Genomic DNA, 84,263 nt, shown 5'->3' on the forward strand with positions numbered 1-84,263 from the left:
CGTAGTCGTATCCGACTATGCTACTGGATCCAATGGAAACAGGTAAAGACTCGTGTTAAACAGCTTGAGAAACTAGGGGTGAAACCCTATCAAGCCTATCAATGGGGAAATACTCGTAAAGGCCATTGGAGAACGGTGCATAGCCCGATCTTGACCCGGACGCTCAACAACGCATTTTTAAAGAAACAAGGGCTACTATGTCTTAAAGAAATAGTAGCCCCTAAAGCTGTTTATGTTTAATGAACCGCCGTATGCCGAACGGCACGTACGGTGGTGTGAGGGGACAGGTAATCAAATAATGATTACCTTCCTACTCTATGCTTGTCTGAATTAACTATTTAGCTAATTCTTCTAATTTTTCTCCTGTAACCTCAGCACGTATTTTTGCTTCGATTTCTTCAGATAATTCTGGGTTATCCATTAACAATTGTTTAACCGCATCTCTACCTTGTCCAAGTTTAGTATCTCCATAAGAGAACCAGGAACCCGCTTTTTTGATGATGTTGAAATCAACACCAAGATCGATAATCTCACCTGTTTTAGAAATACCTTCACCAAACATAATGTCAAATTCTGCGATACGGAAAGGAGGAGCAACCTTGTTTTTAACAATTTTTACTTTTACTCTATTTCCTGCTACTTCGTCAGAATCTTTAATTTGTGATGTTCTACGAATATCTAAACGAACAGATGCATAAAACTTAAGGGCATTACCACCAGTCGTAGTTTCTGGGTTACCAAACATTACACCAATTTTTTCGCGCAATTGATTGATAAAAATACAGCAACATCCTGTCTTAGCGATTGTTCCGGTAAGTTTACGTAATGCTTGCGACATTAAACGAGCGTGTAAACCCATTTTAGAGTCACCCATCTCACCTTCAATCTCTGCTTTAGGTACCAACGCAGCTACGGAGTCAATTACAATTACGTCAATAGCACCAGAACGAATCAGGTTATCAGCAATTTCTAAAGCTTGCTCACCATTGTCTGGTTGAGATATCAACAGGTTATCCACATCAACGCCTAGTTTTTTTGCATAGCCTTTATCAAAAGCATGTTCAGCATCAATAAACGCAGCCATTCCGCCTTTTTTTTGTGCTTCAGCAATGATATGGGTAGCCAAAGTAGTTTTACCTGATGATTCAGGACCGTATATTTCAATAACCCTACCTTTTGGAACTCCGCCAATGCCTAATGCAATATCTAAACTGATAGATCCGGTAGATATAGATTCAATAGGCTCAACTGGATTGTCACCTAATTTCATCACTGTACCCTTACCATATGATTTTTCTAACTTATCTAAAGTAAGTTGAAGCGCTTTTAGTTTGTCTGCGTTTATGCTCATGTTTTTATAATTCTTTATTAAGATAGACATTTAATGTATAGACCTAAATGCTAAATCTGTATGCTAATTATGTTAGCAAATATACTGTGTTTTAATTTTAAATATGCAAATAAAGTTTAAATTATTTTGTGGGCTCCTCCCGATCACTAAATATTTTAGTTATTTTATTGTTTTTTTGGAAATATTTACAGAAATGTGTGATTTCGCAAATACTGCATTTTGGAGACCTGGCCACACAAATGTACCTTCCATGTAAGATCAACCAATGGTGTGCTACATGAATAGTATGCTCGGGTAAATTCTTTACCAGATCTTTTTCTACTGCCAGCGGCGTTTTACCCGCAGTTAAACCAATTCTATTGGCCACTCTAAAAACGTGGGTATCAACCGCCATTGCTGGTGCATTGTATATCACAGAGGCAATTACATTGGCCGTTTTCCTGCCAACACCAGGCATTTTCTGCAATTGATCCACATCAGAAGGTACCTCGTTATTAAATTCATTTAACAGGATATTTGCCATCCCTACCAAATGTTTTGCCTTGTTATTCGGGTAGCTTACACTTCTGATGTAATCAAATACAATATCAGGAGTGGTTTCTGCCAGTGCTTTTGCATTAGGGAAGCGTTGGAATAAAGCAGGCGTAACCTGATTGATCCTTTTATCTGTGCATTGCGCTGATAAAATCACAGCAACAAGTAATTGAAACGGATTATTGTAGTGTAATTCTGTCTCGGCATTTGGTTGCCGGGCAGAAAAATGGGACACAAAAAGTTGATATCTTTCTTTTTTGAGCATAGGCAAACTTAGATAAAAAACGGGCATAAAAAAAGCTGCCGGTTTCGCGGCAGCTTAATGATCTTTTAAAATTACTTGATTCTTGAATAAGCTAAGATCTTAGCAATCGATTCCTCTGAGGGATCTCTTTTGAGCATATCCAATTGAGATTTAATGCTTTCGTAAAACATTGCATCTTGCACTTCAACTTTATCAGTATTTTCCTGATTGTGTTGCGAGTGATCTAAGTTGTTAATTGAAGTAAAGGTTTTCATCATAAGCAGCGGCGCGTATTTAGTTTTAATGAAAAACGCTTAACTGCTTAATTTATTTTCAAATAATTCACTTTGAATTGTAATATATTCTTTACAATTGGAGGAGCCCCTTTAAATCGCTGTTTAAGGCTGAAAATCAGGAGATTTCCTTTACTTTCATCATCTTACGAAGATTATTTAATGCATAACGCATACGTCCTAAAGCTGTATTAATGCTTACATCGGTCAAATCTGCGATTTCTTTAAAACTCAGATCAGCATAATGACGCATAATCAGAACTTCTTTTTGATCATCAGGCAATAAATGAATCATTGCCCTTAAATCAGTATGCGTTTGATCTCTCAACATTTTGTCTTCGGCACTTTCTTCATGAAATTGGAGCAGATTAAATACATCTGTTCCATCGGCACTCGTAATTACTGGTGCTCTTTTCTCACGTCTAAAGTAATCTATAACCAGGTTATGCGCAATACGCATCACCCATGGCAAGAATTTGCCTTCTTCATTATATCTACCCGATCGTAATGTATTAATTACTTTAATGAATGCATCCTGAAATATATCCTCGGCCAGATACTGATCTTTAACCAATAGGTATATGGATGTATAAATTTTCGACTTATGTCTTTTTAAAAGTTCTTCCAGAACGGTTTCATCCCCGTTAAGGTATAACTTAACCAAATCCTGGTCACTCGTTTGTTGTAGTTTCATAGGAGTATCCTTACTAAAATCCCTTGCTTCTTGGTTTCACTTAATCTCTTGCTTCTTTGCTAAAAAATAGTTAGTAGACGTTTTTTTCTATATGAATTCTCCTATTGGTTTGTTAGTTAGTGGTTTGATTTATGGCTCAATATTTCAAAAGAACCATTTTTTTATTACAAAACCATATAAAAAGTGTTAAAAAAAAATAAAAGTGGATTGAGAGCCTTATTTTTGCACTTACTGAGAAAAACCAAAATTCTTTTATTTGGGTTATATTAGCAGTATTCTAGCAAGAAATCAATGAATAAGGAAATCAATAAAGATCCACATAAACATATAATCATAAAGGGTGCCAGAGTTCATAATCTTAAAAATATAGATGTAGCTATACCTAAAAATAAGCTCGTGGTGATTACCGGAATGTCAGGTTCTGGTAAGTCATCTTTGGCCTTTGATACTTTATATGCTGAAGGGCAGCGCCGTTACGTAGAGAGCTTGTCGTCTTATGCCCGTCAATTTATGGGAAGGATGAATAAGCCCGATGTAGATTATATTAAAGGGATCGCCCCGGCAATCGCTATCGAACAAAAGGTAATTACGTCAAATCCTCGTTCTACAGTTGGTACTTCGACAGAGATTTATGATTATCTAAAACTGCTTTTTTCCAGAATAGGGAAGACTTATTCTCCTGTGTCAGGAGAAATAGTGAAAAAAGATACAGTAACCACGGTTGTTGATTTTATTTCTGCACTAGGAGATGAAAGTGTAGTGACCATTTTTTGTCCATTATTTCCTCACAATAACAGATCCTTAAAGGAAGAGCTGGCTGTGCTTTTGCAGAAAGGCTTTTTAAGGGTGTATTATAAAGAGAAGATCCATAAAATAGAGGACATTCTTGAGGATACAGACTTTAAAGACTTCGAGCTCGTAGATGAGCTTACTGTTAATATATTGATCGATAGGATCGTTGTTCACGACGATGAAGAAACTTTAAGTCGTATTGCAGATTCTGTACAGACTGCTTTTTTTGAAGGCAAGGGCGATTGCTATGTGGATTATGAAGGTAAACTGACTCATTTTTGTGACAGATTTGAACTTGACGGTATCCGTTTCGAAGAACCTACCCCAAACTTTTTCAGTTTTAACAACCCTTACGGTGCTTGTAAACGTTGTGAAGGTTATGGAAACGTAATTGGCATTGATGAGGATCTTGTGATCCCAGATAAAAGTAAAAGTATATACGACAATGCAATTGCTCCCTGGAGAGGGGAAAAGATGCGCGAATGGCTTAATAAGCTGATTAAAAGCGCAGATAAGTTTGATTTTCCTATTCACAGATCATACAGTGAATTAACGGAAAAAGAACAAAGATTAATCTGGACTGGTAACAAGTATTTCGGTGGGTTAGACGATTTCTTTAAAGAGTTAGAGGAGCAAACGTTTAAAATTCAATATCGCGTGATGTTGTCCCGTTATAGGGGAAAAACCAATTGTCCAGATTGTAAAGGCTCCAGATTGCGTAAAGATGCATCATATGTCAAAATAGCAGATAAGTCTATCATTGATGTGGTATTGATGCCACTGGAAACCATATTAGACTTTTTTACAAATCTAAAGCTATCTGAAACAGATCAGAAGATTTCTAAACGACTACTAGCCGAAATTGAAAACAGAGTACTTTACTTAAACAACGTAGGATTAGGCTACTTAACTTTAAATAGACTTTCAAATACGCTTTCCGGTGGAGAATCACAGCGGATCAATCTGGCTACATCATTAGGAAGTAGTCTGGTAGGCTCTATCTATGTATTGGACGAGCCAAGTATAGGCTTACATCCTAGGGACACCAATAAGTTAATAGGGGTACTAGAATCACTCAGAAATGTGGGAAACACAGTTATCGTTGTAGAGCACGAAGAGGAAATGATGAAAGCTGCCGATCATATCATCGATATTGGTCCAGAGGCTGGAACGCATGGTGGTAATCTGGTGTTTAGCGGAACCTATGAGGAGATCATTAAAGATGAAAACAGCTTAACCGGACGTTACCTTTCTGGTGAAGAAAAAATAGCGATTCCTACAAGACGTAGAAACTGGAAAGACCACGTTTTAATTAAAGGAGCGAGGGAAAACAACCTTAAGAATATAGATGTAAAAATCCCTTTGGGTGTATTTACAGTCGTTAGTGGCGTTTCGGGATCAGGTAAAACCAGTTTAATCAAAAAGATATTTTATCCGGCTCTACAAAAAGCGATAGGTAATTATTCTGGAGAGCAAACCGGCGCTTACGATGGTATATATGGCAACTACGAATTGGTAAGTCAGGTAGAGATGGTTGATCAGAACCCAATAGGGCGCTCATCAAGATCAAATCCGGTTACCTATGTAAAAGCCTGGGATGATGTTCGCGCCTTATTCTCGGCCTTGCCAGCTTCAAAAGCGGCAGGACTAAAACCAGCAGCTTTCTCTTTTAACGTAGAGGGCGGTCGTTGCGACGTTTGTCAGGGAGAAGGAGAGGTAAAGATAGAGATGCAGTTTATGGCTGATATTTACTTGCCTTGTGAAACCTGTGGCGGTCGCAGATTTAAGCAACAAGTTTTAGACATTACCTATGAGGATAAAAACGTAGCCGACATATTGGACCTTACCATTGAAGAAGCTGTTGCATTCTTTAGCAATGAGCCTAAAATATTACAGAAACTACAACCTTTAGTGGATGTTGGTTTGGGATATGTGCATTTAGGCCAGTCTTCCAATACATTATCGGGTGGAGAGGCGCAACGTATTAAGTTGGCATCTTTTCTAATCAAAGGAAATAACGCCAATAAGACGATGTTTATTTTTGATGAGCCGACAACAGGACTGCATTTTCATGACATCAAAAAATTACTTATTGCCCTAAATACCCTAATAGAACAAGGGAACTCGATCCTGGTAATTGAGCACAATATGGACATGATAAAGTCAGCGGATTGGGTGATAGATATCGGACCTGAAGGTGGAGATAAAGGTGGAAATGTTGTTTTTGAAGGAACTCCAGAGGATCTTTTGGGTGTAAAAGAGTCTTACACAGCAAAGTACTTAAAGGAGCATATGTAGTCAAATCGTTGTATCTTCGCGCATGATTTTTTTAACACTCTTTCTGGGGATCATTTTAAATATGCTAGGTTATATTCCTCCTGGGAATATAAACCTAACCGTAGTTCAGCTTACAATTACCAGAGGTATCAGGCAGGCCTTATATTTTATTGCGGCGTTTTCTACTGTAGAAATCCTTTTCACTTTTGGTGTGATGCGTTTTGTGCAGTGGCTTTCCAGCGAAATTAATCTCGAAAGTACCATCGACGTAGTGATGGTGTTTATGTTTGGTATTCTAGGTGTATTAACCTGGAGATCGAGAAAAGAGATGCCTAAGGAAGATTATTCTAAGAAGGATAGTATTAAGTACGGTATGCTTTTAGGGGTTGTTAACCCTATGCAGATTCCTTATTGGCTATTTGTGGGTACTTATCTGATCTCTCACGAATGGATTGATACAGGTTACCTTTCTCTATCTGTTTTCAGTATAGGGTCGGGGATAGGAGCTGCATTGGCCTTATATGGCTTTGCCAGGTTTGCACAATACATACAAGAGAAATTTACGCTAAGTAGCTATATCGTTAATAAAAGTATTGCACTACTATTTTTCGCCTTGTCGGCCTACCATATTTGCAAAATCACTTATATTCATTTGATTAAATAATACAATTCGTCATACCGGCCTTCACTGGCATGACGAATCGTATAAAATTACTTTAGTAATTCTGGAACCTTTTTGTTGTTCCCTACAATCCAAACAATATCGTCATTTTCAAATACCATATTAGAATCGGGGTTAAGTATGCGCTCACCTTGTCGCTCTATACCTACTACCAAACCTTGTGTAGTTTCTCTAATACCCGAACTCCGTATACTTTGTCCGTAAATTGGGGAGCTGGTATTGACAACAACTTTTTGTAAGGTCATGTCTTTTTTAGGGAAGCTAGCTTCTTCAGCAGTTTCATCCACACTACCTTGGAAAAGTTCCTGAATCATGGCCAGTTGATTATCCGTTCCAATCACCATAACCTTGTCGTTCGGATATAGTCTTTCATCCCTTCCCGGGGTTGGGATCATAATTTTACCCCGCTCAATTAAGGCGATATTAACCCCATATTTTTCTCTGATGGACAATTCCATCAATGTTTGTCCAACTAATTTAGATTCTGGTGCCACCACCAATTCGGCAAGGTGAGTATCCCATGGCAAAATCTCAGGCTGTGCATTTTGCGCTTCACGAGCATTTAAGTTTAGCAAGAAACGACTTTCCAGACGATTGTAAAAGCTTTGCAGTTTCCTCGAAAAGATAAACATTCCAATAACAATCAGTGCGACTGCAATAGCAATGGCTAGCCAGTTGTTATAAAATTGGAAGATTAGAAAGCAAACGAAGAAAATAGCCAATGAAATCCGTAAAGTTTCCAAGGCAACTAATGGACCCCTGGTGTATTTTTTATTGAGCCATAAATGAGAATAAGCCTTTTTCTCGATCCTCCTAATGGCCAATGCCCATAGAAAAGGTGTCATAATAATTAAGGTAATCACCAGACTAAGCACAATACCGTTGTTACCAGGAATAATACCGGTAATAAAGGGTTGTAGGTATTTCGAGCCTAAAACAGCAATTGAAATCAGGATAACAGAGTGAATGATGGTGTTAAATGTGTACGATTTAAGTAGCACTTTCCAGTCGCTCAAGGTCGTAATACCTGCTGTACTGGAACTATATCTGTTTAATCCCTCAACCCATTTTTTAGGTAGATTCCGCTCTAAAAAGTAGTAAAAAGGTTCGGATGCCTTAATTAAGTAAGGGGTAGTAAAGGTTGTAATTGCCGATACCGCCACTGCAATCGGGTAAAGGAAGTCGCTCGTTACTTTTAGTGTTAGTCCCAGCGTTGCAATAATGAAAGAAAACTCCCCAATCTGGGCTAAGCTTAAGCCTGTTTGTACTGATGTTTTAAGCGGCTGACCAGAAACCAAAGCGCCCATACCAGAACTTAAAAATTTACCCAGAATAGTTGCAAGCGTAATTACCAAAATAGGCAGCGCATAGTCAACCAAAATACTAGGGTTGATCATCATACCCACCGACACGAAAAATATCGCAGCAAATAGATCTTTAACGGATTTTGTTAAGTGTTCAATCCGTTCTGCTTGTGTTGTTTCGGCTAGTATTGAGCCCATGATGAAAGCGCCAAGCGCTGGCGAAAATCCTACCTTAACAGCAAGCAATACCATAATTAGACATAAGGCGATAGATACAATCAGCATAGTCTCATCATTCATCAGTTTCTTTGTCGCCTTTAAAAAAGTAGGAACTAAGAATATACCGCCTATAAACCATAAAATAAGGAAGAAGCACAGTTTCAAAATAGAAACAAGCATCTCTGCGCCTGCAAACTGCTGACTTACGGCAAGGGTAGATAATAAGACCAATAATAAGATGGCAACTAAATCTTCTACAATCAATACCCCAAATACCAGCCCCGCAAACTTCTTATGCTTTACGCCAAGCTCTTCAAATGCCCGGATAATGATAGTTGTGGAGGAGACAGAAAGAATACCGCCTAGGAATATGCTATCCATTGTAGACCAGCCCATGGCCTTACCGGCTATGAAACCAATCAACAACATAAATACGACCTCTACAATAGCTGTAATAGAAGCCGATCCACCAACCTTTACCAGTTTCTTGAAACTAAATTCAAGACCTAGGCTAAACAGTAAGAAGATAACTCCAATCTCTGCCCAGATGGTGATGCTTTCATTGTCAGTAACGGTGGGTATAAAATCGATATGCGGACCAACCAGTAGTCCGGCCAAGATATAGCCCAGAACCAATGGTTGTTTTATTTTTTTAAATAGAAGCGTAGTTATTCCTGCAGCGGCAAGTATTAGCCCTAAATCAGTAATTAATACTGGTAAATGTATCATATAAACGTATTTTTTTATTGTGGTATCGTATTATGTTAAAAAGTATTTAGCATAAGGTTTTCACCAAAAAACATGTTTGGGGTACAAATAATCAAATATAAACGAATAGCAACAGTGTGGAAATGAGTTGTAAATCTTAACAGTTAAAACCTGATATTGTTTAAAGCTGCCCTGAATCTCAAAAGATAAAGGATAGTCGAAACCCGATTTTTTTATAGTAGAATGAATAAATGGAGCATCGTCAAAAAGAAATTTTTTAAAGGACGACGAATGCTTTTTACTGGCTTGATAATGAAATGCTCTTGTTGCAGTTTTTTCCTGCTGACGCTTAATTCTTGTTGTGCCACATTCTTTTCCCGAAGCAAATTGCAGGGAGATTAGCTGTATACAAAAAAGTATTATTGCGCTAAAAAGACACCTCATTGCCGTAAATATAGCAAAAAAAGTCCTTTTTTGCTAATAAAAAGGCATGGAATTGAGATTAAGATAGGCTGCTAAAATAGGCTAAAGTGTCTTCCTTGTCTTTTTGTAATTGCACTTTAAGGGCTTCCAATCCGGTAAATTTAACGTCATCTCTTAAAAACTGCAGGAAGGTCATGGTGATGTCCTGTCCATAAATTTCCTGATTGAAATCGAATATATTCACCTCAATATTTCTTGTCATGCCATTGATGGTAGGTCTTTGCCCAATGTAGGCCATGCCTTTAAAGGGTTGCCCATCCATATCAACTGTCACCGCATAAATACCGTCCGCTGGAATCAGTTTGTAAGTTTCTTCAATAAAAAGGTTGGCCGTAGGGAAGCCTATGGTTCTACCAATTTTATCACCTTTGATCACTCTTCCATACAAAGAAAAGTTGTAGCCTAAATATTTGGCAGCCAGGGCTACCTTACCGCTCAAAAGGGCACTACGTATTTTGGTAGAGCTTACCGCAACATCGTTGATATCTTGCTCAGGGATCACCTCAATTTTATAATCATAGGTTTTAGCCTCAGCTTCCAACTCAGGCATTCCACCTGCTCTATCCTTACCAAAACGATGGTCGTAGCCCACAATCAGTTGTTTAACGCCGATCGTATCTACCAGGATATTTTTAATATACTCCTGAGGACTCATGTTAGAGAAATCACGCGTAAAGGGGGTAATGATTAAATGATCTACGCCTAAGCTCGCTAAAATCTTAGCTTTCTCATTAATGGTATTGATCATTTTTAAATCCTGATTTTCAGGATCTATAATTAACCTTGGGTGCGGAAAAAAGGTAAGAATTACACTTTCTCCACCTGTAGCTTTAGCGAGCTCACACAGTCTTTTAATAATCTTCTGATGACCATAATGCACACCATCAAACGTGCCAATGGTAACTACCGCATTATTTAATCTTTTAAATTCAGAAAAGTGATTGTATATTTTCATAAAATTAATGTAAGGCCTGGCGTTTTACCACACCTCCTTTTATATCAGCGATTTGCTGTTGTATTACGAATGCGTCAGGATCTATTTGCCTTATGGCAGTTTGTAGTTTGCCCATTTCCAGCTTAGTTACAACAGTATATAAAATATCTATATCCTTTTTTACACCGTAGCCGCCTTCGCCTTTATAAATGGTTACACCGCGTTTCATCTGGTTAATGATGAATTTTTTAATCTGAACATTCTTCTCCGAAATAACAGTAACTCCGGTATATTGTTCGATCCCATTTACAATATAATCTACCGTATTAGAGGCCGATAAGTAAGTTAAGATAGCATAAAGTGCAGTATCGATGCTTAACAATATCGCTGCGAAAGAGAAGATGACAATGTTTAGGATCAGAATGATGTTACCCACCGTAAGCGTGCTTTTTTTACTGATGTATAAGGCCAAAACCTCTGTTCCATCAATTACACAGCCGCCTCGCATAGCCAAACCAATCCCGCCACCTAAAAATAGTCCACCAAAAAAGGCAATCAATAAAGGATCATGGGTAATGGGTTTAAAAGGGGCTACAACCAATAAAATAGCAAGTATTGATATGGCAACAGATGTTTTAATGGCAAAAACTTTACCGATTTGTCTGTAACCTAAAATAACAAAAGGAATGTTGATGATCACAATCAGATAAGAAAGCTTAAGGCCTGTTACATTGCTAATCAATAGCGAGATACCTGTTACTCCACCATCAATAAAACCACTAGGGAGCAAGAAACTTTTTAAGCCAAAACAAGCCGAAACAATGCCACATATAATTAAAAATACGTTTTTCGCAAAGTTTAATTTCTTTGGTTTTGTCTGCCCCCGCATAGTTATGCTTTTTGTTCCCTAAGATAATCAACAAGATCCTTTACTTCGTAAGCATTTTCCAATAAAAAGTTGCCACTTCTGGTACGCACCAGTTTAGATAAGTAGGCTCCGTTGTTTAATTGCTTTCCAAAATCAGAAACCAGTGATCGGATATAGGTCCCCTTGCTGCATACAATTCTAAAATCAACTTCTGGTAATTCAATTCTGGTAATTTCGAAAATCGGAACACTTACATCGCGCAGACGCAATTCTGGTTCTTCACCTCTACGGGCCTTCACATACAGGCGTTCACCATTTACCTTTACAGCAGAGTGTGCGGGTGGGTATTGTTGTATATCGCCAGTAAACGGAGCTGTAGCAGCGCGTATTGCTTCTTCAGTAAGTCCATCCAATGGGAACTCCTGGTCGACTACCGTTTCCATATCAAAAGAAGGGGTAGTGGCGCCAAGTATCATGGTTCCGGTATATTCTTTTTCTTCTGCTTGGAAGGTGTCTATTTGCTTTGTTAGTTTTCCTGTGCAAAGGATCAGTAATCCGGTTGCCAGTGGGTCTAAAGTACCCGCATGGCCAACCTTTAATTTTAATGGTTTCAGGGAATTTCTAATTTTTCCTACCACATCAAAGCTAGTCCATTTATAGGGTTTGTTGATTAGTAGTAATTCTCCTTCGGCAAAATTAAATTCAGGAAATATTTTTTTTATAGGTTCTTCTTGTTGGTCTGTCATTACAATACATTCATTTCAACCCCTGAATAATAAAGTGCAATCAATACTACACCTATTATTATCCTATACCAGCCAAAAATTCGAAATCCGTGTTTAGATAAGAAGCCAATAAACGATTTAATCGCTATAATGGCCACAATAAAAGCAATAAGGTTACCAAACAATAATAATTTAATGTTTTCTGTATTTAACAAGTGGTAGCCTTTTAATAATTTGTATCCCGTTGCTGCGCACATAGTAGGTACAGCAAGGAAAAAAGAAAATTCAGCTGCTACATGTCGGGTTAGCTTTTGTTGCATACCGCCAATAATGGTAGCTGCACTTCTGCTTAAACCTGGAAAAATAACAGCCAAAACCTGAAAGCATCCAATTTTGAATGCATTTATATTGGTGATGTCTTTTTCGTTATGGATGGTGTGATTTTTAAACAATTTGTCAATAAATAACAGGACAAATCCACCTAGTAACAATACTACAGCAATAAAAAGAGGGTTGCCTAAAGTATTGTCAATAAAGTCGTTCAATAAAAACCCAAAAAATAAAGCCGGAATAACGGCGATAATTAGTTTTACATAAAACTGCCACTTACTGAAGTCAAAGAATTTCTTCCAGTAAAGGACAACAACAGCTAAAATGGCACCTAGCTGGATGGCTACTTCAAACAATTTAACAAAATCATCCTTACCAATACCCATAAAGGAACTGGCAATTACCATGTGGCCGGTTGATGAAACAGGTAGAAATTCTGTTAATCCTTCAATTACGGCCAGAATAAAAGCCTGCAAATAATTCATCAGATGTGCTTATTTTTTTAAAATGGCATAAACACCGAAGCCAAAACCAAACAAAACTACCATTGGTGCCAGTAAGGTTTTTCTGAAGTCATAAATATCAGTGGTTCCTATCATCAGGATAAAGCCCAACGCAACGATCGCAATGCTGATCAATAACAACTGATAGTTTTTTTTGGTGAAAACAAGTTCACTTTTGGCGCCCTGAGTTGCAGGGGAAGATTTTTTCTCGATCATTATCTGTAAAGGTCGTAAATTTTTAAGTTTAAATATTTGCTCACTGCAAATGAGGTGCTAATGGCGGTGATAAATACACCTACGCCAATCAGACTAGCCAGTACTATTCCAAACTCAGTGTAATTCCTTAAAATAATCATTTCAGGGATTTCCTTTTGTGCATAAAACAAGATGCCGAGTAGAATTAAAATAGCTATAAAAGCAGCAATTAAGCCGTGTAAAGCCGCAACCAAAATAAATGGCTTACGTATAAAGTTTCTGGTTGCACCAACCAATTGCATACTTTTAATTAAAAAGCGCTGCGAATAAATGGCCAATCTAATGGTGTTGTTAATTAAAGCCACAGAAATGATCAACAAGATAGCCGCGAAGCCTAATATGATTAGACCAATGGTATTGATGTTCTTATTTACCATATCAATTAATGAACTCTGATAAATCACCTCTTTTACGATTGGATTTTTAGCAATACTGGCTTTCAGTGCATCAATGCTTTTATTGTTCGCATAATCAGCTTTTAAATACACATCAATGGTAGATAGGAGTGGATTATAGCCCAGGAAGTTTACAAAATCCTCACCCAAATCATTGGTTAAGTTTCTGGCGGCCATTTCTTTATTCACGTAAACTGTGCTTTTAATGGCCTGATTTGCATTCAGTTCCTTTTGAAATTGCAAAACTGCAGTCTCTTTAGCACCTTCATCTACGATAATGTTCAGGACAATATTTTCTTTTACGTAATTAGAAAGGTTCTTGGCATGTACTAATATTAATCCAAGCATACCCAGCATCAATAAAACAAGGGCAATACTGAATATTGTAGATATATATATGGTTTTTGTCTTCTTAGAAGCATCACTCACTTCAAATTCTTCCATGTAATTGTATTTATGTTCTGCGAAAATAAAAAATATAAGTAACTAATGTACAAAGCTAGAACGTATTTTCATTAGAATATATTTTCTTTTCATTGGATAGCTGCTCGTTTAGGTAGCTTTTGGACCATGCTTATTGAGCAAAGCATTAGTCGAACTGTAATAAAACTCATTGTTGTGTAACATTTTTGTACCAAAGCAATCTTTTTTGCGTTATTATCAGAACAAAATGCTTATTGAAAACCTTAAAAATCATTCCCAAATGAAAAAACAAATTACTTTCGCAATCGGTTTATTATTGATTTTTGCAACTATAACGAGTTGTAAGAAAGACGAAGGAACACAACTTAGAGACAATGTAGTAGGCCGTTGGCAAGTTGCCAAAGTGGAAACAACTGTTGTTGGCTCAACAACGGTTACTTACACAGGTGTGTCGACAGATTACTTTGAATTTCGTAACAATGAGGCCAATGAAGTAGTGATCAGTTTTAATGGCATTAACACAACAGGGATTTATAATGTTCTGGTAGGTGAGCGTATAAACATCACTTATAATGGCAAATTGCGTATTGGGCAGATCACCACAGGCACGGCTAATAAACTTGAAATTACAGCAAATGTTGAAGGAGCTACGCCGCAAACAACGGAAAAATATTACCTAACCAGGTAGCAGATTTTACATAATGAAACCTTCGGGGCTGCTTGGAATATTCCGGCAGCCCTTTTTTGTCAACTTTAAAATCCTTTATATTTGCCTTGAGCCTGGCTCCTAAAATAATGATCAGGCATAAGATGATTAAGCAAGAAAAGCCCGTATTCTTTTTTCGTAATGTTTTAAAATGGATGAGCTTAATCCTGATCATCGGTGTGGCTGCGGGATCACTATCTGCACTCTTTTTAACGTCACTAAATCTTGTTACCACTTTTAGAGATCAGCATACCTGGTTGCTATATTTATTGCCTTTTGCCGGTTTCGTGATTGGGCTCTTGTACTATCATAAAGGGAAAGGGGTAGAGCGGGGAAATAACCTGGTGTTTGATACCGTGCATAACCCTAAAGACGTAATTCCATTCAAAATGGTGCCCTTAGTGCTTATTGGCACGCTCTTTACACATTTGTTTGGTGGATCAGCAGGCAGGGAAGGTACAGCTTTGCAAATGGCGGCGGCTACTGCAGATCAATTACATACCCCATTTAAACTTAATGCTAAAGATCGGGGGATATTGCTCATTGCCGGTTTGAGTGCCGGTTTTGCATCAGTTTTTGGTACACCTTTGGCCGGTATTGTATTCGGGATGGAGGTGCTCTTACTTGCCAGAATCCCAGTAAAGGCTATATTTCCAGCTGTAGCCTCCGCCTTTATTGGTGCTTACGTTACCGAATTATGGGGGGTAGGGCATACGCATTATCACATCGCTTATATCGAACCACTTTCTTTAAGGACTATTGTGTACAGTGGCTTGGCTGGCGTAGCATTTGGCGTAGCTGCTATTTTATTTGTGAGGCTCACGGATGGCTTATCGCATTTGTTTAAGAAAATTAGTTATGCGCCTTTACGCCCATTTATTGGTGGTATTATTGTAATGTTATTGTTTTTAATACCGGGTACCTACAAGTATGCTGGATTGGGTATTCCAACCATTTTGGAATCTTTTAATTCGGCTTCACAGACTCAGGATTTTGCGCTTAAAATACTATTCACTGCAATTACCCTTGGTGCGGGTTTTAAAGGTGGCGAAGTGACACCACTTTTCTTTATCGGAGCAACTTTAGGTAGCATGCTATCGCTGTTTCTTCCCCTTCCTGTGGGCTTGTTGGCTGGAATGGGATTTGTTGCTGTATTTGCCGGCGCGGCCAAAACGCCATTGGCTTGTTGCATCATGGCTATGGAGTTGTTTGGCATTTCATGCGGTATATATGTAACCATCGCATGCCTTGTTGCCTACTTTGTTTCGGGCCGACATAGCATCTATAATGCAACCGAGAATAAGGATCCACGGCACTTCCTATTTGGTAAAATCAAGTATTCTTATTTTAGTAAAGCTTAACTAATAGCCTATTTTGTAAAAGCGTTTCGCTAACTACCTTTATTTCTTTATTTTCGCGCTACAAAAAGGAATAGCATTAATGGATTACCAATTTAAAGAAATAGAGCAAAAGTGGCAAAAATTCTGGGCTCAGAATCAAACGTTTAAGGCAGAAACTGAATCTGCTAAACCTAAATTTTATGTGCTCGACATGTTTCCGTATCCTTCAGGAGCGGGATTACATGTTGGTCATCCGCTAGGCTATATTGCTTCTGATATATTTGCGAGGTATAAAAGACTGAAGGGCTTTAATGTGTTACACCCGATGGGATACGATTCTTTCGGCCTACCGGCAGAACAGTATGCGATCCAAACCGGACAGCATCCTGCTATAACCACCGAAACCAATATCAATACTTATCGTAAGCAATTGGATGCAATCGGCTTCTCTTTTGATTGGAGTAGAGAAATTCGTACAAGTGACGCGACCTATTATAAATGGACGCAGTGGATCTTTATGCAGTTGTTTAATTCATGGTATAATCTTGAAAATGATCGCGCAGAAGATATCACTAGCCTGATCGAAAAATTCAATGCCTCGGGTACTGCTGATGTTAAAGCCGTTTGCGATGAAGATGTAAAAAGCTTCATGCCAAGCGACTGGTCGACTATGTCACCTCGTGAAAAGCAAGAAGAGCTTTTGAAATATCGGTTAACATTTTTAAAAGAAAGCACAGTAAACTGGTGCGCTGCTTTAGGTACTGTGCTGGCTAATGATGAAATAAAGGACGGTTTTTCTGAACGCGGCGGTCATCCGGTTGAGCAGAAAAAAATGATGCAGTGGAGTATGCGCATCTCTGCTTACGCCGAACGCTTGCTGCAAGGATTAAATACGATCGACTGGCCAGAGCCTGTTAAGGAAATGCAACGCAACTGGATCGGCAAAAGTGTTGGCGCAAGCGTAAGGTTTACTATCGAGAAATCGGCAGAGCTTGAATCTCAAATCTCAGCGCTTAAAGATGATTATATTGAAGTTTTTACCACACGTGTGGATACCATATTTGGTGTTTCTTACCTGGTGCTTGCGCCGGAGCATGAGTTAGTTGCCCAGTTGACTACAGCTGCACAGCAAAACGACATCAATAATTACATTGCCCAAACTAAGAAAAAATCAGAGCTTGATCGTATGGCTGATACCAAAACGGTATCGGGAGCCTTTACAGGAAGCTATGTGATTAACCCAGTGAGCGGTGAGCGCATCCAACTTTGGATTGCAGATTATGTATTGGCTGGTTATGGTACGGGTGCCGTAATGGGTGTGCCAAGTGGCGACCAACGCGATTGGTTGTTTGCCAGCCATTTTAACTTGCCAATCGTACAAATTCTGGATGCTCAGCAAGATATAGAACATCAGGCTGATGCCACCAAAGAAGGAAAATATATCAATTCTGGTTTCATTAACGGAATGAATTATACTGAGGCTACTGCAACTTTAAACGCATGGCTGGAAGAAAAAGAAGTAGGTAAGGCTAAGATCAATTACCGCATGCGTGACGCTATTTTTGGTCGCCAGCGGTATTGGGGAGAGCCAATTCCGGTGTATTTTGATTATGGTTTACCTTATTTGATTAAAGAAGGTGAACTGCCTTTGAGGCTGCCAGAAGTTGACAAATATTTACCTACCGAAACTGGTGAACCGCCATTGGCAAGAGCCGAAGGTTGGAAATATGAAGATAGATACTCGTACGAACTAAGCACGATGCCGGGATGGGCAGGTTCTAGCTGGTATTGGTATCGCTATATGGATGCCGATAACTTTTCGGACTTTGCAAGTGAAGAGGCTATAGAATACTGGAGAGATGTGGATTTGTATATCGGTGGTTCGGAACATGCTACAGGTCACCTTTTATACAGCCGCTTCTGGAACAAGTTCTTGAAAGATATGGGACATGTAAAAGAGGAAGAGCCTTTCAAAAAACTGATCAATCAGGGGATGATTCAAGGCAGAAGTAATTTTGTGTATCGTGTGATTGATGAAGAGGGAAGAGGCACAAATACTTTGGTTTCTTATGGTTTAAGAAAAGACTATAAAACTTCTGCATTGCATGTTGACGTAAACATTGTTGACAATGAGATCTTAGACATCGAGAAATTTAAGTTGTTTAGACCTGAGTTTGCGAATGCTGAGTTCATTCTTGAAAACGGTAAATATATCTGTGGTGTAGAGGTTGAAAAGATGTCTAAATCTAAATTCAACGTAGTTAACCCTGATGTGTTGATCGAGAGCTACGGAGCTGATACGCTACGTATGTACGAAATGTTTTTAGGCCCGCTAGAGCAAAGCAAACCTTGGAATACCAATGGTATTGAAGGCGTGTTTAAATTCTTGCGTAAGTTTTGGCGTTTGTTCCACAATGAGAACTGGACATTCCATGTAAGTGATTCTGTACCTACTAAAGCTGAGTTAAAAGCGCTACATAAGATCATTAAAAAAGTGCAGGATGATGTGGAACGTTTCTCGTTCAATACATCTGTTTCGAGCTTTATGATTGCTGTAAATGAGTTAACCGACCTGAAATGTAAAAATCGTCAGGTCTTGGAAGATCTGGTTGTTGTTCTTTCTCCTTATGCACCGCACATTTGTGAAGAACTTTGGGTACTATTAGGACATGAAGCAGGTAGTTTATCTTATACTGCTTATCCAACTTTTAATCCTGCACATTTGGTAGAGGATGAGTTCAGTTACCCTGTTTCTGTAAATGGTAAAACGCGCTTAAATTTAAGTCTGAGTCTTACTTTAGAGCCTAAAGAGATTGAAGAAAGGGTATTGGCTAACGAAGATGTACAGAAATACCTGGAAGGCAAGACACCGAAAAAGGTGATTGTTGTGAAGGGAAGAATTGTGAATATTGTAATATAAAATAATACTTCTTGTGAAAAGCTTCTAGTGAAAACTAGGAGCTTTTTATGTAATATTCCAAGCCAATTATTTGGTTATAAAGTGGCTATTTCTTCTATGGTGAGTCCAGTGGTTTTAGATATGATACTTAACGAAATATTTTCATTTTTTAATTTGATGGCCATTTCTTTACGTTCTTCTATGCGCCCCTCTATACGACCTTCTATATGCCCCTCGATACGGCCTTCAACAATTCCCTCAACACGTCCCTCAACACGTCCCTCTATGCGTCCTTCTATAAGGCCCTTTTCTCGGCCTTCGTCTTTCGCATTTTCCATCACGCTATAGTTATCCCGTTGTATTTTTAATCTTTGATTATATTCGCACATTTCTTCTCGCGTTAAATTGCCCACTTCAGCAAGCTCAAATACTTTTTCGTATTCTGTATTGCCTACCAAAGATAGCGGTATTTCAGATAATTTTTCTAGGTTATTTAAGATGTAAAGCCACTGATCCAGTTCAGTTTCCAATTCAGTTTCCAGTTTTTTAAATTTAGGCATCTCTATAAAAGTATACGACAACTTTGAATAAAATTCTTGGTGCGTATTGTTGTCCATTAACCTAATATCATGTATAAAATGATCCGGGTGGCTGTCGTCGAAATTAAAATTCATTATCCCTATAAAGAATACTTCAGGAATCTCATAATCCCAATCTGCAGGTACACCGATGCCCTGCTCCTGAATCAGATTTGCGGTATAAAAAATACTTCGGTCTTTAAAGTTTTTAGGTTTTGCTTTCTGCATTTCTACGATAAATTTTTCACCCCTGTCGCCAGTACAGAGTAAATCAAATACTGTTTTCCTATAATCCTCACCGGACCCTTTAAACTCGGTATTATTATACTGAATATCAACAATTACTTTCCTTCCTTTTAGCACCTGATTGATAAAACTGATTAATAGGTTTTTGTTGTGGGCTTTACCAAAAATGTGTTTAAATCCAAAGTCGCTATAAGGATCAATATAGCGTGCCTGATCCTTATTACTTATTGGATCGATGGATCTTGTAATACCTGTTTCTTCGCTCATTTTTCCTTTATTATTTCAGCAAACCTCTCGAGATAATTCATGATAAACTTCACTGCGCTGAAATTTGGTTGAAAACGCAGTTTAATCGTGTTTAGCCAAAATAAAATAACGTAAAGCAACAAAAGCGGGTACCAGTCTGACTCTACTCTAAGGCAACTTAATTCATGGTGTATTAACGGATATTAACCGGAAGCTACTCGGCTCCAGCCGGGTAGTTTCCGAGTAATGTCCGAGTAACGTCGGGGTAATGTCCGGGAATATAGCGGATTCAAACGGTTAATTATAAAGCAACTTTCTTGAGGTGATTTCGGGTTTTTAAGTTTTAAAAGATTAATTTTTCTTTTTGGTATAGTTTTGACACATGTTATATCTAGGGTCATCGATTTAAATCAACGAATCTAGGCGTAACAACTAGACCAATTAGGTTGGTTTTTTTAATTCATCATTAACGATGTTAGCGGCTAGAATCAGCGTATGAAGATATTCGTAGTAAGCGATCAGATTAGCACGTTCTGCATTAGGTAATATGCGGCGGCTCTTGGTATAAAAACTCTGTTGGATCATTCTCCAGAGATATTCAAGACTATCGTCAAGTGGATAAATATCAAAAAAATCTTTTAATTTAGTTTTTGCGAATGCGTTAAGCTCAGCTTTGGTTCCTGAAGGTCTTTTGTGTAAAAATTGGTCGGGTGTATACATATGCTCATTTTTTAAGTTTAAAAAAATGAGTCTCTTGGAGATTTACAGAAACCTATAGCAGCTTGATTTTATCGTGTAAAACGAAGGTGCACTATAGCGAGCTCTAAATACCGCGTTTACGGGCTTCTGACGGCCTTACCAAACGGATTTACAATAGAGCCCATAACGCTATAGTGCACCGTCAAAAGTACAACAATATTTGTTATGGGCATTAATCTATTGTCTCGTTGGTTTAATTGTCAGAATTTGTAAACCGAGACTCTCAATTAATACCTCATTTAAGAAGTATGATCTGTTATTGTTGTTTCTTTTATTTCATTGGCTATCTATTTTAGGTTATTGGCTTTGGAACTAAATCTATTGTAAGATAATCAAAGTAATTTTATAGAACATAATTATCTTGTAAGATTATTGTAATGTTTTTGTGTAAAAATATTGAAGTAAATTACGATATTTTGATTTGATAAATCACACGCTTGTGACAGATAGTAAAACACTATAATAGCCTAGAGCAATTAAAATGAAAAATGATTGAGATAATACTGAAATAAACCAAAATTTCTATCTAAATTTAGAATAGCACCAATATTATTAACTTATGTACAGCTCCTTACTGCTTCGGCAGGTATCAATAACCGTTTTGGTTATGTTAGCTGTCAACCCAATTTATGCACAAAAAAGTACTGCAGGTGGCTATGCCAAGGAAGCGGTATTCTCAAAAGAGTCTGCTGTTAATTATCTTCCAGATAAGATTATCGGTAAATGGATCACTGAGAAGAAAAATCTCATTGTCGAAATTTATAAATCAGGCCTTGAATTTAAAGCGAAAGTTCTATGGTTTAGTGATGGAGATGAATTAACTGAGCCTATTGATAGTAGGACGGATCTTAGAAATCCTAACCCTGCATTAAGAAGTCGGAAGCTACTGGGAATGGAAGTATTAAAACAGCTTAAGTTTATAGAAGAATCAAATAGTTGGGAAGAAGGTGTCATATACGACTCGCTGAGTGGCAAGGAATGGAGCTCCTGTGCTTTTTTTACAGATAATGGGCATTTGCGTGTAAAAGGTTACTGGCGATTCAAAATGCTCTGTAAAAGCCTGGATTTTTTGCCTTACAAAGGCTGCATCAAAATAATTGCTAAATAGGCCAATACACCGTAGAGAAATTGTGTAGCATTGTGTAACAATTCCAATGTTACAGCTACTAATTGATGTATGAAAGCCTATCTAAAATATTTCGCCTTTTTATTTGTAGTAACCGCACCAGTTTTTAGCGCAAATGCACAGTTTTCGCTTGGTGGGGCAACTAAGCCAACAGTAACAGGTCGGATTACAGCAGTAATCCTTGATTCCCTAACTAAAAAGCCTATAGATTATGCAAGTATCTCCCTGTTTAAGGTAAAGGACGGCAAATCGGTGAATGGTGGTTTAACAGATGATAAGGGAAAGGTAGTGCTGCAAAATGTTGCCCCAGATGATTATAAGCTGACGATTGGTTTTATGGGGTATAAAACTAAAACAACACTGGTAACAACTACTGTTGGAAAACCAGATCATAATACAGGTATAATTTACATTAGTCCTACAGCTGGTAATTTAAAGGAGGTAGAAATTACAGGGCAAACAGCACTGATTGAAAATAAGATCGATAAACTGGTTTACAATGCGGAGCAGGACATTACCAATGCAGGTGGTGATGCTACCGATGTGATGCGTAAAGTACCGATGCTCTCTGTAGATATAAATGGGAATGTTCAGTTACGTGGTAGTTCGGTTAGGGTTTTAATTAATGGAAAGCCCTCGGGGACTATGGCGAATAGTGTTGCTGATGCCTTGAAGATGATTCCTGCAGAACAGATTAAAAGTGTTGAGGTGATTACTAGTCCATCGGCCAAGTATGATGCCGAGGGTTCTGGTGGGATCATTAATATTATTACCAAGAAAAAAACGGCGGAAGGGACGAGTGGAAGCGTAAATGCAACTGCCGGTACACGCTCAAATAATGGATCTTTTAACTTAAATGTTAAAACAGGACGTTTAGCGGTAAATGGTAGCTTAGGTTTAAATCAGGCTTACCCACAAAATTCGAAAGTAGTTAATTTTAATACTTCGACGATTGAAGGAGTAACGAATACGGTTTTACAAGATGGTTATTCTAAGTGGTCTAGGGTGGGGTATAATGGTAGCTTGGGCTTGGATTATGATTTCAATGGATACAATAATATTAGTACCACGGCCAAACTGAATCGTTTTTCTAATGGTGGTCCGGGTAGTTCATTGATCACGAGAAATGGTATAGTGTCTACCAATATAAGGGATATGGACATGAGCTTTAATAATCTGGATTGGAATGTGGACTACAGAAAAACTACTAAACGGGATGGTGAGGAGTTTAGTGTTTCAGCGCAACTATCTGCCGGGCGTAACGGTAGCGACTTCAGCAATAGATTTCTCAGTGAGGGGCTTCCTGACCTGATTGTGTTGGGGCATAATACGGGTAAAAATAATGAGTATACCGTGCAAAGTGATTATGTGTATCCTTTTAGTAAAACAACTGTTTTAGAAACCGGTGTCAAGGGCATCTTCAGAAATATCATAAGTGATTTTGATGTGGCGGAGCAAGATTTTGATTACGATCAAAATGTGGCTGCAGCCTATGGTGTGCTAGGTTTTAAATTGACTAAAAAGATAACCGTTAAGGCAGGTTTGAGAGCCGAGTACACGAAAATAGATGGAGTGGCCGGTCACACATTAAACTTTGATAACGATTATTTTAACTTGTTTCCGAGTATGGTGATTTCGCGGACCTTAAAAGGAATGTCTACCCTTAAACTGAGTTATAACCGCAGGGTACAACGTCCAAGTTTATTCTATTTAAATCCTTTCAGAAATCAAAGTGATGTGTTTAATCCAATTGAGGGTAATCCAAAGTTAGCTCCCGAATTGACTGATAATATAGAGCTTGGTTATTCAACCTTTATTAAGGGATCGGTAATTACAGCTTCGGTGTTTTATAAGAATACTCAGGATGTGATTGAGAGTTTTATACGGCCAATAGTTGATGATGGTGTGGGTAAAAACCTGACGACTTATATAAATGTGGGAACTAGCCGTTCATATGGTTTTAATGTGTTCGGCTCTTATAATCCAAAACCTAAATGGACTTTAATGGCCAATTTGGGTTTAAATACGTATGAGGTTAATAGTAGTGACAAGGATATAAGTACAGGTACATTTTTAAATTATACTGCATTTGCGCGATCGGCCTATGCTTTGCCTAAAGGTTGGACTACTGAGCTTTGGGGAGTGATTAACGCGCCGAAACGTACTTTTCAAGGTAAGACTGATATGATGTATTTTTATGGTGCTGCGGTAAAGAAAGAGATTTTGAAGAAAAAAGCGACTATTGGTTTAAATGTTTTGAATCCTTTTAATCGGGATTTGAATATAAAAACGACAAACATCACAGCCAATTCGTTTAATCGCAGTGATATCCATTACCCTTTACGCTCTTTTGGGATAAACTTTAGTTATAAGTTTGGTAAGATGAATTTTGACGCTAAAAAGAAGAAGGTTAATAATGATGATGTGAAGAAAGAGGATCAACAACAAGGCGGTGGCGGCACCGGTGGCGGAGTTGGCGGATTGCAGGGGAATTAGCCGGCTAGTTTATTTTTTTTAAATATTGTTATATTGCGTTCTTATCTTATTTATGGATAAGAACAAATATGGCAGTTCAGGGTGGTATATATGATTTGGCAGGTGAAAAGCTATTGCTCCAACAGATTGCGAGAGGGGATGAGGCTGCTTTTAAGTTAATTTTTGATAGCTATAAAGGCATAACTTTTACCTTTGTTGTAAATTTCATCCATTCTAAAGCTGATGCGGAGGAAATTGTACAAGATACTTTTTTGGGTTTATGGCAAAACAGGGACAGCTTGACGACTGTTGAACATCCTCGTAATTATATTTATACCGTAGTTCGGAATAGAACTTTGCGTTATCTAAGTAATGTTGCCAGAGATGAAAAGATGATGAAAGTTGTTTGGGCGAATATGCAGGAAGAAATTAATCCAACAGAAGAGGCTTTACAATTAAAAGAAAGTCAGGCCTTAATCAATCAGGCACTTTCTATACTATCTGAGCAAAAGCAAAAGATTTTTAAAATGTGCCGTGAACAAGGCATGAGCCATGAAAATATTGCTCTTGAAATAGGTCTCTCCAAGAGCAGAGTGAAAAATATTATGGTGGAGGTCTTACATTTTATAAAAGTATTTCTATCTCGCAATTCGTTGATTATTATCTTTCTTGAGGTTTTTTATCTTTTTTTTAAAAATAATTCAATTTAAACGGTCCTTCTTTCGATTCCATGTATCTATAAGGATATATCCACACCAACAGTGGTCGTATATTTTTGATGGAAAGAACAAAGGAGCAGTTTGAAACCCTGCTAAATAAATATCTAGATAAATCTTGCAGCCTTGAGGAACTAAAAAAACTGTTCTCCTATATAGACCTACCTGAATATCGGGAGAGGTTGGAAATAGTAATGGATGAAAATTACAAGACATTAGTACCTGGAGCAGAAGTTGATGCTATAAACTGGGACGAGATGTTTAGTTCCATTGTAGAGGATAGAGCAAAAGGAAAGGTAAGGTCATTATGGTTGCCTATTGCTGCGGCAATCATTGTGATGTTATCGGTTGGGATTTTAACCTGGGATAACCAACAGCAGAAAAAGCAGAAAACATCAACCGTTAGTATTAAAAAAGATATTGCTCCTGGGGGCAATAAAGCTGTGTTGAAACTAGCTGATGGGACTGAAATTGTGCTTGATGGGCATAGTACTGGTATGCTGGCCGATGAGGATGGAACAAAGATCAGCAAAACCGCAGAAGGAATGTTGCTGTATGATGCAGCTAAATCTGATGGTGATGAAACGCTTGTTAAAAATCATATCAATACCCTAACTACACCAAGTGGAGGTCAATATATGCTCATTTTACCTGATCATAGTAAAGTGTGGCTCAATGCAGAATCATCTATATCCTATCCTTCAGTTTTTTCGGGAGAAGAAAGAAATGTGTCATTGATAGGCGAAGCTTACTTTGAGGTGGCTAAGGATAAACAACATCCATTTAAAGTTAAAGCTGGTGCTATGGAAGTGAAGGTTTTAGGTACGCACTTCAATATCATGTCGTATGCTGAAGAAGGACAGACCCAAGTTGCTCTGGCAGAGGGGTCGGTTCGTATAGATCTAGGTAATAATTCGCGGACACTAATTCCTGGACAACAAGCGTCAATTAAGGCTGGGTCAATGCAAATCTCCTTAAGAAATGTTGACATTGATGAAGTGACAAATTGGAAAAATGGTTTGTTTCAATTTGATAATACTCCTTTGGAACAAGTCATGCGACAAATTAAAAGGTGGTATAGTGTGGATGTTGTGTATCAGGGGGTGAAACCTGATTTGTACATCACAGGAATGATTTCAAGAAGTAATAATGTCTCGAAAATACTAGCGCTGATAGAAGAAACAGGTGGGATAGATTTTGTGATCGGCGATAAGCAAATCATTGTTAAAAAAGCAAAAGGAGGTACCATGACTAGATAACTACTTAACTAAACGTAAAAGGTTAACCTAAAATAACCTTCCCGGATTGCGCCCCGGAAAGGTCAGAAATCCTGCTTGGCGGCAGGCTTATAGGGTTACCCTTATTTAATCGTATCAATCAACCAAACTGCTAACCCTATATTTCAAATATATGAATGATTATTCACATTCAATAACGAGCGTTATTGCTCATTTCTTTTCCGTATTAAAACGAAAAAGGACAGTCATTGGTATAAAAAAGCTCATCCTTATGATGAAGTTAACCGCAATTATTATTCTGGCCCTTACCTTTCAGGCAACTGCATCAAGCTTTGCCCAGAGAGTCACTATTTCTAAGAACGACGCCAGTTTAAAAGAACTATTTAAAGAAATACGCCGGCAAACCGGCTATTATTTCATTTACAATAATGAAGTAATTGAACGCGCAGGAACAGTTAATGTTCAGGTAAAAGATAGAGATGTTTCAGATGTATTGAAAGATGTGTTTAGCTTGAAAAGACTTTCCTTTTCAATAGAAGAGACGAACATCATTGTTAAAGTGAAAGATGCAGCCCCCGATAGACTGATTAACGGAAAAATTGTGGCCGATGAAGATGGACAGCCACTACCCGGGGTATCCATTAAAGTTAAAGGATCAACCAAATCTACCTCAACAAATACTAATGGAGAGTTTTCTATAAGAGTGAACGACGGGGAAATACTTGTTCTGACTATGATTGGTTACATGACGCAGGAAGTCCCTACCATTGGAAAAACAACACTTAATATAAAGCTTAAACAGGATAATAAAGCTTTGTCGGAAGTTGTTGTTACAGGTTTCCAAAATATCAATAAAAAGCTATTTACTGGATCAGCTGTAACCATTAGTGGGGCTGATGTGAAACAGGATGGCGTGGTAGATATTAGCCGGATGCTGGAAGGTAAAGTCGCCGGTGTTTCGGTGCAAAATGTTTCTGGTACATTTGGTACTGCTCCAAAAATTCGTGTTCGTGGGGCTACTTCCATATCCGGAGAAAATAAGCCATTATGGGTGGTAGATGGAGTGGTTTTGGAAGATGTGATTAACATTTCCAATGACCAACTTTCCAGTGGAGATGCGACTACATTATTGGGTTCATCTGTAGCGGGTATCAACGCCGATGATATTGAAAGTTTCAATATTTTGAAAGATGCATCGGCAACAGCATTATATGGTGCAAGAGCCATGAATGGGGTTGTGGTTATTACGACCAAAAAAGGTAAGGCAGGAAATACTGCAGTTAACTACAGTGGTAATTTTTCAGCCTTTTTTAAACCAAACTACAGTACTTACAATATCATGAATTCTGCAGATGAGATGTCTGTATATTCTGAAATCTATAGAAAAGGAGGATTAGGTCCTAATATTGTGAATGGTGAAAGAGGTGGGGTATTTGCAAAAATGTATCAGCAGATTAATGCTTTTGATGCGAGTTCGGGCAAATTTGGAGTGGTGAATACTGCTGAAGGTAGAGCCACATTTTTAAAAAGATATGCTACAGCAAATACAGATTGGTTTGACTTACTCTTTAAAAATTCTTTTGTACAGGAGCATTCCATTAGTATTTCATCAGGCTCTGAAAAATCTCAACATTATTTTTCTGTGGGTTATTATAATGATAACGGATGGACATTGGCAGATGAGGCCAAAAGATATACTATGAATTTAAGAGGTAATTATAACCTATCTCCAAAATTATCTGTAGGGATATTAGGGACAGGTGCTTTAAGGAAACAAGTCGCTCCTGGTACACTCGGTCGTACAAGTAACGTAGTAGAAGGAAAGTACTCCCGTGATTTCGATATCAACCCTTTTAGCTATGCTTTAAATACAAGTAGGACGATGACGGCATATGATGAAAATGGTAAGCTAGAATATTTCATAAATAATTATGCGCCGTTTAACATCATCGAAGAGTTGGAAAACAATTATATCGATTTGGATATGATGGACATGAAGTTACAAGGTGAATTGAATTATAAGTTCCTCAAAAACTTTGAGTTTAAATCAGTAGGTGCGCTGCGCTATGTGAAAAGTACACGTGAACACAAAATTACTGAATATTCGAATATGGCAAATGCGTATCGCTACATGCCAAACTCTACCATTGCCAATGCAAATAAGTACTTGTATGATGATCCTGATCATCCAGAAGTAATTGACAAGACAAGTGTTTTACCTCAGGGTGGTTTTTACAATAGAAATGACGACAACCTGATGAGTTATGACATCAGAAATCAGGTAGACTGGAAACAGAAGTTTGGTAAACATGATGTTGGCGCATTTATTGGCCAACAAACTAAATCTGCTGACCGTCAAAACAGCTATAATAATGGTTATGGTTACCAATACGATAAAGGTGGTACCGCTTTTACGGATTATAGAATCATTAAAATGCTGCTAGAGAGTAACTATAATTATTACGGTAGGAATAAATTTTACGATCGTTACGCGGCATTTTTCTTAAATGCAAATTATGCATATGATTCCAAATACATTTTTAATGGTACTGTTAGGTATGATGGCGGTAACCGTATGGGTGCTTCGTCAACTGCAAGATGGTTACCTACATGGACCCTTAGTGGTGCATGGAATGTTGATCAGGAGGATTTTATTCAAAAAATTGATAAAATTAGCTATTTAAAACTTCGTGGTGGATATGGCCTGACTGCTAGTTTAGGTGATGCCACTAATTCTTCTGTTGTTCTATTAAATGGTACAACCAGACGTCCGCGTTTATCGGAGGTGGAGACCAGGATTTCAATTGATGGTCTAGAAAATTCGGAGCTGACCTGGGAAAAACAATATGAAACTAACGTAGGCGTGGATCTGGGTTTGTTTCAAAGTCGCATAAATTTCTCTCTGGATTATTATAAACGTAATGGATTTGATTTAATTGGTGATGTAGTGACCTCTGGTATTGGAGGAGAAGCTACAAAAACGGCCAATTATGCAGATATGAAATCTCATGGAGTAGAGATTACTTTAGGAGGAACCCCTGTTAAAACTTCCAGCTTTAGCTGGACTACCAATTTTACATTTGGTTACAACAAAAATAAAATCACCAATTTAAAGAGTAAACCAAGAATTTACGATTTAATTATCTCAGAAGGTGGACCAGCCGAAGGTGGTGCCGTAAGAGGACTTTATTCCATTGATTTCCAAAAATTGAGTGGATTAGGTGTGCCTACCTTTATCGATGAAGAGGGTGAGTTAAGTAGTAATGTTTATGTGCAGAGTACCAATACTCAGTATTTAAAATATGAGGGACCTGTTGACCCGCCATATACTGGAGGTTTTAACAATACTTTTAGATACAAGGATTTTACATTTAATTTCTTCGTTTCGTACCAGGCAGGTAATAAAATCAGACTCAACAATGTATTCTCTAGTAATTATGGGGATAATGATGCCTTGCCAAGGGAGTTTTTAGATCGCTGGACTTTACCATTAGATGAGAATTATACCAATACACCTTCTATCGCAGATTACCTGTTAAGAAAGAGTATTACCGGTACTTATCCATATACAGCTTATAATTATTCGAGTGATCGTGTAGCGGATGGGTCTTTTGTGAGATTGAAACAAGTTTCTGTAGCGTATAACCTTCCTCAGAAATATAGTAATGTTTTAGGCGTAAAAAATGCGTCACTCAAGCTTCAAGGGAATAATGTTTGGTTGGTGTATGCCGATAAAAAACTGAAGGGCCAGGATCCTGAATTCTTTGGTTCTGGTGGTGTTGCGCTTCCTATACCAAGACAAATTACTCTGTCATTAAAAGTTGGATTTTAAATAAAAGAACATGAAAAAATATAGTATATATCTTTTTGTATTACTTGCATTCGCTACTGCGGGATGTAATAAATTTCTTGATCAGGCTCCTGATGAGCGTACTACATTAAATACGCCTTCAAAGGTATCAGAGTTGCTGGTTACCGCTTATCCACGTGGCAATCATGTGCTACTGGCTGAGTCGATGTCTGATATTCCTGCATTTGTAAGTGCTACAGGAATAGATTTCGCAGTCAATCAAAATGGTTATTTTTGGAAGGACGTAGAGGCCGTAGATCAGGATAGTCCAACTTACTATTGGAATGCTTGTTATACTGCTATAGGAGCCGCTAATCAAGCGCTTGCTGCTATTGCTAAAGCTACAGATCCTCAGGCTTATTCGGGACAAAAGGGGGAAGCACTAGTTGCACGGGCTTATTCACATTTTATGTTGGTCACGCTATTCTCTAAATGCTATGACCCAGCAACCGCTGAAATAGACCCAGGAGTACCTTATGTGACTGATCCTGAGACTGTGGTATTCAAAAAGTATGATCGAAAAACAGTTGCCTATGTTTATCAGCAAATTGAAAAGGATTTTTTGGAAGGCATGCCATTAATCGTTGACAACTATAAAGTGCCTGCTTATCACTTTACACGTAAAGCTGCAAATGCTTTTGCCTGTCGCTATTACTTATTCAAGAAAGATGCTGCAAAGGTTATTGAATATGCGAACCTTGCATTCCCTGCAAATAACTTTGCTGATAATGTGAGACCATGGAAATCTTATTCAGCTTTCAATGTTGCACAAATAGAAGCTGCTTTTAGCAATGCTGCTAATCCTGGTAATTTATTAATTGCTGAAACTGTTTCGAGATTGGCAAGGAATTATAAAAGACCGGTATATTCTGTTAATCAAAATAGGCTAAATGTTATTATTGCACCTGTAGGAACTCCGCTGAATAGTTATCGAATTTTTTCTAACAGTTCTACATTTTATTATGTGCTGAAATTTGTGGAACATTTTGTGCGCACAAGCATAAATGCGACAACAGGTACCACTTACACCATGGTTCCATTGTTGACTACTGAAGAGGTATTGCTAAACCGTGCTGAAGCTTACATCATGCAGGAGAAGTATCCTGAAGCATTGGCTGATATGAATACGTTGATTAGTCAAAGAGTGTCAACCTATACACCTGCTACACAGAATTTTACCGAAGCTAAGATTAAGACGTTTTACGCTGGTGTTACAACAGACACAAAACAGACCTTTTTTAATGCGTTACTTGATTTGAAAAAAGCTGAATTTGTGCATGAAGGAATGCGTTGGCTGGATATTTTAAGACATAAGCTGCCTGTCGTACATGCTGATGCTGATGGTGCAGAGTTTACATTAAAGGCTGATGACAATAGGAAATTATGGCAGGTGCCTTCGGAAGTTACCTTATCTGGTGTTGAACAAAATCCACGTTAAATCATTAAATCTAATGAAGATGAAAAATATATATACGCTTTTGCTTGCTTCGCTTTTTGGCGTTATGCTTAGCTGTAAAAAAAGCGAAAACCTGAATAAAGAAATTGTCGGTTTAGGTGGAGATACCTGGGCACAGACAGCACTGGATCAATGGTTGTTTACAAATTTTACGCAACCATATAACATTAGTGTGAAGTACAGGTGGGATGGCACGGAGTATGATAATTCTAAAACATTAACTCCTCCTATAACGGATAAAGTACAGCCGTTAATGGAAGTGGTGAGGTCGGTTTGGATAGATCCTTACACAGCCGAAGCAGGACAGAATTTTATTAAAAAGTATGCGCCTAAAAATTACATACTGGTAGGTAGTTTACAATATAACTCCGGTGGAACTGTTACTTTGGGTGAAGCCGGAGGAGGTGTTAAAGTAACGCTGTTTAATGTAAACAATTTTTCTAAAACGGAAAGGGATGTTGCAAAGCGGATACTAAAAACTATTCATCATGAGTTCACGCATATTTTAAATCAAACCATTAATTTCCAAAAGGAATTTCCACAGGTAACGCCTGCTGGGTATACAGCTGATTGGAACAATAGAGCTTTGGTGGACGGTAATGGAGGTTTTATTACGCAATATGCACAGGCCTCACCTGATGAAGACTTCGCTGAAATGACTTCGATTATGCTTACTGAAGGTAAGGCGGGTTATGAGGCCATACTTAAACCACTTTCTGCTGCTACAATAACTGCAATTCGTACCAAACAGGAAATGGTTGTTGGTTATTTTAAGCAAAGTTATGGTATCGACTTTTATAACCTTCAAAATAGAGTACAAGCTGCCCTAAATCAAAATTCACCGCTATTGCCTAGTACGTATCTTGCTTTTGGCGGACTTTATACGACTGTAACTGGTATTTCACCTGATCTAGCGGGACAGTCTGCCGATTTTACTACAGTCTTTAATGCTGCAAAAACGGGTCTTGCAGGTCTATCTGGTCGTGTGCTGAGTAATGTTGCTTTGGTTTATGGTGCTGCGGGACAGATTACACTAAGGGTAAACTATTTAAATTCTACGGGCGCTGCTTTAGTGGCCAATTTTACTTACAATATAGCTACCGATGCTAATGGGAATATCAATCTGACATTGGTAACTACTGATGCCAACGGATTGGTGATTGCACCTGGATTAACTGCGTTAACAAATTACTTGACACAGAATAAATTTAGTTACAAATGGTACTATAGTGCAGATTTTAAAAGTGAATACATAGGTCTACAGAAGACAGCTGATGCAAATTCATTCTTTTTTGGTGTTTACGGAAATTAAGAACAAAATGAAGAAATTTATATATATAGCACTGGTTATAACAGGATTTATAGCCGGATGTAAAAAGGATAATAATCCTATTTTTGAAGATCCAGATGTGCGTTTGTCTGCAGTGTTAGCCGAAGATCAGGCTAAGCTTTTATCTGCTGCTGATGGCTGGAAAGCTACTATTTATCCACTAGGTGGTAAAGGTTTTACCTATTATTTTAAGTTTACAGCTGATGGTAAAGTAAGTATGCTTTCTGATTTTAACCTGACATCAGCGGGAACACTGGCTGCAAGTACTTATAGGCTTAAGGCTTTGCAGCGACCTACTTTAATTTTTGATAGTTATAACTATATTCATTTGGCGGCAGATCCGGATGTGAATATCAGTGGTGGCGGCGCTAGTACAGCCACAGGCCTTAAATCTGATTTTGAGTTTGCCTTTACGGAGGCTGTTGGGGACACTGTTAAGTTCGAAGGTACTTTCAATAAAAATGCCATGAGTATGGTTAAGTTATCCGCTACAGAGTCGCAAGCCATTTTGGCTGGGGGGCTAAAAACCATGATGGAGGCCAATGCTCTTTATTTAATTGCCAATAGGTATCCTTATATTCAATTTGCAGATGGTACAAAAGGTGCTGTTGATCTTAATCCCGTAGCGAAATCATTTAAGTTCACCTATGTTGACGCGCAAAATGCGATTGTTAATCAATCCGCCGTTTTTAGTTTTGGAATCAATAAAGTCGTATTAAGTACACCAATGAAATATGGCAGTGTTTCTTTTAATGAACTGTTATGGGATTCAGCAAACAAAGCTTATTACATTATGGCTGGTGCAACGAGAATTACCTTGCAGAATGGAACAACGCCATTAGTTCCGCTATCATTATTGTTTGGTTATGCAAACACGTTTGCTTATCGTAAAATTACCATACCTGCAACAGGATTGCCAGTTGGGGTTACTTCAGGTTTTACCGCTGTTTATAATTCTACAGTTAGTTTGTTTGCCGGGACAGGAAGAACGATTACTTTGATGACTTTAACATTGACAAGCAATAATACATTGAGTGTGGATGTAAATTACAGGAATGCGACAACGGCATTTGTAGCGAGTGCATCTTATACCTATACTAGAGTAGGTGATGTATTTACTTTAAGTGCACCGGTGTATAATGGGAATTGGGTATCAAGAACGGCTGAGGTTTTACCTTTGGCAAACTATATGCTCTCAGGACCATTTAAAGTTAATTGGGTAACATCATCTAATCCAACAAACACAAGTACAATGGGAGGCTTTTATCGCACCGCAGATTTAAGCTCTTTCTTTTATGGTGTTTTATAATAAGGATTGATTAATTATTTTTGAGGAGTCCGTCTCATAATTAGGCATATGAGACGGACTTTTTTATTTGAAAATTGATAATAATAATCTTTATTGTCTTCTGTTTAAAACAACAAAGTGTCTTATATGTGGTTAAAGTCTCAATCGAATAAGAACAATACCGGGATTCCCCATTGATAAGAATTTATATTGTTGTCTCTAGACTCAATTAACGAGGCAAATTACTGTGGATATATACTTCTATTCTTTTCTCACGTTTTTCAATATCATCAGATTTAAGGCATTAATCGAATACCCGCTAATGTTGTTTTGAGTCATTACTAACGATTGATCGTAAAGAATAGGAACTATGTTTGCATATTCTACAATCATTCGATCCATTTTCTGGTAGAGTAAGTACCGCTTTTTGTTGTCATTTTCGTAATAACTTTGCTCAAACAAACGGTCAAATTCATCGTTAAAATAACCGGTATAGTTGGGGCCATTTGGGACTTTGTTTTTGGAATAAAACATAGCAAGGAAATTCTCTCCATCGGGGTAATCGGCTATCCATGAACCTCTGAAAAAGTTGACTTCATTTTTGGAGATAAGGTCTCTTAGGCTGGCGTTGGGGCTTACATCTACCTTCATCCGAATACCAATGGCACTCAGCTCGCCTTGAATAAATTCAATCAGATCTTTGTAAGTTGTAGAGGTACTAAGGGTCAATTGAGGCATCCCTTTTCCATTAGGAAAACCAGCTTCTGCAAGTAGTTCTATTGCCCGCTGCGGATTATAATGGTAGCCTTTAACTGCAATACTGTCGAAACCGGGCATGCCGTGTGGGATAAAGCCAGAAGTAGCTGGCATACCGATGCTGTTTCGTAAGTATTTAATCAGCTTAGGTTTGTCAATCGCGTAATTGATGGCCTGTCTTATTTTCTTGAATTTTAAAGGAGAGTTTTTGGCGATTGATTTTGAGGTATCGACGAGAATACCTACGTATTCTGTGCATAAATAGGGACCTTTTCTTAACTGAAACTTACCTTTATACTTGCTGGTCATTTTGCCACTCTTAGTCAGGATATCGTCGCGGTAACTGCCATCTACCTTGTCAAAAAAGTCGAGCTCTTTTTTAATGAAATTCATGAAAGCACTTTGCTTGTCACTAATGAAGGTAACTTTTACAGCATCCAGGTAGGGGAGTTGCTGGTTGCCTGCTTTCTCCCAGTAATGCTCATTCTTCAGCAGAACCAATATTTCATCTTCCTTCCAGTATTTAAACTTAAAAGGTCCTGTGCCAATAGGGTGACTTCTGAAATCTTTCCCATAATGTTCAACAATTTCGCGAGGTACTACAGCACAGTAAAGTGTAGTAAGTAGATTGATGAAAGCGGGAAAGGGTTTACCCAGTTTGATCTGGAAAGTGCTGTCGTTTACGGCAATGAAACTATTGATGTCTTTAACTTTATCGCTGAAGATCCATCCACCGGAAGAAGCTACTTTAGGATCAATCAGCCGGTAGAAACTGTATCTGAAATCAGCTGCGACTACTTTTCGGCCTTTTCCATCAGGAAATATAGGATCGTCATGAAAATATACATCATTACGCAGGTTAAAAGTATAAGTTAGATGGTCTTCGGAAATTTGCCATGTTTTCGCAATGCAGGGCAGAGGGGTTAATGTACTGTCTACCTGAACGAGTCCGTTGAAAATCTGGTTCATCATCCATATGGCGTTTTGATTGCGGGCAAAAGCAGGATCCAATGACGTGACATTCTGGTCAAGGTTCATATTAAACACCTTTTTATCCGTGTCGGTTGATTTTTGCTTACAGGATAGCAATGTTAAAATCAACAAGGCATAAAAAATATTGTTTATCATACGGCACATCGGTTCAGGAATAGTAATTTTGCACAAAGTAATAAATATATCGATATGTCTTTTTTAAATGCGGTTATAAATAAGGTTAAAGATGAAGCGCTGCGCGAACAACTTCAGGAACGTATAGATTTAATCCAGCATAAAATAAAGTTTATGGATAAGGTACCAGTTGCTTTTCTGGATACGAACAACCAGTTGAATTATGCTTTAGAAGAGGTGATTTTAGCGGCGGGTGGAATGTATCAGGATTTCACCAATACAGCTAAGGTGGTTATTTACATGCAAAAAGGAAAAACCATGTTGGAGCTGATGGGCATTGTTCCTGCTTTGTTGGATAATAGCTGGCCAGCTGTTGAATACAATAGAGTTTATTTGATGAATGGACAGGATTTAGATACAGATGATGCTGAAGATCTGGTTGCTGCCCTTGAGGATATCGCCGAAATGCTTTATCCTGGTTTCTTTGTTTTTGGAAATGAAGGGATAGATTGGTTGAGCTTTAAAACGCAATAAACTTATCCATTTGCTGGCCCGTGAATTTTAAAGTGTCTTCTTTAAAAAAATCACCATTTTCGTCCAATTCGGTCTTGATCGCGGAAATGTGAATTCTTAAAGGAAGTACATGAAGGTGCAGGTAGCTACAAACTCCGCCAAAATGATCTATTCCTCTAATGTTTCCATATTTTCCTGACGATACTCCTACTAAAGCGGCCTTTTTATCATAAAAGCTTTCGGGGAAATTGCAGGCATCAATAAATGTTTTTAATACACCGGGGAAGCTGCCGTTGTATTCGGGGATGATAAAAAGAAATTTACTGGTTGCAGCGATCATTTGTTGGATAGGCTCAAATTCTGTGCTTCTTTTTCCGTAAAGGTCAGAGGCTATGAGTGTTTCGGGAAGATCTTCCAGGTTGAAAAGATTGGTTTGTAATCCTTTTTCAGCCAATGTTTTCTGATAATATTTTGCGACTTTTAGTGTATTACTTGCAGGTCTGTTTGTTCCTGATATGATGGTTATCATGCGTAAATTGTTAATAAGATGTGTAAAACACTTAGTGCATTAATGCTAGTTTTGCCATTTAGTTTGTATCTTAGCTAATCGTTAAAATATGCCTAAAACAATACAAAAATAGCATTTTTTATAGATTTACTTCAATGTAAATTAAGCCTTAAGTAAATAATTGGTAATTATTAAAAAGATAAATGAGTAAAATTATTGCATTGGCAAATCAAAAAGGTGGTGTAGGTAAAACGACTTCATCTATAAACTTAGCAGCGAGTTTAGCCGTACTGGAATACAGGACTTTATTGGTCGACGCAGACCCTCAGGCCAACTCTACCTCCGGTATTGGTTTTGATCCAAGAAATATCAAAAACAGCATCTACGAATGTATCATCAATGATATAGAGCCGATGGATGCGATACAAAAAACAGAAACACCAAATTTGGATCTGTTGCCAGCACATATCGACCTGGTTGGTGCGGAAATCGAGATGATCAACCTCAATAACAGAGAGTATAAAATGAAAGCTGTTATGGAGAAGATCAGAGATCAGTACGATTTTATTATCGTAGACTGCTCTCCTTCGCTTGGTTTAATTACCATTAATGCGCTTACAGCAGCAGATTCTGTAATTATCCCTGTTCAATGTGAATATTTTGCATTGGAAGGTTTAGGTAAATTGCTAAACACAATTAAAATTGTACAAAATCGTTTAAATCCTGAATTGGAAATTGAAGGTATTTTGTTGACAATGTACGATGTGCGTTTACGTTTATCAAACCAGGTGGTTGAAGAAGTAAAAACACACTTTCAAGAACTTGTTTTTGAAACGATCATTCAAAGAAATACCCGCTTAAGTGAGGCTCCTAGTTATGGCGTATCTGTAATTATGCATGATGCAAACTGTAAGGGAGCTATCAATTATCTGAACCTGGCACGTGAGATCGTCCGTAAAAACGGATTGGTTAAGGAAGTGCAGGATGTAAATACGGCAATTATATAATTATTTTTTAATGACATCTTTTCAGCGAAAAACAGGTTTAGGCAGAGGATTAAGTGCGCTTTTGGATGATAGCGACTCCGTTAATCCGCCTAAAAGCGAGGTTAACCCGGTTAGTGAAACCAGGCAGGAAAGCCACCAAAACAACAATAGCATTGGACTGATTAACATCAGTGACATAGAGACCAATCCCTATCAGCCGCGGACCGAGTTTGATCAGGTGGCTTTAAACGAGTTGGCCGAGTCTATTAGAGTACAAGGGCTTATTCAGCCGATTACGGTTAGAAAACAGGGGACAGCAAATCAATATCAACTGATATCTGGAGAACGTAGGTTAAGAGCGTCTAAACTTGCCGGACTTACCCAGATTCCCGCTTATGTACGTAGTGCCAATGATCAGCAAATGCTGGAAATGGCGCTTATCGAAAATATACAACGTGAAAATCTGAATGCTATCGAGGTAGCGCTTAGCTTTCAGCGTATGCTGGATGAGTGTAACTTAAAGCAGGAACAGCTTGGCGAACGTGTTGGTAAAAACCGGACTACAGTAACCAACTATTTGCGTTTGCTGAAATTGCCACCTGCGATTCAGATTTCGATCCGTGATCAGAAAATATCTATGGGTCATGCGCGTGCGTTGATCAATGTAGACTCAGAAGAAAAACAACTTTTTATCCACCAGGAAATTATTGATAAAGGACTTTCTGTTAGAAAAGTAGAAGAATTGGTTAGGAGCATCAACAGTGTTGAAGTGAAACCTAAGTTTCAGCTGAAATCGAAAGCTGTGCCCTTTGAATATCAAAAATTACAGAAAGATCTGGCCTCTAAATTTGCGACCAAAGTGAAGCTAAAAGTAGGGGATAACGGTAAAGGAGCAATCGAGATTCCATTCATGTCTGATGACGATTTGAATAGAATTCTAGAGTTATTAGACTGGTAATGCACAAAATTTTACTGTTATCGGTCTTCTTGTTTTTTGCTGCTTTTGCAGCAAGAGCCCAGGAAAAACTGACCGGTAAGAAGGATAGCGCATCATTGCAATCTAAAGTAACAGATACCGTAAAACCTTATGTAAATCTGGGTAAAATTGCCGGACGAAGAGCTGCGATCAGATCAGCTATGTTGCCTGGTTTAGGGCAGATCCGAAATGGATTTACTTTTTACAGAGGTTTAAAGGTGGCAGGTATTTACACTGGTGCAACTTTACTTACCATTTCCTATATCGATAATAGCAAGCAGTACAACGTATTTGTTGATGAATTGGAATATCGGGCTACACATGGGGGACAATCTCCACCAGGCAGTCCCTATGCAAATTCTGCACCAGATCGCTTAGTGTTAGCAAAAGACACTTTCCGACGAAACAAACAGGTAATCATTTTCTCGTATGTAGGCTTATATTTATTGAACATTGTAGAAGCTTATATTGATGCGCGTTTGGCTAATTTTGACGTTGGCGATGTTGCCCGTATAAAAATCAGGCCTGATTTGATGAATTCGAATCAGATGTATGGCTTTAATAGCTTTGTACCGGGGATGAAAGTTGCAATTAGCTTTTAAGTAGATTAGAATAAAAAAGAAATATGAAAATAGCGTTACTTGGTTATGGAAAAATGGGGCAAATCATCGAAAGGTTTGCTTTAGAAAGAGGCCATGAGATTGTCTTGAAGATCAGTATCGACAACACTGAAGATTTAACTACTGCTAATTTGTCGAAAGCTGATGTAGCGATAGACTTTAGTGCTCCTGATGCTGCACTCAGCAATATTCACGCTTGTTTTGATGCGAATTTACCTGTAGTGGTTGGTACTACTGGATGGTATGGTGAGCTACAGGAAGTGAAAAATGAGTGTTTAAGTCGTAACAATACCTTGCTTTACGGGTCAAACTTTAGTATAGGGGTGAATCTGTTTTTCCATATCAGTAAAATGATGGCAAAGTTGATGAATGATTACCCTGCTTACGAAGTTCAGGTAGAGGAAATTCATCATACGCAGAAATTGGATTCACCAAGTGGTACAGCGATGACGCTTGCTGAAGATATTATTGAGCAGATGGATCGTAAAAAGGAATGGGTAAATGAAGTTGTAGGTACTCCATTTGAGGATGTGGTTAAAAAAGATCAGCTGTTGATTGAATCTCACAGAATTGAAAGCGTGCCGGGAACTCATACTGTGCTTTACAGTTCGGAAGTAGATGAAATTGAATTAAAACACACTGCCCATAACCGTTCCGGCTTTGCGCTTGGTGCAGTGGTAGCGGCAGAGTGGTTACAAAATAAACAGGGCTTTTATAATATAGCCGATATATTTAATTTTAAATAACAATATATGAGTTGGAAATTCTGGCAAAAAAGTAAAGACGATAAGCCGAAGAAGAAAAAAACAAAATCCCGTGAATGGGTGGATGCGATCGTTTTTGCGGTAGTTGCTGCAACTATTATCAGGGTGTTCTTTATCGAAGCCTATACGATACCAACTGCTTCTATGGAAAGGTCTTTGTTGGTTGGCGACTTTTTATTTGTTAGCAAGGTGAATTATGGTGCAAGGGTACCAATGACTCCAATAGCATTTCCTTTTGCCCACCATACGATGCCAATAACTGGTACTAAAGCTTATTGGGATGGTGTACAATGGAAGTTCCACAGATTACCAGGATTATCTGATATCAGAAGAAATGATGTAGTGGTTTTTAACTACCCACAAGGTGATACTGTAGCGCTGGAACAACAGGATGTTGATTATTACCAGATGGTAAGATCTGAAGGATGGGCGGCAATCAATAGCCGATATACCATTGTAAGCAGACCTGTTGATAAAAGAGAAAATTATATTAAACGTTGCATTGCGATAGCAGGTGATACCATAACCATGGCCAATGGATTGGTTAGTATTAATGGAAAGCCTGAACCATTGAAAAATACGGGGCAGATAAGTTATGAGGTCGTGTTTAAAACGCCTGATGTGAATCCTTCAGTTTTTGAAGATCTAGGGTTTAATATTTCTGATGATATCAGAAGTACCATGACACCTAATGTGTATACGTTTAACGGAACTTCAGAGATGATGGCGGCAGTGAAAAAATTAGACTTCGTACAATCCGTTAAAGAATTTACTGCAGTTCCGCACGAGCGTGAAGGTGATATTTTTCCGTTTGACCGCAACAGAGACTGGAATGTAGATAATTTTGGACCGATCATTATTCCTAAAAAAGGATGGACGGTTAAGTTGGACAGTGTTACCATGCCACTTTATGAAAGAAGTATCCGCATTTATGAAGGCAATAAGTTGGAGAAATCAGGCACTGGATGGCTGATCAACGGTAAAGCTGCAGACAGCTATACCTTTAAAATGAATTACTACTGGATGATGGGTGATAACAGACACAGATCTGCTGATTCACGTTATTGGGGCTTTGTTCCCGAAGATCATATCGTAGGAAAAGCATTGTTTATATGGATGAGTTACGATACCAATGCTTCGTTCTTCCATAAAATCAGATGGAATAGACTATTAAGAGGCATTCATTAAGATAAACCAGCGATTCCTAATTTAAGGGCTAGCTCATTTAAATCATTCACAACGGCATCTATTAAAGGGATGCCGTTTTTTTTGCGCTCATTTTCAAAGGCATATTCAGGTTCGCCAGGAATGATGACCTTCTTTTCAGGATCTATCGTTTTAGCACTTTTAAAACGGGTGATCCAGTTGTCAAGATGATTTTTGAAGTCTTGTGCCGGACGGAAACCATCCACACGCATCGCACCAAAGAAGTGACCAATACCTTCGCCTACAGGATCTGTTGGTGGCTCCAGAAAGGCAACAAATGGAGGGACCCATGGACCGTAATTCGCACCCGACAGCACCGCAGATAGAATATCAACTGTAGCGCCTAATCCATAACCTTTATGACTTCCATGGTCTTTATCGCTTCCCAAAGGTAATAATGAACCTCCTTCTTTTAACTGGTGTGGGTTTATCGAGGTATTTCCTTCTTTGTCTTGTACCCAGCCCTCAGGAATGGGTTGGTTAGCCCTTTGTGCAATTTCTAACTTACCATTGGCAGCGGCAGCTGTCGCCATATCTACCACCACGGGTGGGTATTTGCCTGCAGGGAAAGCATAGCACATCGGGTTGGTACCTAATAATCTTTCATTGGCATAAGTAGGCGCTACCAGCGGACTAGCGTTAGTCATGCTGATGCCAATCATATCTTGTTCTACAGCCATTAGTGCATGGTAACCAGCTATTCCAAAATGATTGGAGTTTTTTACAGCAACCCAACCGCTACCATAGGTTTTCGCTTTCTCCATTGCAATTTTCATCGCAAATGGGGCTACCACCAAACCTAATCCTCCATCACCATCTACAGTAGCTGTAGTAGCGGTTTCATGGACTACTTTTACAATAGGAGTGGCATTGATTCGCTTCTTTTCCCAGAGCCTCACATAGCCACTTAAACGGGCTACACCATGGGAGTCAATACCTCTTAAATCAGAACGTAATAAAACATCAGCAGCAAGCTTCGCATCTACTTCCGGACATCCCATAGTTAAAAAGACGTTTTCGGTAAAGAGACGCAGGTTATTTTCTGTAAAAGTGTGAAATTTCATGGTAATCAGGCAAATAATACGGTAAACTGGTGGTCTAACGGTTTAAAATAGGCAACTAAAGAATCAATAAATTCGTCGCCGTACAGCACATATAATGGGGCAATGTTTAACACCCTTTCTTGTAGTACTCCTGTTGGGAAAAGTTTCTCCTTTAAGCTTTCTATCTGAGCAAGGGAGGTTTTATGCTTACGCTTTTCGGCTCTCAGCATTTTTTTCTCTAAGCTGGAAATCAATTTGAGTGCTCTTGTTTTAGCTGCATCGGCAGATTGAGAAAGCGTTTTGTCAATCTTATAGGCATTTAGCTTGATCTGATCAAAAACGGCACTGATTGCGCGTTCTTCATCGTTTAAAGAGAGTTGAAGGTTGACATGTGAGCGTACCCATTCATTTTTTATAGTTTCAGTTTTGGCAAACAGGTTTTTATAACTGATGCCAAGGATCTGCATTCTTTCTTCGCTTCGGCTATCAATCACCATTGCCGAATTACGCAATAGAACGATTGGGAAATCAACTTTGTAATGATCGAAATTTGATTTTAATTGTAACCAATAAGTCAGCTCAGCACCTCCGCCTATATAGGCCAGGTTGGGTAAAATCAACTCTTGGTATACCGGGCGCATTACCACATTTGGACTAAATCTTTCTGGAAAATTACTAATCTCTGTTTCAAGTTCTTCTTTACTGAAGCTGATCTCAGTGTGCATCACTTTATAGCGCCCATCTTCTTCTACAATACGTTCCCGCAATTGGTCTGTCATGTAAAAAAAGTTGATTTCTCTAGGGTTTACCTGCGGCTTATGACCAATGGCTTCCAATTGAGCATTGCTTTCAGAAATAAACTTGAAGCTATTTTGTTCAGTAATGTCCTGATATATAATTTCAGCAAATTGTTTTTTTAACTGAGGGTCATCTGCATCTACACAAACCAATCCATATTCACCAAATAGGGCGTCTACTAATTCGCGCGTAGCATCACTTAGTTTAGCATTGTTAGTGTAGGCGGCTTCAACTAATCGGGATAACATCAGCCCCTTGGTGCCGATACCTAAATAACCTTTATAAGCAGTAAGGGTTTCAATAATATCTTTAGTGTTCAGCCTACCTGTAGCTCCAGCAGCCTCTTTATTCCAGGTTAGCATTTTGTCCTCAATTTTCACATGATTGATCTCTTCAAAATCATGATCTTCAGTTGCCATCCAATAGACAGGAACAAAATTGTAATTAGGAAATTCTTGCTTTAATTCTCTTGCCAGGTTTATAGCAGTCACTATTTTATAAATAAAATAAAGTGGACCGGTAAAAATGTTTAGCTGATGACCAGTGGTGATGGTGAAGGTTCGGCTATCTCCCAATCGTTTGATATGCTCGGTAACCATTGGCGTTGTTTTAACAGACGCATATTGCTTTTTTAAAGTATCCACCAATACGGTTCTATCCGCATTGTAATTACGATTTTTAATGGCTTCAGCGAAGCCATTAAAATCCGGTGTATATTTATAAAAAGACTTTAACTGATCTTTTCCACTGATGTAATCCAGTACAATTGCAGAGAAAGCATTCGTTTCCTGGTATGATATGTATTTAGCCTGCATTGCTACGAATTTAAGTTAATAAACCATAATTCTTAATTTGCGGCTTTTATTTTACAATCTGTCCATATAGATCAAAGTCTTCGGCGCGGTCTATTTTTACCTGTACAAAGCTGCCATTAGCGGCATAACCTGTGCTGGCATCAATTAGAACCTCATTGTCAACTTCTGGTGAGTCAAATTCGGTACGCCCAATAAAGAAGTCGCCTTCTTTTCTGTCTATAAGAACCTTAAAGGTTTTGCCTATTTTCTCTTGGTTAATGTCGAAAGATATTCCTTGTTGCAACTCCATAATTGCGTCTACACGTTCCTGTTTTACTTCAGCAGGTACATCATCTACAAGGTCGTGCGCATGTGTTTTCTCTTCGTGCGAATAAGTAAAACACCCTAGTCTGTCGAAACGAGTTTCTTCAACCCAGTCCATCATTTCTTGGAAATCCTGTTCTGTTTCGCCCGGGTAACCGCAGATTAAAGTAGTACGCATAGCGATACCTGGTACCTTATCTCTGATCTGGTTTACAATATCGATGGTTTTTTGTTTGGTGATACCACGACGCATTGATTTAAGCATATTGTCTGTGATGTGCTGTAAAGGCATATCCAGGTATTTGCAAATGTTTTCGCGTTCGTTCATGGCATCTAAAATTTCCATTGGGAAACCTGAAGGGTAGGCGTATTGAAGCCTGATCCATTCGATACCGTTTACATCAGATAGTCTACGTAATAATTCATCTAGATTGCGTTTACCATAAATATCTAAACCATAATACGTCAGATCCTGTGCAATTAGGATTAATTCTTTAGTTCCACCTGCAGCCAATATTTTAGCCTCGTTTACCAGTTCCTGCATATCGCGGGAAACATGTTTTCCGCGCATCAATGGAATGGCACAAAAAGAGCAGGGGCGGTTACAGCCTTCTGCGATTTTAAAGTAGGCAAAATGAGAAGGGGTAGTCAATAAACGCTCGCCAATTAGTTCGTGTTTATAGTTTGCACCTAGAGAGTGCAATAAGTTGTTTAAATCGTTGGTTCCAAAGAAGGCATCAACATTGGTGATTTCGGATTCTAATTCTGGTTTGTAACGTTCCGACAAGCATCCGGTTACAAATACTTTTCCTACTTTACCTTCATCTTTTAATTGACTGTATTGTAAAATGGTATCAATAGATTCCTGTTTTGCATTGTCAATAAAACCACAAGTATTGATGACAACAATATCATCTTTCCCCATTTTATTAGCTTCATGAACCACATCCATGCTATTGCCGCGTAGTTGTCCCATTAAAACTTCAGAGTCGTAGGTGTTTTTAGAACAGCCTAAAGTAATGACATTGATTTTAGGTTTTTTAACAGGGATAATTTTGGAAGTGTTTTTTGTATTCATGTTGTAATATTGGGTATTCTTGTAATTTATTGTTGTCGCTTTTTATTTAAACAAGCTGTCAACAAATGCTTTTTTATCAAATAATTGAAGGTCGTTCATGCTTTCGCCAACGCCTATGTATTTTACTGGAATTTTAAACTGGTCTGAAATGCCAATTACCACACCGCCTTTTGCTGTACCATCAAGTTTAGTAATGGCCAATGCATTTACGTCGGTAGCTTCTGTAAACTGTTTGCATTGCTCAAATGCATTTTGTCCTGTCGAGCCATCCAGTACTAGTAATATTTCGTGTGGGGCAGAAGGGATCACTTTTTCCATCACATTTTTAATTTTGCCCAACTCGTTCATCAACCCGATTTTGTTATGTAGTCGGCCAGCAGTATCAATAATCACCACATCTTCGCCATTAGCTACTGCAGATTGCAAGGTGTCGTAAGCTACTGAAGCAGGGTCTGAACCCATTGCCTGCGCAACTACACGTACACCAACGCGTTCACCCCAAAGTTTAATTTGTTCCACAGCTGCTGCTCTAAAAGTATCAGCTGCACCTAAAACAACCTTAAGGTTTTCTGCCTTTAGTTTATGTGCCAGTTTTCCAATGGTGGTGGTTTTTCCAACCCCATTTACACCAACAACCATAATTACATAAGGCTTGTGTTGACCGTATTCAAACTGTCTGAAATCGTTACTGTTATTTTCTGCTAGTAGCAGCTGAATTTCATCACGCAATAGGTGATTTAGTTCAGAAGTAGATAAGTATTTGTCTTTGGTTACACGTTGCTGTATGCGGTCGATGATTTTTAATGTTGTACTTACGCCAACATCAGAAGTAACAAGTACTTCTTCCAGGTTGTCGAGTACATCGTCATCTATCGTTGATTTACCAGCAACAGCTTTAGTGATTTTACTAAAAAAGCCTTCTTTAGTTTTTTCTAATCCCTTATCCAGAGCCACTTGCGCTTCAGGCGCAGTTTCTTTTTTCTTGAAAAAATCAAATAACCCCATACGAATGTATAATAAAACAAAAAAAGCCCTCCCGGTAAAAAGGGACGGCTCTAATATTATAAAATATTAAAATTATTTTTTTGATGCAATAGCATCTTGAACGTGATCGTTGTGAACAATAACTTCTTTGAAAGAATAAGCCCCTTTATCTGACTTAGTCATTGTAATAACTTTCGAATATTCTTTTCCTTTACCCGTTTTAAGGGTAGCAACTACCTTTTTTGCCATGATTTAATAGGATTATATTTAGTTAAATAACTAAATGATATTACTTAATTTCTTTGTGAACCGTTACTTTTCTCAATACTGGATTGAATTTTTTCAATTCTAAACGCTCAGTTGTGTTTTTACGGTTTTTAGTAGAGATATATCTAGACATACCAGGCATGCCGCTAGTCTTATGCTCTGTACACTCTAGAATAACTTGTACTCTGTTACCTTTTTTTGCCATTTTATATACTATTAAGGTTGATTCACATCAACCAATGTTATTTACAAATATCCTTTTTTTACGAAACGACTGATCGCTTCAGTAATACCAATTTTGTTGATGGTTTTGATTGCTGAAGTAGATACTTTCAGTGTTATCCAACGATCTTCTTCAGGAATATAAAATTTCTGAAGTTGTAAGTTGGGATAAAACTTACGCTTAGTTTTAACGTTTGAGTGAGAAACATTAAAACCTGTCATTGCCATTTTTCCGGTTAAATCACAAACTCTAGACATGCCTTTATTTATAGTGTTAAATATATTTTCTTAATCTTTTTAAGAGTGTGCAAATATCAATAAAATATTTGTATCCGTCAAGAGGAGTCCGAAATATTTTTAATTTATTTCCAGAGGGTTGAGCGATAAAATTGACAATTTCTCTTAAACCATCATTCTTTTAGCATTGAAGATGGTTGAAAGAATGAGCTGGCTTTTTAGAATAGCAAATTTGATTTTTAACTAAGATTGAATGGTCGCTATTTTTTTATTTTTTTCTTCCTTTTTAAGGTGTTGAGATGGTTTTTGTTTTAAAGTGTTGATAGTCAAATAGAATTGTAATGATATTATCGCTTGTAATTTATGGAAATAATCGTAAAATTAGGTACTTTTGATGTGTAATTGGGAGGGTGGATTTTAATTTAACGCATTTTAAACTTGGATCAGATCAGATTATATACCCGGCAACTGGTTGCCGAAGCATTATCTATAATGCAAAATGGGAAGGTAGATAGCCTTCCTGTCTACGATAATGACGATTTTATAGGCAGAATTACTTACGATGAGCTACAAGTTTTTTTAAAATATAACAGGAACGCAGGGAATATTGAAGTTCATAAACTGAACTTTGAACTCGGAACTGCGTTGTCTACTGTAAAAAGAATACGCAAAGAAGAGGAGCAAAGACCTGTGCGCAGTACAATTGTTAGGCAGTTTGTTATAGGATTAAGTTCGATCGCCGCTGTTGTATTAGTTTTACTAAGCCTAAACAGATTGTTTTTTACGCCAGCTCATTCCATCCCTGCATTTGAAAATAATGCGGCGATCCCCAGTTCAAAGAAGATATTGTTGACTTTGGCAAATGGGGATAACATTCCTTTAAACGCAAAGGAAGCTGGAGTAGCTGTAGTGGGCAACGAGTTAAAGTACATTGACGGAGCTAAAGTTGCAGGGCCAGAAGATTTGGTTACCAAAAGCCAGCAAATGGTACTGAATATCCCACGAGGAGGTACTTATCAAATGATACTACCAGATGGGAGTAAAGTGTGGCTCAATGCTGCAAGTAGTTTAAAGTTCCCCTCAACCTTTGCCGGAGTTACTCAGCGCAGAGTGGAGTTAAATGGTGAAGCTTATTTTGAAATTTCTAAAATTACACGTCCTTCATTACAAGGCGAAAGGCGGTCTGCTGTACGGGTTCCATTTATAGTGGTAAGCAATGGTCAGGAAATTGAAGTTTTGGGAACGCACTTTAATGTAAACGCTTATAGCAATGAAAAAAGTGTGCAAACTACCTTACTCGAGGGAAGTGTACGCGTTAGGCAAGCATCAACACAAAATGTGTTGGCAGCAAGTCTGGATCCTTCTACACTAGACTTTATGGGAGGGGTAAATGCCGAATTAGATTTAGGGAAATCTGTATTGCTTAAACCTAATGAGCAGGCGACTTTAGTAAACAACGAAATAAGTGTGAAACATGTGGATGCTGAGGAATCGATAGCATGGAAAAATGGAGAATTTACATTTAGGAATACGTCATTAGAGAGTATCATGCGAATGGTTACCCGTTGGTATGATGTAGAAGTTGTTTATCAGAACAAGGAGATAGGCGAGGAGCTTATAGGTGGTACCATAATAAGGTCTTACAAAATAGCTCAGGTATTACAAATGCTGGAAATGACCGCGAACGTAAAATTTAAAATAGAAGGCCGAAGAATTACTGTATTAGAATAATGCTATTAAGAAGAGGGGGGATTGTTTTTATATTCATGCTGCTAGGGATAACTGTACGTGCACAAAAGTTAAATTATGTGAAGAAAAATGTACCCTTATTGCAGTTTTTCAAGGAAATAAGGAAGCAAACCGGAGCCAGTGTAGTCTGGAATGAAAAAGAGTTCAATATAGATCAACAGATTGATGCTGATTTCAGGAATGTTGAGCTTAAAAAGGCAATGGATAAGCTTGCTAACAAGTTGCATTTTACCTATTCCATGGTCGATAAAATGATTGTGGTAAAGGATCAGCCGGTTGTTGCCGCTGTTGCTGCAGTTAGCACTGTAAAACCGAAAGTAGATAATAAGCCTACAGCAGCTGAGGAGAAAAAAGAGGTTGATTTGCCTGTGGTGGAAATTGTAAGTACTGGTTATCAGCGGATACCGAAAGAACGCGTTACGGGAAGTTTTGCCATGGTAGATAGCGCCCAGTTAAACCGCAGAGTTAGTCCCGATATTTTTAGTAGGTTGGAAGGAATTACAAGTGGCTTGTTGTTCAATAAGAATACTTTGAATAGTAGTAATGGGAATTTGGACATATCTATTCGGGGTAGAAGTACAATTTATGCGAATGATCAACCCTTAATTGTTTTAGATAATTTCCCTTTTAATGGTGATTTTAATTCCATTAATCCAAATGATGTAGCTAACATTTCAGTATTAAAAGATGCGGCATCTGCTTCTATATGGGGTGTTCGGGCCGGTAACGGGGTGATTGTGATTACCACAAAAAGTGGAAAGTACAAGCAACCCTTGGAGCTTTCTTTTAATTCTAATTTGACGGTTTCTGGTAAACCGGATATCTTTTACAATCCAAATTATCTGTCTTCAAAAGATTTTATTGATGTAGAAACTTTCTTGTTCAACAATGGGAAATATGATGCTGCTTTGCTAGATCAGGTTAACTTTCCTATTGTTTCTCCAGTTGTGGAGATTTTAGATAGACAAAGGAAGGGGCAATCTGCAACGGTAACTGAACAACAGCTTAATGCCTTGCGTGGGAATGACATCCGGAATGAGGAACTTAAATATTTTTATCGAAGTCCTGTTTCGCAACAATATTATCTTAATATGAGTAAAGGTACAGATCGATCTCATCATTATCTCTCTGCCGGGTATGATCGGTCACTTTCTAGTCTCATTAATAATGAAAACAATAGAATTACTGTAAATACCCAGCACACAGTAAAGCTTTTGAAAAATTTGGAGTTAACTGCAGGATTGTATTATGTAAGGACTACTGGCAAAATGGACAGCACAATTCTTGTGACTTCATATCAAAATTTTACCCCTTATTACCGGTTTAAGGATGCCAATGGCAAGGCTACAGTGTATAACGGTCTATACAGTGCCGGTTTTAATACACAGGCAATGGCTAAAGGTTTTTTGGATTGGTCTTATGTTCCTCTGGATGAATTGGGATTGTCTCAAACAAATGCGTTTGGTAATGATTTACGCTTAAATGGAGCTTTGAAGTACACACTTTTTCCAGGCTTAAAAGCAGAGGTAAAGTATCTCTATCAACATATCAGAAATAGTTCGGAACTTATTGGAGGAGTAGAAAGTTATCTGACGAGAAATTCAATCAATCGATACGCCATTTTGCAGGCCGGGCAAGTGAGCGGTTATAACATTCCTTTGGGTGCAATTCAGTATGAAACAGTACGTAAAGCTGTAGCAAAGAATTTTAGGGCTCAATTGAATTATGAGAAGGACTGGAAGAAGCATTCCATTTATGCTATTGCTGGTTATGAGCTTTCTGAATTTGATACACAAGGAAGCAAATACATTAACTATGGCTATGATAAGCGCACTGGAAGCTCAGTTCCCATCGATTCTACAACTGTTTTTAAACTAAACCCCTCAGGTGAAGGAAAGATAAGTACTGGAAGTGATCTTTTCGGGAAATTAGATAGAATCCGGTCGGCATATGCGAATGTTGTTTATGCTTATGACCAAAAGTATGTGGTATCTGCCAGTGCTAGAATGGATGGCTCAAATTATTTCGGAGTTAAAACCAATCAGAAGAGTTTACCGCTAGGGTCCGCGGGTGCTTTATGGCATTTGGATCGGGAATCTTTTTATCAGATGAATTGGTTGCCTGTATTAAAATTAAGAGTCTCTTATGGATTTAATGGGAATTTAGATAAGAGTAATACAGGGATAACTACGTTCAGTAATAATATTGGAAATGCAATATCTACAAATTTACCTATTGCAGCTATAGTAAATATTGGCAACCCTGAGCTTCGTTGGGAAAAAATAGGTATTGCTAACTTTGGACTTGATTTTGGGTTTAAGGATAATATTATTTCTGGTAAGGTGGATTATTTTTTTAAGAGGGGGACGGATATGCTAGGTGACAAGGCTTTTCCTGCCAGTACGGGGATAAAGGTATTACGTGGGAATTTTTCTGAAATGAAGGCGAGAGGTCTAGATATTTCATTTACTTCTCGGAATCTAAATGGTATTGTTAAATGGCAAACGAATGCGTTGTTTTCGACAGTGCATGATTGGGTAACTTTGTACGATGTGATTAACACAAATGGCGCCTCGTATTTTAATGATATGGCAAAACCACTACTCGGTAAACCCGTGTATGGTATTTACAGTTATAGATCCGCGGGATTAGATCCTTTGAACGGAGATCCTCGAGGCTATTTAAATGACCAGGTCAGTAAGGATTATAATAAGATATTCACTGAAACATCGCTGGATGAACTTGAATACAATGGGGCTGCACGTCCGACTGTATTTGGAGGATTGAATAATACGATCTCCTTTCGTAAATTTACATTTGCCTTTAGCATCAGCTATAAGTTGGGTTATTATTTCAGAAAGCCCTCAGTAAATTACTACAGCATGTATCATTTAGGGGCAGTCCAAGGTTTGAACAACGATTTTGAAAGGCGATGGCAAAAAACGGGTGATGAGTTACTTACAAGTGTGCCATCTCAAGCAAATTACACGGAAGGCAGTTTTAGGGATAAGTTTTATGTAAATTCTTCGGCAACTGTTGCAAAAGGCGATCATGTTCGTTTGCAGGATATCAGCCTAAGTTTTGATTTGGATAGTTCCAATTGGAAAAATATTCCAGTAAAACAGATGCAGCTTTATTTGTACGCGAATAATATGGGTATCATTTGGAAGGCAAATAATTTTGGCTTAGATCCGGACTTGGTTCCTGGGATAGGTGATCGATTGACAAGTCCCGTGCCCATGAGTTTTTCGCTAGGGATTAAAGCTAGTTTTTAAAGAGCGCGTATGATGAAAAAAGAGAGTTTAAATTATATATTTTCAATACTAGTGGTACTGCTTTTTCAATCTTGTGGTAAGACTTGGTTGGAAGCTAAACCAGACAAATCATTAGTTGTTCCCAATAGCATAAAAGACTATCAAGCGTTGCTCGATAATAGTTATCAAATCTTCAATAAACAAGCTAGTGGTCTAGGCGAAATAGGATCGGGTGATTTTTATATTACTAATTCTGCTTGGAAAGATCTTTTCAGCATGGAGGAAAAGTCTGGTTACATATGGGCGCCGACTGAAGAATTTTATAAGGGAGTGGAAAGCGCAGAGTGGGGGTCTGCTTATCAACGGGTTTTAAATGCAAATGTGATCCTGGAAGGGATTGAAAAAGTAAAATCAAGTGTAAATGACCAACAGGATTGGAACAATGTGAAGGGTGGAGCATTGTTTTTTCGTGCTTTTGATTTCTTTAATTTGGCTCAGGAATACTGTGTAGTATATAATTCTAGTACTGCAAATGCAGATCTGGGATTGCCCTTAAGGCTGGAGTATGATGTAAATATAAAAGTGAAACGAAGTAGTCTTCAACAAACTTATGATCGGATCATTGCCGATTTAAAAGAAGCTGCTAATCTGCTAGGGGTTAAGCCTCAGTACAAAACTCGCCCCTCTAAAGAAGCGGTGTACGCTCTACTAGCAAGAATTTACCTGGCGATGGAAAACTATGAACAAGCTGGAGTATACGCTGATTTGGCTTTGCAAATTCAGTCTGATTTAATGGATTACACGACATTGAATAGTGCTGTACCTTTTCCCATTGCAAGATTTAATCCGGAAGTGATCTTTCATAGTACATTTACATATGGGATATTTAGTGCGTCAAGGCTAACTGTGGTGCCAGAATTATACAATGAATATGCTGTTGCCGATTGTCGTAGGTCTATCTTTTTTACAACTAATGCGAACGGGATGACATTTAAAGGGAGTTATAATGGTGATAAATCCCTTTTTGGGGGATTGGCCACCGATGAGATGTACCTGATTCGTTCGGAATGTTATGCAAGAAATGGAAAAATCAGCTTAGCATTAGAGGATCTGAATGATTTACGGAGAGCCAGATGGAAAGGTATTTATCTGGATTTGATCAGTACAAATCCTAATACCGTATTGAATTATATCTTAACGGAGCGGAGAAAAGAGTTGGTCTTCCGGGGAATTCGTTGGTCAGATTTAAGAAGGCTAAACAGAGATCCCAGATTTGCTGTTACTTTAACTAGAGTACTAAATGGGATTTCTTATAGCTTACTGCCAAATGACAAAAAGTATGTTTTTCCGATTGATGACGAAGAGATCAAGTTGAGTGGGGTACAGCAGAATGAACGTTAAGAAAAATATATAGAAGATTGATAATTCAATCTCCTATATATTTTTTATTCAAAATGACCACTGATGACCGAATTAGTTTGAAAAGTTACTCCTGTTGAAGGCAGAGCTTGTCCATCGGCAGTCGGAGGTGCATTCGTGCCAATGTCCCATCGTGCTGCGCAAACAGTACCTCCTTCCTCACACCTGTCGCCTGAATAGTAAGCATAGCCTACAGGACTGCTAGGGATTGCATATGGATTGGTCACCTGATAATAGGAATAAATAGAACTTTTCTTTATTGTGGTGAATGCACTGAACCCGAATGCCAGTCCTGCTATAAGAACCCCAAATGCTGCTTTTTTAATTTTGTTCATCTTAATTGTTTTGTTTAGTAAATCCCCAAAGTATTTATTTTAACAGGCTACCTTATTTACCTGGAATCACGCGCGTAAATTCTTTTATTTCTTTTTTCTGTTTATCGTTAAGCCAATAATTGCCAGCACAACAAAACCCAGGTTAAACCAAATGTGTTGTTGCCAGGTCATTGTACTGATTACTCCTCCGCAATGACATGGTAATTTATTTCCTGAAAGAACCATGTAAGCCAGGTAAGCTGTAAATACGGTCATCAGTAGAAATGAAGCATATAAGCCTGCCTTTCTTATAAAGGGAAAGATCAGGACTATGCTGATGATGATTTCTACGATCGGAATGGCATAAGCCACAATCATATTATAGCTACCAATTAAAGGTGATTTTGCTAGTGTTGATGCAAAGGATTTTACCGTTAGTATTTTACTTGCTGCGGTATACATAAAAAGTATAATGAACAAATAAACCGTAATGTCTACGATGATTTCTCTGGTTTTAGCAGATATCTGCAGGCCTTGTTGTTTGTTTAATGTAATTTGCATATCGATTATTGTTATTGGTTATTAATCCAAAGATGCAGCACATTTTTTTTAAAAAAAATGTAGAATTCTGCCAAAATAATTCGAGAAAGGTTGGCAAGATTTTACCGTGGCATTTCAAATGTTGCCATTTCTCTATACGGTCTTTCAATGCCCTTCGGAGAGCTATCAACACGTTTTTTAAAAGCTTTACTAAAATAGTGAGGCTCTTTGTAACCGCTTAATCTGGCTATCTCACCTATAGGTTTATTAGTTGTGGATAACAGTTTTAATGCCAAATCTATTCTCAACTTTATGATCTGCTCACGGAGTGGGATTCCGAAAGCTATTTTTGCGAGTCGCGCAAGGCTTCTTTCTGATACCATAAAGAGGTCTGCAAGTTCTTGTGCGCTACTTGCTTTTTCGGATGTAAAATTTTCTTGTATAAAATTAGCAATTGCAGTCGCTTTATGCTGGTGATATTGATTGGTGGCATTTCGACCGATAAGCTTGTTGTAGTATCTCAAAATGCAATTGTTGATGAAGATATAAATGTTTGTATCCATGTTTACATGGTTAGTTCTTGAGTCTGTATTTTTTAACAGATTAAATAGATTTTTGGCGATGCCAAAGGAGGGAAGGTTGAAGTTTTGCTCTTGAGGATTTTTGAAAAATTCGATAGAAGATTTTAATTCAGGTAGTATTTTACTTTTATAGTTTAACCATTCCGGGCTAAAGGTAATCAGCATCATTTGATGTGTTCCTGCACTGAGTGTTTCCCTATACATTCCGATAGATCGGTAACACAAATAACAAGTGTTCTTTCGCAGATTAACATACATGAAAAATGCAGGTTTATTAACCGAGAAATCGATGTTAGCCTCTTGTTTAAGCGTGTACTCGAACAATTCGATGTACGCCAGATAATGACTAAGAGATTGAATAATAATGACTCCCTCATTGATTTTTATTTTTTCAGCTTTTGCCATACGCAAAGGCATGGCACTAAGTTGAGGAAGTGCATCAGGTGTTAGCGCTACCGATCTATCACCTGCTAAATGAAGTTTGATGTGTGATTGCATTGTCTACCCTTTTTGAAAATTGAGGTAAAGATGATGCTGTAAAGTAAAGGAAAGTCAGGTGAAACAAAGATAATTGCTGTTTTTTACACTATGTAAAAGATTATATAAAAGTTTTGTTAGCTTTTTAATAAAGTTATATTTGAACTTTAGTACCGAAACAAATTAAACCATGCAAATTAAATCATTTGAAGAGTATCAAAAAACATATCAGTATAGTGTAGATTACCCTGAACAGTTTTGGGAAGGGATTGCTAATAATTTTCAGTGGAAAAAAAAGTGGAATAAAGTTTTGTCCTGGAATTTTTCTGAACCTAATATAAAATGGTTTGAGGGCGCGAAGCTAAATATCACTGAAAATTGTTTAGACCGACATTTAGCAGAAAATGGAGATAAACCGGCCATTATCTGGGAGCCAAATGATCCACAAAAAGCAAGTATCACTTTAAGTTATAAAATATTACACGAACAAGTTTGCCGTTTTGGTAATGTTCTAAAAAAGAACGGTGTAAAAAAAGGCGATAGAGTATGTATCTATATGCCAATGGTACCTGAACTTGCAGTTGCAGTATTGGCTTGTGCACGTATTGGTGCTGTTCATTCTGTTGTATTTGGTGGTTTTTCTGCTAAATCAATTGCTGATCGTATTAACGATGCCGAATGTAAAGTGGTAATTACCGCTGATGGCGCATTTAGGGGAAACAAACAAATCCAATTAAAAGAAGTAATTGATGATGCGCTGATTGGCTGTCCAACAGTTGAGAGGGTAATCGTTTTAACGCATACCCGTACGGCAGTATCGATGCTGAAAGGCAGAGATGTTTGGTGGGAGGATGAAATTAAATTGGTTGATACCAACTGTCCTGCTGAAGAAATGGACGCGGAAGACCTGTTATTTATTCTATATACCTCTGGGTCGACCGGAAAACCTAAAGGTGTAGTACACACCATTGGTGGTTATATGGTTTATGCTGGATATACTTTCTCCAATGTATTCAATTATCAGCCAGATGAAGTATTCTTCTGCACGGCTGATATCGGTTGGATCACAGGACACTCTTACATCGTTTATGGTCCGCTTTCGCAAGGGGCTACGACACTAATGTTCGAGGGAATTCCAACCTATCCTGATGCATCCAGAATGTGGCAGGTTGTAGAAAAACACAAAGTAAATATTTTATATACTGCACCTACAGCCATTCGCTCGTTAATGAGCTTTGGTGAAGAACCACTTAATGGCGTTGATTTAAGTTCGCTACGCGTTCTAGGGTCAGTAGGGGAGCCTATTAATGAAGAAGCATGGCATTGGTTTGATGAGAATATCGGAAAGAGCAAATGCCCGATTGTAGACACCTGGTGGCAGACCGAAACTGGTGGGATTATGATCTCTCCGATAGCTTTTGTTACGCCTACAAAACCGAGTTTTGCTACCTTACCATTGCCAGGTATACAGCCAATTTTAGTTGATGAGCAAGGTAATGAAATAGAAGGTAATGGTGTAAACGGTAATTTATGTATTAAGTTCCCATGGCCTGGAATGTTACGTACCACCTATGGTGATCACGAACGTTGCAAATTAACCTATTTCTCTACTTATAAAGATCTTTACTTTACTGGTGATGGCTGTTTAAGGGATGAGGATGGATATTATAGAATTACAGGTAGGGTAGATGATGTAATCAATGTATCGGGACACAGAATTGGAACAGCGGAAGTTGAAAATGCAATTAATATGCACGCTGGTGTGGTAGAAAGTGCTGTAGTTGGTTATCCTCATGATGTGAAAGGACAAGGGATTTATGCCTTTGTGATCAATCCTAATGTACACAACGATGAAGATCTTACCCGCAAAGATATTTTGCAAACCGTAACCCGCGTTATTGGTGCAATTGCTAAACCGGATAAAATATTGTTTGTATCAGGTTTGCCAAAAACTCGTTCTGGTAAAATTATGCGACGCATTTTAAGAAAGATCGCCGAGGGTGATACCAGTAATCTGGGTGATGTAAGCACCTTGTTGGATCCAACGGTAGTAACTGAAATTGTTGAAAAAGCAGGACAGTTAAAATAAAGTTATAAATCAACAACATAAAAAAGGGTATCCAATATAATTTTTGGATACCCTTTTTATGTTTATTTTAAAATGTTAATATCCAAAAATCTGTGTCAATGATAATTTGGTAACAGGGCCAAATTTTTGCATGTCTTCAGGTTTTGCATTTTTTTCTGAAGCAACAATACAATAGGTATAAGGTTTGTTGGCTACATTGCTTTCATGAAATGATTTAATGTCATCAAAAGTCAATGGTTTTAATCCTGCATACTCATCGATTCTGGAATCGTGATCGAAACCTAATTTCTTATCTGTAAAGTAAGCACCGATAATATCGTCCTTGGTAATTCTACTCGTTTCAATACTATTTAATGCATTGTATTTCGAAGCATCAAAAGCCTTCTCAGTATGAGGTAGAACGTTTAATAATTCGTTCATTCCCTTTACAGCATCATTCATTTTATCAGCCTGACAGCCTACGTAAGCCACCATAGCATATTGCTTCTCTTTTTTGTCTGGTGCGGAGAAGACCGCAAAAGTTGAATAAGCAAGGGCTTTTGACTCTCTAATGGTTTGGAAAACTACTGAGCCCATACCACCGCCAAAATAACTATTAAATAATGTCACTTTAGGTGCCCATGTAGGATTATACAAGCCTCCATTGCGTACCCAACGGATCTCTGATTGTACCATATCGTAATCAGCAAAATACACTTGGTTTGCCGTATTGTCTGCATAAGTGAACTTAGCAGCAGGCGCATCAGGTGTAAATTCCTTAGGCAAATTATGCAATTTACCAATGGTTGCAGTAAATGTATTTAAATGTTGAGGGCCATAATAAGTAATGGTATGCTTGTAGTTATTAATGTTGTGCAAGATCTCCAGTAATTGCGCTGAAGTAATATTTTTCACTTCTTCGTTGCTCAGTACATGATTAAAAGGATTGCTTGCGCCATATTGTGCATAACTGGTTAATCCATTAAGGATTGCTGATTTATTAAGCTTATTGTTCTCTCTTGATTTTAATATGCGGCTTTTAAGTTCCACAAGTGCTTGTTCATTGGGCTTGCAATTGGCAAAAATATGCTCAACCAGACTTACAGCCTTATCAAAGTTTTCTTGTAGTCCACTTATAGTAATAGAAGTTGTTTCATTACCTACGTTAAAGCTATAGTTACAGGCAATGTTGTAAAACTCTTTACTGATCTGTTCTGCAGTGTATTTATCAGTACTCAAAAAAGTTAAATATTGAGCAGCATAAGGCTGTAGCTTATTACTCCAGGCGCCCATGTCAAAGCGGTAAGTTAGGTTAAAGATGCTGTTGTCTTTGTTTTGTACCGCAACAATCTCCGCAATGCCTGATTTTCCAAAATCTAAATCTTTTTTGTAGTCCAAAAACTTAGGTGCAATGGCATTAACCGGCATCGATAATAGGTTTTTCGCAAAGTCTGATGTCTCAGCAGCATTCGTATTTACTGGGGTAATTGCTGGCTTTTCAACTTTAGCAATGTTTTTGTCTTCACCTTTGTGTTTGTACGCTACAACATAATTGTCTTTAAAAAACTGATTAGCAAAGTCTGTGATTTGTTTTTTGGTCACTTTGGCCATCGCATCAGGATTGCCTAATGATTTGTCCCAGTTTACACCACGGTTAAGGATAAATTCGTTTGTGATAGCCTCAACGCGGAAACTGTTTTTATCAAAAGCTTCCAAAAGTCCAAGCTTACTGTTTGCTACAGTTGCTTTAATCAAGCTTTCATCAAAGTCTCCTTTTTTAAGTTTGTTAATCTGATCCAGTAATAATTGTTGCGCCTGCTCCAGACTTTGTCCTTGTTTTGGTTGCGCCGAAAGAGTAAAAATACCATAATCTTTCATCTGTTGATAGCCAGCTCCGGCACCTAAAACTTTCTGTTGTTTATTTAAGTTGATGTCCAATAAACCCGCTTTTCCGTTAGATAGGATACTGGAAATTAAATCCAATAGCATACTTTGGGTAGTGTTTTGCGCGAAACCTCTGTAGGATAATCTTACACTCTCTGCACTAGGGCCATAGATGTCTAGTTTCTGCACCTTTGTAAGTGGTTTTTCAGGAGCTGGATTGTAAAGCTCAAGTGGTTTTGGTTTCATATAGGCAAACGATTTGTCTACCTTTTTAATCATCTCGTCCGGGTTAAAATCACCAGCTAAAGCAATGATCATATTGTTGGGTACGTAATACTTATTATAGTATTTTCCGATTTCTACTAATGATGGGTTCTTTAAATGCTCAATAGTTCCGATAGTGGTTTGTTGACCATAATTGTGAGTAGGGAAAAGTAATGCACCTGTTTGCTCATTTACTTTCCAGGAATCGTTGTCCAATCCGCGGTTCTTTTCTTCGTATACCGCTTCCAGCTCAGTATGGAATATACGGAAGATTGGTTTACGGAAACGTTCGGCCTGAAGGGCAAGAAATTGGTCTGTAGCATTCGCAGGGAAATCCTCGTTGTAAACCGTTTCTTCGTACCAGGTATGAGCATTGGTTGACTGGCCGCCAATTGCTTTCATCATTTTATCATACTCATTGGCAATAGAGTAATTAGAGGCAAGTCCTGATGTTTTATCAATCTCGGCATAGATCGCTTTGCGCTTTGCAGGATCAGTGGTATCATGATATTGTTCATAAAGTGCCGAAATTTTATCCAACAATGGTTTCTCTTTAGTAAAATCCATTGTGCCAAATTTGTCTGTTCCTTTAAATAACAAATGCTCCAGGTAATGCGCTAAGCCTGTTGCAGTATGTGGGTCGTTGTTGCTACCTGCTCTTACTGCAAGACGGAATTCTATGATCGGTTCCTTTGTGTTTTGTGAAAGCACTACAGTTAGACCGTTTTTTAGGGTATAGAAACGAGATTTTGTTGGGTCGTTAGTCACATACTTATAGGTGTATCCCCCTGATGATGCCGTTTTCCATTGGTAGGCAGATTGCGCCATTAAGCTTGATGCTGTTATCAGCAAACAGACAAGCAGTAGTAGTTTTTTTTTCATTAGAATAAGTTATGAGTTAGTTTTTTAGTTTCTACACTTTCTAGTAACTGGTTTCAAATATAAGTTGAATGCTAAACTTTTTGTTTGAATTCTTGTACTTTTACGGCTACAAAAGCAGTTTGTTAAGCAAGTTCATCAAGAATGGTGAATATGGCATATTGCCAGCGCTTAATAAGTGTTTTATATCTTAATATACACACATGAAGAAGGAAAATTCAAGACCCAATATTTTAGTAGTGAATGATGATGGTATTACCGCACCAGGAATTAAAAATCTGATTGAAGTAATGATGGAATTGGGGAATGTGGTAGTTGTGGCACCTGATGGGCCGCAGTCGGGAATGGGACATGCCATTACGATTGGAAAGCCATTGCGTTTTGACCGGGTTGACCTATACCCCGGTGTAGAAATGTACAAATGTTCTGGTACACCTGTGGATTGTGTGAAGCTGGCAGTAAACAAAATATTTAAAGGTAAAAAACCTGATCTTTGTGTATCTGGTATCAATCATGGATTAAATAATTCTATCAATGTAATCTATTCTGGAACGATGTCGGCCGCTGTAGAAGGTGCGATCGAAAATATTCCGTCCATAGGTTTTTCACTGGATGATTTTTCTGAACAAGCAGACTTTAGTCACTGTAAAAGATTTATCAAAACGATTGCTTTACAAGTATTGGAGCACGGATTGCCACAGGCCACCTTACTAAATGTAAATTTTCCCAATGGTGCCGATTTGAAAGGTATTAAAATTTGCAGACAGGCGAATGCCAAATGGGCTGAAGAATTTGACGAGCGTAAAGATCCGCACAATCGGTCATATTATTGGCTTACTGGTGTATTCCAAAATAATGATAAAGGTGAGGATACAGACGTTTGGGCGTTAGATAATGGATATGTGTCGGTGGTTCCCGTACAGTTTGATTTGACTGCACATCACGCTATTCCAGTGTTGAACAGTTGGACTTTTGATGTTCCGCCTGCCTCTGTTGCTGCAGCTGATGGGTCTTCACTTGGATAATTATGACATTAGGAAATCGATTAGCACAAATTAAAGATTCTGTATTTACAGGCCTGGGTATCGGATTACTGATACCTTGTGTCTTACTTGCTATAGTCTGGTACCTGATGCATAGGTTTGCTTTTTTGGCAAAGGCCGATTTATTATTGATTGGATGTATTGCTGTAAATGCAGGATTAATGCATTACTTTTTTAAATTAAATAAGGACAATATTGGCAGGGGCATTATCAGTGCTACTTTTCTCTGGGCCTTTGCATTCTTTTTTTATAAAATAACCCAATAATGAGGTATTATATTGTAGCAGGAGAGGCTTCAGGAGATTTGCACGGTGCTAATTTAATGAAAGCACTAAAAGTTGAAGATGCAAACGCTGAATTTAGGTTTTATGGTGGCGATAAGATGCTGGCCGAAGGCGGAGTACTGGATAAACACTACGCTGAAATGGCTTTTATGGGATTCACTGAAGTGCTTTTAAATCTGCGCACTATTTTTAAAAACCTAAAAGCATGCAAAGCTGCTATACTAGCTTATAAACCAGATGTATTGATTCTTATTGATTTTCCGGGTTTTAACTTAAAGATTGCGGAGTTTGCCAAAGCCAATGGCATTAAGGTTTGCTATTATATCTCACCAAAGGTTTGGGCATGGAACCAAAAACGTGTGCTTAAAATAAAACGGATAGTAGATAAGCTGTTCTGTATTTTGCCTTTCGAAGTAGATTTTTACAAGAGCTGGGGCATGGAGGTCGATTATGTGGGTAACCCATTGCTGGATGAAATTGCGCAGTTTACCCCGGATCCGGAGTTCCGTAAAAAATATCAGCTTGAAAAGGATGTTGTTGCACTATTGCCGGGTAGCCGTAAACAAGAGATAGAGCGATTGCTGCCGGATATGCTAAGTGTTACCCAAAGCTTTCCTGATTGTCATTTTGTGGTTGCTGCGGCGCCAAGTTTTGATGAAGCTTATTACCGACAATTTATTAAGACGGATAATGTGACATTGGTTTTCGCTCAAACTTATAATTTGCTTCATGTAGCTAAAGCGGCAATTGTCGCTTCGGGCACGGCTACACTAGAAACGGCTTTGTTTCATGTACCACAGGTAGTAGTTTATCGAGGCGGTGCAATATCTGTAGCGATCGCAAGAGCATTAGTCAAAATCAGATTTATATCGCTTGTTAATTTAATTATGGATAGGGCTGTAGTTAAGGAATTGATCCAAAATGATTGCAATACAGCAAGCATTACCCGTGTGCTTAAAGGTATTCTAAACGGAGCCGAAAGAGCGCAGATGCTTAGTGATTACAAAGAGCTCTCGGCAAAAATGGGTACCGCAGGAGCATCAGGACGTACTGCTAAACTCATTCTCAACTATTTGGCAACGCTCTCCAACAAGAAGTAGACGACACTGTTCGTCTTTTTCTGGGATATTTACATCATTTAGGTCCTTGCGGTATTGTCGTCTGATATCGATTCTACTTTTAGCTTCAATAAACCGTCGTACCTGCTCCCGGTTTTCCAATATCAGACCCGGTACTTGTACTGGTAGGTTATTGTCATCTTTAGCTACCATGGTAAAGTAACAGGTGTTGGTATGCTTAACAGCATTGGTTTTAACGTTTTCAGAAATTACGCGGATACCCACTACCACCGATGTGTTTCCTACATAGTTTATAGAGGCCATTAAGGATACCAATTCCCCGACTTCAACAGGAGCTAAAAAATTAACGGTGTCAATAGAGGCGGTTACGCAGTAATTGCCGGCGTGCTTGGCTGCACATACATAAGCAACCTTATCCATCAATGAAAGTAAAGTGCCTCCATGTATCTTTCCTCCAAAATTGGCATAAGCGGGGATCATCAATTCTGTGAGTACGGTTTCCGAAAACCGCACTGGTTTATAATTTTCCATTTATTCTTGCTGGTTAATTGTTATTAGTGTTTATTTAATCTTGCCTCTTCAAGGTCAAGATTCTCTTCCATATCTCTCAGGACTTCGTGGTCATATTTTTTTGAGGCTTTCATTTTCTTAAGCCCTTTTCTTCTTAAAGCAATCAATTCCAGCATAATTTTTCGGTATAGTTTTCTTACTGATGTAACCTCTTCTTTTTGAGCTTGTTCGAGCAAGGTGCGCTCGGTAGCATTTATACTTCTTTCGAGCTGTTCCTTAATTCTGGAAATGGTTTCAAATTGACTCATTTCTGAGCTGTATTTATCGTTCAGGAAACTTACACAGTCCTTAGCTAGTTGTAAACGGATCGATTCTATTTGTTCATCTTCAGGGATATGTTCGTCAATTTCTTCAACTTTTAAAATTCTAAGGAAAATAGGGAGTGTTAGCCCTTGAAATACAAGGGTTACCAATATGACCACAAAGGTGATAAATAAGATCATATTGCGATGCGGAAAAGCTTCGCCGGTATTTAAGGTAAGGGGAATTGCTAATGCGGATGCCAAAGAAACTACACCTCTCATGCCGGCCCAACCTATGATGAATGGAAGCTTAAGGCCCGGGCTTGTTTCTTTTTTTCTGATCCGGGGACTCAAAAACCTTGGAATAAAGGCGGAAGCGTAGACCAAAATAATCCGGGCGATGATTACAATTAAGCTGATGATTAGGCCATATTTAATCGCTTCCTCCATAGAATAACCTTCCAGTCCATTTACAATTACAGGTAGTTCTAATCCAATTAGGATAAATACAAAGCCGTTTAAAAGAAACCCTACTGTTGCCCAAACTTCTTTTCCTTGAAGACGTGTATGATAGTTGAGAAAATCGCCAGATCGGAATGATAAAAATAATCCACCACTTACCACAGCAAGTACACCCGACCAATGGAACTGCTCAGCCACTATATACATCAGGTAAGGGGCAATTAGCGTAATAGGGGTGGTAATGCTTGATGATTTTGCCCAGTACCTCAATATAAAATAAAGCACGTGGGCAATGGCTAAACCTACTATTATGCCCATTATAGCTAAAATAAAGAAATCGGTAGCTGCTTTTTGGAGCACAAATTGTCCGGTTAATATAGAAGCTAAAGCAAATCTGAATACGGTTAAAGACGCTGCGTCATTTACAAGACTTTCACCTTCCAGGATGGTTAGTCCTCTTTTTGGCATACTCAGACCTTTTAAAACCGAGGTCGCGGCAACGGCATCTGGTGGAGAGATGATACCGCCTAACAAAAAGCCAAATGCTAATGTAAAACCGGGTATAATGCTGACTGAGAAATAGGCTATGGCTAGAGAGGTGATTAAAACTAAAGCAAATCCAAGAGAAAAAATAGATCTTCTCCATTTCCAAAACTCATTCCATGAAGTATACCATGCTGCTTCAAATAACAATGGAGGTAAGAAAATAAGGAATACAATATCTGGATTGATGTTTATCGGAGGGATGCCAGGGATGAAGCTAATTCCAAGACCACCAATGACAAGAAAGATCGGATAAGAGATTTTCCAGCGCTGACTCAGCAAGAAAAGAAGGGCCATGGCAAAAAACAATGCAAGAATTAAAAGAAGGTTCGCATGTATCATGCTTTAAAAATAAGGAATTGAAATTCTTTTTAAGCTTTTTTTAAGAGATGCTTAAGTGGAGAGGATGCTAATCTATACCAGAAGCCTATTCCGTTGGCACAGAGTTTTTAATTAAATTATTTGCTGGCATAGGGGTAAACATTAAACTCGGTGTCATAAGGGGAAACCAACCATAATGAATATGAAATTTTTCCCCATTATCTTTGTTGCTTTTCTGATGCAAAGTTTGCATGTTATGGCTCAGCATAAAGATTCAACAAGTTTAAATCGTAGAATACTAACTGAGACCATCAAAGGTACTGTGTTAGATAAGAGCAGTAGGTTGCCATTAGCTGGTGTTACCATTAGGTTAACCTCAAATCCATCCGTTAAAGTATCTAGTACAGATCAGAATGGTGTGTTCCGTTTAATTGATGTGCCTTTAGGTCGCCAGGTGTTACAGGCAAGTATAACCGGCTACCAACAAGTAGTTCTTGCCGAACTATTGATTACCAGTGGTAAAGAAAATGTATTGAATCTTGAGATGGAGCCACAAACCAATAACCTGAACGAAGTTGTAGTAAATGCAAATTCCGGTAAGAAACCGTTAAACCAAATGGCAATGGTTAGTGGGCGTTCTTTTTCTCCAGAGGAAACGAACCGATATGCTGGAGCTTTTTTTGATCCTGCAAGGATGGCTCAAAGCTTTCCCGGCGTTGTTGCAGGTGGCGATGACAATGAAATTATTGTAAGGGGGAATTCTCCAAAAAGTTTGCAATGGCGATTAGAAGGGATAGAAATTGTAAACCCCAATCATTTTGGTAGCGAGGGGGCATCTGGAGGCGGAGTAAGCATGATTAATACCACTGTTTTAAGTACCTCTGATTTTTATACAGGTGGTTTAGCCGCAGAATACGGTAATGCGATTTCCGGTGTTTTTGACTTAAAGTTCAGAAAGGGGAATACAGACAAGAGAGAATACGCCTTTAATATTGGCGTGTTAGGTGCCGGAGCTACACTCGAGGGACCATTTAAAAAAGGAGGTAGTGCCTCATACCTGGTTAGCTATCGCTATTCTTCCTTAAGTTTGCTGGAAAAGGTAGGGGTTGAAGTTTCGGACTCAGGTACGCCAAAATATCAGGATTTGTCTTTCAACTTCGTATTCCCAACAAAAAAAGCAGGTACTTTCTCTTTGTTTGGGATTGGAGGTTTGGGTAAGATTGATAAAGTGGCAGATCATGATTATACAAAATGGGAAGAGCGATCTGATGGTTCAAACCTAAGTTTGGGTTTTAATGCCGGAAGTGCAGGGTTAAAGCACCTTTACATTGCCAATAGCAAACTCTATTTTAATAACATTGTTTCTGTTTCTGCCAGTCGCAGTTCTAATACTACCGATACGCTCAGTAAAAGTTATCAACCAAGTCTCGATTATAAAGATCGATATACCAATACGGCGATTCGCTATGCTGGAAGTTTAAATTATAAGCTCAATGCTTCAAATACGATAAGGGCAGGGGTAAATGCAAGTCTTCTAAAGTATGACTTGTATGCATTAAATCATGATAGGCAACTTAATACATTAAAAGAACTGATCAATCAACAAGGTAATACCAGCAGTTACGATGGTTTTGTGCAACATAAAGCGGAGTTAAATAGTAAGTTAACTTTAAACACGGGAGTACATGTTAATTACTTTAACCTAAGCAAAACCTGGAGCTTTGAACCTAGATTAGGTTTAAAGTACCAACTTTCTCCGGATCAGCTGTTATCCTTCGGGACAGGCTTGTACAGCAGACTTGAGCCGCTTTCCTATTATTTTGCTAAAAGTGGGGTTTCTTCAGGAACGGTCCAATCTGTTAAACCACTTACCCCAACAAAGTCTGCGCAGGCTGTATTGGGCTACGAAAAGCTATTTGGTGGAAATCTGAAATTTAAAACAGAAGTGTACTATCAGCATCTTTATGATGTCCCGGTATCTTTAGATCCAACGGTAAACTTTTCACTACTCAATGTTTCAGATAATTCTGCAATTAGTTCTTCAGCTTACCGCCAGCTGGTTAATAAGGGGACAGGTAAAAACTATGGCATAGAGTTTTCACTTGAAAAATCCTTGAGTAAGGGTTATTATTTCATTGCAACAACTTCATTATTCGACTCTAAATTTAAAGCTTTGAGTGGTAGAGAATTTAATACGACCTTTAATACTCGATATGTAGGTAACCTTTTGGCAGGAAAGGAATGGATAGCAGGCAAAAAAAAGAACAACATTTTCGGCCTGAATGCAAAATTGATTTATGCTGGTGGCAGAAAGTATTCTCCAATTTTGGTTGAAGAGTCATTTAGGTTGGATGAAGAAGTTATAGATCAGGACAAGATCAACACTTTAACTGCGGACCCTTATGTGAGAGTTGACTTTTCTGCAAGCTATCGCATCAATAGTAAAAGAGTAAGTCATTTGATTATTATTGATATTCAAAATCTTTTGAACCGAGAAAATACAGTAGGTATGTTCTATAATTCGAGTAAAAGGATTATAGAACCACAAAAATGGAGTGGAATTATTCCGACAATTAATTACAGGATAGAGTTTTAGGCGTATTTATAAATATACTTTTAGAGAGGGCGCTGTTTTTTCGTGTAAAAAGCGTACATTTGCGACAGTTTGGTTAAGTAGGTGTTTAAGCTTCAAATCATTGGACACTTACTGATTAATTTCGATACATTACATATTGAGGCCATACTACACCCAGGAGTGCTATTAGTGCTTCTGGGTGTTCTTTTTTAAGGCCTTTTTCTGCCTCAAACTTTATCATCTTTAATCTTTTTTGTTTAAAACTAATCCTCACATAGTCCACACATCAGACACAGTTCCTTCACAAAAAGGTACCTGCTTGTGGGTTTGGTGTGAAGGAAGTGTGAACCAGGTGTGAAGAACCCTTAATCCTGTGAAGGATTGTCTTATTTGCCTTAAACGTAGTTGTATTAATGCCTGGTAAATATTTTCAACGGATCTTTTGCAGAACTGATTTTATATCAATTTCAGCTATTATAAATTGTTTCGCTAAATTTGTTAGTATTATGATTCTAGATGAAGAGCAAGTAAAGTCATTTAACCGGTTTGCAACTGCGTTTGTTACCGCTAATCAATATATGAGTAAGGCGATTCGCTATCCTAATAAATTGATAGTAATTAATGAAAGCAATAAACTCAGCTTTGATTTCAATGATTTTACAGAAGAATACCAGCGGAAATTCATTCTTAACAATTTTGAACTTTACTGCACATCTTTATTTATTGCGTTTAAACCAAGGCTTGTAACCTTTTTGAAAAACGAGGGTATAACTTCCTATAACTTTGATTGTGTGTTCTTATTAGGGGATAAGCGGTTCAATAAGACTGAAAAAGTAAAAGTGTAGTTGCTGGTACTTAGCTTTTATGTGGAGGAGCTTTAGAAGTGGGGGGAGAAGGATTCGAACCTTCGAAGTCTTGCGACAACAGAGTTACAGTCTGTCCCATTTGGCCACTCTGGTATCCCCCCATTTTTTTTATCTGGTTTTAAATAATAAAGCTTCAGATTGCTCTGAAGCTTTATTGGTGGAGAATATCGGATTCGAACCGATCACCTCTTCACTGCCAGCGAAGCGCTCTAGCCAAATGAGCTAATCCCCCTTAAAACTGCCGATAATTACTGCCGGCGTGGGGCAAAAGTAATTAAATTTAGAAACCCTACAAATTAAATATTGAAATAAGTGCCTTTGGAATCTGTAATAAAATCATATGGCCACGTTGTCAGATGATTACCGTTTTGATTTATTCCTTGCGAGATTTTAATTCAGAAAGGATATCTCTTAGGATTTGTTTTTTTTAGCTGTGTTGCGGAAGGTATTTAGAAATAAGAAAGTGGAATAGTTGCCGTTTGTGTAAACGTGATAAAAAAAAGTTCTAAACTAGTCGTATTTTTGGGCCTCTATGCTCACTATATAGGTTAATGAGTAGGTTTAACTATTTTCAATACGATTCAAATTGTACTCAAAAGATCAAGTATCACAATTAAAACAAGAATTCTGGACCGCATTTGGACAGTATATTGCACCCCAACTATCTGCCGAAGGGCTAAGAATCAACTGGATTAATTACAAAACGGGAATAAAGCATCTGTTCTTTAAAATGCAAGCTGATAAACGTCAGGCTACAATAGCTATAGAAATCACGCACGCGGATGCAGGAATGCAGGAGTTGGTATTCGAACAATTTAAAGAATTTAAAAAGTTACTAGAAGCCCAATTGGAAGAAGAGTGGGACTGGGAGCTCGGTGCTGTTGATGAGTATGGTAAAAAGATTTCTCGAATTTATAAAGTCTTGCCAGATGTCAGCATCTTTAAAAAAGAAGATTGGCCAGCATTGATCTCCTTTTTTAAACCAAGGATGATAGCGTTGGACGAATTTTGGAGTGATGCACAACATAGTTTCGATGTGTTTAAATAAAAAAATCGGGTATATTGTGCCGTAATAAATTTTAGTATTATGAGACAATACACCGTAATTTTTTCATTCCTTTTGTTGTTGGGGGTTTCTTTCTCCGCTCAATCTCAAGTAAAACCTGTTTTTACCGGAGCAAAAGCTACATTGAAACATTATAAAGCATTATATGTGCTAAATAATGGTGATGAAAAAAAGATTAATGGCACCCTTCGCAATATTAAAAATGCTTTGGAAGATCCAAGACTTAAAGGGAAATTAGAATTAGAATTTGTTGTTTTTGGAGATGGGGTAGCAGTTTTCGATAAAAATAGCCCCTATCAGGAAAAACTAAAAGACCTAAAGGCAAAAGGAGTGCTGCTTGCACAGTGTGAAAATACCCTTAAGGAACGAAATATTGATAAAAATACCCTGTACGATTTTATAAACTTTGTGCCTAGCGGTAATGGAGAGATCATCATCAGACAACAACAAGGTTGGGCGGTTATTCATCCTTAATTTTATATCTAAAAACTTTAAACCTCTTATATGAAGAAAGTATTTCTGTTGTTTTTTGCTCTTTTAATTTCAAGTGCATCATTTTCACAAGGTATTTTAAACCTTATCGGCAAATCGCAAAATTTGTTTACGCTGTTTTCTGAAGATAAATTTACTGAAGCTTATACTAATTTTGATCCGACCTTTCAGGCTAAAGTAAGTCAGGATAATTTAAAGTCGCTATGGGGTAAAATAGGTGAACGATTCGGTAAACTCGATGCGGTATCGGTAGTGAACAGTAAGACTGAGGGTGAATTTTATACTGTTATCGTGGAAGGTAAGTTTGCCAACGACACTCAGGATTTTATGATTGCCTACAATAAAAGCGAGAAGATAGTTGGCTTTTTCCTTCAGCCGAAGTCAAACGTTGCAGCTTACGTGGCTCCTGCTTATGCCGATACAACTTTATATAAAGAGAAAGAGATCTATGTTAAGGCGGCAGATCATAATCTTGTTGGATTACTAACCGTTCCTAAGAATGCTACTAATTATCCAGTAGTAGTTTTGGTACATGGTTCGGGGCCAAGTGATATGGACGAAACTATTGGTCCAAATAAGCCATTTAAAGATTTGGCAGCAGGTTTAGCAGCCAAGGGTATCGCTAGCATTCGCTATGTGAAAAGAACAATGGTTTACCCAAATGATTTTAGCGGTGCCTTTACGGTTAAGGAAGAAGTTTTAGATGACGCCTTGGCTGCGGTTGCCTTGGCGAAAACCCTTCCGGAAGTAGATAAAAAGCAAATATATTTATTAGGGCATAGTTTAGGTGGTATGCTGGCTCCACGGTTGGCAACATTAGCGCCTGATTTAAATGGAATTTTGTTACTGGCGGCACCTGCAAGATCATTGACTGACATGATGGTTGAACAGAATAAGTATGGATTTGCGCTTTCTAAGGATACTACTCAGGCAGGTAAATTACAGCTCGATAGTGTGATTAAGCTGCTTGATAAAACCAGAATTACTCAATTAGGCACTATGAAGCCTGACTCTAATGTTTTGGTGCTACCCGCTGCTTATTTGGTTGATATCAATAATTACAATCAGGTTGAGGTTGCAAAGAAATTGAAGCAACGCATTTTTATAGCTCAGGGAGGTCATGATTTCCAGGTGTCGACAACTGATTATGATTTGTGGAATGCAGCCCTAGGTAAAAAGAAAAGTGTAACGTTAAAACTATACCCTAGTCTTAATCACTTGATGAGTTGGCAGACAGAAAAGGGATCCATGGGGCAATATAGTGTTCCTTCAAGTGTTGCTGAAGAGCTGATTACCGATATCGTCAACTGGATTAAAACTAAGTAATAATATAGTATTAAATCATTCGATTGTTTAATAGTTTAGCTTTATTTTATTTATGGCAAAATTGTTGCATGTATTAAATTGAATTTAAACGTAAAGCAAAGTTAGTTATGATTAAAAGGGTGCACGTACTTGAAGATGATGAAGATATCAGATATATTATTGGAGTTTTACTGAAGGATGAAGGGTATGAACTTCAGCTTTCATCATCGTTTAGTGAACTAAAAAGTAAACTGAAAGATTCTGTTCCTGATTTGTTTATTTTAGATGTAATGATTCCTGATGGTAATGGGACAGATATCTGCGCAGACCTAAAAAACGATATGTTTACAAGGCAGATTCCAATTATAGTAATGTCTGCAGATGACAAAAATAAAGATAAAAGTATAGATGCAGGGGCCGACGATTACATCAGCAAGCCTTTTGATATAGATTATATTGTTAACCGAATTAACAAATTGTTAGTAAAGTAAACTAGTTACAATTTTAAAGGGCTGTTAAGCGATGATTACCTTAACGCCCTTATCTTCTATCATCTTTAGGGTTTGAGCCGAGACCTTATTGTCTGTGATTAGATATTGTACCTGGTCGAATCCACAAATTTTACCCAAACCTCTGCGATCAAACTTTGTGCTGTCGGCCATAATTACCAATGTTTGAGCTGTATCGATCATTTTTTGATTTAACGTCGCTTCTGCAATGTTGGTAATGGAAAATCCAAAGTCCAGGTCGATACCATCTACCCCTAGAAAAAGAACACCACAAGAGATCTCTGATAGAATTTTTTCTGCATATGAACCTGCCACAGAGGAAGAATTGGGTCTGATCAGACCGCCAAGTTGGAGTACTTCAACATTCGGGCGGTTACTTAGCTCAAGGGCAACTTTTAATGCGGGCGTAATTACCGTTAAATTTTTATTTGGATATAAACAACGCGCCAGTTCAAATACCGTAGTACCCGATCCAATGCTTATTGAGTCGTTCTGACCAATTAGCGTTAACGCTGCCTGTGCTATCTTTTGTTTCTCGTCCGAATTGATAAATTCTTTCTCATTGATGGTACGCTCAGTTGCATAAGGATTGTGTAATGAACCACCGCCTCTGGTACGAAAAAGAAGGTTTTTGTCTTCGAGAAGTTTCAAATCCTTTCTTATTGTTACGCCGGAAACTTTCATTAATGCAATAAGTTCAATAATATTTACTTTTCCGTTTTTCTTCAGCTGTTGAATTATAAATTCGTGACGTTCGGTGATGTTTTTCATTTAATTGTGGCTTTAACGCTATTTAAAGATTGTTAATATTACGAATTATTTATAATACAAGCTATATATTTTTTAAATATGCGAATTGAAATCATTTACAATTCTTTAATGCTAAGCTCATGTTAACGGCATATTAAAGCTTTAATATTGCTTTCTAAATATTTATTATTCTTTTATTTTGTTTTATTATGTTTAATTTCCTTTATTTGATAAAGAAAATTAAGCAAAAAAGAGTAGCTGGGAGGAGGAATGCAGGCGAGATATTAAATCAACTAAAACCAAATATTTAATGAAACAAGAACTAAACTTAGACAATTCCCTGTTAAACAGGGTCGGTATCCCAAAGCAACTCGCCTGGGGTTATTTAGGGATCATGATTTTTATGATGGGGGATGGTGTAGAGCAAGGTTGGCTCAGTCCTTACCTCATTGGTCGCGGGATGACTATGCAAGAGTCTGCCAATATGTTTATCGTTTACGGAGTAACCATTGCAATCTCTTCTTGGTTTTCGGGTGTTTTAGCGGAAAGTTTTGGACCAAAAAAGACAATGCTGATGGGCTTGATTCTCTATGTTTTAGGGACGGTTGGTTTTGTAGGTTATGGTTTGCCAGATCTTAACTATGGTGTAATGTTAAGTACATATGCCATAAGAGGCTTTGGCTATCCTTTGTTTGCTTATTCATTCCTGGTTTGGATAACTTATCGCAGTCCCGGAAAAAAACTAGGTGCTGCAGTAGGCTGGTTCTGGTTCGTTTTTACAGGAGGTTTAAATGTATTTGGTGCTTATTATTCAAGTTGGGCAATAGAACATTTAGGATATTTAGATACGCTATGGAGCTCTATCTTCTGGGTTTTACTTGGTGCTTTCTTTGTGTTAATTTTAGTTAGAGATAAGTTTAAAAGCCCTTCGGCTAAGGATAAGAGTTCTAAATCCGAAGAGCTAATCAAAGGAATTAGCATTATGAAAGAAGAGCCTAAAGTTTTATTAGGTGGAATTGTACGTGTGATCAACACTACAGCTCAGTTTGCATTTCCTGTGTTTTTACCTACTTATATGGCTGCTCATGGATTCAATACTACAGAGTGGTTGCAAATATGGGGAACAATTTTTATCGCAAATATTGCTTTCAACCTCATTTTTGGATTTGTTGGTGACCGCTTTGGATGGAGAAATACAGTGATGTGGTTTGGTGGTGTTGGTTGTGCATTAACTACTTTGCTATTCTATTATTCACCAGTGATTTTTGATGGTAGCTTCTGGCTGGTTATGTTTAGCGGTATTTTATGGGGTGCCTTACTAGCAGGTTACGTGCCATTGTCGGCCCTTGTTCCATCATTGGTTAAAAAAGATAAAGGGGCAGCTATGGCTGTATTAAACCTGGGCGCGGGACTAGCCGTGTTTGTTGGCCCGGCAATCGTAGGGATTTTTATTGGGAGCCTGGGCAATGAAGGCGTAGTATGGATTTTAGCTGGATTGTATGTCTTAAGTGCAATCTTAACCAGGTTTATTACGCTGCCAGATAATGCTAAAACTTCTCATTCTGTGGAAACAGAAGTTGAAAGGGCGAGGGTAATTCCAACAACCTGATTTTAAACATAATTCGTAAGAACACAAGTAGCAATTTATAACGATAATATAAGAATATGAGGATACTGATTACGGCCCCTTATAATGAGCAGGGACAACAGATTTTGGCAGAAAAGCTAGGTGAAGTGATTTACCGTCCCTGGAAAGATATTGGCCGTGCATTTAATGAGGATGAATTAATTGCCTTGCTTAAAGAGACAAAGGCAAATGCATTGATTACCGAGCACGATCATGTTACCGAAAAAGTGATCGAGGCTAATTCACACCTTCAATTTATAGGGGTGTGTAGAGGTACACCTTCAAACGTTTCATTGGTTACTGCTGATAATTATGGGATTCCGGTATTCCATACTCCCGCCAGAAATGCACAGGCAGTTGCCGAGCTGTTTTTAGCTACTGTAATTGATTTGATGAGGAATACTTATGCAGGTGCAAAATGGCTTAAAGGTAAAAATTGGACAGAAGATGCCCATACTTCTTACCTTCAGTTTAAAGGAAATGAAATGGCTGGAAAAACTATTGGGATGGTAGGTTTTGGGGCTGTGGGACAACGTATAGCGAAAATGGTGGAGAGTTTCCCATGTGCCATTAAATTTTATGACCCATATCTTGAAGTATTCGATGCTCAGTACACAAAAACAACTATAGAAGATGTATTTGAGAGCTGCGATATTGTCTCAATTCATTTGCCTGTAAATTCTTCTACCATAGGGATGATTGATAAAGGCTTAATCTCGAGAATGAGGCCTGATGCCATATTTGTGAATACAGCCCGCGCAAGCGTGGTAAAACGTGATGATCTCTTAGATGCTTTGGAAAACAACCGCATCAGAGGGGCGGTGTTAGATGTTTTTGATCATGAGCCGCCTGATGAAAAAGATTATAGAATCATTAATTTACCAAATGTATTGGCTACACCGCATATTGCAGGAGCTACACATGAGGTGGAAGATCATCATGTTGCCATTATGAATGGCAAGATCATGAATTGGTATGCTAAGGAAAAAGTAAATTAGGTACAGATTAATATCAGATATGACAAATCAGGAAGGGTATATTGTAATAGATATTGGAACAGGTAATGTACGCGTGGCCGTGGCCACAACAACGGGCGAAATCCTGGGTATTGAACGTGAAAACCTACAAAACCATAAGGATAAACATTATCCGGAGGCTTTATATTTTGATCCCAATGAATTATGGGAACAAATTTTAAGACTGGCTACCAAAGCTTTGAGCAGTGCTTCAGGGATTAAAATATTGGCATTAACTGCTACGAGTCAACGCGAAGGTATAGTACTGATTGGAAAACAGGGGGAATCTTTAATTGGTTTACCGAATATAGACCACCGTGGAAGAGAATGGGAAAGCATGATTGCGGATAAAAGTGCAGTTTATCAACTTACAGGTCGTTATCCGACTTCGTTATTCTCGGCTCTTAAAATTGTAGGCGTTGAAAAAAGAAGACCAGAGATATGGAATGAGTTTTCTACTTTTTTAAGTATCAGCGATTGGGTGGAGTATAAGTTGAGTGGGGTGATACATTATGAGCACTCGCAGGCTTCGGAAACCTTATTGTATGATGTGGCCAAACACCAATGGTCGCAGGAGTTGTGTGATGTGTTTAAGATAGATTCATCTGTACTTCCCAAACTAACTTTGTCGGGCACTGTATTAGGTACTGTTTTGCCTAACGAAGCTGCATCATTAAATATTAGTCACGAGGCCAAAGTAATCGTTGGTGGTGCTGATACTCAGTTGGCTATCATCAGTACACAGCCTTCAGAAAATGATGTAGTTATTGTTTCTGGGACAACTACACCAATTATACAGATAACAGCTGAGTATATTACTGACGATCAGGAACGGACCTGGACCAGCAGGCATACTGACGAGCATAGTTTCATCCTTGAAGCCAATGCTGGTGTTACAGGTTTGAATTATCAGCGGCTTAAGGATATTTTTTATCCTGTTGAAGGTTATGATGTGATTGAAAGAGAGTTGAAAGAAGTTAACCATTTTCAATGTATTGCTTCTTTGGGCTCATTAGTGGCCGACGAGAAAACTCCGCTTACACGTGGCGGTTTTATCTTTGATGCTCCAGTTTCACATTTATTAACCAGAGGCAGTTTTGTCTGGGCTACTCTATGGGATATTGCTTGTAGTATCTCAGAAAATTACAAAAGTCTTTGTGGTGTAACCACACATGAGCAGGATTATATCTGGGCTTGTGGCGGTGGGGTTCAAAGTGCTACATTGAGACAGTTTATTGCAAACCTGATTCAAAAGCGGGTGATTATACGTAATAGTTATCGTCAATCTTCTGTTATTGGAGGTGTGTATATCTGTAATAAAGCTTTAGGTAAAACGGAAATCGAACCTTTTGTTTTGGAAGAGACTGGCCCTCAGCAAAATGAAGAACATAAGGAGCTTTATAAGCAATGGAAACGTGCGAGAACTTCATTTATAGAGATATTTAGTTAATATGGCGCCGTATTTTTTAGGAATAGATATAGGAACGCAAGGCGCTAGAGTGGTGTTGCTGGATGTGAATGGCGAGGTGGTGGCCAGCTCTGGAAAGGTGTTTCCTCTGAGCGAAGCGTCAAGAGAAGAGCAGTCGCCCGACCTTTGGTGGGATGCTTGCAGGATTTCTTTAAAAGAACTAATTGGGCAACTAGGGACTGATTTTAATCTCAATGAGATAAATGCGGTTGCGGTAACTTCCACCTCAGGCACTGTGATTCCTTTAGATGCGCAAAATAAGCCACTTCATAATGCCATCATGTATAGTGATAAGCGGTCTGGAAAGCAGGCTGAATTATGTACGGCTACGGCTGTAAAGTATCACGATAAAGGGTTTACGGCTTTTAATACCTCTAGTGCGCTCGCTAAAATAGTTTGGTTTGGCGATACTTATCCCGAAAAAGCAGTAAGAATTGATAAATGGGTGCATGCTGCGGATTACATTACTGGAATGCTGAGCAACGAGTGGGGTGTTACTGATTATACCAATGCTTTTAAAACTGGGTATGATGTAATTGATTACGAATGGCCAGCATATTTATATACCCATCTTCCTTTAAAAAAGGAATGGTTACCAGCAGTCTTTCCTTCGGGAACAGTGATTGGGAATTTAAGTGAGGATATAGCCATTGATTTGGGTTTACCAGTAAGTATTAAAGTAACGGTAGGGATAACAGATGGTTGTGCTTCGCAAATTGCGTCAGGTGCCGTAAAGCCGGGGGAATGGAATACCACTATTGGTACAACTATGGTAATTAAGGGGGTGACTACAAAACAGATTGTGGATGAAGAGGGGCGTATTTACAGTCATCGACATCCTGCTGGTTATTGGATGCCGGGAGGAGCAAGTAACACCGGGGCCGACTGGGTGACTAATGAGTTTGGTGATCAGCTCGAAGCCTTAAGTAAAGCTGCTGAAAAATTGATACCTACGGATTTGATTTCGTATCCATTGCGTCAACATGGTGAGCGGTTTCCTATGGTTGCTCCTGATGCTGTTGGTTTTGAACCAGAAGGTTTATCAATGGCAGAACGGTTTACGGCAAATATGGAAGGGGTGGCTTATCTTGAACGCTATGCATTTGAGTTGATTCAAGGATTTACTAATGAAAAAGTAAATGCTGTGTTTACGGCCGGCGGGGGTAGTAATAGTGACGTTTGGCTTAAAATACGTAGTAATGTATTAAACTTGCCAATTTATAAAATGAAAGAAGTTTCGGGCGCTGTAGGTGCCGCTATATTGGCTGCTTCGAACACTTATTTTAGTTCGCTTGCAGAAGCCGTAACTGCTTTAACTAATATTGATAAGGAAGTTTATCCGGAGCCAGCGCTGGTTGCTATTTATCATAAAAATTATCATCGTTTTTTAGCTTTGCTACTTAAAAGAGGATATATAAAAGAAGGAGAAATACATGCTTAATGTTTATTTATTACGACACGGAGAAACGCAATACAATGCTGATGGAAACCGCTATTGCGGTAGAACAGATATCGCGCTTACGGAAAAAGGTGTCGGACAAGCCAACTCGGTGAATAGCCAGCTTAAAGGAATGTCTTTCGATGCTGTTTATGCATCTCCATTGAAAAGAGCTTTGTTTACTGCTGAAATTGCTTCAGGAATTAAAGCAGTAAAGACGGATAGCCGTTTGATAGAAGTGGATTTTGGAGATTGGGAAGGCAAGACTAAAGAAGAATTTATCGCTGAAAACGCTAGTTTATGGAGCACTTGGATGGAGGACCCTGCAATCGCTAAAGCTGGTGGGACAGGTGAAAGTGCCTCGGACGTGGTAGCACGTGTTGATGACTTTTACCAGGAAATGATGCTGAAACATCCTTCAGGAAATATATTGGTAGTTGGCCATAACGGGATTAATCGCTTGTACCTAGCCTTTAAACTAGGTATGCCTTTAAAAAATTATCGCCGCATTGTACAGGAAAACTCCGCTATTACTCTGTTTAGTTTGGATGAAAACGGAGAACTTAATTTGAAGTTTTTGAATAGTAAAATTTAATACCTTATAAAACACAAATGATCATGAAAATTTTAAAAAATAAGGGTCTTGCATTGATGCTGACTGTATGCATTATAGGTGGAAGCTATGTGGCTTCCGCTCAAAAACTTCATACATTAAATATTAAAAACACCAAGCAATTGAAGGAGTTTTTTAGGTACAAAGGCAAGAATACTCCTGTTATTAGTGGGCATAGAGGGGGAATGATTAAAGGTTTTCCAGAAAATAGTATTGAGACTTTTGAGAATACCTTACGTTTTACCCCTGCTTTTTACGAAATAGATCCACGTTTGACAAAGGATGGCGTAGCGGTGTTGATGCACGATGCGACATTGGAGAGAACTACCAATGGTACTGGGAAAGTTTCTGATTATACTTATGAGGAACTCCAAAAATTTAGATTGAAAGATCCTGAAGGTCATGTGACGAATGCCAAAATTCCGACGTTGAAAGAGGTGATTCTTTGGAGTAAAGGTAAAACGATGGTGAACCTGGATAAAAAAGATCTGCCCTTAGAGATGACAGCAAAGATTTTGACGGAATGTAAAAATGACATCATCATGCTTACGGTACATAACGCAGAGCAGGCTAAGTTTTACCATGATTATAATTCTAAATGGATGCTTTCTGCTTTTGTGAAAACTAAAAAGGCATTTAAGGAATATGAGGCTGCAGGGATTCCATGGTCGAATATGATTGCGTATATCGGCCCGGAAAATAAACCGGAGAATAAGGAATTATTTGATATGCTACATGCTAAGGGGGTAATGTGTATGATTTCGGCTGCGCCAACTTATGATAAGTTGCCAGATGCTGCCGAGCGTGCAAAAAAATACAGAGAAACTTTTGAGCAGGGTGCAGATATATTAGAATCTGATTTGCCAATAGAGGTCGCTGCTGCTATAAACCAATGATCGTACAGGAAAAGCAGAAATAATGTTTTTTACTTTTGTGGAAAATGAACAATGATAACATCTTATTGTTATAACACAAATAAAATGAAAAGAAACATGATCAAAAGTATAGCAGCAAAATTGGTTTTTACCCTTGTTTTAATAATCGGTATTAACATGGTCAGCAAGGCTGATGTAATTAGGTTAGTCGTTAAAGAAGATCTGGCCAGTTGTACCGGTGTCGCTCCTATGACCTGTATGCAGGTTAAATATAAGACTAGTAAGAATTGGGAGTTGTTTTACAGCCAGATTTCTGGATTTAAATATCAGCCCGGTTATCGTTACGTACTTCTGGTAAATCGTACCAAAAGAACAAATGTTCCAGCAGATGCTTCGGCTTATGAGTATAAGTTGAAAAAAGTGGTGAAAAAAGTGAAAATGAAACAGAATACAACTACGGCATGGGATTTTGTGTTGAAACACAAGTGGAAGCTGATTCAGATGAATGGCGTAACGCAAACAGCTTCTCCGGTATATATGACGTTTGATGCAGCTAATAAACGTGTTGGTGGTAAATCAGGTTGTAATAGTTTCTTTGGAGGTTTTAAGAAAAGTGATGATCAGCTAACCTTTAATCAAATGGCTGGAACTATGATGGCTTGTAGTCCGGAATTGAACAAGCTGGAACATGAGTTTTTAACATTAATAGGAGATAAAACCTTTAGATATGATGTAGCCGACCAAACGCTTAATCTTTATCTAGGTAATAAACTGGTGCTGATGTTTGGAATGGCACCTTTGAAATAAATTTATCGCAGATCTTAAGTAGGTCTGATTATAAAAACGGCTGAATAGATAGGTTTTTTAACCTGTCCATTCAGCCGTTTTTATTTTTATTTTGGAAGCTAAATCTATATCTCTTATTTTTGGTAAATATTTACGTAAGTGTTTACCTATATGGCGCAGAATATTATTAACGAATTGGGTGCTTTGGCTATTGGTTCTAGAATGAGACGGCTTTATGATGTCTTATCCAAAGATGCAGGAAGGATTTATCAAGATCATGAATTGCAATTTGAGATCAAATATTTCTCACTTTTCTATATTATTAGTAAAAGAAAGCAGATTGGGATAATGGATATTGCCGAGGAGCTGAGCCTTACACATCCGGCGATTATTCATTTAGCCAAAGAGTTGGAAAAGAAGGGATACATTGAGTCTGTAAGTGCTCCGGGGGATAGTCGGAAAAGGATGTTGCAGCTTTCTGCCAAAGGGAAAAAAAGTCTTCCAGAATTTAAAAGGGTATGGGAGAAAATCAACGCTTTAAATGAACAGCTTTTTGTTCAGCAGCACCAATTGTTGCAGACACTTGAAGCGATAGAAAAGACACTTGAAGAAACATCTTATTATAAAAGATTTCAAAATGAAACAGCTCGATAATCCTGTTTGGAGTGCCTTAGCAAGCACGCATAGGCACTTTGCATTGGGCACAGATACCGCTAAAAGATATCCTTCAGACTTTTTACCATTTGTTGCTTTTGATCCCAATGCGATTAAGCCATTGGAAACTTTAAAAGATCTCGGACCCAATGAAGATGTTTGTATTATTGGAGATCTTCCTGAAATTCCGTCTTCATGGACTGTGCTGAAAAAACTGGAATGCGACCAGATGGTCTGTCCTGATTTGATCGCTGTGAAAGCTGATGATACCATCGAGCTTTTAAAGCTGGGACAAGAGGATGAACCGGAGATGTTTGAACTGATCAACAGTATTCAGCCAGGTTTTTATAAGGATCATACGGCAGACCTTGGAAGCTATTTCGGGATCAGAGTGAAGGGAAAGCTGGTGGCTATGGCTGGAGAAAGAATTAAAATGACGGGTTTGAGCGAGGTGAGTGCAGTTTGTACCCACCCCGATCATACAGGTAAAGGCTTTGCAGCCCAATTGGTTTCTGTGGTATGTAAAAACATGATTGCACAAGGCAATATTCCTTTTTTACATGTACTAAGTAGTAATTCAAGAGCAGTTCAGCTTTACGAACGTTTGGGCTTTGTAAAGAGAAGAAGTATTCTGTTTTGCCTGCTTAAAATAAATGGCGTTAAATAACATACGCTGCTATTCCATTTTGTAAAGTCATCCGATGTAATTAACTTCAAATTCTATAATATTAATTGAAGGAAGAACTTGGAAGATGAAATAAAGGGTCTTGTGCCTCACGTGTTAAGTTTCATTGTCAGTGAGTTTTGTAAATACGGCTTCTTAATTGCCTATGAGAAGGATTTGTCGGATTTAAAAGGTCTGATTGAACCAGATTCAATTGCGGCGGAAGATTTTGAATTGTTGGAAGCTGTAGATGATAAGGTGGTGCAATTATTACTCCAATCTATAGATAAGGTAGTGGAATGCTCTAAAACTTTTTTCATGATCAATAATCTCGATGAGTTTGAGGTGATGGAAAATGAGGAGTATAATCAGTTGGCTTCTGATAATTATTATATCTATATCATGGATTGGGAGTTTAAAAACTATAAGGATTTATTACTCAATTTGAATGCGGTTTATTTTACAATAGCCCGGTTGTTGCACCATTGTGCTGCTCAGTTAAAACTTAAAGAAATAGAATTGCCAGATGAATTTTATGATAAGGACGAATTTTTGGAGCAGTATTCTGATATACTGGATCATAAACTAAGTGATGATGACAAGAACGTCAACTTGTTGTATGACCTTATTGTGAGTTTAAACCTCGATTTGTTGGAGATAGACCGATTATCGTAATAAGGCCTCAATTTAATTGATATTATTATCTTTGGTGATTATAAATAACAAAGATATATGTCAGATCAGAAAAAAGAAATATTCGACAGTGTAGCACAACGTTTAAAAATCGAAGGCTTTAATATTGTTAATCGTGATGAGACTCGTCCTTGGGGTGGTTTTTTTGTAATTGATGAAGAACAAGCACAGCAGTTTGCTAATGTATATTTTGATAAACTAAATGTTGATGATTTAAAAATATCAGGTAAACTAAGTCCTAAAATATTAATTGTTGCGCCGGATACTAGACTTTCATGGCAATATCATCATCGTCGTGCAGAAATCTGGAGAGTAGTAAACGGCACTGTTGGCGTCATTACAAGCGAGACTGATGAACAAGGTGAAGTAAAACAGTTAACGCCAGGACAAACGATCAAATTAAAACAAGGTGAACGTCACCGTTTAATTGGTTTGGATGATTGGGGGATTGTTTCTGAAATTTGGCAACATACTGATCCTGCAAATCCTTCAGACGAGAGTGATATTGTTCGGGTTCAGGATGATTTTGGACGTTAAGGCATCTCAACGTCATTTCTGTAAGCGCTTACATCTAAATACATACAATACCCGTTAATACCATATATGATTATTTTATCTTTTTTCCTTTTACACTGGTTCCTTTCCCTTTTTTCTCAGACTTTCTTTTTACATAGATACGCTTCGCATAAGATGTTTAAAATGAACCCTTTTTGGGAGAAGTTTTTTTATCTGATTACCTTTTTCTCACAAGGCTCGTCTTTTTTAAATCCGCGCGCTTATGCGATATTACACCGGATGCACCATGCATTTAGTGATACAGAGAAAGATCCACACTCTCCGCATTTCGTAAAAGATGTGTGGGGTATGATGATCCAAACCAAGAATATTTATTTGAATTACGCCAAGTATAATGTTGAGCCTGAAGAGCAGTTTAGAGATAATTACCCGTCATGGCCAATTATTGATAAAATTGGAGATTCCTGGATTACACGTTTCATTTTTATTGGTTTTTACGTGTGGTTCTATGTAACTTTTGCTACCGCATGGTGGATGTTTTTGTTATTGCCAATACACTTTTTAATGGGGCCCCTGCATGGTGCAATTGTAAACTGGTGTGGCCATAAATATGGTTATGCAAATCATGATAACAATGACCATAGCAAAAACTCCTTGCCGTTAGACTTTTTAATGTTAGGTGAGCTATTTCAGAATAACCACCATAAGAAACCGAATAGTCCAAATTTTGCTTCTCGATGGTTTGAATTTGATCCAACTTATCCATTAATGAAAGTGATGCATTGGATGCGGATTATCAAAATAAGAAAAATAAATTAAAGACTGGATTTATTAAAAAAAGAAGCTGTCTCAAAAGTGAGGCAGCTTCTTTTTTTTGATGTGAAATTTTTGTAATTTAAAGTCATGTCAGGAAAAGTAGTTTTTAAG

General features: G+C 38.1%; 73 protein-coding genes, 2 tRNA genes and 1 pseudogene. 45 read left to right on the forward strand and 31 right to left on the reverse strand.

Going from position 1 to position 84,263, the window contains the following annotated elements:
• Window positions 1–240, forward strand: a pseudogene (locus tag BLS35_RS28115) (hypothetical protein); the annotation flags it as partial.
• A gap of 94 nt (window positions 241–334) precedes the next feature.
• Here BLS35_RS28115 and recA read toward each other — a convergent pair.
• From recA to BLS35_RS26000, 4 genes are all read right to left on the reverse strand, one after another.
• Window positions 335–1,351 (reverse strand): recombinase RecA, encoded by a 1,017-nt coding sequence (gene recA / locus BLS35_RS25985; RefSeq protein WP_090787338.1) that lies wholly within the window; start codon window positions 1,349–1,351, stop codon window positions 335–337.
• Window positions 1,352–1,472: 121 nt separating this feature from the next.
• Window positions 1,473–2,150 (reverse strand): endonuclease III, encoded by a 678-nt coding sequence (gene nth / locus BLS35_RS25990; RefSeq protein ID WP_090787137.1) that lies wholly within the window; start codon window positions 2,148–2,150, stop codon window positions 1,473–1,475.
• A 71-nt stretch (window positions 2,151–2,221) separates the two neighbouring features.
• A complete protein-coding gene (locus BLS35_RS25995; RefSeq protein ID WP_132226079.1) occupies window positions 2,222–2,407 on the reverse strand; it encodes a hypothetical protein in 186 nt (61 codons plus the stop codon).
• Window positions 2,408–2,540: 133 nt separating this feature from the next.
• Window positions 2,541–3,116 (reverse strand): RNA polymerase sigma factor, encoded by a 576-nt coding sequence (locus tag BLS35_RS26000; RefSeq protein ID WP_090787144.1) that lies wholly within the window; start codon window positions 3,114–3,116, stop codon window positions 2,541–2,543.
• A 291-nt stretch (window positions 3,117–3,407) separates the two neighbouring features.
• Here BLS35_RS26000 and uvrA point away from each other — a divergent pair, with 291 nt between their 5' ends.
• The gene (gene uvrA / locus BLS35_RS26005) at window positions 3,408–6,206 is read left to right on the forward strand and encodes an excinuclease ABC subunit UvrA (protein WP_090787147.1); all 2,799 of its coding nucleotides are present in this window, start codon (window positions 3,408–3,410) and stop codon (window positions 6,204–6,206) included.
• 61 nt (window positions 6,207–6,267) lie between these two features.
• A complete protein-coding gene (locus BLS35_RS26010) occupies window positions 6,268–6,849 on the forward strand; it encodes a LysE family transporter (protein ID WP_254779141.1) in 582 nt (193 codons plus the stop codon).
• Window positions 6,850–6,896: 47 nt separating this feature from the next.
• Here BLS35_RS26010 and BLS35_RS26015 read toward each other — a convergent pair whose 3' ends face one another.
• From BLS35_RS26015 to BLS35_RS26050, 7 genes are all read right to left on the reverse strand, one after another.
• Complete coding sequence (locus BLS35_RS26015) at window positions 6,897–9,119, reverse strand: cation:proton antiporter domain-containing protein (protein WP_090787152.1); 2,223 nt, start codon at window positions 9,117–9,119, stop codon at window positions 6,897–6,899.
• A 481-nt stretch (window positions 9,120–9,600) separates the two neighbouring features.
• Window positions 9,601–10,536, reverse strand: coding sequence for a bifunctional riboflavin kinase/FAD synthetase (locus BLS35_RS26025; protein ID WP_090787158.1), 936 nt, complete (start codon window positions 10,534–10,536; stop codon window positions 9,601–9,603).
• A gap of 4 nt (window positions 10,537–10,540) precedes the next feature.
• A complete protein-coding gene (locus BLS35_RS26030) occupies window positions 10,541–11,404 on the reverse strand; it encodes a YitT family protein (RefSeq protein WP_090787161.1) in 864 nt (287 codons plus the stop codon).
• Window positions 11,405–11,406: 2 nt separating this feature from the next.
• Entirely contained in the window at window positions 11,407–12,129 is a 723-nt protein-coding gene (gene truB / locus BLS35_RS26035) for a tRNA pseudouridine(55) synthase TruB (RefSeq protein WP_090787163.1), read from the reverse strand.
• Complete coding sequence (locus BLS35_RS26040; protein ID WP_090787165.1) at window positions 12,129–12,923, reverse strand: undecaprenyl-diphosphate phosphatase; 795 nt, start codon at window positions 12,921–12,923, stop codon at window positions 12,129–12,131. The genes truB and BLS35_RS26040 overlap by 1 nt, the downstream gene beginning before the upstream one ends.
• A gap of 9 nt (window positions 12,924–12,932) precedes the next feature.
• On the reverse strand, window positions 12,933–13,157 hold the full coding sequence (locus BLS35_RS26045) for a DUF3098 domain-containing protein (protein ID WP_090787167.1): 225 nt from the start codon (window positions 13,155–13,157) through the stop codon (window positions 12,933–12,935).
• The gene (locus BLS35_RS26050) at window positions 13,157–14,035 is read right to left on the reverse strand and encodes a cell division protein FtsX (protein WP_090787170.1); all 879 of its coding nucleotides are present in this window, start codon (window positions 14,033–14,035) and stop codon (window positions 13,157–13,159) included. Before BLS35_RS26050 ends, BLS35_RS26045 begins: the two co-directional genes overlap by 1 nt.
• A 259-nt stretch (window positions 14,036–14,294) precedes the next feature.
• On the opposite strand from BLS35_RS26050, the gene BLS35_RS26055 reads away from it, so the two are divergent.
• The 3 genes from BLS35_RS26055 to leuS all read left to right on the forward strand — a co-directional run bounded on the left by BLS35_RS26055 (window position 14,295) and on the right by leuS (window position 18,980).
• A complete protein-coding gene (locus tag BLS35_RS26055; protein WP_090787340.1) occupies window positions 14,295–14,702 on the forward strand; it encodes a hypothetical protein in 408 nt (135 codons plus the stop codon).
• Window positions 14,703–14,824: 122 nt separating this feature from the next.
• A complete protein-coding gene (locus BLS35_RS26060) occupies window positions 14,825–16,081 on the forward strand; it encodes a voltage-gated chloride channel family protein (RefSeq protein ID WP_090787343.1) in 1,257 nt (418 codons plus the stop codon).
• Window positions 16,082–16,160: 79 nt separating this feature from the next.
• Window positions 16,161–18,980: a leucine--tRNA ligase gene (leuS, locus tag BLS35_RS26065; protein ID WP_090787173.1), complete on the forward strand. Its 2,820-nt coding sequence runs from the start codon at window positions 16,161–16,163 to the stop codon at window positions 18,978–18,980.
• 74 nt (window positions 18,981–19,054) lie between these two features.
• On the opposite strand, the gene BLS35_RS26070 is transcribed toward leuS, so the two are convergent.
• On the reverse strand, window positions 19,055–20,050 hold the full coding sequence (locus tag BLS35_RS26070; protein ID WP_090787176.1) for an Rpn family recombination-promoting nuclease/putative transposase: 996 nt from the start codon (window positions 20,048–20,050) through the stop codon (window positions 19,055–19,057).
• A gap of 420 nt (window positions 20,051–20,470) precedes the next feature.
• Window positions 20,471–20,749 carry a hypothetical protein gene (locus tag BLS35_RS26075; protein ID WP_090787178.1) on the reverse strand — a complete coding sequence of 93 codons (279 nt, stop codon included), beginning with the start codon at window positions 20,747–20,749 and terminating at the stop codon, window positions 20,471–20,473.
• 646 nt (window positions 20,750–21,395) lie between these two features.
• Between BLS35_RS26075 and BLS35_RS26080 the strand changes: the two genes are divergently transcribed.
• From BLS35_RS26080 to BLS35_RS26115, 8 genes are all read left to right on the forward strand, one after another.
• Window positions 21,396–21,896: a DUF2147 domain-containing protein gene (locus BLS35_RS26080; RefSeq protein WP_090787346.1), complete on the forward strand. Its 501-nt coding sequence runs from the start codon at window positions 21,396–21,398 to the stop codon at window positions 21,894–21,896.
• 69 nt (window positions 21,897–21,965) lie between these two features.
• A complete protein-coding gene (locus BLS35_RS26085) occupies window positions 21,966–24,410 on the forward strand; it encodes a TonB-dependent receptor (RefSeq protein WP_090787181.1) in 2,445 nt (814 codons plus the stop codon).
• Window positions 24,411–24,478: 68 nt separating this feature from the next.
• A complete protein-coding gene (locus BLS35_RS26090; RefSeq protein ID WP_090787184.1) occupies window positions 24,479–25,099 on the forward strand; it encodes an RNA polymerase sigma-70 factor in 621 nt (206 codons plus the stop codon).
• 68 nt (window positions 25,100–25,167) lie between these two features.
• Entirely contained in the window at window positions 25,168–26,364 is a 1,197-nt protein-coding gene (locus BLS35_RS26095) for a FecR family protein (protein ID WP_090787187.1), read from the forward strand.
• A gap of 250 nt (window positions 26,365–26,614) precedes the next feature.
• The gene (locus tag BLS35_RS26100) at window positions 26,615–30,175 is read left to right on the forward strand and encodes a SusC/RagA family TonB-linked outer membrane protein (RefSeq protein WP_254779143.1); all 3,561 of its coding nucleotides are present in this window, start codon (window positions 26,615–26,617) and stop codon (window positions 30,173–30,175) included.
• 10 nt (window positions 30,176–30,185) lie between these two features.
• On the forward strand, window positions 30,186–31,631 hold the full coding sequence (locus BLS35_RS26105) for a RagB/SusD family nutrient uptake outer membrane protein (protein WP_090787193.1): 1,446 nt from the start codon (window positions 30,186–30,188) through the stop codon (window positions 31,629–31,631).
• Window positions 31,632–31,650: 19 nt separating this feature from the next.
• Window positions 31,651–32,961, forward strand: coding sequence for a zinc-binding metallopeptidase (locus BLS35_RS26110; protein ID WP_165973435.1), 1,311 nt, complete (start codon window positions 31,651–31,653; stop codon window positions 32,959–32,961).
• Between the two features lie 7 nt (window positions 32,962–32,968).
• The gene (locus BLS35_RS26115; RefSeq protein ID WP_165973434.1) at window positions 32,969–34,288 is read left to right on the forward strand and encodes a DUF4302 domain-containing protein; all 1,320 of its coding nucleotides are present in this window, start codon (window positions 32,969–32,971) and stop codon (window positions 34,286–34,288) included.
• A gap of 240 nt (window positions 34,289–34,528) precedes the next feature.
• Here BLS35_RS26115 and BLS35_RS26120 read toward each other — a convergent pair whose 3' ends face one another.
• Window positions 34,529–36,151, reverse strand: coding sequence for an ABC transporter substrate-binding protein (locus tag BLS35_RS26120; protein WP_371328266.1), 1,623 nt, complete (start codon window positions 36,149–36,151; stop codon window positions 34,529–34,531).
• Between the two features lie 54 nt (window positions 36,152–36,205).
• On the opposite strand from BLS35_RS26120, the gene BLS35_RS26125 reads away from it, so the two are divergent.
• Complete coding sequence (locus BLS35_RS26125) at window positions 36,206–36,664, forward strand: substrate-binding domain-containing protein (protein ID WP_090787205.1); 459 nt, start codon at window positions 36,206–36,208, stop codon at window positions 36,662–36,664.
• Here the strand turns inward: BLS35_RS26125 and BLS35_RS26130 are convergent.
• Window positions 36,651–37,172 carry an NADPH-dependent FMN reductase gene (locus tag BLS35_RS26130; protein ID WP_090787208.1) on the reverse strand — a complete coding sequence of 174 codons (522 nt, stop codon included), beginning with the start codon at window positions 37,170–37,172 and terminating at the stop codon, window positions 36,651–36,653. The genes BLS35_RS26125 and BLS35_RS26130 overlap by 14 nt on opposite strands.
• A 182-nt stretch (window positions 37,173–37,354) precedes the next feature.
• On the opposite strand from BLS35_RS26130, the gene BLS35_RS26135 reads away from it, so the two are divergent.
• The 5 genes from BLS35_RS26135 to lepB are packed head-to-tail and all read left to right on the forward strand — an operon-like array spanning window position 37,355 to window position 41,685.
• Complete coding sequence (locus BLS35_RS26135) at window positions 37,355–38,158, forward strand: ParA family protein (RefSeq protein ID WP_090787211.1); 804 nt, start codon at window positions 37,355–37,357, stop codon at window positions 38,156–38,158.
• 10 nt (window positions 38,159–38,168) lie between these two features.
• Window positions 38,169–39,095: a ParB/RepB/Spo0J family partition protein gene (locus BLS35_RS26140; protein ID WP_090787214.1), complete on the forward strand. Its 927-nt coding sequence runs from the start codon at window positions 38,169–38,171 to the stop codon at window positions 39,093–39,095.
• On the forward strand, window positions 39,095–39,715 hold the full coding sequence (locus tag BLS35_RS26145) for a DUF5683 domain-containing protein (protein WP_090787217.1): 621 nt from the start codon (window positions 39,095–39,097) through the stop codon (window positions 39,713–39,715). The genes BLS35_RS26140 and BLS35_RS26145 overlap by 1 nt, the downstream gene beginning before the upstream one ends.
• A gap of 23 nt (window positions 39,716–39,738) precedes the next feature.
• A complete protein-coding gene (dapB, locus tag BLS35_RS26150) occupies window positions 39,739–40,479 on the forward strand; it encodes a 4-hydroxy-tetrahydrodipicolinate reductase (protein ID WP_090787220.1) in 741 nt (246 codons plus the stop codon).
• Between the two features lie 6 nt (window positions 40,480–40,485).
• Window positions 40,486–41,685 (forward strand): signal peptidase I, encoded by a 1,200-nt coding sequence (gene lepB, locus BLS35_RS26155; protein ID WP_090787223.1) that lies wholly within the window; start codon window positions 40,486–40,488, stop codon window positions 41,683–41,685.
• Here lepB and BLS35_RS26160 read toward each other — a convergent pair.
• From BLS35_RS26160 to rpmB, 7 genes are all read right to left on the reverse strand, one after another.
• Window positions 41,682–42,767 carry an Ldh family oxidoreductase gene (locus BLS35_RS26160; RefSeq protein WP_090787226.1) on the reverse strand — a complete coding sequence of 362 codons (1,086 nt, stop codon included), beginning with the start codon at window positions 42,765–42,767 and terminating at the stop codon, window positions 41,682–41,684. The two genes, lepB and BLS35_RS26160, sit on opposite strands and share 4 nt — an antisense overlap.
• Before the next feature lie 5 nt (window positions 42,768–42,772).
• On the reverse strand, window positions 42,773–44,359 hold the full coding sequence (bshC, locus tag BLS35_RS26165) for a bacillithiol biosynthesis cysteine-adding enzyme BshC (protein ID WP_090787229.1): 1,587 nt from the start codon (window positions 44,357–44,359) through the stop codon (window positions 42,773–42,775).
• A gap of 46 nt (window positions 44,360–44,405) precedes the next feature.
• Complete coding sequence (gene rimO, locus BLS35_RS26170) at window positions 44,406–45,740, reverse strand: 30S ribosomal protein S12 methylthiotransferase RimO (RefSeq protein WP_090787232.1); 1,335 nt, start codon at window positions 45,738–45,740, stop codon at window positions 44,406–44,408.
• A gap of 42 nt (window positions 45,741–45,782) precedes the next feature.
• Window positions 45,783–46,745, reverse strand: a complete 963-nt coding sequence (gene ftsY, locus BLS35_RS26175; protein WP_090787235.1) for a signal recognition particle-docking protein FtsY — start codon at window positions 46,743–46,745, stop codon at window positions 45,783–45,785.
• Window positions 46,746–46,817: 72 nt separating this feature from the next.
• On the reverse strand, window positions 46,818–46,973 hold the full coding sequence (locus BLS35_RS26180) for a DUF4295 domain-containing protein (protein WP_090787238.1): 156 nt from the start codon (window positions 46,971–46,973) through the stop codon (window positions 46,818–46,820).
• Between the two features lie 40 nt (window positions 46,974–47,013).
• Window positions 47,014–47,196, reverse strand: a complete 183-nt coding sequence (gene rpmG, locus BLS35_RS26185) for a 50S ribosomal protein L33 (RefSeq protein WP_015809322.1) — start codon at window positions 47,194–47,196, stop codon at window positions 47,014–47,016.
• Between the two features lie 41 nt (window positions 47,197–47,237).
• Window positions 47,238–47,471, reverse strand: a complete 234-nt coding sequence (gene rpmB / locus BLS35_RS26190) for a 50S ribosomal protein L28 (protein ID WP_084289430.1) — start codon at window positions 47,469–47,471, stop codon at window positions 47,238–47,240.
• A gap of 417 nt (window positions 47,472–47,888) precedes the next feature.
• Here rpmB and BLS35_RS26195 point away from each other — a divergent pair, with 417 nt between their 5' ends.
• Genes BLS35_RS26195 through BLS35_RS26205 form a run of 3 tightly spaced genes read left to right on the forward strand, consistent with a single transcriptional unit; the run spans window position 47,889 to window position 53,854 of the window.
• Entirely contained in the window at window positions 47,889–49,181 is a 1,293-nt protein-coding gene (locus BLS35_RS26195) for a FecR family protein (RefSeq protein WP_090787241.1), read from the forward strand.
• Entirely contained in the window at window positions 49,181–52,474 is a 3,294-nt protein-coding gene (locus BLS35_RS26200; RefSeq protein WP_090787244.1) for a SusC/RagA family TonB-linked outer membrane protein, read from the forward strand. The genes BLS35_RS26195 and BLS35_RS26200 overlap by 1 nt, the downstream gene beginning before the upstream one ends.
• A 9-nt stretch (window positions 52,475–52,483) precedes the next feature.
• The gene (locus tag BLS35_RS26205) at window positions 52,484–53,854 is read left to right on the forward strand and encodes a RagB/SusD family nutrient uptake outer membrane protein (RefSeq protein WP_090787247.1); all 1,371 of its coding nucleotides are present in this window, start codon (window positions 52,484–52,486) and stop codon (window positions 53,852–53,854) included.
• 44 nt (window positions 53,855–53,898) lie between these two features.
• On the opposite strand, the gene BLS35_RS26210 is transcribed toward BLS35_RS26205, so the two are convergent.
• The 3 genes from BLS35_RS26210 to BLS35_RS26220 all read right to left on the reverse strand — a co-directional run bounded on the left by BLS35_RS26210 (window position 53,899) and on the right by BLS35_RS26220 (window position 55,805).
• Window positions 53,899–54,207, reverse strand: coding sequence for a hypothetical protein (locus BLS35_RS26210; RefSeq protein WP_090787251.1), 309 nt, complete (start codon window positions 54,205–54,207; stop codon window positions 53,899–53,901).
• Window positions 54,208–54,291: 84 nt separating this feature from the next.
• A complete protein-coding gene (locus tag BLS35_RS26215) occupies window positions 54,292–54,747 on the reverse strand; it encodes a MauE/DoxX family redox-associated membrane protein (protein WP_090787254.1) in 456 nt (151 codons plus the stop codon).
• Between the two features lie 101 nt (window positions 54,748–54,848).
• Window positions 54,849–55,805 (reverse strand): AraC family transcriptional regulator, encoded by a 957-nt coding sequence (locus BLS35_RS26220; RefSeq protein WP_254779146.1) that lies wholly within the window; start codon window positions 55,803–55,805, stop codon window positions 54,849–54,851.
• A gap of 169 nt (window positions 55,806–55,974) precedes the next feature.
• Here BLS35_RS26220 and acs point away from each other — a divergent pair, with 169 nt between their 5' ends.
• Window positions 55,975–57,873: an acetate--CoA ligase gene (gene acs, locus BLS35_RS26225; RefSeq protein WP_090787257.1), complete on the forward strand. Its 1,899-nt coding sequence runs from the start codon at window positions 55,975–55,977 to the stop codon at window positions 57,871–57,873.
• A gap of 75 nt (window positions 57,874–57,948) precedes the next feature.
• On the opposite strand, the gene BLS35_RS26230 is transcribed toward acs, so the two are convergent.
• The gene (locus BLS35_RS26230) at window positions 57,949–60,882 is read right to left on the reverse strand and encodes a M16 family metallopeptidase (RefSeq protein ID WP_090787260.1); all 2,934 of its coding nucleotides are present in this window, start codon (window positions 60,880–60,882) and stop codon (window positions 57,949–57,951) included.
• Between the two features lie 200 nt (window positions 60,883–61,082).
• Between BLS35_RS26230 and surE the strand changes: the two genes are divergently transcribed.
• Genes surE through lpxB form a run of 3 tightly spaced genes read left to right on the forward strand, consistent with a single transcriptional unit; the run spans window position 61,083 to window position 63,306 of the window.
• Window positions 61,083–61,904, forward strand: coding sequence for a 5'/3'-nucleotidase SurE (gene surE, locus BLS35_RS26235; protein ID WP_090787267.1), 822 nt, complete (start codon window positions 61,083–61,085; stop codon window positions 61,902–61,904).
• A 2-nt stretch (window positions 61,905–61,906) separates the two neighbouring features.
• Window positions 61,907–62,188, forward strand: coding sequence for a stationary phase survival protein SurE (locus tag BLS35_RS26240; RefSeq protein WP_090787270.1), 282 nt, complete (start codon window positions 61,907–61,909; stop codon window positions 62,186–62,188).
• Complete coding sequence (gene lpxB / locus BLS35_RS26245; RefSeq protein WP_090787273.1) at window positions 62,188–63,306, forward strand: lipid-A-disaccharide synthase; 1,119 nt, start codon at window positions 62,188–62,190, stop codon at window positions 63,304–63,306. The genes BLS35_RS26240 and lpxB overlap by 1 nt, the downstream gene beginning before the upstream one ends.
• Here the strand turns inward: lpxB and BLS35_RS26250 are convergent.
• Window positions 63,247–63,816, reverse strand: coding sequence for an acyl-CoA thioesterase (locus BLS35_RS26250; protein ID WP_090787276.1), 570 nt, complete (start codon window positions 63,814–63,816; stop codon window positions 63,247–63,249). The two genes, lpxB and BLS35_RS26250, sit on opposite strands and share 60 nt — an antisense overlap.
• Before the next feature lie 23 nt (window positions 63,817–63,839).
• A complete protein-coding gene (locus tag BLS35_RS26255; protein WP_090787279.1) occupies window positions 63,840–65,444 on the reverse strand; it encodes a Na+/H+ antiporter in 1,605 nt (534 codons plus the stop codon).
• Window positions 65,445–65,625: 181 nt separating this feature from the next.
• Between BLS35_RS26255 and BLS35_RS26260 the strand changes: the two genes are divergently transcribed.
• Window positions 65,626–68,019 carry a TonB-dependent receptor gene (locus BLS35_RS26260; protein WP_254779149.1) on the forward strand — a complete coding sequence of 798 codons (2,394 nt, stop codon included), beginning with the start codon at window positions 65,626–65,628 and terminating at the stop codon, window positions 68,017–68,019.
• Window positions 68,020–68,504: 485 nt separating this feature from the next.
• Window positions 68,505–68,843 carry a hypothetical protein gene (locus BLS35_RS26265; RefSeq protein WP_132226078.1) on the forward strand — a complete coding sequence of 113 codons (339 nt, stop codon included), beginning with the start codon at window positions 68,505–68,507 and terminating at the stop codon, window positions 68,841–68,843.
• A 39-nt stretch (window positions 68,844–68,882) separates the two neighbouring features.
• Here BLS35_RS26265 and BLS35_RS26270 read toward each other — a convergent pair.
• Window positions 68,883–68,965, reverse strand: a tRNA-Tyr gene (locus tag BLS35_RS26270).
• 54 nt (window positions 68,966–69,019) lie between these two features.
• Window positions 69,020–69,096 (reverse strand) — tRNA-Ala (locus BLS35_RS26275).
• A 354-nt stretch (window positions 69,097–69,450) separates the two neighbouring features.
• Between BLS35_RS26275 and BLS35_RS26280 the strand changes: the two genes are divergently transcribed.
• The 4 genes from BLS35_RS26280 to BLS35_RS26295 all read left to right on the forward strand — a co-directional run bounded on the left by BLS35_RS26280 (window position 69,451) and on the right by BLS35_RS26295 (window position 72,218).
• Complete coding sequence (locus tag BLS35_RS26280; RefSeq protein ID WP_090787288.1) at window positions 69,451–69,912, forward strand: DUF4268 domain-containing protein; 462 nt, start codon at window positions 69,451–69,453, stop codon at window positions 69,910–69,912.
• A gap of 39 nt (window positions 69,913–69,951) precedes the next feature.
• Complete coding sequence (locus BLS35_RS26285; protein WP_090787291.1) at window positions 69,952–70,404, forward strand: DsrE family protein; 453 nt, start codon at window positions 69,952–69,954, stop codon at window positions 70,402–70,404.
• Between the two features lie 30 nt (window positions 70,405–70,434).
• Window positions 70,435–71,748, forward strand: coding sequence for an alpha/beta fold hydrolase (locus BLS35_RS26290; RefSeq protein WP_090787294.1), 1,314 nt, complete (start codon window positions 70,435–70,437; stop codon window positions 71,746–71,748).
• 107 nt (window positions 71,749–71,855) lie between these two features.
• Entirely contained in the window at window positions 71,856–72,218 is a 363-nt protein-coding gene (locus BLS35_RS26295) for a response regulator transcription factor (protein WP_090787298.1), read from the forward strand.
• A 24-nt stretch (window positions 72,219–72,242) separates the two neighbouring features.
• Here the strand turns inward: BLS35_RS26295 and BLS35_RS26300 are convergent, their stop codons facing one another.
• Complete coding sequence (locus BLS35_RS26300) at window positions 72,243–73,007, reverse strand: DeoR/GlpR family DNA-binding transcription regulator (RefSeq protein ID WP_090787302.1); 765 nt, start codon at window positions 73,005–73,007, stop codon at window positions 72,243–72,245.
• Window positions 73,008–73,296: 289 nt separating this feature from the next.
• Here BLS35_RS26300 and BLS35_RS26305 point away from each other — a divergent pair, with 289 nt between their 5' ends.
• The 12 genes from BLS35_RS26305 (at window position 73,297) to BLS35_RS26360 (ending at window position 84,155) form a co-directional block, all read left to right on the forward strand.
• Window positions 73,297–74,595, forward strand: coding sequence for an MFS transporter (locus tag BLS35_RS26305; protein WP_090787304.1), 1,299 nt, complete (start codon window positions 73,297–73,299; stop codon window positions 74,593–74,595).
• Between the two features lie 56 nt (window positions 74,596–74,651).
• Window positions 74,652–75,611 (forward strand): NAD(P)-dependent oxidoreductase, encoded by a 960-nt coding sequence (locus BLS35_RS26310; RefSeq protein WP_090787308.1) that lies wholly within the window; start codon window positions 74,652–74,654, stop codon window positions 75,609–75,611.
• A gap of 19 nt (window positions 75,612–75,630) precedes the next feature.
• Window positions 75,631–77,079 carry an FGGY-family carbohydrate kinase gene (locus tag BLS35_RS26315; RefSeq protein WP_090787311.1) on the forward strand — a complete coding sequence of 483 codons (1,449 nt, stop codon included), beginning with the start codon at window positions 75,631–75,633 and terminating at the stop codon, window positions 77,077–77,079.
• Window position 77,080: 1 nt separating this feature from the next.
• Complete coding sequence (locus tag BLS35_RS26320; RefSeq protein ID WP_090787314.1) at window positions 77,081–78,538, forward strand: FGGY-family carbohydrate kinase; 1,458 nt, start codon at window positions 77,081–77,083, stop codon at window positions 78,536–78,538.
• Window positions 78,531–79,130, forward strand: a complete 600-nt coding sequence (locus BLS35_RS26325; protein ID WP_090787317.1) for a histidine phosphatase family protein — start codon at window positions 78,531–78,533, stop codon at window positions 79,128–79,130. Before BLS35_RS26320 ends, BLS35_RS26325 begins: the two co-directional genes overlap by 8 nt.
• A gap of 23 nt (window positions 79,131–79,153) precedes the next feature.
• Window positions 79,154–80,044: a glycerophosphodiester phosphodiesterase family protein gene (locus tag BLS35_RS26330; protein ID WP_090787351.1), complete on the forward strand. Its 891-nt coding sequence runs from the start codon at window positions 79,154–79,156 to the stop codon at window positions 80,042–80,044.
• Window positions 80,045–80,128: 84 nt separating this feature from the next.
• A complete protein-coding gene (locus tag BLS35_RS26335) occupies window positions 80,129–80,830 on the forward strand; it encodes a DUF4377 domain-containing protein (protein WP_165973433.1) in 702 nt (233 codons plus the stop codon).
• 150 nt (window positions 80,831–80,980) lie between these two features.
• On the forward strand, window positions 80,981–81,463 hold the full coding sequence (locus tag BLS35_RS26340) for a MarR family winged helix-turn-helix transcriptional regulator (protein WP_090787322.1): 483 nt from the start codon (window positions 80,981–80,983) through the stop codon (window positions 81,461–81,463).
• A complete protein-coding gene (locus BLS35_RS26345; protein WP_090787325.1) occupies window positions 81,447–82,130 on the forward strand; it encodes a GNAT family N-acetyltransferase in 684 nt (227 codons plus the stop codon). Before BLS35_RS26340 ends, BLS35_RS26345 begins: the two co-directional genes overlap by 17 nt.
• Window positions 82,131–82,208: 78 nt before the next feature.
• Window positions 82,209–82,802 (forward strand): hypothetical protein, encoded by a 594-nt coding sequence (locus tag BLS35_RS26350; protein ID WP_090787328.1) that lies wholly within the window; start codon window positions 82,209–82,211, stop codon window positions 82,800–82,802.
• A 57-nt stretch (window positions 82,803–82,859) separates the two neighbouring features.
• Entirely contained in the window at window positions 82,860–83,357 is a 498-nt protein-coding gene (locus BLS35_RS26355; RefSeq protein ID WP_090787331.1) for a cupin domain-containing protein, read from the forward strand.
• Between the two features lie 66 nt (window positions 83,358–83,423).
• The gene (locus BLS35_RS26360) at window positions 83,424–84,155 is read left to right on the forward strand and encodes an acyl-CoA desaturase (RefSeq protein WP_090787335.1); all 732 of its coding nucleotides are present in this window, start codon (window positions 83,424–83,426) and stop codon (window positions 84,153–84,155) included.
• The last annotated feature ends 108 nt before the right edge of the window (window positions 84,156–84,263 follow it).

It is taken from the genome of Pedobacter sp. ok626 (genome assembly GCF_900100435.1).
Classification (GTDB): domain Bacteria; phylum Bacteroidota; class Bacteroidia; order Sphingobacteriales; family Sphingobacteriaceae; genus Pedobacter.

Excerpts from the sequence above, each read along its gene's own strand:
- lepB (WP_090787223.1), top strand. The coding sequence starts at position 40,486 with ATGAGTTGGAAATTCTGGCAAAAAAGTAAAGACGATAAGCCGAAGAAG.
- BLS35_RS26250 (WP_090787276.1), bottom strand. The coding sequence starts at position 63,816 with ATGGAAAATTATAAACCAGTGCGGTTTTCGGAAACCGTACTCACAGAA.
- BLS35_RS26040 (WP_090787165.1), bottom strand. The coding sequence starts at position 12,923 with ATGAATTATTTGCAGGCTTTTATTCTGGCCGTAATTGAAGGATTAACA.
- BLS35_RS26000 (WP_090787144.1), bottom strand. The coding sequence starts at position 3,116 with ATGAAACTACAACAAACGAGTGACCAGGATTTGGTTAAGTTATACCTT.
- BLS35_RS26120 (WP_371328266.1), bottom strand. The coding sequence starts at position 36,151 with ATGATAAACAATATTTTTTATGCCTTGTTGATTTTAACATTGCTATCC.
- BLS35_RS26105 (WP_090787193.1), top strand. The coding sequence starts at position 30,186 with ATGAAAAAATATAGTATATATCTTTTTGTATTACTTGCATTCGCTACT.
- BLS35_RS26260 (WP_254779149.1), top strand. The coding sequence starts at position 65,626 with ATGAAATTTTTCCCCATTATCTTTGTTGCTTTTCTGATGCAAAGTTTG.
- recA (WP_090787338.1), bottom strand. The coding sequence starts at position 1,351 with ATGAGCATAAACGCAGACAAACTAAAAGCGCTTCAACTTACTTTAGAT.
- BLS35_RS26090 (WP_090787184.1), top strand. The coding sequence starts at position 24,479 with ATGGCAGTTCAGGGTGGTATATATGATTTGGCAGGTGAAAAGCTATTG.
- BLS35_RS26305 (WP_090787304.1), top strand. The coding sequence starts at position 73,297 with ATGAAACAAGAACTAAACTTAGACAATTCCCTGTTAAACAGGGTCGGT.
- BLS35_RS25995 (WP_132226079.1), bottom strand. The coding sequence starts at position 2,407 with ATGATGAAAACCTTTACTTCAATTAACAACTTAGATCACTCGCAACAC.
- BLS35_RS26030 (WP_090787161.1), bottom strand. The coding sequence starts at position 11,404 with ATGCGGGGGCAGACAAAACCAAAGAAATTAAACTTTGCGAAAAACGTA.
- BLS35_RS26315 (WP_090787311.1), top strand. The coding sequence starts at position 75,631 with ATGACAAATCAGGAAGGGTATATTGTAATAGATATTGGAACAGGTAAT.
- dapB (WP_090787220.1), top strand. The coding sequence starts at position 39,739 with ATGAAAATAGCGTTACTTGGTTATGGAAAAATGGGGCAAATCATCGAA.
- uvrA (WP_090787147.1), top strand. The coding sequence starts at position 3,408 with ATGAATAAGGAAATCAATAAAGATCCACATAAACATATAATCATAAAG.
- BLS35_RS26010 (WP_254779141.1), top strand. The coding sequence starts at position 6,268 with ATGCTAGGTTATATTCCTCCTGGGAATATAAACCTAACCGTAGTTCAG.
- BLS35_RS26115 (WP_165973434.1), top strand. The coding sequence starts at position 32,969 with ATGAAGAAATTTATATATATAGCACTGGTTATAACAGGATTTATAGCC.
- rimO (WP_090787232.1), bottom strand. The coding sequence starts at position 45,740 with ATGAATACAAAAAACACTTCCAAAATTATCCCTGTTAAAAAACCTAAA.
- BLS35_RS26015 (WP_090787152.1), bottom strand. The coding sequence starts at position 9,119 with ATGATACATTTACCAGTATTAATTACTGATTTAGGGCTAATACTTGCC.
- BLS35_RS26320 (WP_090787314.1), top strand. The coding sequence starts at position 77,081 with ATGGCGCCGTATTTTTTAGGAATAGATATAGGAACGCAAGGCGCTAGA.
- BLS35_RS26080 (WP_090787346.1), top strand. The coding sequence starts at position 21,396 with ATGTTAGCTGTCAACCCAATTTATGCACAAAAAAGTACTGCAGGTGGC.
- BLS35_RS26300 (WP_090787302.1), bottom strand. The coding sequence starts at position 73,007 with ATGAAAAACATCACCGAACGTCACGAATTTATAATTCAACAGCTGAAG.
- BLS35_RS26060 (WP_090787343.1), top strand. The coding sequence starts at position 14,825 with ATGATTAAGCAAGAAAAGCCCGTATTCTTTTTTCGTAATGTTTTAAAA.
- BLS35_RS26110 (WP_165973435.1), top strand. The coding sequence starts at position 31,651 with ATGAAAAATATATATACGCTTTTGCTTGCTTCGCTTTTTGGCGTTATG.
- BLS35_RS26095 (WP_090787187.1), top strand. The coding sequence starts at position 25,168 with ATGGAAAGAACAAAGGAGCAGTTTGAAACCCTGCTAAATAAATATCTA.
- BLS35_RS26180 (WP_090787238.1), bottom strand. The coding sequence starts at position 46,973 with ATGGCAAAAAAGGTAGTTGCTACCCTTAAAACGGGTAAAGGAAAAGAA.
- leuS (WP_090787173.1), top strand. The coding sequence starts at position 16,161 with ATGGATTACCAATTTAAAGAAATAGAGCAAAAGTGGCAAAAATTCTGG.
- BLS35_RS26025 (WP_090787158.1), bottom strand. The coding sequence starts at position 10,536 with ATGAAAATATACAATCACTTTTCTGAATTTAAAAGATTAAATAATGCG.
- BLS35_RS26135 (WP_090787211.1), top strand. The coding sequence starts at position 37,355 with ATGAGTAAAATTATTGCATTGGCAAATCAAAAAGGTGGTGTAGGTAAA.
- BLS35_RS26045 (WP_090787167.1), bottom strand. The coding sequence starts at position 13,157 with ATGATCGAGAAAAAATCTTCCCCTGCAACTCAGGGCGCCAAAAGTGAA.
- BLS35_RS26085 (WP_090787181.1), top strand. The coding sequence starts at position 21,966 with ATGAAAGCCTATCTAAAATATTTCGCCTTTTTATTTGTAGTAACCGCA.
- acs (WP_090787257.1), top strand. The coding sequence starts at position 55,975 with ATGCAAATTAAATCATTTGAAGAGTATCAAAAAACATATCAGTATAGT.
- surE (WP_090787267.1), top strand. The coding sequence starts at position 61,083 with ATGAAGAAGGAAAATTCAAGACCCAATATTTTAGTAGTGAATGATGAT.
- rpmG (WP_015809322.1), bottom strand. The coding sequence starts at position 47,196 with ATGGCAAAAAAAGGTAACAGAGTACAAGTTATTCTAGAGTGTACAGAG.
- BLS35_RS26340 (WP_090787322.1), top strand. The coding sequence starts at position 80,981 with ATGGCGCAGAATATTATTAACGAATTGGGTGCTTTGGCTATTGGTTCT.
- BLS35_RS26145 (WP_090787217.1), top strand. The coding sequence starts at position 39,095 with ATGCACAAAATTTTACTGTTATCGGTCTTCTTGTTTTTTGCTGCTTTT.
- BLS35_RS26200 (WP_090787244.1), top strand. The coding sequence starts at position 49,181 with ATGCTATTAAGAAGAGGGGGGATTGTTTTTATATTCATGCTGCTAGGG.
- BLS35_RS26205 (WP_090787247.1), top strand. The coding sequence starts at position 52,484 with ATGATGAAAAAAGAGAGTTTAAATTATATATTTTCAATACTAGTGGTA.
- BLS35_RS26360 (WP_090787335.1), top strand. The coding sequence starts at position 83,424 with ATGATTATTTTATCTTTTTTCCTTTTACACTGGTTCCTTTCCCTTTTT.
- BLS35_RS26355 (WP_090787331.1), top strand. The coding sequence starts at position 82,860 with ATGTCAGATCAGAAAAAAGAAATATTCGACAGTGTAGCACAACGTTTA.
- BLS35_RS26220 (WP_254779146.1), bottom strand. The coding sequence starts at position 55,805 with ATGCAATCACACATCAAACTTCATTTAGCAGGTGATAGATCGGTAGCG.
- BLS35_RS26100 (WP_254779143.1), top strand. The coding sequence starts at position 26,615 with ATGATGAAGTTAACCGCAATTATTATTCTGGCCCTTACCTTTCAGGCA.
- BLS35_RS26240 (WP_090787270.1), top strand. The coding sequence starts at position 61,907 with ATGACATTAGGAAATCGATTAGCACAAATTAAAGATTCTGTATTTACA.
- BLS35_RS26255 (WP_090787279.1), bottom strand. The coding sequence starts at position 65,444 with ATGATACATGCGAACCTTCTTTTAATTCTTGCATTGTTTTTTGCCATG.
- nth (WP_090787137.1), bottom strand. The coding sequence starts at position 2,150 with ATGCTCAAAAAAGAAAGATATCAACTTTTTGTGTCCCATTTTTCTGCC.
- truB (WP_090787163.1), bottom strand. The coding sequence starts at position 12,129 with ATGACAGACCAACAAGAAGAACCTATAAAAAAAATATTTCCTGAATTT.
- bshC (WP_090787229.1), bottom strand. The coding sequence starts at position 44,359 with ATGCAGGCTAAATACATATCATACCAGGAAACGAATGCTTTCTCTGCA.
- BLS35_RS26075 (WP_090787178.1), bottom strand. The coding sequence starts at position 20,749 with ATGTATACACCCGACCAATTTTTACACAAAAGACCTTCAGGAACCAAA.
- BLS35_RS26290 (WP_090787294.1), top strand. The coding sequence starts at position 70,435 with ATGAAGAAAGTATTTCTGTTGTTTTTTGCTCTTTTAATTTCAAGTGCA.
- BLS35_RS26310 (WP_090787308.1), top strand. The coding sequence starts at position 74,652 with ATGAGGATACTGATTACGGCCCCTTATAATGAGCAGGGACAACAGATT.
- BLS35_RS26335 (WP_165973433.1), top strand. The coding sequence starts at position 80,129 with ATGAAAAGAAACATGATCAAAAGTATAGCAGCAAAATTGGTTTTTACC.
- rpmB (WP_084289430.1), bottom strand. The coding sequence starts at position 47,471 with ATGTCTAGAGTTTGTGATTTAACCGGAAAAATGGCAATGACAGGTTTT.
- BLS35_RS26265 (WP_132226078.1), top strand. The coding sequence starts at position 68,505 with ATGATTCTAGATGAAGAGCAAGTAAAGTCATTTAACCGGTTTGCAACT.
- BLS35_RS26285 (WP_090787291.1), top strand. The coding sequence starts at position 69,952 with ATGAGACAATACACCGTAATTTTTTCATTCCTTTTGTTGTTGGGGGTT.
- BLS35_RS26230 (WP_090787260.1), bottom strand. The coding sequence starts at position 60,882 with ATGAAAAAAAAACTACTACTGCTTGTCTGTTTGCTGATAACAGCATCA.
- BLS35_RS26055 (WP_090787340.1), top strand. The coding sequence starts at position 14,295 with ATGAAAAAACAAATTACTTTCGCAATCGGTTTATTATTGATTTTTGCA.
- BLS35_RS26345 (WP_090787325.1), top strand. The coding sequence starts at position 81,447 with ATGAAACAGCTCGATAATCCTGTTTGGAGTGCCTTAGCAAGCACGCAT.
- BLS35_RS26130 (WP_090787208.1), bottom strand. The coding sequence starts at position 37,172 with ATGATAACCATCATATCAGGAACAAACAGACCTGCAAGTAATACACTA.
- BLS35_RS26160 (WP_090787226.1), bottom strand. The coding sequence starts at position 42,767 with ATGAAATTTCACACTTTTACAGAAAATAACCTGCGTCTCTTTACCGAA.
- lpxB (WP_090787273.1), top strand. The coding sequence starts at position 62,188 with ATGAGGTATTATATTGTAGCAGGAGAGGCTTCAGGAGATTTGCACGGT.
- ftsY (WP_090787235.1), bottom strand. The coding sequence starts at position 46,745 with ATGGGGTTATTTGATTTTTTCAAGAAAAAAGAAACTGCGCCTGAAGCG.
- BLS35_RS26050 (WP_090787170.1), bottom strand. The coding sequence starts at position 14,035 with ATGGAAGAATTTGAAGTGAGTGATGCTTCTAAGAAGACAAAAACCATA.
- BLS35_RS26325 (WP_090787317.1), top strand. The coding sequence starts at position 78,531 with ATGCTTAATGTTTATTTATTACGACACGGAGAAACGCAATACAATGCT.
- BLS35_RS26125 (WP_090787205.1), top strand. The coding sequence starts at position 36,206 with ATGTCTTTTTTAAATGCGGTTATAAATAAGGTTAAAGATGAAGCGCTG.
- BLS35_RS26210 (WP_090787251.1), bottom strand. The coding sequence starts at position 54,207 with ATGAACAAAATTAAAAAAGCAGCATTTGGGGTTCTTATAGCAGGACTG.
- BLS35_RS26330 (WP_090787351.1), top strand. The coding sequence starts at position 79,154 with ATGAAAATTTTAAAAAATAAGGGTCTTGCATTGATGCTGACTGTATGC.
- BLS35_RS26070 (WP_090787176.1), bottom strand. The coding sequence starts at position 20,050 with ATGAGCGAAGAAACAGGTATTACAAGATCCATCGATCCAATAAGTAAT.
- BLS35_RS26295 (WP_090787298.1), top strand. The coding sequence starts at position 71,856 with ATGATTAAAAGGGTGCACGTACTTGAAGATGATGAAGATATCAGATAT.
- BLS35_RS26140 (WP_090787214.1), top strand. The coding sequence starts at position 38,169 with ATGACATCTTTTCAGCGAAAAACAGGTTTAGGCAGAGGATTAAGTGCG.
- BLS35_RS26215 (WP_090787254.1), bottom strand. The coding sequence starts at position 54,747 with ATGCAAATTACATTAAACAAACAACAAGGCCTGCAGATATCTGCTAAA.